This is a genomic window from Flavobacterium sp. (assembly GCF_965277525.1).
Taxonomy (GTDB): Bacteria; Bacteroidota; Bacteroidia; order Flavobacteriales; family Flavobacteriaceae; genus Flavobacterium.
This window is the reverse complement of sequence record NZ_CBDIDC010000009.1, coordinates 749,730-857,250: the sequence shown is the minus strand read 5'-3', so window position 1 is coordinate 857,250 and position 107,521 is coordinate 749,730. Positions and strand designations below refer to the sequence as shown.

The following is a 107,521-nucleotide window of genomic DNA, read 5'->3' as shown; positions in this document are numbered from 1 at the left end:
CCCAGAGGCGGGCGAGTGTCGTGATTTCTCAGCTCCCTCGAGCGACTCGTCGCTCGACTCGAGGTGGGTTCGTCGTTGCTGTGATTGACACCATTTGTTCTGGGCTCTGATGTGGCCGTATTATCGGTAGAGCCTCGCGTTAGGAAGGAGAGACTGAGCCTGCTGCGGGTCGTTTCAACTTTTTCCGAGTGCGATTGGCTGATGTCAGGGTGTTGAGGGGACTGAGATGTGACGGAATCGGCACGGGTCTTGTCTCCGTTAGAATGGGATGGAGACTTTAAATTTGGTGACGAGGATGTATCAAAGGTCAGTGGTGGCACTGGCTCCGCCGGCGGAAGCCACGAAAGCTTGGATGATGAGATCGTGGTGGGTGGCAAGACGGAGTTGGGTGGTGAGGCTGTGGAGGGTGGTGAAACATAGTAGTGCTGTTGATTTGGCACCAGAACTGCAAGTTCGGAGGCGAAAGTCGAGTAAAATGTGCGCGATAGATCGGCCTGCGTGGCTTGATAGGCAGGTCGGGAGTACAGATTCAGGCACTGTTTGATTTTTAGAGCATGGTCAAATAGCGCCACCTTCAGAGCATTCTCTAGAGGCTGAAGCTCGACTTCCCGCGTGAATTCTTCATCGTCAGTATCAGCCCAGCTCATTGGACGGCAGCAGCTGGCGGTACTGAGCTACACTCGATACCGAGGACGGATCGACAGAATTGCTAATGGCCTCGGTGAGATTCGTGAACGCAGCTTCCTCTCCATTTGTCATACGCTGTTGTAATGCCGCCAATTCCGAGGTCTTACGCAACGTTCTCTCTATTGCCGTCTGCAGAGGCGATAACGGCATGGTATCCACGTCTACAATCTCGCTCCTACGCAGGATCGTGGGGAAAGGCTCTGCCGTGGTGTAGACGGTCTTCTCGATCCACTGGGTCTTGATATCAGAGGAAGGCGAGTGGCGGCGTGACGTGATGGTAAATTGATTTGCTTGTGAGTATAATAAATAGTCTCTCGTGGACTGTGGTACTTTCCATCGCTGGTAGAGCGGATGCTCGAGGTCACGGTATGGACTTACGGCGGAGATCTGCAAGAACTGCCCTTCCACATCCTCGATATCACCAGAAGGTACGACCTGTGCAGATGGATGCTGTTGCTGCATGCGATCCGTGAAAGCAGATATTTTCTCGGCAGTAGCGCCTTCGAAAATGAATTGCTTGTCTCTGAGCCCCACTGGGAAGCCTGGACCGCGATATACAACACGGAAGAATCGCGGTGTTTGTATTTCTCCTTTTGCGATCGACTCATGAATTTTCGCCATGGCGCGTTGCGTCCTTGCAAGTTTGGCAAAGTCGAAATGATAAGTCTCATACTGGCCGGCGAGCTCTTGGTAACAAGCCAATGCACTGTTCCAAGCTTGACCCTCTTCGAAGAATCCGATCATCTGAAAGAACAGCTGCTCTCTTCGCTCAAATGAGGTCTGATCTGGGAACTTGGGATTCACAATAGCTTTGACGCGCCACGTCGAATCCCAAGTGTACAGATCAGCGTGTAGACGCAGCGCCAACCCAGCCGCCGTAGTATTACCAGAGTCTGCCTGAACTTGTGCCAATTGATGGACATAACGAACGAAGATAGCCTCTTTCTGCATGTCCCGTAGGAAGTCCATAAGCCGAAGGGTGTGCATGATACGGAAAGCCTCCGTGTTGTCTGTGCTGTGTACAGCCATTAGAAGATCTAACAACTCATCCACCGTAGCAACCAATGCTTTAAGTGCTTGCCACAAGCCATCGCCCTGTATCAGAGCCAATGGTTCGAAGAGATCCATCAGTTCGTTCACGAAGAGTCTCTGTTGCAGGCTTTCCCCAACGTTCTTTGCTTTGAACATGTGATCAAGAGCGTCGATTATTTCAGCCTCTATTATGGAGAGGTCGTCGCTCAAAGTCCATTCGCTGACAATCATGGCCTGCATGATCTTGACGGCAACGCTCCGCAAACCCTCGTGAACACTCAAGCATAATTCCACGATCGGCGCCACGAGTCCCGGGACGTATTGTACTTGATAGCCGCCCATACGTTCTAATCCATACCGCCTTTGGTCCTCCTGACTGGTCTCCCATCCGATAGCAGCCCAGCTTCGTCGTAGAAGATCTGCCCCTTGTTCTCGAACGTCGCCAGCAATCTTCCAGACCGCCCTACGCTTCTGCTCAGGGAACGTTTCCAGTGCAAGAGCGTCGCTCCTCACGAGTTTTAATAAGGCGACGAGGAAAGCCTTCCATATATCGGTGTTGAATTGGTCTGCATCGTCTGGAGAGGGAGGAAGTTGTTAGAGATGACTTCAAAGATATGCTCAAGCATCCGCAGTAAGGATTTATGGTGATACACATGAAGACTTAGCCATGAGCTTGGGAATGCTTCACCACCAAGGATTGAGACGTTGACGCCGAGTGCAGCTATTAGAACGTCCACGGTACCCGGCTCATCAGCGGCAAGATACTTGTGGAAGGATTGGTTTGAAAGTTGGGAGAGCAGCGCCGCTAGTTCGATGAGTGCTTCGTCGAATATTTGCCCACCGGCAATAGATTTGGTAGGAAATGGATACGTCGCCGGGAACAATATTGACAAATTTTGCTTCGGTGCAGACCCGACGCTCTGGATAGTGCGGTATGACTGGACGGCCTTGACGAAATGTTTAGCCATTTCTGAGCCAAGCACGTTCACTTGGGTCGAGACGATGGAACAACACAACCGCACTTGCTCTCTCCATTGATCTGTTACCTGATCGGTGGAGCCCCAGTATGACTCTAACCATTCTGTAGTACTGGAGGCAAGGAGCTGCCGTATGCTCTTTCGCGTGAAAAGCTTGAGATTCGAGAGATTGAGTATCAGCACCAGCTTGTAAAGAGTAAGTCTGCCCCGAGCCTGGTCGCATGCATCCACGAAGCTGATAGCCATCTGGAGGATCTCATCCTCCATGAAGGATTTACCGAGTTCTGGCAGCCATGTATGCATGTGCTGCACAACCAAGGTTTTGCTGCCTATCAGAATAGGGGATGGATCTTTCATTAGAGCCTCCAGAGCCCTAAATATCTTGTTGATATCGCGATTGAAAGTCGCCTGAGTGCTTGTGCCAATTCCAGCTTCTTTAATCTTCTGCTTCTCTCGAGCGCTCATAATGAACTTGAGAATATGGCGTCCTACTTTGAACGTAGCTCGGAGTTCCCGCGAGCTTTGAGGGTCTGTAGGATTTGACAGCAGTCTGAGATAGCTTCTGATTAAACATGGTGTGGCGAAGGGGTAGTCAAATCCGTTTTCCGCATATTGATCTACAAGCGGTCCTAGATTAAATCGTCGATCATGGACAATCCCTAAGACTGTAACAAGAGCCTTGAGGACGGAATCTCCAAAGTCATCCTGGCCTGTGTGATCGACTAGGATTCCGAACAAGGCGTCAAAGACATCACTTAGCAGTTTCACTACCTCGATTTCAGAAACAAAAACCAAGCGTTGTAGCAGCTCCAGAAGTTGACCTCTAGATTGCTCCCGCCACTTCAGTATTCCAGAAGTACTTTGTCTTGAGAGAATTTCGTGCTGCACAGGTATGTATCCAGCCGTAGTGTTCCGACCGGACCAGTCAAGGTTTCGTCCTTGGAAGTATCATCTTTTCCTCTTGAGCTCCAGGGGAGATTCAAGTAGGCCCCTCTACCGGAATCTGTGCTAGAGGTCATCTTATCGTATAGGTAGAGTAACGGCGAGTGTGATCCGTCTTTCATGAATGCCTGCTGGTCCCAGAGCGGCATCCAGCATAGTGCGAAGGGGAAGCCGGGAGCATCTGCTATACTCATGATAAGATGTGCGCCAGGGACATCTTCACTCGCAATTGCCAACCTGATGGTCTGGTTCCAAGCTTCGCCCCTTTCAGCCACAGTGGTACGCCACGCCGTTTGTCCGCCACTGTTGGAACTTGGGAATATGCAATGCTCTATCCGTTCCCCAGACGCTTTCCGTACTTCTATGGTCAGCTGGAGATTCCGTAAATAAATTCTTAATTCTGGAAATAGATATTCACAATTTGGGTAAGTTTTTTATAAGATGCTGAAAGTTAGAAAAATAGTAAAAGTTAATGTTTTGGCGATTTTCTGATTTTAATTGATTAAGATAAAAAAATAACCATTAAGATATTAAGCTTCATTAAGTATAGGGCTTAACTTTTCTTAATTCCTTAATGGTAAAAAATGAATGTTATAAACAGCCTTTTTATTATTTTTTAAATTGTTGAATTCCGGATTTTAGCCATTGCTCGTATTCTGCAATGTCAGGTGTATATCCCGTTGGTTTGTTTAGGTTTTGTTCATTTGTATCTAATATGATATAATATGGTTGAGCATTTGCTTTATAACGGGTAATCTGAAAGTCACTCCATTTATTACCTATCGATTGTATCTTTTTTCCGGTTTCTTTTGAAATGTATTGTTCTTCAAGAGGTAATTCTCTTTTGTCATCTACATACAAAGAAATCAAAACCACATCATTGTTCAAAATAGATAAAATGCGGGGATCAGACCAAACGTAATCTTCCATTTTTCGGCAATTGACACAGGCAAATCCTGTAAAATCAAGGAGAATAGGTTTGTTTACACTTTTGGCGTAAGCCAAGCCTTTTTCATAATCGGTAAAAGCCGTAATATCATGCGGGCCTTTGTGTGCTCCGTTTGGTAGTACTTTCGCGGATGATGTAGTTTCACGGTTAGATCCGCCCACGCCATACGGAGATTCGCTGTACGTCATTGGAGGAGGGAAGCCGCTAATTAATTTTAGAGGTGCGCCCCATAATCCGGGAATCAGGTAGATGGTAAAAACCAAAACGACTAATCCGGCTGATAAACGCCCAACCGAAATAGAGGAAGAGGGAGAATCGTGCGGCAAAGTTATTTTTCCGAATAAATAAAAAGCTAAAGTTCCAAAAATGGCAATCCAGATGGCTAAAAATATTTCTCTTTCAAACCAATGTAATTGTAGTACTAAATCAGCATTTGATAAGAATTTAAAAGCCAAAGCCAGTTCCAGAAACCCTAAAAATACTTTTACGGTATTCAGCCATCCGCCAGATTTGGGTAAAGTATTTAACCAGCCCGGGAACATTGCAAACAACATAAACGGTAATGCTAAAGCAGATGAAAAGCCCAGCATACCTACAATTGGTGCGATTCCGCCTTTTGAAGCCGCTTCGACTAATAATGTTCCTATAATGGGACCCGTACAAGAAAAAGAAACGATTGCAAGAGCTAACGCCATGAATACAATTCCTAATATGCCTCCTTTGTCCGCTTGACGGTCGACTTTATTTGCCCATGAATTAGGCAGCATGATTTCGAAAGCACCTAGAAAAGATAAGGCAAAAACAACCAACAAAATAAAGAAAATAACATTGAACCAAACATTGGTTGATAATGCATTTAAGGCATCGGCACCAAAAATTAAGGTAATTACAGATCCTAAAAATACATAAATTAAGATGATCGAAATACCGTAAATAATCGCATTTTTAATTCCTTTTGCCTTGGTTTTACTTTGTTTGGTAAAGAAACTTACCGTCATAGGGATCATTGGGAACACGCAAGGCGTAAGCAATGCTGCAAAACCGGATAAAAAAGCAATGAAGAAAATCATGTATAAACTAGAATCTGATTTTTGAGGTTCCGGTTGTTTTTCTACCGTAGTATTGACTTTTGTTTGGATTATTTTTCCGGTTATAATATCAGCGGCCTGAATTTCTTTCGCGTTAAGCGTTTTAAGATTAAATTCAAAGTATTTAGATTCACTAATACAGTTTTCTTTGCAAACCTGATAAGCAAGTTCAACTTGAATGGTTTCTTTTTCAGGATTAATTTGCTTGATTACCTGTGTAAAAATAGCTTTGTCTGAAAAGAAGATTTCGTCTACGCCAAAGATTTTATTAAATTCTCTTTTGGTTTCGCTTTCGGTTGCTTTTCCAACAAGTTCATAATTGTTTTTAAAATCATGAAAAATAAATTCGGCCGGAAGCGGACCATCTTCGGGAGTAAATTGAGAATATACATGCCAGCCTTTTTCGATAGTTCCTTTAAAAGAAAGAACAAATTCTGAGGTTGATTTTTTCTCAATTGAAGCTTCCCATTTTACAGGATTTATAATCTGTGCCTGAACTTTGGCAAAAGCCAAAACCAGGAATAATAAATATAAGATTTTCTTCATTTTGTATGTTTAGTCAGAACGATTTGTTCTGGTGATGATTTGATTTTGTTAAACCTAACGGGTTTTTAAATGACAAGGCCGGGCTAATTTTTTAGTCACCGATTAAAAAAAAAGATTAAAAGGATTTTTGTTTCACGCAGATTAGAGCAGATTTTAATTTAATCTATAAAAAATCTGCTTTGATCAGCTTTGATCTTTTTAAATCTGCGTGAAATAAAATTTAGCAGCCCAAAAAAACTAAAACGTAGTTTATTTCGTCACGTTAAAAAAGGTGTATTCCAGTTTTAAGAAAACACCATCGGTTGCGGCGCGTTCCAGAGAACTGTATAATTCTTTTTTGTAAGCAAGGTCAATTCTCGCCTGACTATTGATGATAAACTGAATCGAAGGTACTACATCCAGATACGATTTTCCGTTTTCGGTTATGGTTTGTCCGGTAAATTCCAGCATGGCATTAATGTTGGTTTGTTTATAGCTTGTGTATTTTTTAGGGTACATTAATTTACCTACCGAGAACGTATAGTTTATAGCATTCTTTCCTAAAGCATCCGGAAAGCTATAATCAGGATTGTTCAGCGCGCGCACATAACTTACAGAAGAACTCAAAGCTACTTTATGGATTAATTGAGTAGCTACTAAACCGGCTTCGTAACCTGAATTTCCGTTGGCCAGGTCTATAGCTTCCTGAGTAAAATAAGAGTTATTATAGCTATATCGTCCAAATGCGGCCATCCTGAAATGACTTTGCAAATCATCTACAGAAAAGAATCTGTATTTGGCATAAAAGCCACCACCTTTAAGACCCAGTTCGTTGTCCTGGTTGCTTAAAAAAGCTGAGGTACGAACCATTAAATTTTTATTGATTCCCCAGGTAACTTCGGGGGTTAAATTATACATAGAGCCACTTTCGTGTTTGTTATCCATAAGCGATTGTCCCACACGAACCCCAATTGAACCTGCCGGAACGTTACTGGCAGGTTCTGTTACTACAAATAATTCTTGTGCATCTATTTGGAATGAAACAAGGAATAAGAAAATTATTGACAGCTGTTTCATTTCTATAATGTTTTGAGGTAATAATCATTCTCATTTTCTGCGGCATAACCCGGATATTTAGCATAAGACTTAGCTAGTTTTTTATATTCTTTTTGGGTTACAAAACCTTTGTCTAATACTCTGTATTTCGTTTCTTCATGCGCTACAGGTTTTTTAATATCGATAAAAGTATAAGTAGCATCATCCATTTTCAGGGTTGTATTATCTTCGATTTTATCGGCATGAAACTTAGCCGTTAGAACCATAGAACCTATGAAGAACCCCGCTTTTTCGACTGCGTTTTTAAGCACTTTTGGTTCGACTGAATTGTCTTTTTTAAAGTAAACGGTAAAAGTGTTGGTGTTCAGGTCAGTGCCAATACTGTCTACCTGAGTTAAGGATTTTAATTGTTTGTTGATCGCATTCGAGCACATAGAACAGGTTAATCCTGTTGCCATTATCTCGGCTTTGGTAATTTGAGAATAGGAGTTTGCACTTGTTATTAGTATTAAAAGTGCAGCGGCTATGAATTTTATAGGTAAGGTTTTCATCTTATTTGTTTTTTTTGATTTGAGCAATTATTTGTGCTTCTGTTGGGTTTATGGCAATCAGTTTTCCTGATGCGTCAAAAAGAAAGGTAGAAGGCAAAGCTTCAACTCCAAAGGTTACAGCCGTTTTGGCATCAAAACCTTTTGGATCTATTAATTGCTGGTGTTTCATTTTATCTTTTTCAATAGCTTTTAACCATTTTGTTTTGTCGTTATCTATTGATATTCCAACGATTTCAAAATTCTGGTTTTTGTATTGGTCATACAATTTTACCAGATTTTTATTTGCCAATCGGCAAGGTCCACACCATGAAGCCCAAAAGTCTACTAAAACCGTTTTTCCTTTAAAAGAATTCAATTTAATAGTAGCGTTCTTGTTGTTCTGAAGTTGAACATCCGGAAAACTGTCTCCTATTTTTATTTGTGCACTTGCTATAGAAACAGTGGCGATAAGAGCGAATAATGTAATGGTATTTTTTATGTTGAACATGATATGTTTTTTAAAATGCTTGTCTGTAGTATTGTCTAATTCTAGTATTTAGTTAATACTACAGACAAGCTTATTTTTTGAATGATTTAATTATGATTATTCTGCTTTTTTAGGGCTTGCGTCTCTGTCGTATTGACAACATCCGTGCAATTCATCATAAACTGCAGTTGGGGCAGTAAATCTTTCGTTATCATATCCGGCATCTGCAACACGTTTTAGTATGGCGTCAGGATTGGTCTTTTTACTATCGTAAGTAATCGTTGCTATTTTGGTGTCCTTGTTCCAGTTTACTTTAGCAACATTATCAACGTTTGCAGCTGTTTCGATCGTCTTTTTGCACATTGCGCAATTGCCATTGATTTTTACAGTTTGAGTAGTTTTATTTTTGATTTGCGCGCTGGCGAAAGTAACTGATAGTAACAAAGTCATTACCATCAATAATTTTTTTATTGAGTTCATTATATATAATTTTTGTGGATGAATTAATCCTAAAACCACAACAGAAACGATAGCAAAAACAGCTGTTTCTATAAATAGATTGGGATTAAAAAATGTTTTGATTTTAAAGCCTTAAAACGACTTTGAATAAGACAGACTTATGGCTGTCAGGAAATAAATCTAGCCTATTTTAGGTGGAAGCCAGATAGAACGGAAATCTGAAGAAATAAAGATTTCTGAATAATAGTAATTTTGTTTTTTGTCAGAAAAACTAAAAAGTGAGTTGTTTTCTGTTTGAAAAATTGCCATTGGCGAAAAACTACAGCTGGAAGTTGGAGAACAAGAATTTCCTAAACAACCTTTGTCGCAGTTATGATTTTTTTCTTTAGAATCTTTTTTGTTGCAACAGTTTTTTGTTGCAGATTCTTTTTTACAACATGACATTGCTGTTTTTGTTCCATGTGCATAAGTTAGCGTTGGCCCCAAAAGGAAACCAAGCGTAACGAGTAGCAATATGTAAAACTTTTTTGTCATAAGGAATGCCAAAGATACTTTTTATTGGCTATCGTAATTGTTAATTATTTTATAAACCTTTTATTCTGATTGCTTTTTAATGCCTCTTTTTTAGGTTGTGTTATTTTGCAAGTTTTTGAATAGTAATGAGATATGTTTTAAAATTTAGTTAGGATTAACTATTTTAAAAGTATAAAATCACATTAATTGCAGAGGTATAACTTTTTTTATTATGTTTGCTAAATCGATTTAGTAATTATTCAAACTTTCCTGATTTATGAAAAATATATTTTTTATTTGCTTTTTTATTATCGTTTCGAACGCAATTGTAAATGCTCAGGAACTAAAATCTCCCGACGGAAATCTGATCTTGACATTTTCACTGAATACAACAGGAACTCCTGTTTATACTTTGAATTATAAGAAAAAAGAAATCATAAAGGAAAGCAAATTAGGCTTTATTATAAAGTCGGATATTATGCTGAACAAAGGTTTTCAGATTGCTGAAACAAAATTTCAATCAGAAAATACCACATGGAAACCTGTTTTAGGGGAGCAAAAAGAAATACAAAATCAATATAATGAATTGAAAGCGGATCTTGTACAAACCAAAAGCAACCGAAAAATTTCTATTTATTTCCGCTTGTTTAATGACGGATTAGGATTTCGATATGAGTTTCCGGTGCAGGATAACCTGCGCCATTTTATTATTCAGGAAGAAACTACCGAGTTTAACCTGACAGGAGATCACAAGTTGTTCTGGATTCCGGGAGATTATGATACCAACGAATATAGCTATACCACATCTAAAATATCTGAGATGCAATCTCTGGTATACAATGCGACACACGTTTCTCTTGCGGCGCAAACGACGACTAAAAATTTGGCAACACAAACGCCTTTGATGATCAAGACCAATGACGGACTTTATATCAATATTCACGAAGCTGCCTTAAAAAATTATCCTGCAATGTGTCTTAATGTTGATGATAAAACGTATTCATTGAGTTCGCACCTCGTTCCGGATGCAGTTGGTAATAAAGGCTATATTCAGACCGGAAGTTTTACGCCCTGGAGAACTATTGTAGTAAGTGATGATGCGAGAAATATCCTGGCTTCAAAAATGATATTAAATCTGAATGAGCCTTGTAATTTTGAGGACACTTCCTGGATTAAACCTGTTAAATATATCGGGGTTTGGTGGGAATATTTTACAGTAGGAGGATCTACCTGGGCATATTCTGATGATCAGGATGTAGTTATTGGCGAAACTGATTTCTCTAAATTAAAACCCAATAATACGCACGGAGCCAATACTAAACATGTAAAAGAATACATCGATTTTGCTGCAGCAAATGGGTTTGATGCTGTTTTGGTCGAAGGATGGAATGAAGGCTGGGAAGACAATACGGCTTTCAAAAAAGAGCGTATTTATAGTTTTACCAAAGCCTATCCTGATTTTGATGTGAAAGATTTAAGTGAGTACGCGAGTAAAAAGAGGGTGAAAATTATCATGCATCATGAAACCACATCTTCAACAGCTGAATATGAGCGACAATTAAACGACGCATTCAACTTTATGGTCGATAATAATTATAATGCGGTAAAAACAGGATATGTGGGACCCATTATCCCAAGAGGAGAACATCATGACGGTCAGCAAATGGTAAATCATTATACCTATGTAGCGAAAGAAGCTGCCAAAAATAAGATTATGGTAGATTCTCATGAAGCTGTTAGGCCAACAGGTTTACACCGCACCTATCCCAACTGGTTTGCTCAGGAATCAGCAAGAGGAACTGAGTTTGAATCGATGGAGGGAATTCATCCGGATCATACCACAATATTGCCTTTTACTCGCCTTATGGGAGGCCCGATGGATTATACACCGGGAATTTTTCAGGGAGATTTATCGGTTTACGGAACTAAAAAGAACAAGCTAAGTACAACATTGGTCAAACAATTGGCCTTATATGTTACGATGTACAGCCCGTTGCAAATGGCGGCTGATTTGCCGGAAAACTATATGCGTTTCAAAGATGCTTTTCAGTTTATAAAAGATGTTGCGCTGGATTGGGATGAAACCTATGTTCTTGAAGCGGAGCCGGGAGATTACATTACAATTGCCAGAAAAACCAAAGGAAAGCAAGAATGGTTTGTAGGTGGTATCACAGATGAAAATCCACGTACAGCTATGATTGATTTTAGTTTTCTTCCGGCAGGAAAATCATACACGGCAACGATTTACGAAGACGGAAAAACAGCAGATTATAAAATCAATCCACAATCGTATAACATTCGAAAAATAACGGTAAACAATAAAACCAAGTTAACGCAAAGACTTGCTGCTAGTGGTGGAGTGGCTATTTCGATAAAGTGAAAAATGTGAAATGTGAAATGGAACACGGATGGACTGATTCGCTAAAGCGAAATACGGATAAAGACGGATTTTTTCCTTCTGGTATTTGGCTAGAAAAAGCTGGTTAATCTGCCAGATCTGCTTGAGAAAAAGTTTATCCACAGATTTCAAGAATTAAAATGATTTGGATTAGACACGTTTATTATTTAAATGAGTCAAATTAATTAGTGGAAATTCGTGTAATTCGTGGAAAAAAATAGAAAGTTGATAATAAATTAAAAACATAAAAATGAGCATAAAAATTTATCCTTTACAATTTGATCCCATCCTTAAAGAAAGAATTTGGGGTGGCAAAAAACTACAGACAGTTCTTAATAAACCTATTGTTTCTGATATTACCGGAGAAAGTTGGGAATTATCTACCGTAGAAGGAGATGTAAGCGTTGTGGCCAATGGGGAATTGAAAGGGAAATCATTGACAGAATTAATTGATCAATCGCCAAATGAAATTTTAGGAACGAAAGTGTATGCCCGTTTTGGAAATCAATTTCCTTTATTGTTTAAATATCTTGATGCACGCGAAGATTTATCGATACAAGTGCATCCAAATGATCAATTAGCAAAAGAACGTCATAATTCTTTTGGTAAAACTGAAATGTGGTATGTGATGCAAGCTGATGCTGATGCCAGAATTATTGTAGGCTTTAAAGAAGATTCAAGCAAAGAAGAATATCTGGAAAATCTAAAGAATAATACTTTGGTTGCTATTCTGGATGATGTAAAGGCAAAAGCCGGGGATGTGTTTTTTCTGGAAACCGGAACAGTTCATGCCATTGGGGCAGGATTGGTTGTGGCGGAGATTCAGCAAACATCAGACATCACCTATCGATTGTATGATTTCGACAGAGTAGATGCTCAGGGAAATAAAAGAGAACTGCATGTTGATCTGGCTTTAGACGCCATCAATTACAATAAAGTAGACACACATAAGAAATACGAAACAGCTCCAAATCAGTCAAACGTAATAGTTGATTGCTCTTATTTCACAACGAATTTTATTCCGCTTGACGGAAAAATTGAAGCTGATAGTAGTGGAGAAACATTTAAAGTTTATATGTGTATTGAAGGTGCTTTCGAAATGAGATATGAAAACGTAGCCTATCAGTATAAAAAAGGAGATACGGTTTTAATTCCTGCTGATATGCGCTCTTATGTGTTAGAAGGTACAGCTGCTGTTTTAGAAGTATATATATCTTAAACCGGAAATGATTTTAGATTTCTTATAAAGATAAAAAGTCGCAAAGAAATAAATTGAAAAATGGACACTTTGCGACTCATCAAAATTGACAATAACAGATTATTCATATTAAAAACGAAAAGACTGAACAGAGAAGTCTAAAAATGATTAATAGCAGAAATACTTGTAAATACTGATGATTATACTTAGAATTAACTCTAAAAAAATGATTAGTTTAAAAAAAATAATTACAAAATCGTTTTAGTAACTGTTTTTATATATATTTGTGATAACATTAATACCAACTTAATAAAAATTAACTCATCAGATGAAAAAGATTACTATTAAGGATATTGCCACAGAGGCGCAAGTGTCTATATCTACTGTATCTTTTGTCATTAACAATAAAGGCGAGAAAATGGGCATCAGCCCGGCGGTAATTAAAAAAGTGCAGGAAGTTGCTGAAAAATTGAATTACCGACCAAGCATGATTGCGACAAGTCTTAGAACAGGAAAGACGAGATCTATCGGATTAATTGTAGAAGATATCTCGAATCAGTTCTTTGCGGATCTAGCCAGAGTGATTGAGGATGAGGCAAAAAGTATTGATTACAGGGTTTTTTATTGCAGTACAGGTGGAGATGATGAACGTTCTGTAGAGTTGATACATAGTCTTTTGCAGGCAAATGTTGATGGTTTTATTATCACGCCAACAGAGAATTTAGAAGAAAGTATCGATCTTCTTTTAAAATTGAAAAAACCAGTGGTATTAATCGACAGGTATTTTCCCGGACAGCGAGTAAGTCATGTGGTGATGGATAATTATGAAGCATCCAATTCGGCTACAAAATTCCTGATCAGTAAAGGGTATAAAAATATTGCTCTTGTTAATAATAAGTCTGAAATGATTCAGATGAAATTAAGAGAAGATGGTTGCCGTGATGCTTTAAAAGAAGCAGGTATTTATGATAAATCGCTGGTGCTTCATATGGATTATTACAGCAATGAAGAAACTCGAATTGCAACAGTAGTAAGCTTTTTTGAAAAAAATCCAAATATTGATGCTGTTTTATTCTTAACGAATTATATGGGATTGGCGGGGCTTCAGGCTTTTAAAGGAATGGGCATCAGAATTCCTGAAGATATTTCAGTAATTAGTTTTGATGATCATGACAGTTTCAAATTACATACGCCGGCAATTACAGTTATTGCACAGCCAATTGAAGATATTGCCATAAAATCGATACAGTTATTAATGAGTCAGATGACTGATATGGGAGAATTTGAAGTAGAAAAAAGTCTTAAAAAAGGAAAATTGATTATTAGGGAATCAGTTTAGTTTTAGACCGTATTATAAATTTAAAAAAGAAAAAAACGATACGTTTTTTTTTAGCTATTTTACTAAATCGTTTTAGTAAGTTTTAGAAGAATTAAACTGATAATCAGTTATTTTTTTGACCTGTTTACGATATCGATTTCTTAAAATATAAAGAAAGTTTACATGACTATTAAACAATAGTATTTAGAGGTGGAGACCTCCGAGTACCATATTAAAATTGAGTTCGAATTTTTTATTAATTATTTAAAAACAATCACGTTAAAACAAAACAAAAATCAAAACAAATAACCAAAAAAAAATGCTTATGAAACGAATATTGGCAGTGTTAGGAATGGTATTGTTGAGCAGCTTAGGAGCTGTGGCACAAAACCGATTAATAACAGGCATAGTGGCTGATGCAGAAAACAAGGGAATTGTTGCTGCATCGATAGAGGTTCAGGGAAAACCGTTTAGCGCAATTACAGACGCAGAGGGCCGATTTAAAATGAATGTTCCCGAAGGAAAGGTTACATTAAACGTATCTTCTATAGGTTTTGGATCAAAACAAGTAGTCCTTCAGGAAAATGAAAACAGAGTTTCGGTGGTATTACTAGAAAATACACAGGAATTAAAGGATGTTGTAGTAACTTCCTTTGGAGTTAAAAAACAAAAGAAAAGTTTAGGGTACGCAGTCGGAGAAATAAAAGGAGACGAGCTGACCAAAAATAAAGAAATCAATTTAGGGAATGCCCTTCAGGGTAAAATTGCAGGGGTTAACGTTTCTGCACCGGTTTCAGGACCGTCCGGTTCCAGCCGTGTGGTAATTCGTGGAGCAACTTCAGCTTCAGGTCTTAACCAGCCTTTGTATGTTGTAGATGGTATCCCAATTGACAATAGCCAACAAGGAAATGCAGGAATGTACGGAGGAGCAGATAAAGGAGATGGTATGTCCTCTTTCAATCCGGATGATATTGCTTCTATGTCAGTCTTAAAAGGTAGTGCTGCTTCTGCTCTTTACGGGTACAGAGGATCAAATGGTGTTATCCTGATTACGACCAAAAAAGGAAAAAGCGGAACAGGAATTGGAGTAGATTTTAGCACAAACTCTACCTTTAATACGCCGGCTAGTCTTTTGCACTGGCAAGATCAATACGGAGCGGGAGCACCTGTAAATGGTGTGGCAACCAGATTTACAAATCTTCAGGAACTTAGAGATTCGTACTATTTTGCATGGGGAGATAAATACGACGGAACTCCTTCTCTTGCATTAGACGGATCTACGAGACCATATCAGGCATACGGAAAAGACAACGTTGAGAATTTTTACAGAACGGGATACTCTTTCAGTAATACTTTAGCCATTTCTGGTGGAAATGAAACCACTAATTTCAGATTGTCTTTCGGAAATACCAAAGATGAGTCTATTATGCCGGGAACAAACTTTGGAAGAAATAACGTGTCTTTGAGCTTAAATTCGGCACCAAATAAAAAAGTGAGTATTGAAACCAATGCACAATACATTACAGAAAAAAGTCATAACAGACCTTATTTGAATGACTCTCCAAGAAATGCTTCTTTCCCAACGACATTTTTGACTCCGGGAACGGATATCAGATGGTTAAGTAACGGATACGATGACAATGGAGGTGAAGCAGATTATTTTGGTGCAAACACCTATCAGACAAACCCTTATTTCGCTACTCAGGAAGATCTGAATGATGATCTTAGAAAACGTTTTATTGGTTCTGCAAAGGTGAATTATAATATCACAGATAAAATCTACGCAAAAGGGGTTATTGGTATCGATGACATCAATTACGAATATACTGAAATTGAACCTACAGGAATCAACTACAATCCTGGAGGATCGTATGAAAACAGGGTAGAAAGCCGTTCAGAATATAATGCATCTGGTTATTTAGGATATAAAGGTGATATCGCAAAAAATCTTTCTTTAGATGCTTTCGTTGGAGCAAACCGTCAACACAACAGATACAGCGGTATTAAAATGAAAGGAAACAATTTTATCGTTCCGTTCAAATATTTCTACGGAAATACACAACCGGACAAAACAGAGAAATTGTTTTCAGAAAGCGAAGTAAACTCTCTTTTTTATTCAGCTGATTTAGGATATAAAGATTTCTTGTATGTAAATTTAACAGGTCGTCAGGATTGGTTTTCTACTTTAAATCCAAACGATAACACTACATTTTATCCATCGGTAAGTACCAGTTTTATTTATTCTGAAGTAATCAAATTACCGGAATGGATGTCTTATGGTAAATTGAGAGCAGGTTGGGGGAACGTAGGAGGAGCTTTGCCGGATGCTTATGCTTTGGCCCTGACTTATACTGCACCGGACGGACAAACAGATTCGCAGGGACAACCAATTTTAGGGGTAAATGGAGAAACAGTTCCAAACAAATACTTAAAACCATATAATGTAAGTACTATAGAATTTGGTTTCGAGAACACATTCTTCAATAACAGAGTAAGTACAGATTTGACTTTCTATCAAAAGAAAACAACCAATGATATTACTGATGCTGATATTTCTCAGGCTTCCGGTTACAGAACTACAAAAATCAACGTGGGAGAAATTGTGAACAAAGGAGTTGAATTTGCTATCAATGTAAAAGCAGTTAAAACACCAAATTTCTCCTGGAATATTGGATACAATTTTGCTTATAACAATAGTGAAGTAATCAGTCTTTCAGATAAAATTACCACCAAATCATTAGAAGGAAACAGAGATGCAAGAGCTTCTGTAGTGTTAGAAAAAGGGCAACCTTTTGGAATCATCAAAGCGTATGATTATTTAAGAGACGCACAGGGTAATATCGTTCTTGATACGAATGGTAAATTCATGAGAGGCAATTTAATTAATGCCGGACAAGGTGTAGCCCCAACATCAATGGGATTCTCAAATGATTTCTCTTATAAAAATTTCACACTTTCAATTTTCGTAGATGCTAAATTTGGAGGAGAAATCTATTCTGCAACAAACCAATTAGGTACCCGTTACGGATTATCAGAACAAACCCTTCCGGGGCGTGAAGGAGGAATTGTGGTATCAGGTAAAGATATTAACGGAAACGCCGTAAACACGACAGTTTCTGCATACGATTACTGGAGAAGTTATAGTGATGTAACATCAAATTTTGTATACGATGCTGATTTTGTGAAACTAAGAGCAATTTCTTTTAGCTATAATTTCCCAAAAACATATCTTTCAAAAACGCCATTTCAATCGATCAGCTTAGCATTTTCTGCTCATAATTTATGGACCATTTATGACAAAGTGCCAAACATTGACCCGGAATCAAATTATTCTAACAGCAATGCGCAAGGTCTTGAAAGAGCCTCTATGCCTTTGACAAGAAATTATGGTGTAACGCTGAATGTCAAATTTTAATAATACAAATTGAAAGATGAAAAATAAATTTATAAAAATATTCTGTATCGCAATTGTTGGTGCAATGACATTAGCTTCATGCGATAAAGGATTCGAGGAAATGAATACGAATCCAAATGCTTTGACAGATCCGGCTGTAAAATCAATGTTTACCCTTGCTGAGATTTATGTCGACGGACAAGATTTTTCTAATACCAGAGGAAATAATTATTATGCGGCTCAAATCGTTCAGCAATTTTCTTCATTAGGAGGACCGGGCTCAAAATATACCTATTCTTCTGAATATTCAGGGGCACTTTTTGGAGAGTCATACGGTAAAGGACTGAATCAGATTTTTCAGTTGATGTCTGTTGTAAAAGAGACACCTGAAAATTCGAACATGATTCAGGCGCTAAGAATCATGAAAGTATTGATGTTTCAAAAATTGACAGATACTTATGGTGAAATTCCTTATTTCGAAGCAGGAAAAGGATATAACGGTAATGTCTTCTCCCCAAAATATGATACACAAGAAGCGATTTACAATGATCTTTTAAAAGAGTTAGACGAAGCCGGTGATGCTTTAGATGCGAATAAAGCCTTTGTAGGAAACGCTGATCTTTATTATCAAAGTGATGTTGCCAAATGGAAAAAATTAGCCAATTCAGTGATGTTGAGAGTAGCAATGCGTTTGTCTAAAGTAAATCCTGCAAAAGCGCAGCAATATGTAGAGAAAGCAGTTGCAAAAGGAGTGTTTACTTCAAATGATGATAGTCTTGTTTTAAAACATGATGCAGGTCCTGCAGGAGTTAAAACAAATCCAATTACTTCTTCATGGGTTAGAAACGATTTGAATGGAGGAGATGGAAATGTAAAATTCAGCAAAACGTTTATTGATCTGTTAAAAAACAATAATGATCCACGTTTAAGAATTTATGCTAAGCTGGAAGCTACAGGAGATAATGCTCCGGCAAGTCAGCAAGGTCTTGCCAATGATGCAAAAGAATTCCCCGGTGGAGACAAAAAAATGTTCTCTGATCCTAACACTTCTACCGTATTGCGTTTAGATGCGCCTACTTTGCTAATGTCTTATGCTGAGGTACAATTTATATTGGCAGAAGGCGCTGTAAAAGGCTGGAATGTTGGCGGAAATGCACAAAGTTTTTACGAAAACGGAGTAAAAGCAGCCATGCAGATATTAACTATTTTTGGAGACAAAGTACCAGCTGTTTCAACAGTTGAATACAACGCTTACATTGCAGCACATCCTTTTAAAGCTACAGGAACAGATGCTCAAAAAATCGAACAGATTATAACTCAAAAATGGATTGTATTGTTGTTCAATGGTTTCGAAGCATTTTCAGAATACAGAAGAACCGGATATCCTGTTCTGGTTCCGGTAAATGATCCTACGGGAGAAACAAAAGGAACTATCCCTAGAAGATTAATTTATGATCAGTCAGAGTTAATAACAAATGCTGCTAATTATAAAGAAGCAATTTCACGTCAGGGGTTGGATTTAATGACAACCAGAATTTGGTGGGATAAATAATTAATTTGGTTAGGTTAGTTAAAATAAGTCGGATGGGATATTACATCCCGTCCCGGCTTATTTTTAAGTTTCTATTTTGATTTTCATTAAATTAGAGGGATGTATCACAAATTTGTTCAGCAGCTTTTAAATCTTTTTTTTCGCAATTGAGTAAATACTCTTGCTGAAAAAAAAGAATTACTTTCAAAAGAACATACAATAGAAGAATAGCAACTTTTTTAAGATTTAGAAAATACACAATCAGCAACCTGCAATCAGCAATCTAAAATAAAAAATTAAGCTTGGCAGCCGTAAAAAAAGGAAATAATTTCTGGATATTTTGTTAGTTACTTTTATTCTGTAAAATAAACCTAAAGAGAAGGAGATGCTGTAAAAAGTAATGATCCTTCTCACACTGCCAACAATTAAATAGCAAATAGAAATTAATTTAGTATTCGGTTAGAATGAAATATAAAAAAAGAGTTTATTGGTTTGTTGGCATTTGTCTCGCCAATTTTGCATTGGCGGCAAATGCTCAAAATACAGATCTAAAAACAGGATGGCAATACCGTGAAACTAAAACCACAAAATGGTATCCTGCAACAGTTCCGGGAGAAATTCATACAGATTTGTTGAATAATAAAGCAATTCAGGATCCATTTTACAGAGACAATGAGAAGAAATTAGTGTGGATCGAAAAGAAAGATTGGGAATATAAAACTACTTTTAAGGTAACTCCGGCTACGCTAAATAAAAAAAATGCAGAACTGGTTTTTGACGGTTTAGATACCTATGCAACAGTATACCTGAACAATCAATTGGTTTTAAAAGCCGATAATATGTTCCGTCAATGGAGAGTTGATGTAAAGAAAATAATAAAATCAGGCAATAATGATTTAGTTGTGGTTTTTAAATCGGCACAAAATGTAGTCGATTCATTGGCCAAAAAAGATCTTCCATTTGTAATTCCGGATAATCCCCGTGCTTATGTACGAAAAGCGCAATATCATTTTGGATGGGATTGGGGACCAAAATTCACCACTTGCGGAATTTGGAAAACGCCACGATTAGAAGCTTATGATACAAAAGCTCCTGAGAAACCTTATGTATTAGACCGCAAAATCGAATTGGTACAAGAGCCTGATAATGTTGGTAAAACATTTTATTTTAAAATAGATGGAAAACCGGTGTATATGAAAGGCGCTAATTATATTCCGTCAGATGCTTTTCTTTCCAGAGTAACCAAAAAAGAATACGAAAAAGTAATTGGTATGGCCAAAGATGCCAACATGAATATGCTGCGTGTTTGGGGCGGAGGCATTTATGAAGACGATTATTTTTATGATTTATGCGATAAAAACGGAATTTACGTCTGGCAGGATTTTATGTTTGCCGGAACAATGGTACCGGGAGATGATGCCTTTTTTGATAATGTAAAAAAAGAAGTGCAGTATCAGGTAAAACGTTTACGCCATCATAAAAGTATTGTTTTGTGGTGCGGAAATAACGAAATCGACGAAGCCTTTAAAGATTGGGGATGGCAAAAAAGCATGAAAATGTCTAAGCAAGACTCGACTCGTTTATGGAAAGATTACGTTCGTTTGTTTCAGGATAGTATCCCGAAATGGGTAAAAGAAGTCGATAACAAACGCCCGTATATTAGTTCTTCGCCATCATTTCATTGGTCGAAAGCAAAAAGTTTAACCGAAGGTGACAGCCATTATTGGGGAACCTGGTGGGGACTAGAAGATGTTGAAGCCGTACAAAATAAAACGGGACGTTTTGTGAGCGAATACGGAATGCAGGCAATGCCCAATTATTCTTCTATCGAAAGATTTACGCAGGCTGAAGACCGATATTTATATTCGGATATTTTGCAGGCACATCAAAAAGCCGGAAAAGGATTCATGAAATTAGATTCGTATCTGAACAGGTATTTTATTGATTCAACCAAAATAAAGAAAATGAATGTCGAGGATTATACGTATCTGACGCAGTGTTTACAATATTATTCCCTTAAAAATATTATTGGAATCCACCGCTCAAAAGCACCTTATAATATGGGAACATTGGTTTGGCAATTGAATGATTGCTGGCCGGTAGCAAGCTGGAGCGTCACCGATTATTATGATCGCCAACCCAAAGCAGCCTGGTATGCCATGAAGGAAGCGTATCGGGATGATAAAACTCCGGAAATTGATTTAACTCGTCCAATTAATTTAAAATTGAATGATCCAAAAATCACTTGGGAAGTACAAGGAAATAAACTGATTTTGAAAGCCTCAAAATTGGCCAAATATGTAAACGTCTCCATAAAAGGATATACCGGAAAATGGAGCGATAATTATTTCGATTTAAAAGCAGGAGAAGAAAAAATAATTACGTTTGAAGGGAAAATAACAAAACCAGAAGTGAAAATTTATTCTCTTTATGATGTTTTAGCAAGGTACTAAAGTTCTTGGATTTTAGGGACAGAGGTTCAAAGGAACAAAGAGACAAAGGTTTTTTGTAGAGTCGCACACTAGTGCATCTGCTTTGTGGCCTTTGCGTATCCCGATAGCTATCGGGATTGCGTGCTTTGCGGTTAAATTTTGCACAAGTCAAATAAAAAATAAATAAAATGATTACAAAATACAAACACATTGTTTTCGCTATAATTATGCTGGTTAATTTACCGGCAATTTCGCAGGAAAAGAAAGCAAAACAAACCAATATAGATTACACACAATATGTAAATCCGTACATAGGTTCCGCAGGACACGGACACGTATTTGTGGGCGCGAATGTTCCTTTTGGAGCAGTGCAATTAGGGCCTGTAAATGTTTTTGAAGGTTGGGATTGGTGCAGCGGATACAACTATGCCAGTAACACAATTCTAGGATTCACGCACACGCATTTAAGTGGAACCGGAATTGGAGATTTAAATGATATCCTGTTACTTCCTGTTTCAGGAAAAGTGCCACTTACCAAAGGAACAAAAGAAGATATGGCAACTGGTTACGGTTCTTATTTTTCTCATAAAAATGAAGTAAGCAAGGCCGGATATTACAGTGTTTTATTAGACAAATATAAAATCAAAGCAGAGTTAACGGCTAGCGAAAGAGTAGGTTTTCATAAATACACTTTTAATGCCACTACAGATAATCACGTTTTATTAGATTTGGCAGACGGAATTGGTTGGGATAAACCAGTCAAAACTTTCATAAAAAAACTAAACGAAACAACCCTTGTAGGATATAGATATTCTGCGGGTTGGGCTGCCGATCAACGTATATTCTTTACAATCGAATTCTCAGAGCCAATTTCAAATATGGCATTGTATGACGATAAAGCCGCTGTTAAGGGAAATGAAGGTGAAGGATTGAAAATGAAAGCAGTTTTAGATTTTGCAACTCTAAAAAACAAACAGGTTTTAGTAAAAGTTGGAATCTCTCCGGTAAGTTATGAGAATGCTTCCGCAAATATCAAAACAGAGATTCCAGGTTGGGATTTTAATGCTGTAGCAAAAGAAGCGACTTCAAAATGGAATAAAGAATTGAATAAGATACAAATCAAAGCAGATGATAAAACAATGAAAGTTTTTTATACTGCTTTGTATCACACCATGTTTGCGCCATCAATTTTCAATGATGCAAACGGAGATTACAGAGGGACAGATAAAAAAGTATACGAAAAAGCAAATTTTACCAACTATACGACTTTCTCACTTTGGGATACATATCGTGGTTTACATCCTTTATACACGATTACGCAGCCAAATAAAATCAACGATATCGTGAAGTCATTTTTGGCAATCTACGAACAACAAGGCAGATTACCGGTTTGGCATTTAATGGGGAATGAAACCAATACCATGAACGGAAATCACTCAATCGCCGTGATTTTAGATGCTTACATGAAAGGATATAGAGATTACGATACAGCATTGGCATACGAAGCCATCAAAAAAACAGCGATGCAAACGCGTGACGGAATGGATTATGTTCAGAAATTAGAATATATTCCTGCTGATAAAATGTTAGAATCTGTTGGAAATGCTTTAGAATATGCCATCGATGATTATTGTGTGGCGCAAATGGCAAAATCTTTAGGCAAAACAGATGATTATAATTATTTCACCAAAAGAGCCAATTTGTACAAATTGTATTTCGATAAAGAAACTACATTTATGCGTGGAAAATTAACTGATGGAAATTGGCGAACACCATTCAATCCACTTTCATCAGCGCATCGTAAAGACGATTATGTAGAGGGAAATGCGTGGCAATACACCTGGTTAGTTCCTCAGGATCCTTATGGTTTAATCGAATTATTTGGAAGTGAAGATAAATTCTTAGCCAAATTAGATTCACTTTTCTTAATCACAGACAAAGTAGAAGGCGAAGAAATTTCACCAGACATTAGCGGATTAATTGGTCAATATGCACAAGGAAACGAGCCAAATCACCATATTCCATACTTGTACGCTTATGCAGGACAACCTTGGAAAACGGCAAAACTAATTCGTGAAATCGATGATAAATTCTACTCGACAAAACCGGACGGATTATGCGGAAACGAAGATTTAGGACAAATGTCCGCCTGGTATGTTTTCTCTTCAATGGGATTCTATTCCGTTAATCCTGCAAACGGAGTTTATGTTTTAGGAAGCCCGTTGGTAAATTCAGCAACAATTCATCATAAAGAAGGGATTTCGTTTACATTGAATGCCATTGATAATAGCAAAACCAATATTTATATTCAAAAAGCAGAGTATAACGGAAAACCTTATACAAAATCATACATCACGCATGATATGATTGTAAAAGGAGGGGAGTTGAAATTGTTTATGGGAAGCAAACCATCAACAACTTTTGGAGTGAAAAAAGAAGATAGACCGCTTTAATTTTAGATTTTAGAATATAGAATATAGAATATAGATTTTAGAATATAGAATATAGAATATAGAATATAGAATATAGAATATAGAATATAGATTTTGGAGGCAGTTTTTCAGTCACAGTTTACAATTTACAGATCACATTTCACAAAATACAATTCACACAAAATGAAAATAAAGAGTTTAATTTTTTTAGGGGTATTACAATGTTGCGTTTTTGTAAATGCACAAGTTAAAACTATAGATCCTGTAGAATATGTAAATCCTTTAATGGGAACCCAATCATTACACAGTCTTTCGAACGGAAATACCTATCCTGCCATTTGCCGGCCTTGGGGAATGAATTTCTGGACACCGCAAACCGGGAAAATGGGTGACGGATGGGCGTATATTTATACCGCCGAAAAGATTAGAGGATTCAAACAAACGCATCAGCCATCGCCGTGGATGAACGATTACGGACAGTTTTCGATTATGCCCGTAACCGGAAAATTGACTTTTGAAGAAAACGAAAGAGGAAGCTGGTTCAGTCATAAAGCTGAGGTTTCTAAACCCTATTATTACAGCGTTTATCTTGCTGATTATGATGTTACAACCGAAATTACAGCAACCGAAAGAGCGGCACATTTTCAGATTACATTCCCGGAAAATGAGAAGTCTTCGATTGTAATTGATGCTTTTGACAAAGGATCTTATATTAAAATTATTCCTTCAGAAAATAAAATTATAGGTTATACAACCCGTAATAGTGGTGGAGTTCCGGAGAATTTCAGAAACTATTTTGTATTACAATTCGATAAGCCATTTGCAACTAATTATACGTGGCACGATAAAGTTCTTGAAAAAGATAAACTAGAATTAAAAGACAATCATGTAGGTGCAGTTGTTGGTTTTAAAACCAAAAAAGGAGAAATCGTAAACGTAAAAGTTTCCTCGTCATTTATTAGTGCGGAACAAGCTGAGTTAAATTTAAAGAATGAATTAGGAACAGCATCTTTTAATGAAACCGTGGCGCAATCCAAACAAGAATGGAATAAAGTCTTAGGAAAACTAACTGCCGAAGGTGGAAGCGAAGAACAACTCAAAACTTTTTATTCGTGCTTATACCGTACCGCTTGTTTTCCGCAGAAGCAATATGAAGTAAATGCAAAAGGAGAAATCGTGCATTACAGCCCATATAATGGTAAAGTATTGCCAGGTTATATGTTTGCAGGAACAGGATTTTGGGATACTTTCCGCGCTTTATATCCTTTGTTAAATTTAGTGTATCCTTCTATAAACAAAGAAATGCAGGAAGGATTAATCAACGATTATAAAGAAGGCGGTTTTTTGCCGGAATGGTCAAGCCCGGGATTTAGAAATGTAATGGTGGGGAACAATTCGGCATCTGTAGTTGCTGATGCTTATATCAAAGGATTGCGAGGATATGATATCGATAAATTATACGAAGCCTTATTGCACGGAGCGAATAATGAAGGGCCATTAGAAGCTGTAGGCAGAAAAGGAGTAGAATATTACAACACTTTAGGCTATGTTCCTTATGATGTAAAAATCAACGAAAATGCAGCCAGAACATTAGAATATGCTTATGATGATTTCACGATCTGGAAATTGGCGAAAGCCTTAAACCGTCCGAAAAAAGAAATCAGTTTATACGAAAAGCGAATGATGAATTATAAGCATCTTTATAATCCTGAAATCGGTTTAATGAGTGGTAGAAATAAAGACGGAAGTTTTCCGAAAGATTTCAATCCGTTTAAATGGGGAGATGCTTTTACCGAAGGAAATGCATGGCATTACAGCTGGAGTGTTTTTCATGACATACACGGTTTGATTGATTTAATGGGCGGAGAGAAAAAATTCACTGCAAAATTAGACGCTGTATTTACAACACCTCCAATTTTTGACGATAGTTATTACGGGGCAGTAATTCACGAAATCCGCGAAATGCAAATCATGAATATGGGGCAATATGCACACGGAAATCAACCCATTCAGCACATGATTTATTTGTACAATTATGCTGGCGAACCTTGGAAAACACAATATTGGTCTCGTGAAGTCATGAACCGTTTGTACAAACCAACTCCGGATGGATATTGTGGAGACGAGGATAACGGACAAACTTCGGCTTGGTATGTTTTCTCAGCAATGGGATTCTATCCGGTTTGCCCGGGAACAGAAGAATATGTTCTTGGAGCACCATTATTTAAGAAATTAACTCTGGAATTAGAAAACGGAAAAAAATTAGTAATCAATGCTCCAAACAATTCAGAAACCAATAAATATGTTCAGGATTTAAAATGGAGCAATGCCACTCATACTAAAAATTACATCAATCATTTTGATGTGTTAAAAGGTGGTGAGTTAAACTTTGACATGAGCAGCCAGCCTAATTTACAAAGAGGAACAGATAAAAGTGCTTTTCCATATTCTTATTCAACTTCAAAATAAAACGATGCAATCACGTAGAAAATTTATAAAAAACACAGGGATTTTTTCAGCAGGATTATTAGCACTTCAAACCGATGTTTTCGGAATGAATTCAGATGCTTTTAATTTTGCATTAAAAGATTTTATTACCAAAAGACCACCATTAGCCGAAAGAAAATTTACGAGTAAAGCTGTTGAAGCAGCAATCGTAAGAATCAAAAAGCAAATCGCAAATCCGGAATTGGCCTGGTTATTCGAAAACTGTTTCCCAAACACATTAGACACAACCGTAGATTTTGAAATCATCGACGGAAAACCCGATACCTATGTCATTACAGGCGATATCGATGCCATGTGGCTACGTGACAGTACCGCGCAAATATGGCCGTATATTCCGTTTGTAAAAGAAGATAAAAAACTGGCAGAATTGGTAAAAGGAGTAATCAACCGCCAGACAAAATGTATTTTGCTAGATCCTTATGCGAATGCTTTTTATAAAGATTTTAATCAGGTAAGCGAGTGGAAAAATGACATGACCAAAATGCAACCTGGTATCCACGAACGCAAATGGGAAATTGATAGTTTATGTTACCCAATAAGACTGGCCCACGGATATTGGAAAGAAACAGGAGATATCAGTATGTTCGACAGCAAATGGAAAGAAGCGATGCTGTTAGTACTGCAAACTTTCAAAGAGCAACAACGCTGGACGGATAAAGGCCCGTATAATTTTCAGAGAGTAACGGCTTGGGCTACAGATGGCGTACCTTTAGGCGGTTACGGTTATCCGGTAAAACCATGCGGATTAATCGTTTCGACTTTTAGACCAAGTGATGATAGTACTTTGTTTGGGTATTTGATTCCGAGTAATATGTTTGCTATTGAAGTGTTAGGATATCTTCAGGAAATTTTCTCTTTACCGGCATTAAAAGACGATAATTTAGTAGCTAAAGCCAAAGAATTACAAGGTCAGGTTCAGAAAGGATTAGAAGAAAACGGAATCATCGATCATCCAAAATTCGGAAAAATCATTGCTTTTGAAGTAAACGGTTACGGAAGTTTCCATATGATGGATGATGCCAATGTTCCTTCATTATTATCATTACCTTATTTAGGCGCCATTGAACCCGATAATCAATTGTATCTGAATACAAGAAAAGTCGTGCTTTCAGAAAACAATCCGTTTTTCTATAAAGGAAAAGCAGGCGAGGGAGTGGGCGGACCTCACACAGGAACAGATACGATCTGGCCTATGAGTATTGTTTTAAGAGCCATTACCAGTGTAGACGAAAAAGAGATAAAAGCGTGTATTAGCAATCTGATCAAAACAAATGCCGATACAGGATTTATGCACGAGTCTTTTCATAAAGACGATGTAACCAAATTTACCAGAAAATGGTTCGCCTGGGCAAATACACTTTTTGGAGAAATGATCGTTCATACCAGCATTCACTATCCTCAAATTTTAAAAGACAAAAACATATAAAAAATAAATTTACCATTAAGAGATTAAGTTTATAAGTATCCTAACAGGTTTTTAAAACCTGTTAGGTATTAATTCAGCCCCAAAAGCCAGATTCAATTAATCCCTTTAATGGTTCAATTCCAAAATACAGAATAATGAATAAAGAATATGCCGTTGGATTAGACATTGGTGGCACACATATTACCGCAGCGGTTATTGATATAACAGATATGAAAGTGATTGATTTTTCGCTGCACAAAGAGTCATTCGATTCTAATATGCCAGTAGAAGAAGTGATGACCATTTGGGAAAAAGCAATCAGGACTTCTGTCGAAAATTCTAAAGTAGAAAATACAACAGGATTGGCAGTTTGCATGCCTGGACCATTTGATTATACCAATGGAGTTTGCTGGATAAAAGGGCAGTCGAAATACGAGCATTTTTACGGATTGAATGTCCGTGATTTGTTTCAGGATAAATTGAATCTTTCAAATGATTTTCCGGTTCTTTTCGAAAACGACGCAGTCTGTTTTGGTAAAGGAGAAGTTTTTAAAGACGCTCAGAATCTTTCTAAAAAAGTAATGGCAATTACATTGGGTACAGGACTTGGAGCTTGTTTTATAGACAAAGGAGAATCGATTAGTACAGGAGATTTGGTTCCAAAAGACGGAGAAATATATGACCTTCCGTACAAAGACGGAATCGCCGAAGATTATGTTTCTGCACGTGGTCTTATTGCTGGTTATTTCGCTTTAAGCGGAAAAAAAATAAACAACGGATTAGAGCTTTTTAATTTGGCTAAAGCCGAAGATAAAGTTGCGATAAAAACATTTGAAAAAATGGGAGAAGATTTAGCTGCAATTGTGACTCCGTGGTTAGAGAATTTCTCAGCAGATAGTTTTATTATTGGAGGGAAAATAGCAAACGCAAGCGAATTTTTCTTACCTGTTTTTAATAAAAAAATAAAAGAAGCAGGAAGCAATGTTAGCGTTTCTATTTCGACAGATAATGAAATAGCAGCATTATTGGGAGCTACAAGTTTGCTTTATACAGCTTAGGTTTTTATAAATTTACATTGCAGATAATTTTTGCCACATATTAAAGGATTTTAAAAGATTTTTTTAATCTGTAGTAATAAATAAAATTTACAATGGAAAAGACTGAGACGACAAAGAAAAAGAGAAATTGGCTTAAAATTCTTGTTGAATTTTTGCTTGATATTATTTTAATGAACAAGTAATGTCATATTCAGATCAGGTGCTAAAATTTTATAAAGTTTATAACATTTCCATGGATAAATCATTAAAATCCTTTAATATGTGGCAAAAAAAAAATTTAATATGACAAATTCAAATCGTAGAAATTTCATAAAAACAGCAGCAATAGCTTCGGTAGCTGTTGCATTGCAATCTTTTAATTCTGATTCAGAAGAAGAAAAAATATTGGTATCTAAAAAAGGAAAAAAGCCTATTGTACTTTCGACCTGGCGATTTGGAATCCCGGCAAACGAAGCGGCCTGGGAAGTTTTAAAAAATAAAGGAACGGCACTTGATGCTGTCGAAGCGGGAGTTAAAATTCCGGAAGGCGATCCCAAAGAAAGAAGCGTAGGATATGGCGGACGTCCGGACAGAGATGGTCGCGTAACGTTAGACGCCTGTATTATGGATGAAAATGCCAATGTCGGTTCAGTGGCTTGTTTAGAATATATAAAACATCCTATATCAGTTGCAAGAGCAGTGATGGAAAAAACACCTCATGTTATGTTAGTAGGAGACGGAGCTTTGCAATTTGCAGTAGAACAAGGCTTTAAAAAAGAAAACCTATTAACAGAAGAGTCTGAAAAAGAATGGAAAGAATGGCTCAAAGACAGTAAATACAAACCTATTGCCAATATCGAAAACCACGATACCATTGGGATGATCGCGCTGGATGCTAACGGAAATCTTTCAGGCGCCTGCACCACAAGCGGAATGGCTTTTAAAATGCACGGGCGTATTGGAGATTCTCCAATTATAGGAGCAGGTTTGTATGTAGATAACGAAATCGGAGCAGCTACAGCCACAGGTCATGGCGAAGAAGTAATTCGTATTTCAGGTTGTCATCTCGTGGTAGAATTGATGCGACAAGGCAAATCACCCCAAAAAGCCTGCGAAGAAGCTGTTGCCAGAATTATAAAGCTCACCCAAAACAGAAAGAAAGATTTAAAAGATATTCAGGTAGGTTTTATTGCCCTGAACAAAGCAGGCGAGTATGGTTCTTATTGTGTTCAGAGCGGTTTTAATTATGCTGTTTATGATGAAACAGGAAACAAATTAATAGATGCTGATTCTTTTTTGAAAATATAGTATAGTAACTCCATCAGGAGTTGGTTGTTTTTATCATGCGTAAAGATCTTTTTGATCTTTACGCATTTTTTTTAGTTAATTCAGAATTTTTGCAGATCGCCATGACCTCCCCTCCCGCACGAATCCTTTCGTGTGGCGCAAAGGAAATCGACAAAGAATAAACCTGTGTCTCGTCCTGAAAGGAGTTTACAAATTTAAACTTAATCCTAAAATAGATACGTTCAAATTAAATATACTTTGAGTTCACGAGCGGGACGCCAGCGCCAGCATTGAATAAAAGTTAGTAAAAATATGGTTTGCTTGCTCAAACCGATTTTCTTTTGGGTATATATTTAGCATATACAATAACAGCCACAACTACAATAAATGTAGCTGTTGCATACAATGTCGCAGGACTGTAAAAATAGATGGCAGCTGCAGCCAGCGGCATAATTACGTTATTTGCTGATTGTATACTCTGGTTCACCCCCTGTAATTTTCCCTGTTGGCTTTCGACAATCGAGTGTGACAATTTCGAGTTATAAGTGGGGTCAAATAATCCTTCGCCGGTAATTATAAAAATGACTGCCAGTGAAATAATAAGTATTGAAGGAACAAATATGCTTAACAGAATGAATCCCAAACCAACTCCAAAACCAACTAAACCACCAATTCCGATATTTCTCTCGCTAAAACGTTTCAATAACCAGGGCAATAACACAGCGCGTGAAATAATTTCACAAATACCAACAAGCGTTAGCATTGTCCCAATAAATGCAGGTCCCCATTTGTAAATATCTTTCAGAAAAATGGTGAAATTAAACTGAAAAATGCCCAATGCAGCAAAAAAAAGCATTCCCACAACGAGTAGTAATTTAACTTCTTTCAGGCTGAATATATCTTTAAAATGCGAAAAGACATTAAAACTATCAAGCGTTAAATGTTTCGCCCTTTTTTCGGGAGCCAAAGATTCAGGTAATAAAAAATACGTCGCCAGACCAGAAAGAAATATTAATGCTGCCGTAACAAAAAAAGGCAACGAAAGAGAAATACTTCCCAGTAATCCGCCCAATGCGGGACCACCCAATTTACCTATTCCCATTGCAGAGCCTATGTAGCCAAACCATTTGGTTCGCTCCTTTGGGTCAGTAGTATCAGATATATAAGCAAATAAAATACTAATATTTCCAGCCGTAAGGCCATCAATAATTCGCCCCAGGAAAAGTACCCAAAGCGCCCCTCCAATTCCAAATAAGACATAACCAATAACAGAACCCAATAAACTCAATATAAGAATTTTTTTTCGCCCATATCGGTCACTTAATGCGCCAAAAATAGGTGCAGCAAAAAAAGTACAGGCTGCAAAAACAGATAAAAGAATGCTCATACCCACAACAATTTGAGGAGCGGGAAGATATTTGCCCACTATAAAGGGCAAAAGGGGCAGTACTATCGACATCCCGATAGAATTCAATAGTACGATCATTATAATGATCCAAAAGATATATTTTTTCGATTTTGTTTTCATGTTAAATTATGATTTAAGAATTTTAATGATCAGCATAGATAATCGTTGTAGATGATTTTTATTTAAAACTGTTTTTAAACCGACCGTTTGGTTTGTATTTGTAAAAAAAATTAAAGCTGGGCAGCAAATTAAACTCGAATTGCTAGCGCAGAAATTTGATCAGGTATTGGTGTTTTGACCTTTTAAAGAGGGAACTTAGAGATCATGATTTAAGTTGTTTATAGAAACTATCCCAAAATCCAATAAGTTTTTTTTGAAGCATTTTTCTATTATTTTTTTCCTCAAGCAGCAACAGGCGAAGGCTAGTTGCATCAACTGAGAATAAAAATAGCTGGGCAATATTTTCATCACTCATTTCAGATTTAATTTCCCCATTTTTCTTTGCCCTGGCGATCACGTTTGACCATATCTTTATTTCCAGAGCATTGTTTTCTGCAAACTTTACTTTTGTTTCCGGAAAGAGTCTTATGGCTTCAAACACCAGACTAAAGTAATTTGCGTTAGTATCACCTTCATTCGCCAGTGCATTTTCTTTTGTGTCGACATGATTAAGATAATCATTGTAAAAAGCCCGTAAGGAACTTTGGTCAAATTGTTCGTATCCAATCAGCATTTGAGTCAGGTAATAAGTCTCCACTATTTCGCGAAATAACTGTTCTTTACTCGAAAAATAGTGATAGAAAGCTCCTTTTGATAAATCTGTAGCTTCGACAATTTCTTTCATAGTGACTTCTTTAAACGTTTTTTTTAAGAACAATTTAAAGGCTGTGTCAAGAATATATTGTTTAGTGTCTTTCATAGAAAACCGACCGTTTGGTCTGCAAATGTATAAAAGAATATTTAAGCCTGCAAAAATATTTTTATTTTGATTGAATATTTGTTTTTCAGATCATTACAGAATAATAATAAGTTTGGTTTTCGGGTGAAAGATTGAAGTATGCTATTATTGGTGAAGTTAATAGTATTAAAAAAGAAAAATAGTTCAATACAGTTGAGGGCAGCTGAAACAATGCTTGTCGAAATAATGTGGAATCAGTTTAAATGAACTTTTTATATATTTGAATATTGGGATTTTTAGAATGGTTATTATAAGTAAAAATCTGAAATCCTTTGGCAAAGGGAAGATGTTTAATGAAAAAGAAAAAAAAGAAATGAAACAAAATATTTATGATGATAGAGAATTCTTTGAAAATTATGCCAAAATGCCCCGCTCGATCGATGGTTTGAATGCAGCAGGAGAGTGGCATATTTTAAAAAAAATGTTGCCGGGTTTTCAGGGGAAAAATGTTCTCGATCTGGGTTGTGGTTACGGCTGGCATTGTATATATGCAAAAGAACAAGGAGCTGAAAATGTAATTGGGGTTGACTTGTCGAAGAAAATGATTGATAAAGCAAAAGAAAATTCAAAACAGGTATCAATTGAGTATCATCAGATGCCAATCGAAGATATTGAATTTGAAAATGAGCAGTTTGATATTGTCTTTAGTTCGCTTACTTTTCATTATATAGAAGATCTGAATGTTATCTTCCGTAAAATCAATCGATTCTTGAAAAAAGGAGGCAGCTTTGTTTTCTCAATAGAACATCCGGTCTTTACATCAAAATCGGAACAAGATTGGTTTAAGGACGAAAGCGGAAAGAGATTGCATTGGCCAGTTGATAATTATCAGGACGAAGGAATAAGGCAAACGAATTTTTTAGGACATCAGGTAATTAAGTATCATAGAACGGTAGCGGGTATATTAAATGCAGTAGTAGAGGCGAATTTCAGTATTCAGCAAGTATCCGAACCCAAGCCATCGGATGAAATTATCGAAAAATATCCGGAAATGAAAGACGAATTAAGAAGACCTATTTTTATGATGGTTGCTGCTCTTAAAAAGAACTAATTTTACTCAAAAAGTATTTACATATATTCAAAACATGGGAATAAATATTAAAGACATACTGATCAGGCCTGCCACGAAAACTGATTTGCCTAAACTTGCTGAGTTTCTGCAGATTCTTGTCGAAACAGAACGTCCGTTCGACCCAACATTAAAAGAGGGAGAAATATTTTACTATGATATAGAAAAACTTATAGAAGATAAGGCGACAGAAATTCTGGTCATCGACCTTGACGATCAGGTTATAGGTTGCGGATATGCACAAATACGAGCTGCAAAAGCATACGAAAAGCATGAGTCATTCGGGTATCTGGGATTCATGTTTGTAAGTCCGGAATTTAGAGCAAATGGGCTTAATCGTCTTTTACTCAATGATCTTAAGAAATGGGTTTTATCTCAAGGGATTACTGAAGTCAGACTTGAAGTATATCATGATAACGAAACGGCAGTTAAAGCATACGAAAAAGCAGGTTTCAAAAAACTAATTACAACAATGCGCTGCGATATTGGTTAATTGAATTAAGTCAATTTTAATGGAGACTTTTGCTTGACCGCTCAAATATGTCGACAACAAGAATGATGATTTGTAAACAGTGTTTACCAATTAAAATCAAAGAAAGCCATTCCATAATGATGGCTTTTTGCTTTTTGTATTAAAATGATCTTAAATATTTTAAAATTATATTGTCGTAAATAATTCTGATATTTCTACGTTCAGCGCTTTACTGATACGAATAAGTTTGTCGATACCCATAATTTGTTTACCTAACATATATCTCCTTAATGCTTCAATATCTAAATCTGAATCATGAGCAACGTTTCTTACTTTAAGATTTTTTTCTTTGATAATCTTTTTTATGTTGCTTCCAACAATTTTTACAGATTCTGGCACTTCAGTTTTTCTCATTTTCTCCTTATTATAAAAGTGAAAAGTATAAGAAAGTAGTTGAAAAAACAGGAACGTATACTTCCAGTCAAATAAGTCTGTTTTTTTGTATATATTTGTTGAGAAAATAAAAGTAAAAAAGGTATATGATGGAAACAAATGAAATTAAAAATTTAAATAATCTTAGAAAGTTAATTGCTCCGTATTTCAACACGCTAAAACCCGCTAATGATACAACAGAGATTTATACGGCTCAAATTAAGCTGGTAAATTATTATGAGCTTGGTTGTGTGATTACCAACATGATCAAATTATGTGTTTTGGCACTCGAACAGGATGCACATAAAATTTCGGGTACCGGTAAAAATCCTTCTATTAATGTGGCGCTTATTTTAGAGATTGCACTCCAGATGTTTCCTATGGATGAATTTGAACTACTAAGTGAAATTAATGAGATGCTTATTTCAGATCCTCATAGTGTAGATGAGTAATAATAACAGAATCAAATTAGACTTTCGTAAGTGTATTTAGAAAGCAACATGTAATTCAAAAAACAAAATACGATCTACCTATATATAGGTGTCAAGATTCACATAAAATGGCTCATCCTATATAATATGTCTGTTGTCATATATTATAGAGTAATCAAAAAATGATGCTTACGGTTGCCAGGTCCATAAAAATGGTACTTCTTCCAAAGTTGATATTACGAAAAACACAAAGCCCTTGCGAAAATTCGTATAAACCCGGAAAAAGGTAAAAGCTTAAGGTTGGTGTTATCAGAGTGTTAAGAAAAAGTTTTAAAAAAGATGGAAATTATATAAACAAAAGGCTTGTAAATGTAAATAAAGAGTGTACTTTTGCACCCGCAACAACGACAGACGTTCACTGAAATACTGGCAGGCACAACGAATCAAAACTGAGAATTTATTTTCAAAAAAGATTTCAAAAAGCTTGCGAGATTTGAAAACAGATGTTACATTTGCACCCCGCAAAATACGGAAAGTTCATTGATAGGCTGGTTGGGAGATGAGAAGAAAAGGAAAAGAAATTTTCTAAAAAAAAACTTCAAAATTTACTTGCCGGTTAAAATAAATTTTCTACTTTTGCACCCGCTTTGAGAAACAAGCGCTATTAAAAAAGAAGACACGTTCGTAGACATATTGAATTGACAGCCGCTTTAACAGAGATGTTAAGGCAAAAGAATAAAGAGTAAGATAATCGAGAGATTAGAAAAGAACCGATAGAGACTGATTCGAATAACAATACGATTTGATGCAAATCAGATCAACAATATACGATGAAGAGTTTGATCCTGGCTCAGGATGAACGCTAGCGGCAGGCTTAACACATGCAAGTCGAGGGGTATAAGTCTTCGGATTTAGAGACCGGCGCACGGGTGCGTAACGCGTATGCAATCTACCTTTTACAGAGGGATAGCCCAGAGAAATTTGGATTAATACCTCATAGTATAGCAGTTTCGCATGAAACCACTATTAAAGTCACAACGGTAAAAGATGAGCATGCGTCCCATTAGCTAGTTGGTAAGGTAACGGCTTACCAAGGCTACGATGGGTAGGGGTCCTGAGAGGGAGATCCCCCACACTGGTACTGAGACACGGACCAGACTCCTACGGGAGGCAGCAGTGAGGAATATTGGACAATGGGCGCAAGCCTGATCCAGCCATGCCGCGTGCAGGATGACGGTCCTATGGATTGTAAACTGCTTTTATACGAGAAGAAACACTACTTCGTGAAGTAGCTTGACGGTATCGTAAGAATAAGGATCGGCTAACTCCGTGCCAGCAGCCGCGGTAATACGGAGGATCCAAGCGTTATCCGGAATCATTGGGTTTAAAGGGTCCGTAGGCGGTTTAATAAGTCAGTGGTGAAAGCCCATCGCTCAACGGTGGAACGGCCATTGATACTGTTAGACTTGAATTATTAGGAAGTAACTAGAATATGTAGTGTAGCGGTGAAATGCTTAGAGATTACATGGAATACCAATTGCGAAGGCAGGTTACTACTAATTGATTGACGCTGATGGACGAAAGCGTGGGTAGCGAACAGGATTAGATACCCTGGTAGTCCACGCCGTAAACGATGGATACTAGCTGTTGGGAGCAATTTCAGTGGCTAAGCGAAAGTGATAAGTATCCCACCTGGGGAGTACGTTCGCAAGAATGAAACTCAAAGGAATTGACGGGGGCCCGCACAAGCGGTGGAGCATGTGGTTTAATTCGATGATACGCGAGGAACCTTACCAAGGCTTAAATGTAGATTGACCGGTTTGGAAACAGATCTTTCGCAAGACAATTTACAAGGTGCTGCATGGTTGTCGTCAGCTCGTGCCGTGAGGTGTCAGGTTAAGTCCTATAACGAGCGCAACCCCTGTTGTTAGTTGCCAGCGAGTCAAGTCGGGAACTCTAACAAGACTGCCAGTGCAAACTGTGAGGAAGGTGGGGATGACGTCAAATCATCACGGCCCTTACGCCTTGGGCTACACACGTGCTACAATGGCCGGTACAGAGAGCAGCCACTGGGCGACCAGGAGCGAATCTATAAAACCGGTCACAGTTCGGATCGGAGTCTGCAACTCGACTCCGTGAAGCTGGAATCGCTAGTAATCGGATATCAGCCATGATCCGGTGAATACGTTCCCGGGCCTTGTACACACCGCCCGTCAAGCCATGGAAGCTGGGGGTGCCTGAAGTCGGTGACCGCAAGGAGCTGCCTAGGGTAAAACTGGTAACTAGGGCTAAGTCGTAACAAGGTAGCCGTACCGGAAGGTGCGGCTGGAACACCTCCTTTCTAGAGCCTCGAGTGTTAGCAGTAATGCACGCTGAGGAAAAAAGAAGAAGCTTTAAAGGTTTTGATTTTGAGAATATTTTACTCTTGCTGTTAGTTCAAATAATAAATTTTAAGAATAAGAGTGTCTCGTAGCTCAGCTGGTTAGAGTACTACACTGATAATGTAGGGGTCGACAGTTCGAGTCTGTCCGAGACAACTATTTTGCTCTTAAAAAAAGGAAATTCTGGAAGTTGGAATTCACCAAAAGAGATTAGAGAAGAATTCAAGAATCTAAAATCTGAATTCTACAATCTAAGATTGAAAAATGGGGGATTAGCTCAGCTGGCTAGAGCGCCTGCCTTGCACGCAGGAGGTCAACGGTTCGACTCCGTTATTCTCCACAAATTTAGTCGAAAGACTAAAGTCTGAAAGTCAAAAGTATGACTTTATGACCTTAGGCTTTACAACTTTCGACATAAATAAAGTTCATTGACATATTGAGATAAGAAAATAATAAAAAGTAGAAAGCGTTTTTGTTATAAGTAGTGATACGAATAATAAAAGACAAAAAAAAACGGTCATATTAATTTATGATTGGTACAATAAGCAAAATAAGGGCGTATGGGGGATGCCTTGGCTCTCAGAGGCGATGAAAGGCGTGATAAGCTGCGAAAAGCTGCGGGGACGGGCACACACCGATTGATCCGCAGATACCTGAATGGGGCAACCCACTATGTTGAAGACATAGTACACCGATAGGTGGGCAAACCCGCTGAACTGAAACATCTAAGTAGGCGGAGGAGAAGAAAACAAAAGTGATTCCGTAAGTAGTGGCGAGCGAACGCGGATTAGCCCAAACCAATGATGTTACGGCATTGTTGGGGTTGTAGGACCACGATATTTTATGCATGCAGAACCGGAAGTTACTGGAAAGTGACACCATAGAGGGTGATAGTCCCGTACGGGTAATAAATGTAATAGATAGTGGTATCCTGAGTAGGGCGGGGCACGTGAAACCCTGTCTGAATTTGGCGGGACCATCCGCTAAGGCTAAATACTCCTGAGAGACCGATAGTGAACCAGTACCGTGAGGGAAAGGTGAAAAGAACCGTGAATAACGGAGTGAAATAGATCCTGAAACCATACGCTTACAAGCGGTCGGAGCCCTTTCGTGGGGTGACGGCGTGCCTTTTGCATAATGAGCCTACGAGTTAACGTTGCTGGCAAGGTTAAGTGGTTTAGCCACGGATCCGTAGCGAAAGCGAGTCTGAATAGGGCGCTTTAGTCAGTAGTGTTAGACGCGAAACCGTGTGATCTACCCATGGGCAGGATGAAGCTGTGGTAACACATAGTGGAGGTCCGAACCGGTTGACGTTGAAAAGTCTTCGGATGACCTGTGGGTAGGGGTGAAAGGCCAATCAAACTCGGAAATAGCTCGTACTCCCCGAAATGCATTTAGGTGCAGCGTTAGTTATAAAGTTATATAGAGGTAGAGCTACTGATTGGATGCGGGGGCTTCACCGCCTACCAATTCCTGACAAACTCCGAATGCTATATAATGTTCACTAACAGTGAGGGCTTGGGTGCTAAGGTCCAAGTCCGAGAGGGAAAGAACCCAGACCATCAGCTAAGGTCCCCAAATATATACTAAGTTGAAAGAACGAGGTTTGTCTGCCCAGACAGCTAGGATGTTGGCTTGGAAGCAGCCATTCATTTAAAGAGTGCGTAACAGCTCACTAGTCGAGCGGACGAGCATGGATAATAATCGGGCATAAGTATATTACCGAAGCTATGGATTTAGAGTTTACTCTAAGTGGTAGGGGAGCATTCTAACAGGGTTGAAGGTGTGTCGTAAGGCATGCTGGACTGGTTAGAAAAGAAAATGTAGGCATAAGTAACGATAATGCGGGCGAGAAACCCGCACACCGAAAAACTAAGGTTTCCACAGCTATGCTAATCAGCTGTGGGTTAGTCTGGTCCTAAGGCGAACCCGAAAGGGACAGTCGATGGCTAACGGGTTAATATTCCCGTACTACTAATTACTGTGATGGGGTGACGGAGTGATGAAAGCGCCGCGAACTGACGGAATAGTTCGTTGAAGTACCTACCTATAAGATCTGCAGGCAAATCCACAGATCTTGGGGAAATACGATAGTACTCGGAGTCTTCGGACAAAGAGATAGTGCGCCTAAGGGCTTCCAAGAAAAACCTCTAAACTTCAGGTAATTAGTACCAGTACCGTAAACCGACACAGGTAGTTGAGGAGAGAATCCTAAGGTGCTCGAGAGATTCATGGCTAAGGAATTAGGCAAAATAGACCTGTAACTTCGGGAGAAAGGTCGCCAGCGCAAGCTGGCCGCAGTGAAGAGGTCCAGGCGACTGTTTATCAAAAACACAGGGCTCTGCAAAATCGTAAGATGAAGTATAGGGCCTGACACCTGCCCGGTGCTGGAAGGTTAAGAGGAGATGTTATCTTCGGAGAAGCATTGAATTGAAGCCCCAGTAAACGGCGGCCGTAACTATAACGGTCCTAAGGTAGCGAAATTCCTTGTCGGGTAAGTTCCGACCTGCACGAATGGTGTAACGATCTGGACACTGTCTCAGCCATGAGCTCGGTGAAATTGTAGTAACGGTGAAGATGCCGTTTACCCGCAGTGGGACGAAAAGACCCTGTGCACCTTTACTATAGCTTAGTATTGACCTTGGATAAATGATGTGTAGGATAGGTTGGAGACTGTGAAGTGGCGTCGCCAGGCGTTGTGGAGTCATTGTTGAAATACAACCCTTTGTTTATCTGAGGCCTAACCCCGTTTTGCGGGGGACATTGCTTGGTGGGTAGTTTGACTGGGGTGGTCGCCTCCAAAAGAGTAACGGAGGCTTCTAAAGGTTCCCTCAGTACGCTTGGTAACCGTGCGTAGAGTGCAATGGCATAAGGGAGCTTGACTGAGAGACATACAGGTCGATCAGGTACGAAAGTAGAGCATAGTGATCCGGTGGTTCCGCATGGAAGGGCCATCGCTCAAAGGATAAAAGGTACGCCGGGGATAACAGGCTGATCTCCCCCAAGAGCTCATATCGACGGGGGGGTTTGGCACCTCGATGTCGGCTCGTCACATCCTGGGGCTGGAGAAGGTCCCAAGGGTTGGGCTGTTCGCCCATTAAAGTGGCACGCGAGCTGGGTTCAGAACGTCGTGAGACAGTTCGGTCTCTATCTACTGTGGGCGTTAGAAATTTGAGTGGATCTGATTCTAGTACGAGAGGACCGAATTGGACAAACCTCTAGTGTATCTGTTGTTCCGCCAGGAGCATCGCAGAGTAGCTACGTTTGGAAGGGATAAGCGCTGAAAGCATATAAGCGCGAAACCCACCACAAGATGAGATTTCTTTTAAGGATCGTGGAAGATGACCACGTTGATAGGCTATAGATGTAAAGGCAGTAATGTCATAGTCGAGTAGTACTAATAATCCGTAAGCTTATGTACACCCTTTTCCCCACACTACGGTGTGGGGAAGAAACTTTCTAAAAATAGTAAATAAAAGTACTTTTCTTTATCTCAGTATGTTAAGATATTGTGTAATGTTGATTAGTTAAAGCTAGTTACCCATTGCAAAACGGCCTTAAGGTGGTTATTGCGGCGGGGCTCACCTCTTCCCATCCCGAACAGAGTAGTTAAGCCCGCCTGCGCAGATGGTACTGCAGTTATGTGGGAGAGTATGTCGTCGCCTTTCTTTTAAGAATCCTTCCCGATTTATCGGGAGGGATTTTTTGTTTTACAAATACTGCAGTTATGCGGGAGCCCCGATAGCTATCAGGGGTCGTCGCCTTTCTTTTAAGAATCCTTCCCGATTTATCGGAGGGATTTTTTGTTTTACAAATACTGCTGTTATGTGGGAGCCCCGATAGCTATCGGGGGTCGTCGCCTTTATTTTAAAGAATCCTTCCTGATTTATCGGGAGGGATTTTTTGTTTTACAAAATACTGCAGTTATTTGGGAGCTCCGATAGCTATCGGGGGTCATCGCCTTTCTTTTTAAGAATCCTTCCCGATTTATCGGGAGGGATTTTTTGTTTTACAAAATACTGCAGTTATGCGGGAGCCCCGATAGCTATCGGGAGGCGGCGTCTTTCTTTTAAAAACCCTGTTCCTTACGAAACGGGGTTTTTTGTTTTATATGGGTTGGTGATTGAACCGCAAAGTGCGCAAGGAAGTTTTAGAATCCGCTGAAAACCGTACAGTTCGCAAAGCTTAATTTTAGAGTTTTACCAACTTTACGGTTTTACTTTGGGGGCTTTGCGGTAAAAAAACTATTTATCAGAATTATGACAACATATTTTGCGCTCCGATAGTTGAAACCACTGGCAACATTTGCGAAATTCTATAAATCGGCTGGTAAGCTTTTGCAGGCGTAATACTTTGGAATTTGGAATTTTAAAATTTAGAATTTCTTTTATCGAAGACTGCGTTAGGGATGGCAGCGGTATCCTTTTGCGATGCTAAAACCCCTATGGCGAAGCAAATCAATACCGCTATCGCAAAAGATTTAGCGTACAGTCCGACCCGGAGGGAAACGCCATAACGATTCATTGTACCCTTTTTAATCATTCATTACTATATTTGTAACTATTGATTTTCTTTGTTTCAATTAAGAACGATTAAAAAAATTAACTTAGTATAACAGTGTACTTCCGAAATGAATGTATAAAAAAAACCTCAGATTTCTCTGAAGCTCTTTCTGTAATCTCTGACTTCTTAATTGGATACCATTCTTTATGTCAAAGTCTTTTTTTTTTTTTTTTTTTTTTCGAATATCTTAATTATTTGAAGAAGTACTTTGTTTCCAAGATGTATTAAATAAAGCAAAAAGTGCATTGGAGTCAATATCAATTTCAGAAGCTGAATACATTAAAGTTAACTGATGGGCATCTTTGTTATAGGCCATATTCCAAAACATTTTAGAAAGTCTTCCTTCGTATTTTTCAGGATTGTTGATAGTGACAACTACCAGAGTGTCTCCTCCGGTTTTTTCTAATTCGATATTAGCTACATCTTCCCAGTTAACAACGCCAAAAGATTTTGATATAGGTGTGGTTTTGCCGTAAAAATTTTCATTATTTAATTCAATTAAAGGGCTTTTGTCTTTTAAACTCAGAATACTTTTTAATAAAAGAATGAGCATTACTAAAAATGCTCCGGATGAAAATACAAGTGGTTTAATTTTTAACTCATTATCAAATATTCCAGCACTATAAATAATAACTATAAGTAGAATAAGACAGACTCCTAAGGACGTGAATAAAAGTTTTTTGGTTTTTTTTGAATTTCGGTATAATTTAATTTCTTTTCCCATTACGTTTGTTTTCTCCGGTTTTAATTTAATTGATGTTTATTAATAATGATCTTTCCCAAAGGTATAGAATTCATTGGACAAAGGACTTGATGGCTAACAAAAATACGGACTAATTTAGGGAGGTAAACGATATTTAGGATGATATTTTTTTTATCCATTTTTGATTTTTCTTTAAGTAGGTACATGTATTTATGTCAGTTAAAATTTAACCATTTTAAAATTAAAATAAAGTTACTCCAAAACTCCATCCAACCCATCCGGTTATTCCCTTACCATTATTCTTTATCACATTATAGCGCTCTGTTCGATCCTGAACAAAAGTGGAAGTATTTATGGAAGTACCAAAATTTTTATCCAGATATTTTTTCTCGCTCCCATGATGTACGCGATGATTAGAAGGAGTGCCAAAGTATTTTTCGATAAAGGGATGCAGCTTTCCAATGGCTTCAGTGTGTACCCAGAACTGATACAATACACTCAGCTGATTTGCAATGAAAAATATTGCAGGGTGAAAACCAACGAAGATTAACGGAATAAAAAATACAATTTTAAGATACTGAAACCAGCTTTGTCTAAAGCTTACGGTAAGATTGTAATGATCAGCAGAATGATGAACTACATGGGTAGCCCAGAAAAAACGACAGTAATGGGAAATTCGATGCGTCCAGTACGAACAAAAATCATACAGTATGAAACATGGAATTAAGCTCCACCAATCGAATTCCATTCGGTAAGGCAATATATTGTAAATTCCAATAACAGCATAAAGAAAACCGGTTTTTATTAATAAGTTCACGGTTAGATTTCCTAAACCTATAAGTACAGATCCAATAGTCTTTTTTTTATCATATTCTTTTCGTTCTAGGAAATAAAAAGCAACAAATTCAAGCACGGTAAAAAACAATACAAGCGGGAGGGTATAAACAATTAGATTTGGAGCACTTTTTTCTACTTCATGAATTTTTTCCATTGCAATAGGGTCTGCACCAAAAAGCGTTAGTGTAGTAAAAAGGTGATTGATGATTGAAAACATGATGATTGATTTTTAGATTGATTTAAGCAATTTGAATGTTGATGGTAAAGAGTGAGTGATGTAATTCAACTTTTTGGCATACACCATTCAGAAAATGATAATCATTGTAATTTCCATCAGGCAATACAATGCGATAAGAATGATTGTTTGTTTTTTTGATGGCTAAGAATTGCTGAAAACTATCAGAATAGACCTGACTTTGATTCACAGGTTCCTTACTGTAGAGTAGCATAAGATTATAATCGATAAATTGTGGTTTGATTTGCCCCTTTTTATTCTCAGATAAAGTTTTATAATCTGAATCTATAAATTGGGTGCTTTTATTGGCTTTTTCTTTTCCGTTAACGTGATGTTTTCCGTAAGAAGACATTAGTTTTCCATTTTTAAAAAAAAGAACTTTCCTCTGTTTTGATATTAATTTCAAAAATCAATCGTGTCTTTACTTCTGACGAAATTCTTAGTAAAATTTCGTCATGATTTGTCTCTTGATAGAATTGCATCTGGCTACTGATAGTGCCATTGTGAAGTACGTTATAGCATACTGTCTTTACTTGTGCCTTAGAAGCCATTGCAAAAAGAAAGAGGAGTATAGTAAATTTTGACTTCCCATGGATGATTATAGAACCGAAGTTTTGGAATAGGGTAGTTGTTTTTTAAGTAACCAAAATAGTAATGCAACAGGGATAATTGATATCATAAGGCAATTTGAGGTTAAAAGTTAATGAATTGTACCGTTGTTATAGTAGTAATACAATCAAATCACATTTTACCCCTATGTCGCTTTTATTTATTTTTTTTAGTTGTTAGTCTCTTTTAGGATGAATGATGAAAATGTGAACTTGTTTTTAGTGTGAGATAGATTGAAGTAAAAAGATCTTCTCAATTTAGAAGTGTTTCTGTAAAAGCTAAAAAGGATTCTGAGTTTGTGTCAATAAAAGAGGGAAGATGTAAAAACAAAAAAAGCTCCAGATTTCTCTGAAGCTTTTTTAGTAGCCCGTAGCGGAATCGAACCGCTCTTACATGGATGAAAACCATGCGTCCTAACCGATAGACGAACGGGCCTGCTTTTCTGATGCGGGTGCAAAAATGCGAATAATTTTAAAATACACAAAAAATAATTTAATTTTTTTTCCTCTGGTTATGCTGGAAATATCATATTTAAAAATAATTATGCGTAAACAGATTGGGTTAATGAAGATGTATTGGTTTGAATAATAATGGGTTATTTTACATGAAAAACGGGATAAAGAAGATTTTTTAACTTTTATTAAATTTGAGAATTTTATTAGAATTTATTTTTTTGAAAGAATATTTTTACGGTTTATCGATTGTATTTTTGAATATTTTTCTAAGATGTGTGTTGTCTGAAGATTTTCTAATGAAATGCTCTGGGGATACATTCTGGTTTCGCGGCTATAATCCTAAAGAAGTAAAAAAAAATGAATGCTCACTAAAGTAGTTTTTAACTAATAAAACGAAAAAAGCTTCAGAGAAATCTGAAGCTTTTTCTTAGTAGAGGCAAGTATTCAAATATCTAACCAGATTATCTTGGGTTATTACGACATTTTAGCAAACAAGGTTGGTTTTTAGGAATTTATTTTAAAAACAAATCTTTTTTGAGGTGGTGTAACAGCTATTGCTGCTGGATGATCGTTTTTAATCTGTTACAATAAAATAGTTGTAATCATCTTTAATAATGTTATTTTCAGATAATGAATTATTTGTCAGGTTTAATTTTAAAAGTTTACATGTGGGAATTCCATCATTATATATAATTTTCTTTCCTATTATTTGATTTGTTTGCGGGTAATAAGTGAGATTACTTATATGTGCGTCACTAATATTTATTAAAGTTTTGATTTCTGTACCAGTAGCAGGATTGAGTTCAACTATTTTTTGAGTTGCTCTAAAGGCATATAATTTTCCATTGGTTGCAGGAATTAATTCGTCATAGCCGTAATAAATATTCTCAGTTATTGAATTATCAGAAAGTTTTATCTTGCAAAGTTTATGGATATTTTTTCCATTATTGTCAAGTAGTCCTTTATCTCCCATTATTTCATTTGTTTGAGCATTGTAAATTAATCCATAAAGTTGATCGCTTCCTGTATTTATTAAGCTTCCAATTTCGGAACCTGTATTTGGATTTAATTCAATAATACCTTTATATAATTTGTACCCATATAATTTTCCTGTCGTTGTTGCGATCAATTGGTCATAGCCTGCATAAGTCATTTCTGTTATCGTTTTGTCTGCAAGTTTTACTTTAAAAAGTTTGTAAGTGTTAGTTCCATTGTTATTTGAAACAAATCCTTGTCCAATAATTTCATTTGTTGGAGCAAAATATTTTAATTCAGTTAAATAATCAGATCCTGTACCGTATATCAGGGTTTTGGTTTCTACACCTGTAACAGAATTTAATTCAACAATTTCTCCGTATTGTTTGTATGCGAATAAACGATTTTGACCAATTATAGAAATATAACCTGCGTTAACTGTTATACCATTTGCAGTTAATTGAAGCTGACCAGAAGTTGTACCAACCGGAACTATAACACTTATTGTAGTTGAAGTAATTTTAGTAATTTTACCATTAGTACCATTAAAAGTAATAGTATAAGTTGAATTTGGGTCAAAGTTTTGTCCATTAATTATAATAGTATCGCCTATATTAGTTGAACTAGTCGAAATGCTTTGAATTGTTGGGGTTTGAGTAGCTGGATCTGGATTTTGAACTTCTTCTTCATTAGGACTTGAACAGCTAATTAAAGTAAATAGTGTTAAAATTGAAAAAAAATATTTCATTCTGAAAGTTTGGTTTTAATTTTTGATTTTTTTCGGAAGATATAAAATATTCTTGCAGAATGGTTGGTATTATGTTGCTAAATGTCGGTTCAACATCACTAAAACTTCATAATTGACACAAAGTTCTCCCGCTTTCCGAGATGTTTTCATGAAAATATCCCAAATAGTGTCTACCTTTTTGGGGCAGTCTACTTTTTCAAATGGTATTTTTCTTTAGTAACGGGAAGTATTCAAATATCTAACCAGATGATTTTGGATTATTACAGTATTTTAGGATGTACATCTTAATTTTTTTCTTTGTATTTTGTTCGCATAGTCACTCACATAAATGTCAAAAAGCATCAATCAAATTAAAAGTGCTTTTAATAATTTGTAGTCAAAAAAATACATATTTGAAAATAAATAATGTATGAAATTTATCACACATATCTACTCAAATTTAGATGGCTTTGTTGTTTTGTCACACATGTAAATAAGTTGGCGGTCATTGTAAACAAACTTTATGAAACGATTATATTTAATTTTAGCCATTTTCGTATTCTTTTTTGGGTGTAAAAATGAAGGTAAAAAAAATAAACCCAAAAGCGAACCTTTAACTGTATTTCCTACAATAGTAAATCCTTTGAATTTAAAATATGAATCCCTTTTTGATGAAGAAAGCCCTACTTGGATTTCTACTGCAAACTATAATTTTAACTATATAGGAAAATTGAAAGATTCTATATCATTAGAGATAGAATCTTTTTCAATTGCTGAATTTCAGGAGAATAGAAAGAAATGCTCAAAAATTGAAAAGCGACAACTTCCAAACGCAGAATATTATATTGAATGGGACAAAAAGAATCGTTATTCATTTATGCAAGAGCAAAAAGTTGAAATTCAAATAAGCTCTAAAAAAATTAATAATTTTTATATTGCGCTATTAAGAAATAGAACAAAAGATACCATCCCAATTGGTTTTGGAGATAGAATCCCTTTGATTTTGGAAGCGAAAAATAGATTGGGTAAATGGGAACCTATACAAGAAAGATTTGTCTATATGTGTGGAAATGGGGTTGGCACAATCATTTTGCCTCCAACAGAAATAGCCATAACACTAGTGCCAAATTTTAAAGGAAATTATAAAACTCAATTACGACTTTCTATGGGAATTAATAAATCGAATGCTATTTTTGGAAACATCAATTATAGACAATTCGAAAGTAAGTTTGATGAAAATGGAGAATATAAGGAAGAATATAAAAATGAAATCAAAACACCAGAAAACAACCAACGCTAACAGTCGCTTGGTAAGCTAGGGTTTTAGGCTTCATTTAAAGATAGTTTTCTATTTGAGGAGTTTGTGTTTAAACCAAAAATCTTGCATCTTTATTCCCTAACTACGCCAAGCGGCAGAATTTTAGCAGTAATGCCTAATCGACAAACAAAATTGTACAACATGAGATATATCGTTTTAATTTTATTGGCATTTTCATTAAACGCTTTTTCACAGAATAAAACAACTGCTAAAAAAACAAAAAGTGAAAAAGAACAAGCTATACCTTTTCATGAATTTGACATATCGCTAATAAGGTTAATTTCAACTCCAGAAAAATATGATGGAAAACAAATTCAAGTTATAGGATATTTAAATTTGGAATTTGAAGGAAATGCAATTTATTTACACAAAGAAGATTACTCAAAAGGAATATCCAATAATGGTTTTTGGGTTAACTTCTCAAAAGAAATTGTTGAAAAGAAAAATTTAAATGATTACAGTAAAAAATATGTAATAATCGTGGGAACTTTTGACATGAATTCCAGAGGTCATATGGGAATGTTTGGAGGAACAATAAAAAATATCACTAGGCTGGATTTATGGAATTTTGAGAAATAATCGGCACTATTGCTAACAATTGCTATAAAAGATTTTGGTAATTGATTATAAGGAAAATCGTTTTTTTATTGAGATGATTAGCAAATCCGAATGATGGGCTTAATTTAATCCAAACCTCCATTTTCCGAATTGTTCTCATGAAAAGCTTCGCAAACGTCTCTGACTTTGCGCCATTTTTTTTGCTTCTTAGAAATTTAAACCTTATAAAAGTCTCTGACTTTTTCTATTTCCTGGAATAATTTAATTAAACAAAAAAAAGCTCCAGATTTCTCTGAAGCTTTTTGTCTTAGTAGCGGGAACAGGACTCGAACCTGTGACCTTCGGGTTATGAGCCCGACGAGCTGCCTACTGCTCTATCCCGCGTTGTTTCGGGTGCAAAGATACGCCGATTTTCTAGAAATCCAACGAAAACTTTAAAAAATGTTTTATTTTCTGTATTGAGTTGATATGACTACCTTTGCAAATTAAATAATACACAAATGTCACATAAAGCAGGTTTTGTAAACATCATCGGGAATCCAAACGTTGGAAAATCAACATTGATGAACGCCTTTGTTGGAGAAAGATTATCCATCATTACATCAAAAGCACAAACAACCCGTCATCGTATTCTTGGAATCGTAAATGGCGAAGATTTTCAACTTATATTATCGGATACTCCCGGAATCATCAAACCCGCTTATGAAATGCAGGAATCGATGATGAACTTTGTAAAATCGGCTTTTGAAGATGCTGATATTCTGGTTTATATGGTCGAAATAGGAGAGCAGGACTTAAAAGATGAAGCTTTCTTTAATAAAATCATTCATGCTAAAATTCCGGTTTTACTGTTGTTGAATAAAATCGACAACTCGAACCAGGAACAATTAGAAGAGCAAGTAGCATTCTGGACAGCCAAAGTGCCAAACGCGGAAATTTTCCCAATCTCGGCTTTACAGAATTTTAATGTTCCTGAAGTTTTTGGAAGAATCATTGAATTGTTACCAGAATCTCCGGCATATTACCCAAAAGATCAATTAACAGACAAGCCGGAACGTTTTTTCGTAAACGAAACGATTCGTGAAAAAATCTTATTGAACTACAGCAAAGAGATTCCATACGCGGTTGAAATCGTTACGGAAGAATTTTTTGAAGATGAAAAAATTATCAGAATCCGTTCGATCATTATGGTAGAACGCGAAACTCAAAAAGGAATCATCATCGGACATAAAGGCGCTGCTATTAAAAAAGTAGGAACCGATGCTCGTGCTGATTTAGAGAAATTCTTTGGTAAACAAATTCACATTGAATTAGTTGTAAAGGTGAATAAAAACTGGAGAAGCAATGCCAATATGCTTAAAAGGTTTGGTTATAATCAATAGAGTTAAGTTTGTTTCAGGTTTCAAGTTTTGAAATGTGAAAGGGTTAGTATATAACTGAAAATTGATACTGAAAACTGAAGACTAGCCCTGATAGAAGTGGAAATCCTTTTGTGGAGCTTTAGCGGAACAAAAGATTGAAACGGATAGCAGGAAAGAGCTCCTGAAAAATATAAAAACTTAGGTACTTAGAAACTTAGCGACTTAGTCACTTTTTTACCTACCTTTGCAAAAAATTAAAATAAAGCATTTTGGAATTATAAGTGATAGAATTTTAGGAAACTAAAGTCTGAAATCGAAAGTCCAAAGTCTAAAATTTACAAAAATGAATAACATTGTTGCGATAGTAGGAAGACCTAATGTAGGGAAATCAACCCTTTTTAATAGGCTGATACAAAGAAGAGAAGCTATTGTAGATTCAGTTTCTGGAGTTACCAGAGACAGAAACTATGGTAAAAGCGAGTGGAACGGAAAAGAATTTTCTGTAATTGATACCGGCGGATACGTTCGTGGTTCTGATGACGTATTTGAGGGAGAAATCCGCAAGCAAGTAGAATTAGCTATCGACGAAGCTGATGTTATTATTTTTGTGGTTGATGTTGAGGAAGGTATTACACCAATGGATGATGTTGTAGCCCGTTTGTTGCGTAAAGTAACTAAACCGGTTTTATTGGCGGTGAATAAGGTAGATAACGCAATGCGTGAGAAAGATGCAATTGAGTTTTATAACCTTGGTTTAGGAGAATATTTCACATTTGCAAGTATATCAGGAAGCGGAACAGGAGATTTATTAGATGCTTTAATCGACTCATTTCCGGTGAAACCCGAACCCGTTCAGGAAGAAGTTGTTTTGCCTCGTTTTGCTGTTGTAGGGCGTCCTAATGCAGGGAAATCAAGCTTTATCAATGCTTTAATTGGTAAAGAACGTTTTATGGTAACAGATATTGCAGGAACAACCCGTGATGCAATTGATACAAAATTCGACCGTTTTGGTTTTGAATTTAACCTGGTTGATACTGCGGGAATCCGTCGTAAAGCAAAAGTTAAGGAAGATTTAGAATTTTACTCTGTAATGCGTTCTGTTCGTGCGATTGAGCATGCAGATATTTGTATTTTAGTGATTGATGCTACTCGTGGATTTGAAGGTCAGGATCAAAGTATTTTCTGGTTGGCTGAAAAAAATCGTAAAGGTGTTGTAATCTTAGTAAATAAATGGGATTTGGTTGAAAAAGATACCATGTCGACTCGTGATTATGAAGAGAAAATCAAACGAGAATTAATGCCTTTTACAGATGTGCCAATTTTGTTCGTTTCGGCTTTAACGAAACAACGTTTATTGAAAGCATTAGAAGCTACTGTTCAGGTTTTTGAAAATAGAAAGCAAAGAATCCCAACCTCTAAATTCAATGAATTTATGTTGAAAGTGATTGAAGCTTATCCGCCACCGGCAACAAAAGGTAAATATGTAAAAATTAAATATTGTATGCAATTGCCAACTTTAACACCTCAGTTTGTGTTTTTTGCTAATATGCCACAATACGTTAAGGAACCATACAAAAGATATCTTGAAAATAAGATTAGAGAAAATTGGGACTTTTCAGGAGTACCAATCGATATTTATATCAGAGAAAAATAAAATTAAAAGTCCTCGAAATGAGGACTTTTTTTATGTCTTCTTTTTAATTGAAATCATTTGTTTCAAACGAAATGGCATGCTATTTGAATAAATGTTGAAATTACAATTAAACCTTTTGGCTCTTTTAGAGTCTTATTGTTTCTAACTAACCATTTTATGACCAAAATTTATTATTTTCTAATTTTCTCTCTTTTTTGTTATTCGGCCAATGCCCAGAATGATATTGTTATTAAAGGAACTGTTATTGATATCAATACACAATTACCACTGGAGTTGGCGACCGTTTATTTTACAACGGTAAAAGATTCTACCGTCATCGAATATGCAACAACCGATAAAAACGGGGCTTTTAGTATAAAAACCAAAAAATATGATAAACCAATTTTTCTCAAGGTGAATTATATGGGATATCAGCCCTATTTTGAGGAAGAAAAAGGACTTCTGGAAAGTAAAGACTTTGGTAAATTATATTTACTTGAGGCTGCAAATGCTTTAGATAATGTAGTAATCAAAAGTGAAGCGCCGCCCATTACCATTAAAAAAGATACTTTGGAGTTTAACGCAGGTTCCTATAAAGTCCGACCAGATTCGAATGTTGAGACTTTACTGAAGCAATTGCCGGGATTTGATGTTGGTACTGATGGTAAAATTACCGTAAATGGGAGGGAAGTCAATCAGGTTTTAGTAAACGGAAAAACATTTTTTGATAAAGATGGTGCTATAGCATTGAAGAATTTGCCTGCTGAAATTATCAAAAAAATTCAGGTTTCGGATTTTAAAACGAAGAAAGAGGAACTTTCAAAACAAGAATCGACTTCGGATTATTCGAGTATAAATATCACAATTGATGAAAAGAAGAACAAAGGCTACTTTGGTAAAATTCTTGGCGGATACGGCTCTGATGAGCGTTATGAAAGTAGTTTGCTTCTGAATTTTTTCAATAATAAACAAAAGATAAGTGTGCTGGCTTCGTCTAATAATATCAATTCTACCGGATTTGCACAAGATGAGGTATTTGATAATATGGGAGGAGGGAGAAACAGTAAAGGCAATAGCAGTAGTTCAGGCGGTAAAGGAATTACGCAATCTAATTTAGTGGGACTTAATTATTCTGATGATTGGTCTAAAAGTCTGGCAGCAATGGGAAGTTATAATTTTTCGAATTCGATTAATAATAATGACAATAAATCTGATCAGGTTAGTTTTTTACCAACCGGAAATATTGCTACTTCATCAGATTCTAAAACAAGAAATGAAAGTACCGGAAACAATGTAAATTTTGAATTAGAATATAAAATTGATCCAACGACCCGATTGGTAATTGTGCCAAAAGTCAATCAATCCCGTTCGAATAGCAATTCGACTTCGTCTAGTTTTTCTGAAGATGAAAATGGGGAACCTCTGAATGAAAGTAGTGCCAAATCCTATTCAGAAAGTACAAATACTACTTTTGGGAACACGATTAACTTCAATAAAGCTTTTAAGAAAAAGTCCCGTAATTTTAGTGTGGTATTTGATAATAACAATGCCAGGACAGATGCAGAGACATTAAATCTTTCTCAAACTATTTTTTATCAGGATGGTAAGTCTAATGACGATAGAAACCAGAAAAGTATAAATAATAACAGTAGTGATAATTATTCGCTTGAGCTTGAATATACAGAACCAGTAACAGATTCTTTACGAATTAGATTTGGATCTGATTTTGACTGGACTAAAGAAATGAAAGATGCGAAAACATTTGATTTTGATGCTGCAACACAGTCTTACTCTAGTTTAAATGAGTCTTTGACGAATTATACGACATCAAAGCAAAATTCCTTTAGCCCAAAGGTGGGGATTACCTGGCAGAAGAGCAAGTTTACCGTTAACCTGAATTCAAGAACAGCTATTGTGGAGTTTGATAATCATTCTTTATATCTTAATAATGCTACTGATCTTAATAAACGATATGCTTTGCCTTATGGAGATTTTCAGATCAGGTATAAATTTAGCCGTTCTAAGAATTTATCATTCAAATACGATTATTCAAACGCTCTTCCTACAGCAGTTCAATTGATGCCGGTATTAAATTTAACGAACCCGTTGAATACGATAACAGGAAATCCGGATCTGAATCCTATTGAAAAAAATAGTGCTAATTTTAGTTTCAGAAATTATGATTTTCGAACACGTTCCGGTTATAGTTTGTATGTAAAAGGAGATTATTATAATAATGACGTTGTTTCTACTTCTATTTATGATGATAGCGGAAAAAGAACCACAACTTATGTTAATATTTCGGGTACTTATTTGGCTTCGGTTGGTGGAAACTGGAATCAATCTATAAAAAAGGATGCTCACGTTTTTAGATATGGTTTTGGTTTAAACGGTAGTTATTCTTTTGATAAAGGGTTTACCAATGCTGTTTTATACAACGCAAAATCAACAGCAATTACGCCAAAAGTAAATCTGACTTATGAATACGGAGAACTTCTGGTTGTTTCGCCATCTTATAGTTTATCATACAATCAAACCAATTATGAAAATTCCTCAAGAGATGCAAGTTCGAATGTGGTACACAGAATCAATTTGCAAACGACAAGTTACTGGCCGGCAAATTTAATTTTCGGGAATGACTTTGGATACACCTATAATTCTAATATTTCCAGCAATTTCAAGAAAGATTTCTATTTATGGAATACGAGTTTGTCCTATGGTTTTTTTGATAAAAAAATCTATGCCAAAGTAAAAGTTTATGATGTTCTGAATCAGAACCTGAGTGCTACAAGAACAATTTCGGCAACCTCGATTCGTGATGAAGAAAATACAGTTTTGAAACGGTATGTCATGTTTTCTCTAAGTTATAAAATTGGAAATTTTGCAGGTGCTGAAAAAGGAAAAGGAGGGAAGAGAAGGCAGAGAGAAGAGTAGGTTTTTTTAAGGTTCAAAGAGGCAGAGGTTCAAGCAACAAAGGTTTTAAAATAGCTTTAGCGAATTTGATAATCAAAAAATCTAAAATCTACAATCTAAAATAAAAAACTATGTAAGTTTTAAACTTACATAGTTTTACTGTATTTAAACCAACTAATTGTTTATAATATTGAATAATTTGATTTAAGTCTATTTCTTCCAATCAATACACGTTGTATTCCAAACACTATTTTTGTCTTGTAGCGATTCTTTTATTGCAGATGCAAATGCAATAGGATTGTTTCCCCAAAAAGCAGCACGTCCAGTCATAAAAGAAGATGCATATTCGAACCAATTTTTATACCTTTCCGTAGCCATGTTTTTTGCAATTTCCAAATATTTAAAACAAGTTTCTTCATTTATATAACCTGCAGCATAACAATAGCGAGCTACAGAAGCGATACGTTCAATATCCCAGGCATCCACGTCTTGAAAGTTTCCAGCCGCATCTATATTTAATTTTATTTGAGGTGATAAAGCTTTGCTGTACTCTTGTATCGCTATTTTTACTTCTTCATCTTGCGTGTCTACTTCTTCATCTCGATGTCCGGCTTCTTTAAGCCAGTCAAGTGTTTCTATAGCCTCTTGTGTATTTGTAATTTCCCATGCATTGTCTAGCATTTCTTTCAAATCATTTTTAGAACTATAAATTTGGAGTGTTTCTACAGGATGTTGATATAGTATTATAGAACCAAATGCAAGTAAATGTTTTTTGTCATCTGCAACAGGCGTGTCATCTTCTGTAACATCATCATCACTCTCAATATCAAAATCTGAAAATCCACTCATTAACTGGTCAAAAAATGAATTTGCTGTTGAAGTATTAGTGCTTGAAGGAAGAGGTTGTACGAGATTACTGAATTTAGGGCATAATGAAGGGTTGCCAAAGTATTGCATGTACGTTGCCATATCTGTCATTGCTGAAAATTGATAAGTATTGCACACTTCTGTCCATTGTTGAGATTCAATGTTTAATGCTTTAAATATCAAATTAATATCAATGTTATGTGTTGTTATTGCTCCTAATGCGGCTGCGTATTCAGGCATGCTTACACCATGTGTTGTGTCGCTCATAATAATTTTTGTTGTTTGCATTATTCGTTTAGAGTATGTTTTTGCAAGTACTGAGTATGCAAACGTTATTGTCTAAACTATTTTAATATTACTAAAAAGGGTATCTAATTGAGATTTTTTTTAATTTCTAAATGTCATGTCTACCACAAGAGAACCTGCTAAAGCAATTATTTTTTTAGGGTCATTTGTAAATTCAAAATCTATATTTACAAAATATTTATCTTTGTTTAGAGTTAGTGCTTGCGCAGCCATTTCCATTAATTTTCCTTGCGTCTTTTTTTCAATAGTTCCCATTTTTGCCCCATTTGCGTTTGTGATATTAAAAGCCTTTAGACCTGCATCAATAGATTTGATGTTGGCTATTATGTTACCATTATTATCTTCAATAGTAATGTATTGTGTGCCATCAGGTTAAATTTTTCTTTGATCACGCCAATTACATTATTATTAGCGTCAAGTATTTGTATTTTAGACATAAAATAGGTCCATCCTCTTTTTACAGTTGCACCAATGTTACCTTTTTCATCTTTAAAGTGGTAAGTATAAGGAAATGCCTGTTTGTCTAAGACAAGTAATAATAACTTGTGCCATGCTGGTATTTGTTGGTCAATAATACCTATTTTTTTTCCTTCAGTATCAACGATATCATATGTGTTTCCTATCTTTAAAAGATTTGCCCTTTGATCAATTATGTATTCATTTTTTTCAAACAGTAAGGGGATTTTTAATTCTGACATAATTTTATTTTTTTTTTTGTGATTAATTGTTTTTCGTAAACAATATTTTTATTTCCAATCCTTTTTTAATTCTGTGTTCCACTTTAATTGAAAAGGACTTTTTGGATCTTTCTTTAATTCAGATATAAATCCTTGACGTTCCGCATATTTTGAAGATGGATCTTTTGGATTTTCATTGCTCCAGTATAAATAGCCATACATGTAACTTCTATTATATTCGTCCCATGATTTAAAAGTTTTTTGAATACGTTTAGCTACTTCTAACGATTTGTCTAAGGCAGTATTTTCATTGGTGAAATCAGCTATATAAAAACTAGTTAACAGGAAGTTGGCTCTACCCAGATCCCATCCTGCAATCGCGTTATAGCCAAGATCACTATAAGCATCATACAACAATTGTAAATGAATTTTTTGCTCTGGATCTGTAATACTTGATAATTCAGTATCAAATTCCTGTTTAGACATTTTATCAATACCAAGTTCTTTTATCTCGTTAATAAATTCTTTACTATGCATGCCATTTTCAGATGTAAGTTCCTGTACTTGTTTCATACCAGAATTTAAATCAGATACTGACCACCATTGCTGAAGCATTTGTTTTATGGATTGCTTAATAGAGGGATTTTTTTCCTGACCGCCAACTAGTTTATAATCTCCTTGATTTTGCATTGTCATGATAGCATAAGTACCATTTATAAAACGCGTGGTTTCTGATGTATTTTCACTCACAGAACCGACAGTCTCTGCTGAAGTACTTTTTTTACATCCAGTTAATAGGAAACACACTGTCAGTACAAGGGTTATACTTAAGTAAAGAAACTGCTTCGCTTTGTTCATTTTGTTCATTTTTTAATTTTAATAATTATATTTATTTATGGTTACTGAAATTTTTTGGATTTCAGAAAATTCGATGCAAAATTACCTGGATAAAAGAATGTAAATAAGCTCTGTAAGTTTTAAAAATGATAAAATAGGGTATATTAAGACGTCATAGAATTTCAATGAATGTTCATTTATGTGGTGTACGATTGATTAATGAGTAAACAAAAAAAAATGGGACAAATATTTAAATTTGTCCCATTTCATTAATTTGATTTATTTTTTAAAGTTGCAGGATTGCAAAGTATAAAGATTGAATTTTCTCAGCTTTTCGTGATGGAATAACTTAAGATCTTTGATTAATTGTAGTATAATTGCAAAATTAATCCCTTCCTAATAGATATTATTGACTCTAAAAGTTTTTGGATTAATATGTTAAGTTTAAATATCTGAGCTAATCTTATATGCTTTTTTGGCATAAAAAAACGAGGTAAGTTTTATAACCTACCTCGTTTTTAGTGTATTTAAACTAACTAACTGTGTTTACAACGAATATTTCAATGTTATTCCATAAGTTCTTTGATCACCGATTACTCCTGCATATTGTCCTGTGTTTCCACCAGCCGGTAATAATTGTTCGTAGTAATCTTTATTTAAAAGGTTACGTCCCCAAAAGTGAACAGATAAACCCTGAGAAGCGCGGAAACCTAAACGAGCGTTGAAAATAGCATAACCAGGAACAACTAAGTATTTTGAAGCTGATGGACTTGATGAGAATTCTGAACGTGCATATGAATCTAAACCTAGAAAAACCTTTCCTGAATTTCCGAAAAATTTAGCTCTGTCAGATAATTCACCTCCTAATGATCCTGCCCATTTTGATGCACCTGGTAAATCAGTTCCGGAAACATCTTTAAAAGCTACCGGAGCTCCGGTTTCTTCCAAAGGAAGTGGTGCATTTGTAAATTTCACATATTTACCATCTGTATAAGTTGCAGCCCCATTAATTGTTAAGTGCTCGCTTATTACAAAACTGGCATCAAGTTCAGCACCTCTTACACGAACTTTATCTGCATTGGCAAGATATCCACGGTTTACACCTAATTCAGCAGCTTGTACGTTGGTTTGGAAATCTTTAATGTCTGTATTAAAGAAAGCAAGGTTGAATACTGAGTTTCTAAATGGAGAAGTTTTTATACCTACTTCGTAATGATTTACTTTTTCCGGTTTGATTACTGCAAGATCCAATAAAGGCGCACCTTTAGCATCGGTTGGAAGTCCGGCTACATTCACACCAACAGGTTTGTAACTTTTTGCGTAAGTAGCGTAAGCATTGATTTTATCTGAAACTTTATAAGTCAAAGTTAAGTTTCCTGAAAAGTCAGTATTGTCAGTGCTGGAATCAAATGCCTGATCAGAATAAACTAATTTTTTCAAAGCCAGTAGTGCCGGATCAGTAGTTTGAAGACCTCCGTATGTTGTACGAGCGTAATGCGCGTCTTTTTTATCAAAATTATATCTCAAACCTGGTAAAACGTGAAGACGATCTGTAATAGCCCAGTCAATTTGTCCAAATACTGCCGCACTTGAAGATCTGATATTAGCATCTGTTTTGATTCCGTACCCTTCAAAAAGACCTGGAGTTTTCCATAAAGGACTTGTTGTACTTTGTGCAAATCTCCATTGGGCATTACCGGATTCTTCTGTACCGTCTGTTTGGGAGGTTTGATCGATAAAGAATACCCCTACAACACCACTAATTTTTTCTGTAAGTTGACCTGCGTAACGAACTTCTTGAGTGAATTGTGTTTGTCTTGTTGGATTTTGTGATAATGCCAATACTTGTAATCCTGTAAAATCTCGGTCATTTGATGGATCCCAATTCCAAAAACGCCAGGCTGTAGTTGAGGTAAGTGTTCCTGATCCGATCTTTGTATCGATATTAAGAGAGATACCTCCCATGTCTTGTCCTGATCGCCATGGCGTATCATGATCTATTTTACGGTCAAAAGCATTTAAAGAAGGTAGTTGGTAATTAAAATCTTTAATGATGGCATCAAACTGACGATAAGCAGGTCTTTGTGTAGGAGCAACACCTGCAACTACTTGTGCATATCCGTCAGGACGTTGCGTTGTAATGTCTGCAGCCAATATAATATTGGTATTTACTGTTGGAGTCCAAAGTAACTGACCTCTGATTCCCTGGTTGTTTAGAGTATTTGTAGGTCTTCCGGTTACAACATTATCAATTAAACCGTCACGTTGTGTACCTGAAAAAGACAAACGACCTGCAACCTTTTTTCCTAACGCTCCTGTAACAGATGCTTTAGCTTGTAGAAATGCATAGTTTCCGTAGCTCAGTTCAAAATCAGCTCCTGAAGTAAAACTTGGTTTACGAGTTGTAATATTAAATGCACCCGAAGTAGTATTTTTTCCAAACAATGATCCTTGTGGTCCACGCAATACCTCAATTTGTTCAACATCAATAAAATCTAAAGTTGTTGCAGCGGGACGTGCATAATACACACCATCTACATAAAACCCAACTCCCGGATCAATACCGTCATTGGTGAGCCCAAAAGGAGAACCAAGACTACGAATGTTGATACCTGTATTTCTGGGATTTGATGAATATAATTGTACTGATGGAACCAATTCTTTGATACGGTTTACGTTAAAAGCTCCTGTTTGTTCCGCTTGTTTACCTGTAATAACAGATATTGCGATGGGCACATCCTGAACTTTTTCTATTCTTCTTCTTGAAGAAACGACAACTTCTATAAGTTCATTTTCTTCTTTAAGTGTTACTGGTAATAAAGAAGTTGGCAGATCAGTAAATTCAATTTCGGTAGTTTTGTATCCTACATATTGAACTAAAAGAGTCAAAGGAAGTTTTCCTTTAGTATCGATAATAAATTTTCCGTTGTTGTCTGTTGTGCTATTGGATGTTGTTCCTTTTATAACAACGTTAACAGCTTCCAGTGGTGTGCCTTCGCTAGTTTTAACTACGCCTTCAATGTTTTGTGCAAATGATAATGAGAAAGTTAAAATGGATAGTACTGTAAGTATATTTTTTATAGAATTTTTCATTTTTTATAGTAAGTATATGTGATTAGTAGAATTTAAAATAAATTTTTTTTACCAGCACATACACATCATAGAAGTATTGTTTTTCAAAGTAGTGAATTGACTATTTTGGTTTCTTTGCAAAAGATTTTTTGATACACCTGATCGATTGTAATTTACTTTCATATTGGTTAAAATTTGTAAATTGGTTAGTTGATTTTTTTTGCAAATATATGTAAATTCTATAGATTTACTAGGAATTAGGAAATATTTTTTTATTTCTTTACTAATGAGGCGATTGTAATGCCTTGCATTGCTTTAAGGGTCTCGTCACGAATGATCATTAGACCATGTCTTAGACTGCATTCTTCCTCGGTTTTACAATCGGAGCATGGTTCGTAAAAGTTTAACGAAGCACAGGGTAAAAGCGCAATTGCACCGTCAAATAAACGGTGAATTTCTGCCAAAGTAATATCATTTTTGGAGCGTATCAAATAATATCCGCCAAATTTTCCTTGCTTACTACTCACAAAACGTCCTCGTTTTAGATCCAATAAAATTTGCTCTAAAAACTTTTTAGGAATATTGGCGCCATCAGCAATTTCTATCGTTCTTGAAATGTGATTTTCGTCTTGTTCTGCTAAATAAAGTAAGGCCTTAAGGGCGTATTTTGCTTTATGTGATAACATCTATATTGAATTATTATTTGTAAATTATGAATTATAAATTTAAGCTAAAAAAATTAGCATAAAACCTGAAACCTGAAACTAAAAAAAAACTTGAAACAAAATCTATTTACCAGCCTCCGCTGGAACCTCCACCGGAGAATCCGCCTCCGCCAAAACCTCCACCAAAGCCTCCGCCACCTCCACCGGATGATCCTCCGCCGAAACCTCCAAATCCGCCTCCGCTACTTCTTCCAAGACTACTTAAAAGAATAACATCGAGCAGGCTAGGGCCTCCACCATTGTTATTGCCTGAATTTCCTCCACCGCCTTTATTTCGGGACAGTAAAATTAATACAATTACAACAATTACAATAAAAGGGAGTATTGGAAAATCATTTCCTTTGGCTTGCTTGCGTTCGCCCTTGAATTTTCCTTTAAAAACATCAATTATGGCATCAGTTCCTTTGTCAAGTCCGTTATAAAAACTTCCCGCTTTAAACTCCGGAATAATAATATTTCGAATTATCGTTCCACCAATTCCGGCAGTCAGACGATCTTCAACTCCGTATCCGGGATTGATTGCAATTTTCTTTTCAGCTTTAGCCAACAAAATTACAACACCATTGTCATCTTTTGCAGTTCCTCCTATTCCCCAAGTTTGTCCCCATTTTGTTGCCAGCTGACTTACATCTTCACTTTTTAGGCTTTCTATTGTAATTACTACAATTTGAGTTGTAGTAGAATCTGAATAACGAATTAGTTTTTCTTCAAGCTGTGCTTTTTCAGTTGGGCTTAAAACGTTAGCATAATCATAAACAGATGTTTGAAGACTTGGTTTCTCCGGAATTGTAAATTGTGCAAAAATACAAGTGGTAGTAAAAAAAGCGAGTAACAAAAAGGTAAACTGAAAAAGTCCTTTTGAATGAGATATTTTGTTTTTGGAAATTTTCATTATTTATCCTTTTGAGATTTCGTTTGATAATTCGTTTGTGTCACCTTCAGACCATGGAAAGTACTTTTTTAATTGTTCACCGGCATTTAAAATGCCATCTACAATGCCTTGCTTAAAGTTTCCTGATTTAAATTGTGTGATCATGGTATCTTTGGTAGAATCCCAAAAATCTGGTGCAACAACATCATTTATGCCTTTGTCCCCGCAAATAGCAAACGTTTTATCGGCTACGGCAAAATAAAATAAAACCCCATTTTTTTGTTGGGTTTCATTCATTTTTAATTCATGAAAAACTTCTAAAGCCCTGTCAAAAGGAACCTTAGAAGTTGTTTGTTCTATATGTACTCTAATTTCGCCAGAAGTATTTTTTTCAGCCACGCGAATAGCTTCAACAATATCTAGTTCTTCTTCTTTGGATAAAAAATCTTCTACTTTTGACATCGAAATTATTTTAGTCCCGATAGCTATCGGGATAGATTATTGATGTTAGATTCTTAGACTAAATCTTATATTCTAAGAAGTCTAACAATCTAAATTTAGAATTTTACTTCAACTGGTTTATCAGCACCTGCAACAGCTTCAAAATATGGTTTTTCTTTATAATCTAAGAACCATTTGTTTGGGATAGCAAGTATATAACCATTATAATCTTGTACAGCTTCGTTAAAACGAGTTCTTGCTGTTAAAATTTGATTTTCTGTACTAGCCAATTCATCCTGTAATTTCAAGAAATTTTCATTTGCTTTTAATGTAGGATATTGCTCAACAGAAACTAATAATCTTGATAAAGAAGATGATACCCCACTTTGAGCCTGGTTGTATTGAGCCAATTGCTCAGGAGTTACGTTACTCGGATCAATTGTTACAGAAGTAGCTTTTGCACGAGCTTCGATAACCGCTGTTAAAGTTGATTTTTCAAAATCGGCAGCACCTTTTACAGTATTAACTAAATTTCCAATAAGATCATTTCTTCTTTGGTAAGTTGTGCTAACATTTCCCCATTCTTTGTTAACTGCCTGATTTTTTTGCAAACCAGTATTTTTAATTCCAATTGACCAAAAAGCAATAATAGCAATCAGTACTACTATAATTCCTACGGGGATTAACCATTTTTTCATATTCGTTTTAATTTAAGTTTGTTTGTAATTTTTTACTAAATATACTATAATTCGTTCTTGATTTCGTTTAATTGTGTTTTTATGGTCTCTAATTTACGTATTATTTCGAATTTATCTAATGTTTTCTTTTGACCTTCTTTAAGATGCGTTCTGGCACCATCCAGTGTAAAACCTCTTTCTTTAACCAGGTGATAAATTAATTGAAGATTAGTGATATCATCCGGCGTAAACATTCTGTTGCCTTTGGCGTTCTTTTTAGGTTTTAAGATATCGAATTCGCTATCCCAAAACCGAATCAATGATGCATTGACATTAAAAGCTTTGGCTACTTCGCCAATGCTATAATACCTTTTATCTTTTGAAAGCTCAATATGCATGATTTTTAATTTTCTATTTTATTCCAAAAATACTACTTTTTGGAGGATTAATCTAATGACTGATTTTCCTGATTTGCCATTTGTGATATCGCCACGTATTCTACTGCCGATATATTTCCGTAATAAAAGTTGAGCGGATTCACGACTTTTCCGTCTTTATGCACTTCATAATGACAATGTGGACCTTCGGATCTACCGGTACTTCCAACATATCCAATGACATCACCTCTTTTTACGTGTTGTCCGGCTCTGCAATTGTATTTGCTCAAATGTGCATACAAACTTTCGTATCCAAAACCGTGCCTGATTACAACATGATTTCCAAATCCGGAAGCCGAGTTATCGGCTCTTTCGACCACTCCATCGCCTGTGGCATAAACCGGAGCGCCTGTATTGGCTGTGAAATCCATTCCGTTATGCATTTTTCGCACTTTCGTGAAAGGGTCAGTTCTATAGCCAAATCCGGAAGCCATTCGTTTTAAATTCTCATTCCTGACAGGCTGGATCGCGGGAATTGCCAATAATAGATTGCCTTTTGTGCTGGCCAATTTCAAAATTTCATCTAATGATCTGGACTGAATGGCTAATTCTTTTGATAATCTGTCAATTCGTTTTGTCGTGTTTAGTACCAATTGCGAGTTGTTATAGCCTTCCAGGTCTTTATAACGTTTAGAATCTCTAAAACCTGCTTTTCTGATAGAATCCGGAATTTCAGTTTTATTAAAATAAACCCTGTAAATATTATTGTCCCTATTTTCTAAAGCCTCAGTTACATCATCGATTTCATCCAGTTTTTTGTTCAAAATGGCATATTGCAATTTCAGGTTCTCGATTTCACGTGCTTGTAAGCGATCCTTTGGTGTCTCAAAATATGGAGTATTAAGTAAGAGTACAAAAACTAAAAAGCCAAAGAGCGCGGAAGCCAGTAAAAACAATAATGCGTAGCCGATTTTGATTCTTTTCCTGGTTTTTATTTTCGTATAAGCCAGATTTTCTGAGTCGTAATAATATTTTACTTTCGCCATATTTTAAAATACCCTATTTTTGCAGCTTGTAAAATGAGTTAGTCGAACAAATTTAATAAATGTTTCACTTGTTCTAAGCTTTTTTTCAAGAATAAAATACAATTAGGTAATGTGTCAATTTGATAATTAGATAATGTCTTTAAAGTGAAATTTATTACTTTGAACGGTAAATTTCTAATTAAAAAATAACATTAACATATTTTTCAGATGAAGTAAATTATCTAATTGACACATTATCAAATCATCACATTATTACATTTCTAATTATAACATGAAATCACAAGACGTACGTAAACAATTTTTAGATTTTTTTAAAAGCAACGGGCACTTAATCGTTCCGTCGGCTCCTATTGTACTTAAAGACGATCCAACCTTAATGTTCAACAACTCGGGAATGGCCCAGTTCAAAGAATACTTTTTAGGAAATGGAACACCAAAAAGTAAAAGAATAGCCGATACGCAAAAATGTCTTCGTGTTTCCGGAAAACATAACGATCTTGAAGATGTAGGTTTTGATACCTATCATCATACCATGTTCGAAATGTTAGGCAACTGGTCTTTTGGTGATTATTTCAAAAAAGAAGCGATCAATTGGGCTTGGCAACTTTTGACAGAAGTGTATAAAATTCCAAAGGAAAATCTTTATGTTTCTGTTTTTGAAGGAAGCAAAGAAGACAATGTTCCTTTTGATCAGGAAGCTTGGGATATCTGGAAAACATTAATTGATGAGGACCGAATTATCCTTGGAAATAAAAAAGATAATTTCTGGGAAATGGGAGATCAGGGACCCTGTGGACCTTGTTCTGAAATTCACGTTGATTTACGTTCAGAAGAGGAAAAAGCAAAAGTTTCAGGAAAAAGTTTAGTAAATAATGATCATCCGCAAGTGGTAGAAATCTGGAATAATGTATTCATGGAATTCAATCGTAAAGCTGATGGATCTTTAGATAAACTTCCTGCACAACACGTAGATACCGGAATGGGATTTGAGCGTTTGTGTATGGCTTTGCAAGGAAAAACATCCAATTATGATACCGATGTTTTTACACCGCTTATCGAGAAAGTAGAACAAATTACAGGTCTAAAATATACATCTGATGAAGTTAAAAACATCAGTGAAGAACAAAATAAAACGAATATTGCGATTCGTGTTGTGGTAGATCACGTTCGTGCGGTTGCGTTTGCAATTGCTGACGGACAATTACCATCAAACACTGGAGCCGGTTATGTAATTCGCAGAATTTTACGTCGTGCAATTCGTTACGGATTTACATTTTTAGGTACAAAAGAACCTTTTATCAATAAATTAGTAGAAGTTTTGGCAAACCAAATGGGAGAATTTTTCCCTGAAATCAAATCGCAACAACAATTGGTTACCAATGTAATTCGTGAAGAAGAAGCTTCTTTCTTAAGAACTCTTGATCAGGGTTTACAATTATTAGATAACGTAATTGCACAAACTAAAGGTTCAGAAGTCGCGGGAGCAAAAGCATTTGAATTGTACGATACTTTTGGTTTTCCTAAAGATTTGACGGCTTTGATCCTGAAAGAAAAGGGAATGTCTTTTAATGAAACAGAATTTGATGCATCGATGCAGGAACAAAAAAATCGTTCACGTGCAGCATCAGAAGTTTCAACAGAAGACTGGACCATTTTGATTCCGGGAAATGTAGAAACTTTCGTTGGATATGATAAAGTAGAAAACGAGGTAAAAATCACCAGAATCCGTAAAGTTGATTCTAAGAAAGACGGAATTCTATACCAAATCGTTTTAGACAACACACCTTTTTATCCGGAAGGTGGAGGACAAGTAGGGGATAAAGGAACTTTAGTTTCTGCAAATGAAACGATCGAAATCATTGATACGAAGAAAGAGAACAATTTGATTTTGCATTTTGCAAAACAATTGCCTGAAAATATTGAAGCTGGTTTTACAGCAAAAGTAAATACCGGTTTAAGAAGTTCAACTTCTAAAAATCACTCTGCTACGCATTTAATGCATTTGGCTTTGAGAAACCTTCTTGGAACTCACGTTGAGCAAAAAGGTTCCTTGGTAAATCCTAACTATTTGCGTTTTGACTTTTCGCATTTTTCTAAAGTTTCAGAGGAAGAATTACGTCAGGTTGAAGCAAGTGTAAATGCGCAAATTGAAGCACAATTGCAATTAGTAGAACACAGAAATATTCCGATTAAAGAAGCATTAGATAAGGGTGCAATGGCTTTATTTGGAGAAAAATACGGAGATAATGTTCGTATGATTGAATTTGGTGAAAGTAAAGAACTTTGTGGTGGAATTCACGTGAAAAACACGGCAGAAATCTGGCATTTCAAAATTATTTCTGAAGGTGCAGTAGCGGCTGGAATTCGTCGTATTGAAGCGATTACAGGTGATGCAGTAAAAGATTTCTATAAAAATCAAGAGAATACTTTATCTGAAATTAAAGAAACATTAAAAAATCCACAAGATGTTTTGAAATCAGTGGCTTCTTTACAAGATGATAATGCTAAACTGAAAAAGCAAATTGAGCAATTACTAAAAGAAAAAGTAAATGCTTTAAAAACGGAATTAGAGAAAGATTTCCAAGAAATAAATGGAGTAAATTTCCTTGCGAAACAAGTAGATTTAAGCATGGCTTCGACAAAAGAACTGGCTTCTGCATTAGGAAGTTCAAAAGCAGATTCGTTTGTGTTTTTAGCTTCTGTAGAAGAGGATTTGCCAAATATTCACTGTTATATCGCTAAAGAATTAGTAGCAAGCAAAAGCTTAAATGCAAATACTGTTATCAAAGAATTAGGAAAATATATTGAAGGAAACGGAGGAGGACAACCTTTCTTCGCATCTGGAAAAGGGAAGAATGCAAGCGGAATTGCTGAGGCTTTGTCTCATGCAGTTGATTTTGTGAAATAAGTTTTTTTATTTCGCGCAAAGTCGCAAAGTTTTTTAAGCTTTGCGATTTTTTTTTGTTTTAGAAAACTATATTTGTAAGTTTATACTTTAATTTATTGAGTGTTACCGAGAATGAAATTTCAGCTATCGTGGTCGATATCTGTTACAAAATGCATGTGAAACTAGGACCTGGTTTATTGGAATCAGTTTATGAAGCAATTTTATATTATGAATTAACTAAAAAAGGATTGATCGTAGAAAGGCAAAAAACACTTCCCGTTATTTGGGATGAAATAAAACTTGATATTGGTTTTCGAACTGATTTAATAATTGAGAATAAATTGATTTTAGAAATTAAATCAATTGAAAAAATAACAGAAGTACACGCAAAACAAATTATGACATATTTGAAAATTACAAAAATCAAATTAGGTTTACTGATAAATTTTAATGTGCCTTTAATTAAGTTTGGTATTACAAGAATAGTTAATAATCTTTAAAGAAAGTACAGAGTTAAAAACTTTGCGCCTCTGCGCCTTTGCGCGATTTTTCTTTTTAAAGGCTTACAAAAAAAAACAAAGCCGCAAAGCATTAAAAAACTTAAATTATAGAAAAAGAAAGTCGCAAAGCTTTAAAAAAAACTTAGCGACTTTGCGTCTTTGCGAGATTTAAAAAAAAACTTAGTAACTTAGAACCTTAAAAACTTACTTTCTTTCCCCAATTTGCTGACGCCACATAGCGTAATACAAACCTTTTTCAACAATCAAATCCTCATGTCTACCTGATTCAATAATTTTACCTTGTTCAAGGACAAATATTTTATCGGCATGTAATACAGTTGATAATCTGTGTGCGATTAAAACCGTGATTCTGTTTTGATCTGATATATTTCTAATGGTAGCATTTATTTCTTCTTCGGTGATTGAATCCAGGGCAGAAGTAGCTTCATCAAAAATCAATAAATTAGGATTTCTTAAGATAGCACGAGCAATAGATAAACGTTGCTTTTCACCACCGGAAACTTTAATTCCGCCTTCACCGATTGTGGTATTTAAACCATCTTCAGCACGTTGCAGCAATTTCTCGCAACTGGCTTTTTTTAAGGCATCATACAAGTCTTCATCTGTTGCATTAGGTCTTACAAACAATAAGTTTTCGCGAATTGTTCCTGAAAATAATTGAGCATCCTGAGTTACAAAACCCAATTGTTTTCTTAAATCTAATAGATCAATTTCGGTAGAATCAATATCATTGTAAAACACTTGTCCCTCAGCAGGTGTATATAATCCAACTAATAGTTTTACTAACGTTGTTTTTCCGGATCCGGACGGGCCAACAAAAGCAACAGTTTCTCCTTGTTTGATTTCAAAATTAATATTTTCAACCGCTTTGAATTTAGCAGTTTTATGCTGAAAACTCACATTAGAAAAAAGTAAAGACCGAATTGCTCCAACATGTTTTGGAGATTTTGGACGAAATTCTTTTGGTGCACTTAATAAAGTTTTAAAATTTTCCATAGAAACTTTAGTCTCGTTCAATGCAATAATGAAATTCCCTAATTCCTGTAATGGGCCAAAAATAAAGAAAGTGAAAAATACCATGGTCAATAAATCACCAACAATAATTTTATGTCCAAACAAAAAATAGTACAAAGTAAAAACAACACAAGTTCTTAAAAAATGAACCGTTGTACCCTGAATAAAACTCAAACTTCTGATAAAACGGATTTTCTCCAGTTCAAGCTGTAGAATTTTGAAGGTGTTTAAATTTAAACGTTTTTCTTCCTGATACGTTAATCCAAGACTTTTTACCAATTCAATGTTTCTTAAACTTTCGGTTGTAGAACCAGCTAAAGCATTGGTTTGATTGACAATTTTTCGAGAAACAATTTTGATTTTTTTACCCAGATACGAACTGATTAACGCGATAATTGGAGCTGTAACCAAAAAGATAAGCGAAATACGGTAATCGATTCGGGCTACATAAACAATTACGAATATGAATCCGATAATAGTTTGAAAAATTAGGGAGATCGAAAGTGTAATTAATTTTTCGGAATCAGAGCGTACTTTCGTCAATTTACTTAATGTTTCACCACTTCGCTGATCTTCGAATTCAGCATAAGGCAAATCGAGTGATTTTTTAATTCCGTCCGTATACATTTGCGCTCCGGTACGTTGAATTACCACATTGGTAAAATAATCCTGAAAGTTTTTGGTGATTCTGGAGATCATTGCAGCACCAAGCGAAAGACCCAACCAGAAAGACAAAGATTTTAAAAAGCCTATTTCGTTTCCTTCGTATTTATGCAAACCAACACCGCAATCCTGCATTAATTTACCGGTAATAATAGAGTCTGATAAGCTGAAACAAATGTTTATAGAGGCCATAATCAAAGCAAAAAGCAACAGCATTTTGTGCTTGATTATATAAGAATATAATAATTTCATGTGTGAGTTTAAATTTATTGAAGATGCAAAAGTAGTGAATAGTTTGGCTTTGTAAAGTTGCTTTTTGTTATTAAAAATGTAATTTTTTTTACAGCTGAAATTACTGGTGTTTTTTTTAGTCTTGAAGGTTTTAGTTTTTTATTAAATATGTTTTTATCATTGGACTAATAAAAAGAGCTAATTTTCTAATTAAATAATTATTTGTATACATCGTTTGTTATTGCTGCATTAAGAAATCTTTGAGCTATATTATATGTTTTTAATGTGGAATCCCGTAAGGTTTTGATTTTGATGTGTATTACGTTTACATCATTAACAAATTTAACTTATCAAAAATGAAAAAAAAATCATGTCTTTTTGGATTATTAGCTTTAATGCTTGGTTCTTGTTATAATGAGAGTAGTTCTGCAAATGAAACAAATGTTGTTTTACCCAAGTCGGTTATTTACGAATATTCTAACTCTCCCGGAGATAACGATGTGGTATCTATTACCTATGTTGGAAATAAAATAGTGAGTGCTGGTTATACACAGAATGATAAACAAGTTTATACTTATACCGGAGATTTTATAACTAAAATTGAAGATTTTGCTGAGGAAGGAAATATTAGTTCTACAAATGAATTTACCTACGAAAATGGAAAATTAAAAATAGATTTGTTAACAGAAATAGGGATTCAGACCTATATTTCTAAAAGTGTATACACATACAATACAAATGGTACAATATCTTTTATAACTTATTCTGTTGACTCGAATGGAATAGAGACGAAAAAATCAGAAGGAGTTTTAACTTATTTAGATGGAAATCTTACACAAAAAACAGAGGTTTATCAGGGAAGTTCGTATACCAAAACATACGAATATGATGTTAAGAATAATCCGTTCAAAAATATTTTAGGTTATAACTTGCTTATTGATTCAGAAACGAGCACTAGTCTTAATAATGTAACCAAATTGACGTATGTTAGTATATCCAATGGAAATACTACAACTACTATCTTTAATAGTTTCTATGAATATAATGAAAAGGATTATCCTTTAAAACAAACACAAACGAGCTCTTCTAATAATGATGAGATAACGGAGTACACCTACTAATCTTACATAGGTTTTTAAGCTTTATAACAACCAAATATTTTCTGTATTTGGTTTTTTATTGGTAAAAAAATTCGTGTTTAAAATTTCAACAAATGCAATTAAGAATTGAAATAGGCACTTCTAATTGATTGTAATTCGAAGATAATTTCTATTGTTTTTTGTCTTACAGAAAATATGACGGAGAAATTCGACAATCTTAAATTTAAATATGACAAGTCAGGATAAGATCATCTTCTGGCAGCAACAAAAGTTTTTTTCTTTCTTAAGAAAACAGCCAGATATTTATACGGGATTTTGCTTTTTGACTAAATTTTATTACTTACCTATGTTGTTTTTCCATTAGTCTATTAAGAAGTGTTTAAATTATATTGTGTTTTTTTAAGTTGTAATGTGGAATCCCGTAAGGTTTTGATTTTGGGTTGTACTAAGTTTGCGGCAATAATAAATTTAACAAATCAAAATGAAAAAAATTTTATGCCTTTTTAGCGCTTTATCGATGGTGCTTATTTCTTCTTGTTCTAGTGATGATTCAACAGATGTTGCATCTGAAGCATTATTACCAAAAAAAATTGTTGAAACAACAGTTGAAAATGGAAAGTCAGGAAGCCTTGATTATACTTTAACTTACGACGGAAACAAGTTGAAAGACATCGCTACTACAGATGCTTCTAGAACTGTTTACACTTATACAGGTGATGTTATAACTAAAGTTGAGTTATACCGTTCAAGTGTTTTGTACTCTACTGATGTTTATGCATATGAAGGTGGTAAATTAGTTTCTAAAATTACTACTAGAGAAGCTAGTAAAACGACTCAGTCAAAATTAACTTTTGTTTATAATGCAAACGGGACTATTACTGCAAAATCATCTGCAATAGTCAATAAAGTAGAAATTCCATTTGATGGCACTACTACTTATACTTTTTCCAACGGAAATCTTGTTTCTACAGAATATAGCGATGCAGGATCAGAAAAAATTACAAGTACATTTGATGATAAGAAAAGTCCTTTTACTAACATAACAGGAATAAAACTTTTATTGGATTTAGATGATAATTTTGATTTCTCATCAGTGAATAACTCAATAACAAACACTACTGTAACATATGATAGTAATGGAAAAGTTATCCAAACAGCAACTGTAACTACTACTAATAAATACAATAGCAGTAATTTCCTTACTGAAGCATCTGCTGGAGATGCTAAAGATTCTTTCAAATTAGCGATTACTTATTAATTAGCTTTTAATACAATGATCAATCCCCAATCATCAATAATAATTGATGTTGGGGATTTTTTTTGATCTGTAAATGAGTTTTAAAATGTATTTTTGAATAAAAAAGCCATGCAATTCAGAACTCCAATTCAGATTCGGAAAACCAATAATTCAATTGATTATAATTCGAAGATAATTTCTATTGGTTCCTGTTTCGCAGAAAATATGGCGGAGAAATTTGATTATTTTAAATTCCAGAATGAAACCAATCCGTTTGGGATTATTTTTAACCCGGTTTCGATCGAAAAAATAATCAGGAGAGTATTCAGGGAGGAATTTTATACAGAGAAAGATGTTTTCTTCTATAACGAACGGTGGCATAGTTATGAAGTACATTCGGACTTAAGTAATTCAGACAGAGAGGAATTACTGGAAACACTCAATAAAGCTATTTCGGAAACCAACAAGCAACTAAAAGAAGCTTCACATATTATTATAACCTATGGAACTTCATGGGTTTATCGAAATATCGAAAGTGATGAAATAGTTGCCAATTGCCATAAAGTTCCTCAAATGCAATTCTCAAAAGAATTGTTACCAGTTGATGTTATTCAGCAAAGCATTCAAAATACAATTGATTTCATTCAGGCTTTAAATCCAAACGTAAATTTCATTTTTACTGTTTCACCGGTACGTCATATCAAAGATGGTTTTGCAGAAAATCAATGGAGTAAATCGCATTTGTTTGCAGCAATTCATTCTCTTTTAAAAGAATGTCATTCTGAGCGAAGTCGACGGCTTTCAGGGATGGAATATTTCCCTTCTTACGAAATCATGATGGATGAACTTCGTGATTATCGTTTTTATGCCGAAGATATGCTGCATCCTAATCAAGTCGCAATTGATTATATCTGGCATAAATTCAGCGAGAATTATATCTCGGAAAATAGTATTTCAACCCTGCAGGAAATTTTAGAAATTCAAAAAAGTTTGCGCCACAGAAGTTTCAATCCGGAATCAGAACAACATCAAAAATTCTTAGCGAAACTTCAACAGAAGATTAGTACTGTTCAGGAAAAATGGGGGCATATTAAATTTTAAGGTTTTATTTTATTATTTACAACTCTTCGACTTTGTGGGAACTAGCAAAATAGAAATAAAAAACCGTTTATAAAAAACTGGTAAAGACGCTAAGACGCAAAGTTTCTATTTAAAAAAAGCATTTTTAAAAGTAAGAAAATAATTATTTGTCCGTAAAATTTTAGAATAATTGCCCGTAATTGTGTAAATTGTTAGGGTTTAAAATTTACAATTTTGTAGGCTGTAGCAATACAGCCTTATAATAACGCTACTTTAATCTAACGTGTTTTATTGACGTATGAATAAGAAACCCATTCATTTTCTTAAAAAAACACTACGTATACTACTTTGGTGCGTGGTTTCTGTCATTGTACTTTTATTACTCCTAATTGTTTTAATTCAGGTTCCGTCCATTCAAAATTATGCAAAGGATAAGGCCATCACATACCTGCATAATAAGATAAAAACTAAAGTAGCATTAGATCATATTTCGATTCAATTTCCAAAAGATATAGTTTTGGAAGGTTTTTATTTTGAAGACCAAAAGAAAGATACTTTGCTGGCAGGTAAACGTTTAGAGCTTGATGTTGATTTGTTTAAATTAGTAAGCAGCGAATTAGAAATCAATTCGGTTTCGCTGGAAAATGTCAATGCCAATATTTCCAGAAATAAAAACGGCGTTTTTAATTTTGATTATATCATAAAAGCTTTCGAATCAAAAGAACCAAAAGTAGAAGACCCGAATGCGAAACCTTTCAAAATATCTGTTGTAAAAGTGAATCTGGACAATGTCAAGTTCAATTTTAAAGATGATTTTTCTAAGAATGATGTAAAGGTTAATCTAACACATTTCGATACCAAATTCAAGGAATTTGATTTAGATAAAATGAATTTTGATATTCCGAACATTAAGTTAGAAGGATTGAAATTGGTTTTAGATCAGGATGCAGTCGAAAAAATTGCAGAAGTATCCGTAGAAACTGTTGATACTATTTCGAAAAGGAAAGATTTCAATTTGAATTTAGGCAAAATCAGTTTGTCTAAAATTGATATTACATACGATAATAAAGATTCAAAATTAGATTCAGGGATAAAATTAGGAAGCCTTGATTTATCGGTTAATAAAATCGATTTGAATAATCAGCTTTTAGATTTTGATACTTTCGAATTAAAAAATCTAAAAGGTAATTTACGTTTAGGTACAAAAGACAAACAAATAAAAACGCCCAATTTAGATTCAACTGCAATTAAACAAGCAGGCTGGAAGGTAAAATTGAATGATGTTAATATAGAAAACATTGCTTTCAAATTTGATGATATGCAATCGAAACCAGTTTTAAAAGGTATTGATTACAGTCATTTGGATTTGGATAAACTGAACTTTAAAGCAGAAAAATTATATTATGGAAATGACACAATTTCCGGGAATATAAAAACTTTAACGGCAAACGATAAAAGCGGATTACAGATTCAATCTCTAAAAACCAACTTTTTTTATGGACCTAAAAATGCCTATCTGAATGATTTGTATTTAAAAACACCTCAAACGTTACTTCAAAATAAAGTTAAGGTTGGATATTCTTCGATTGCAGCAATTTCTAAAAACTTAGGTGATCTTTCTTTAGATGCTAATTTAAATCAGTCGAAAATTGGATTTAAAGACATTTTACTATTCGTTCCTGATTTACAAAAAACAAATCCGTTTAAAAGTAATCCAAGTGCGATTTTGTATCTGAATACACGCTTGAGCGGAAAAATAAAAGACCTGGATATTCCACAATTCGAAATGAGCGGAATAGGAACGACAAAAGTTTCTCTTTCAGGGAAAATAAAAGGACTGCCGGATGCACAAAAAGCTTATTACGATCTGAATATTAAAAAAGTTTCCAGTACTGCAAAAGACATCTATACGTTTGTACCAACAGGAACAGTACCAAAGAATATTCAGTTGCCTTCTCAATTAAACTTGCAGGGAAAATTTAAAGGTTCTGTTCAGAGTTTCAAAACCAATCTGGCATTAAACAGTAGTTTCGGAAATGCAAAAGTGGATGGTTTATTTGATCAGCGTGTTAAGAAAAAAGAGAAATACGATGCAACCGTTTATTTACTGGATTTTGATTTAGGACGATTAATCAAAAATGATTCCATCGGGAAAATTACGCTTAAAGCGAAAGTAAAAGGAAATGGTTTAGACCCAAAAACGGCTCAGGCACAATTTGACGGATTAGTTCAGAAAGCAGTTTTCAATAAATATACCTATAAAGATTTAGCTTTAAAAGGGAATATCGAAAACGGATCATTTGCCGTGAAATCAGGAATGCAAGATCCTAATTTACATTTTGATCTTGTAGCAAGTGGAGATACAAAAGACAAGTACCCATCGATAAAATTGAAACTAAACCTTGATATTGCTGATTTAGAAAAACTAAATCTTCATGCCGGACCAATGAAATTGCGCGGTAATGTTGATGCCGATATTGCCAATAGTAATCCTGATTTTTTAAACGGAAAAGTATTTCTTTCGAACATTCAGGTTTTACAGGATGCCGAACCAATTGTTCTGGATTCTGTAAGAGTTGTGGCTTTCGCCGATAATAGCCGAAATAATATTAAAATTTCATCTCAGTTTTTGAAAGCCGAAGTAGACGGGAAATACAAATTGACGACACTTACAGCAGCAATAAAAAAATCATTATCGAAATATATTGATTTAAAAAATCCAAAAGTAAATGGAGAAGCAGATGAACAACGTTTGGCCTTTAAGTTAAAGATTGATAATGATCCGATACTTTTTAAACTGGTTCCGAAATTAACTGGTTTGGAACCTATTAATATTACCGGAAAATACAATAACGTCACAGATTCATTAGAAGTACAAGGTACAATTCCGAGAATCGTTTATGCCGATAACACCATTGCCGATGGAAAAATAAATATCGAAGGAAAAGAAAATGCTTTAGAATATTCGGTTTCTGTGGCAACAATCGAAAGTGGATCTTTAAAAATCCCATTCACGAGTTTATCAGGAAAAGTAGAGAATAATATTTTGACTTATGCACTTGAAGTGAAAGATGTAAAAGACAAACAACAATACTTTATTGCCGGAGAATTTAAAACAGAAGATTCTAAAAACATCCTCAAAATCGATGCGGAAAATTTTGTATTGAACTATGACAAATGGGATGTCGATCCTGAAAATGTAATTGAATTTGGAGGGAAAAGACTTTACATCAATAAATTTTATTTAGCGAATTCCGGTAATGAATTAAAAATACAATCGCAGGGAGAACAGGATAATGCGCCATTGCAAGTAGACTTTGTGAATTTTAAAATTGAGACCATTATGAATATGGTCAAAAAAGACGAAATTTTGATGCAGGGTTTGATTAATGGTAATGCATTAGTCGAAAATGTAATGACAAAACCCACTTTTACATCAGATTTAAAAATAGATCAGTTTGCTTTTAAAGGTGAGCCAGTTGGTGATATTGGTATTAAAGTGGATAATAAGGTGAATAATTTATTGGCCGCAAATGTTACGCTAACGGGTCAGGATAATGATGTAAGCCTTACCGGAAATTATAAAATTGATGATGGGAATCTTGATTTTAATTTAGATCTGAATAAACTGAATATCAAAAGCATTCAGGGTTTCAGTATGGGCAATATAAAAGAAGGAACAGGATATTTAGCAGGGAATTTTAAAATTACAGGAAATGCAGGCGCGCCACAAGTAAATGGAGAATTAGATTTTAAAGATACAGGTTTCAGGGTAACCAAATTGAATTCCTTCTTTAAAACAGTGGACGAAAAAATCACGCTTCAGAATGACCTGATTACGTTTGATAAATTTACTTTTCATGACGAAAATGATAATGAGTTAACAATAGATGGAACCATAAAATCAGCTGATTATAGTAATTTCGATTTTGGCTTAACGATTGTTGCAGATGATTTCAGAGCGATACATTCTAAAGAAGCAGATAATGATCTGTTTTACGGAGATTTGATTTTAGATACAAAACTGAACATCAAAGGAACACTTAAAAATCCTGTTGTTGGCGGAAATATAAAAATAAATAAAGACACTAAGTTTACGGTTGTTTTACCACAATCAGATCCTTCTATTGCAGACAGAGATGGTATTGTAGAGTTTGTTGATGAAGACAATATGTTGCTGAAACAAACCGTCGCAATGGAGAAAGAACTAAATCAATCGCAGTTGATTGGTATGGATGTTAGTGTTGAAATTGCGATCGATAAAGAAGCGGCACTTACTTTAGTAATTGATAAAGGAAACGGGGATTATCTGAATCTAAAAGGCGAAGCCCAACTTACAGGAGGAATCGATCCGTCCGGAAAAACTACTTTAACCGGTAAATATGAGTTTTCTGAAGGAGCCTACGAAATGAATTTTAATATGATTCGAAGAAAATTCGATATTCAAAAAGGAAGTTCTATCACCTGGAATGGAGAACCTACAATGGCAACTCTGAATATTACAGCCATTTATAAAGTAGAAACAGCACCAATAGATTTATTAGGAAACCAGCTAGGAGCCATGAGTCCAACGGTTAAAAATACGTACAAACAGAAAATTCCGTTCCAGACCTTATTGAAAATGAATGGAGAATTACTGAAACCTGAAATTACTTTTGATATTATTCTTCCTGACGGAAATTATGATGTTTCATCAGATATTGTAACCGCTTCTCAAAATAAATTAGAGCAATTACGACAAGAGCCAAACGAATTGAACAAACAGGTTTTTGCGCTGTTATTATTAAACAGATTTATTGGAGAAAACCCATTTGCGAGCGAAAGCGGCGGAACCAGTGCAGAATCACTGGCGAGACAAAGTGTGAGCAAGATACTTTCGCAACAATTGAATGATCTTGCCGGAGAGTTAATTAGCGGGGTTCAGTTAGAGTTTGACCTTGAATCAACAGATGATTATACTACCGGAAACAGGGAAAACAGAACGGATTTGAATGTTGGTGTTTCTAAAAAACTTTTGAATGACAGATTAAAAGTAACCGTGGGAAGCAGCTTTGCAGTCGAAGGACAGGAAAGAGCCAATGAAGAAAGTACCAATATTGCAGGAGACGTAGCATTAGATTATCAGCTTACAAAAGACGGACGTTATATGCTTCGTGCGTATCGAAAAAATGAATATCAGGTTGCAGTAGAAGGACAGGTTGTTGAAACCGGAGTTGCTTTTATTATTACCATGAGTTACAATAAATTCCGGGAACTTTTTCATCGTAGCGCAGCAGAAAAAGAAATGATTAAAGAAGAAAAACTACGAAAAGAGAAAAAAAAGCAAAAAGAAAAAGAAGAGAAGGACAAAGACGAAAAGGAAGAAAATCAAATTGAAGGAAATGAACAAAAGACATAGCAATATGAAAATCAGATACGTAAAATATTTTATGACGCTATCCCTGTTTTTTGTTTTTGGATGCAGCAATACAAAATATTTACCCGAAGGAGATTTGTTGTATACAGGAGGTTCTGTAACAGTAAAGGATTCTATTATTAAAAAGAAACAAAGAAAAGCTTTCGAGAAAGAACTGGAAGATTTATTGCGTCCTAAACCCAACAAACAAATATTAGGATTGCGTCCAAAATTATGGATTTACAATCTAGCTGGTGAGCCAAAAAAGCAAAAAGGAATTCGGTATTGGCTGCGAAACAAAGTAGGAGAGCCACCAGTGCTTTTTAGTAAAGTCGATTTAGATTATAATGCTTCAGTGCTACGAAATTTTACTGAAAACCGTGGTTATTTTAAAACACGGGTTAGTGCTGATTCAACCGTTAGTAATAAAAGAGTGACTGCAGAATATACAGTGGTGCCTCAAAAACAATATATTATTAAAAGTGTTACTTTTCCTGATGACTCTTTAGCCATGTCCAGAATAATTGGAAAATCAAGCCGAAGAAGTTTATTAAAAGTTGGAAAACCGTATGATTTAGATCTTATAAAAGCAGAAAGAGAACGGATAGACGCGAGGCTTAAAGAGAAAGGATATTATTACTTTAATCCTGATTATATTTTAGCTCAGGTAGACAGCAGCAAAGGCGATCATGAAGTAAAAATTAGGTTGGTAATAAAACCTGAGGCACCACCTAAAGCTTTGACCGCTTATAAGATTAATAAAATTGTGGTGTATCCCAATTTTACTGTTTCAAAAGATAGTGTGAAATACACTAGTAAAGATATTGTGCAGTACAAAGATTTTACGATTATTGATACCGCAGATACTTTTAAACCCAGAGTTTTTGACCGGGCGATATATTTTAAAAAAGGAGATGTATACAATAGAAAGAACCATAATTTGACATTAAACCGTTTCGTAAATCTGGGAACTTTTAGTTTTGTGAAAAATGAATTCAAGCCTTCTGATAGTATAAAGAATGCTTTAGATTCCTATTATTATCTCACACTTTTGCCAAAGAAATTTATTCGTGTTGAGGTTTTGGGGAAAACAAATTCGGCCAGTTATACCGGTTCGGAAATTAATGTAAACTGGAACAACAGAAACCTATTTCGTGGTGCCGAATTACTTACGGTATCTGTTTTTGGAGGAGCTGATTTTCAGCTGGCAGGGACTAATAACGGTAAAAATATTTATAAACTTGGTGCCGAAACCAGTTTGACATGGCCAAGATTTATTGTACCGTTTTTTCATATTGAAGGATCCAGCGAGTATGTGCCAAGAACTAAAGCTACACTGCGATATGAATATCAAAACAGAACACAACTGTATGCATTGAATTCGTTTCAAACCTCTTTTGGTTATCTATGGAAAGAAAACATTCGTAAAGAACATCAGTTTAATTTAATTGATGTTACCTATGTGAGTCCAAATCATGTGACAGCAGAGTATTTGGCAGATGCTGAAGAAGATGAATCATTAAAGAAAATAATCGAAAAGCAATTGATTTTTGGTCCAACCTATTCTTATACATATACGAATACGATGCAAAAACGTAAAAAAAACACGTTTTATTTTAATGGAGAATTAGATTTAGCCGGAAATATTACCGGGCTGGTTACAGGAGCAAATGTCAAAAAGAACGATACGATAAAAATATTTGATGTACCGTTTAGTCAATATGTAAAGTTGAAAGCTGATTTTAGACATTATTTCAAACTCGGAAAAGAAAGTGAATTGGCGAGCCGAATTGTTGTAGGTGCGGGGCTTCCATACGGGAATTCAGGAGCATTACCCACATCCAAACAATTTGTTGTGGGAGGAACAAATAGTATCCGTGCTTTTAGAGCCAGATCATTAGGGCCGGGAAGTTATGTTAATACTGAAACCGATAATTCATTTTTGCCCGATCAGTCAGGAGATTTAAAATTAGAATTTAGTACAGAATACAGGGCAAAACTTTTTAGCATCGTTCGTGGAGCTGTATTTGTTGATGCCGGGAACGTTTGGCTTTTAAATGCTGATCCCAATAAGCCTGGTGGAGAAATCACCAAAGATTTTATGAAAGAGATAGCAGTTGGTGCCGGAGCCGGATTACGTTTTGATTTGTCTTTCTTAGTCCTAAGAACAGATTTGGCGTTTCCGCTAAGAAAACCATATTTACCGGAAGGACAAAGATGGGTTATCGACGACATTAATTTCGGAAGCGGACCGTGGCGAAAAGACAACCTGATTTTAAACATCGCGATTGGTTATCCATTTTAAAAAGTTTTTTTTGCCACGATTTTTTTTGCCACGAATTTCACTAATTAGTAGTTTACGCATAATTATCAATTTCACGAATTTTTAATTTGTGTAATTGATAGAAAAACACAAAGTTGAGATTAGTGTAATTCGTGGCAAAAAAGCAATAATTATTAGCAGAAAAAAACTAAAAAAAGAAGTAAATTGGTCTAATAAAATAATAGAATGCAAAATTTAATAAAGAGAATAATAGTTTTCGCTGCAGTTGTACTTTTAATAGTTTTGGCTTTCAAATACTGCGAGTTCAAAAAAGACGACGATTCTACCATCGATTATAACACCAATCTAATTCAGCAACAAATTCTTAATGTTGGTAAACTGGTAGTTACCGAAGGACATTTTTCAGAAGTTATCACCTATAAAAACCAACAAAAGTATTTGATGGATATGGTTTCTTTTGAGAAGAAAGCACTTGTTGTCGTAAATGCAAATGTTACGGTTGCCTACGATTTGCATAAAATGAAATACGATATCGACGAAAAAAACAAAACCATCACAATTCTTAATATTCCAAAAGAAGAAATAACAATCAATCCGGATATTCAGTTTTATGATGTAGAACAGAGTAAACTGAATCCGTTTACGGGAGATGATTACAATAAAATCAACAAATCAGTAAAAGCGAATCTGGCCAAGAAAATTGAGAAATCAACTTTAAAGACGAATGCCCAAAATAGGTTAATTAGTGAATTGTCTAAGATTCTAATCCTGACCAATTCAATGGGTTGGAAATTGCAATATGAAGGAAAAACAATAGAGTCTGATAAGGATTTTAATGAAGATTTGAAATTGTAATTTGAGGTTCAAAGGCTCAGAGTGACAAAGGTTCAAAGGTTTTTCGTAATATTGTCATTTCGACCGAAGGGAGAAATCGCACTAGAAACTCCGCAAAGAAAGTGTTCAATCTTTGTCGAATCCTGAGTGTGATTTCTCCCTTCGGTCGAAATGACAAACCAAGTTTAAATAACATAACACAATAAAAAAGCTTTGCGCCTCCGCTCCCGATAGCTATCGGGATTGCGAGATTAAAAAAATTCACGCAAAAATAAAAAACCTTTGTGTCTTAGTGACTTTGTGGCAAAGAACTATTAAAAATCAAATCCAAGCCGCCAGCAATTAAGTGGGCGATTTCCGGACGTTTTACCTTCAACTTATCCAAATAAACCAATACTTCCTGTAAAAGTTGTTCTTCATTTGAGCCTTTTAAAAGTTCTGCAATTTCAACAGAAAGCAACCAATCGTTTGAATGATTTTCTTTTAGTTTTTGAAACACGGTTTTTAATTCCGATTTGGTATCTTTATTTTCTCGAATCATACGAACAGTTTGATAAAGAACTTCCAAATCATCACGTTCATCAGAATGTTTTGCTTTTATAGTAGTGGTTTTAGGCACTGAATTAATCAGGTCAAAACTATTCACATCAGCAGGTCCGGAAAAAGCAGAAACCACTTTTTTACCAATTGCCATATCATAATTTCCCCATTCAGGCTGAAACAAAATCGTTTCGCCATGCGTTACCGTACAATTTCTAAAACTAATCAGGATAATTTCTCCGTGTAGGTTTCTTGATCCCGTAATAATTTCACCTTCCACAATAATATTGCCTTCAAACTCCAGTTTTACCGTTTCATTTTCAACGATACTGTAAGCCTGTAAATCCTTCGGACTCATATCTTCAATCGCTAAATTAAAGCCTTTCAGTTTTCCAATCGGACTTCCAAAACCTTCCGGATGCGTCAAAGTTCCATGACCAACCAATTCTTTTTCACGGTAGGATAAAGCTGTTTTTCCTGTGGTTTGTATATAAACCGGTTTTCCTTCTTCTTCGATAACATTTGTAAAAACGCCCGAAATTTGTAAACCTGTACTCAACTCAATTGTTCCTAAAGCATTTGAATGAATCAGTTTCTGAATCCCCGAAAGTCCTCCCGTACGTAAAGCCATTTTATTAGCAAATTCTTCCAGAATCAAACTTAAATAAGAGAAATTGGGCGTTACATATAGTTGAGGCTGTAACTGCGTAATATCGAAATTCTGATTCGCAGCCGAGATATCATACGGAATTTTCTTTACGTTATCTGTCATACACCACGCGCTTTCACCAATCGACGAAAGTAATCCGGCGCCATATATTTTTGGGTTTTCAACCGTTCCAATCAAGCCATATTCAACCGTCCACCAATGCAGGTTTCTAATCTGGGCCATTTCAGACAACTCGCCCATGTTGTTCTGTAAATCAGCAACGGCTTTTTCAGCTTCGACTATCTTTTCCTGTGGCGTATCTTCGGCCTCTTTTAAAATCGAAAGCAGTCGAATCGCTTCATACATCTGATAATCTTTATGAGACGAAATCGCTTTACAGCCTATTTCTCCAAAACGTCTCAAATATTCTGCGTATTCAGGATTTGCAATAATAGGAGCGTGGCCGGCACCTTCATGAATAATATCCGGTGCAGGAGTATATTCAATATGTTCTAACTGACGAATGTCTGATGCAATAACCAAAACATTATACGCCTGAAATTCCATAAAGGCATTGGGCGGAATAAACCCGTCAACCGCAACTGCAGCCCATCCAATTTCAGTCAGGATTCTATTCATTCCGTACATGCTCGGGATCGAATCAATTTCGATTCCAGTTTTACGCAAACCGTCTAGATACGAACTATGTGCAACTTTCGATAAATAATCTACGTTTTTACGCATTACATAGCGCCAAACCGCTTGATTTATAGGCGTGTAATCGCTATAATCCTGAGGTTTAATAAATTGCTTTAAATGTTTAGGCAATCGCTCTAATAACGGGTTTGTTTCAATACTTGCATTCATTTCGAAAACGTTGTAGATTAAGAATGTAAAATTACGAATTAAGACCGCTATTTTTTGCTATTCGTTATAATTTTTTTGTTCGAAATGATTTTTTATTGCATTTTTCGTGAGTTTTTATTTTTAATCAAAGTGCATTTAATCTATAGTTTTGTTGGTAAGAATATTATAGTTAAATATCCATACTGAAAATTTTTAACATATTTTGTAAATATATTTGCATATTCTTGTAATTTAAAATACGAATTAACTTATATAAAATAATTATGGCTGATAAACATGTTGTAGTACAAGGAGCAACTTTGAAATGTGAATTTAGTGTTGCACCAGTAACGGATATATTAAAAGTTTTGACAAATTCAAAGAATTATGCAAATGATCATGAAGCAGAAAAAAAGCTTATTGCTACTACTAAAGAAATTGGTCAGACTTTGGAGAAGAATACATTTGGCAAATGTAAAAAACAACCATCAGGAAATGATTATTTGCCTTGTACAGCACAAATTACAAAATGGAGTAATTTTTATGAAAAAGTAACTTTATCTAATAAGGGCAAAATGTTACTTGAAGATAGCAAAGGTAGTTGCCCAATGGGAGCGCCAGATTGTATTAGTATTGTAAAACATGGACAAAAGGCAGAACTTACCAAAATTCATATTATGGAAACTGATCCAGTCATAATGAATCAAATTAATCCATTAATGGATGTGGGATCATTTCAAAACGAGTTAAACGGAATACCAGAAGTTGAAAAATAATAATTATGAGTTTTTATATAAAAGGAGAAACAAGACCATTGCTTGGGAAAAATGTCTATACACTAATGTCGACAATTGCCCCACAGGCAAAGAAAACAATAGAACTTTATATTAACCCCAACGCCGATAGAACACAAAAAGCAGATCCTTCAAAAATTGTAAAACAACGCTGGACATTGTATAAGAGAGGAAAACGTTTTTTTGATTTAGGTAATGATGGAGGTGTTACATTTAATCAGGCAAGTTTAGGAGTCGCATATAAAATAGAAGTAATTTTTACAGATGCCTTTGGTGTATCAGGCAGTGCGTCTCTCGAAATTATTCCTGTTGCGGGTAAACCCACTATTCAAAACCTTAAATGGCAGGATCAATATTATGAAGATCTAAACGGAAGGCCAATTGCTTATCTTGATAATGTGCGTTTGTTTATTCATACGCTTAACATTCCTATTGGTGATACACTGCAAGTAACCATTTGGGAAGATGAAGGTTCAGAGGGGCATGACAAGAAATCCAGAAACATGGGTACCTATACGACAAGCCGTGTTGATAAATATGGAAAAGCGGAACTCTATTTTACCAACATAAAACTATATCAAAAAATACTTAACGATCAGGATTATATAAATGAAGACATGCATGAGTTTTATGCCGAAGTAAAATACAACGGCAAAATAAATGTCATTGAAGATAAAATACAGATTAAGGTTTTTAACAGTTTAGTAAAAAGAATAGAGCAGCCTAAGAGTAATAGTGTTCTGAAAGTATCTATTCCTGATAAACAAAAAAAACCGGAAAATAAAAAAGGTGTAAAAGTAAACATAAATTTATTTTTTGATGGCACATTGAATAATGGAAATAATACAGATGCCCGATTAGCTTATAATAAAAAGAAAAAGGGACTTGCATTGAGTCCTGTAGAATTAAAAGCCGCTGAGGCCTACAGAAAAAATCATGAAAATGGCAGTAGTTATGAAAATTATTACTCGAACATAGCCATTATGCATCAAATGAATTTAGCTGATAATACAAACAGAGAAATAAAAGTATATATAGAAGGTGAAGGAACCGAAGACTATAAAGGTGATGATACCGATGGTTATGCTTTTGGAAGTGGTAAAACAGGTATTCCAGCAAAAGTGAATAAAGCTTTTTTGAAAATTAAAGAAAAAATTGAAAAGATTTATGAAAAGAAATATATAGTAGAAGATGAATTTATTAACGAAATAGAATTAACGGTTTTTGGTTTTAGCCGTGGTGCAGCAGCAGCACGACATTTTATAGCACTCAAATACAGATTACAGGACAAGTATAATATAGAGTCGGCTAAGTTTTCTGTAAAATTTGTGGGATTGTTTGATACAGTTTCTTCTTATCATGATGCCCATACTTTAGTTACAGGAGCAGTAAATAAAAATTTTGATAACGATGTAGACGAACTTAAACTAAAAATGGAAGGCGTAAAAAAAGTATTTCATCTTACAGCTGCCGATGAGTATCGCGAAAATTTTTCGCTTACTACCATAGAACATTCAATTGCTACAGGAGTAGGTTTTGAATTAGAAATTCCAGGTGCGCATAGTGATGTAGGCGGAGGTTATGGCGAGATTGAGGATGAAACAAGATACTTTAGTGACGAACCTGATTTTAAAAATATCCAACAAGTTTTACAGCAACAGGGATGGTATACGCCAGAACAACTTAATTATCCAATGAAAAGTGAACAAGTCGGAAAACCTTATGGAGGAACACGAAAAGGAATTTCAAATAGCTACCAATATGTAGCATTGGCCATTATGGTAAAAGTGGCTGAGAAATATGGTTTGAAATTTAATAAAACGTTAATGATTGGAGATAAAAAAGCCACTTATAAAGTTCCTGATGATTTAGTCTTTGCGAAAGAAAGTTTACTTAATTATGCCTTAAAAAATGATGGTGCAAATAGTCTAAAAGTGACTATTCGTGAAGAATTTTTAAAACCTATTCGGAATAAATACCTGCATCGCTCAACCTCAAATGCTATAGGAAAAGGAGGAAGGTATATAGATGGTAAGCCATACAGAAAACCAATAAAGGGTTAGAAAAAATGAAAAAGTTTATTAAGAAAATAATAATGCTATTGCTCTTCGTAATTGTTTTGAGCTGTAAAAAAAAATGAAAAAGACATGTTTGTTAAAATAGAAAAATTTGAATGGAGTCCAGAAGTAAGTGCTGATGTAGCTTATCCGATGGAAGTAATTTTTGGTAGTTTTGCACTTTCAGATGGCAATAGCGTCTGGATACCTAGTGGAGAATTTCTTCAAGGGGACTGGTGGTCTAGCAGCAGTGCTTATGCCGTGGGAGAGGAAAGGAAAAAAGTGCCAGAGAGGATGGTACTGAGATGGTTCTCATATACCGAGAATAAGTTTTATTTAGGAGATTTTGAGTTGCCACAAAAAAAACTATACGACATCTTTAAGAAAGATTATGGTACCTCTTTTTATCCTGATGGAGAAGAGTATAAAAAAGCATACAATACTTTAACAGTCGGAATAGCACCAAAAGGAATGATAACACTCTGGATAGGAGGTAGTGCAGGCAATATAGAAATTGGCAGTTATCAGGCGAATGAAGTTTTTGATGAAGACTGGAACGATTTTAGCAAAAATCCTGATCGAAAAGGCGTTATGAAATCTTACTACGATGATTTTTTGCCTTTTGTTCAGAAAGAAATAGATGATAATAAAGTAGGTAATACTTATTTTAAGAATCGCCTTACGCGGTATAATTATACCATTGGCACCAATAATCCTGACTTTGAAATTTATGACTTTGATATTCTTTTCCTTAATGGCGAGGTAATGGAAAAGAGTAATGCCGGACTAGAGTTTTTGACCGATACTGTAAATGGAAAAGGGGTGCCAAACTCGATGGCCATTTTTATTGAAGATCGATTTCGTCACAAGCTTGAAGTTCGAATTTGGGTCGATTTGTTAGATGGTAAAACCACAGATGAAAACCATCATTTGCAAGACCCTATAGAAAAACGCGCATTTAATAATCAGTTAATGGATCGTTTTAAAACTTTTTTTGAGAATAATCAAAATGTAGAGCTATATATAAAATTTGATAAAGAGATCAAGAAGAGTAATATTAATAAACCTGTCTATTCGGGCAAAGTTTGTTTGAAATCGCCAACAAATGAGTTTGAAATACCAAATTCAAAAGTTGAGGTTTATGATGCGGAGTAATTAAATTATTTAAGTTGCTAATTCTCGATTTTTTCTAATTAATCGAGAATTAGCAATCATTAAAATTAATGATTCTCAGGATTTCTAAAATATTCAATCTTATAATTAAACATATACGCCATATTAGCGGCACGAACCTTAGCTTCTTCGGCTATTTTTCCAACAAACAAACTATCAACAACCGTAGTAAAAATTTTCATCCAGCGATCAAAATGGGATTGATTGACAGGTAATTGTTTATGTGGCGGAAAAGGACTTCCGGAATAAGTATGTTCTTCTAAAAGAATAGTTTGCCAGAATCGATACATTTTTTCTAAATGCTCAGGCCATTTCCCAAACATTCTTCCATTGAATATCGGACCAATCAAATCGTCTTTTTGCACTTTATCGTAAAAAGTGTTTACTAAAAGTTTAATATCTTCTATATTCGAAATATCTTGAATTGGCATGTTTTCTATTTTAAAAATTAAACTGCAAAAATACAATTTAACGAGTTCTCTAATCACTGATATTTATCATTTTCAATTATCCTTTTTTATAGTATCATTTTGAGAGGAAAGACTTAATTAAGTGTTTTTCTTACTTACAAAGATCAGTTATGTGGTTTTCTTAAATTTATCAAATGGAAAGTAAGATTTTTAGTAGTATTTAATTTTTTAAGTTGCTGTTTATTAGTTGTTTAAAAAATAATTAGATAAGTTTTTGTAAAGGTGAAATTTTAGGATGATGTGTATTTGTAAAGTCTTGAAATTATCAATTCAGAGAAAATTAACATAATATTGATGTGAATTAATAAAATTAATCTTAAAAAATAAGAAAAATTAAATCATCAAAAGACTAAAAAACTATGAACAAAATTACCCAAAAATCAAAAAAATCAAAAAAAAATAGAATAATAGTGAATGTTATTATTATAATTTTATTTGCTGCTAAGATGAGCGCTCAAACGGTTATACCCTGGATAACCAGTGGAGATCAGACCAAGTTATTACAACAACAAGCTACAGTAAGCTTTGGAACAAATTCAGGAACGAACCCCTCAACTGTCACAATTAATGCAGGAACAACATATCAAACCATGGATGGGTTTGGTTATACCCTTACCGAAGGAAGCTGTGAAGTAATTAGCGGAATGGCTGCCACACAACAAAATCAGTTATTGAATGATTTGTATCATCCTGTTACCGGATTAAACGCAAGTGTAGTTCGTATTAGTATAGGTGCTTCAGATTTAAGCAGTTCTTCTTATAGTTATAACGAAACTTCCGGAGATGTAAATATGAACAATTTCAGTCTCAACGGACCTGATCTTACGTATTTAATTCCGATAATAAAAAAGATACAACTGATAAATCCCAACATAAAGATATTAGCGACACCATGGTCAGCACCCCGCTGGATGAAGACGAATAATTCATGGGTTGGCGGAAGTTTACAAACGCAGTATTATGCTGCTTATGCAAGATATTTTGTAAAATATTTTGCTGCTATGCAGGCACAGGGAATTTCGATTTGGGGAATCACACCACAAAATGAACCTGAAAACCCAAACAATGAGCCAAGTATGTTAATGAATTCTACAGAGCAAAAGAATTTTATTAATCAGCAACTTGGGCCACAAATGGCAACTGCCGGTTACGGAAATGTAAAAATAATTGCTTTTGACCATAATTGTGACAATACAGCTTATCCTATTGATGTTTTGAATAACAGCAGTTATGTTGATGGTGCAGCGTTTCATTTGTATTTAGGAAACATTTCAGCTATGTCAACAGTACGAAATGCAACCAATAAAAACGTTTATTTTACAGAACAATATACGGGTTCAGGCGGAAGCTTTAGCGGGGATTTTGGCTGGCACATGCAAAACGTCGTTATAGGAAGTACAAACAACTGGGCTAAAACTGTTTTAGAATGGAATGCGGCAAATAATTCAGGTTTAGGACCACGTACTCCTGGCGGATGCAGTACTTGTTTAGGAGCAATTACAGTTAATAATAGCACAAGTTATACTAAAAATGTTGCCTATTATATTATTGGACAGATCTCAAAATTTGTAAAACCAGGTGCTTTAAGAATTTCATCTTCGAGTACAAATGGAAGTATTGTTTCAGCCGGATTTAAAAATCCTGACGGATCTATTGCGCTTGTGGTTTATAACTCCGGATCAGCAAATACCATTAAAGTAGTTTCAGGATCATCAGCATTTAATTATACAGTTCCGGCTTCATCAGCTGTTACTTTTAACTGGTCAGCAGGATCACCGCCATCATCATCATCATTTCTGGGTTTCTACAACATTATTTCAAGAAATAGTAACAAAGGTTTAGATGTTGCCGATAATTCGACTACAAGCGGAGGTCGTATTCAGCAATATGATATAACTAACGGAGGAGGAAGTAACCAACGCTGGAAGTTTGTCCCTGACGGAAGCGGTAATTATTATATCATTGTAAAATCAACCGGAATGTATCTGGCGACTGAAAATAATAGTACGGCTGATGGAATAAAAGTACAGCAAAGAACACAGTCATCTTCAAATGAATTTAAATGGACGGTTACAAGCCTTGGCGGAGGATATTACAATATTATAAATTTGAATAGTGGAAAATCATTAGATGTCGAAAATGTTTCTACGGCAAACGGAGCCAACATTCAGGTTTGGGCTTATACGGGAGGATTAAATCAACAATGGCAATTGGTACAGGTTGAAGCTTCTGCCAGTAAAAAAGCGCTGCCAGAAGAAGTTGCTATAGTTTCTGATTTTTCTCTTTATATCAATAACACCAATGATTATTTAAAAATTAATACACTAAATTCAGGTTCAGGTGAAGTCGAAATTTATTCTGCTACCGGGCAACGCCTGCAAAAAAGAACTGTAAATTTTGTAAATGGAAATGAAGCCGAAATAGAAATTTCAAAATTACCAAAAGGGCTTTATATTGTAAAAGTTACGGATAGTCAAAGATCTTATTCTAAAAAAGTAGTGAAACAATAAAAATCAGGAATTCAATTAGTAATTTTGTTTTTGATTGTAAAAGGCTGTCTGATTTCAAATCCAGACAGCCTTTTTGTTTTATCCTATTAATTGCGTGAACAAATCCTGATTGTCATTTAGGTATTGAAATTCAAAACCATTTTTGGTCATGTTCATTTTAATTGCTTTAATGTCTTTTTTGTTTTTTAATTCTAATCCCACGACTACAGATCCTACTTCGCGGCTGTTTTTCTTGGCAAACTGAAAATAAGTGATGTCATCATCCGGTCCTAAAATATTGTTTACAAATTCTTTTAAAGCTCCCGGACGTTGCGGAAACTGAATCATAAAATAATGCATCAAACCTTCATAGAGCAAGGAGCGTTCTTTTATTTCGGCTGTTCTTTCGATATCATTATTACTTCCGCTTACCACGCAAACTACTGTTTTTCCTTTTATTTTATCTTTATAAAAATCCAAAGCGGCAATCGTTAAGGCGCCGGCTGGTTCAACCACCATAGCTTCTTCATTATATAAGCGTAAAATCGTAGTACATACTTTACCCTCGGGCACCAGAATAATATCGTCTAGATTATTACGGCAGATTTCGAAAGTTTTGTCGCCTACTTGTTTTACAGCAGCGCCATCTACAAATTTATCAATTGTTGTTAAAGCGGTATTTTTGTTTTCTTCGATAGAAGTTTTCATCGAAGGAGCACCTTGTGGTTCGACGCCAATAACCTTCGTATTCGGGCTCAAATGTTTAAAAACTTCAGATAATCCGGAAGCCAGTCCGCCGCCGCCAATCGGAACAAAAACATAGTCTATAGGCTCTTTATAGCTTTCTAAAATCTCTAGCCCAACAGTTCCCTGACCGGCGATTACTTTTTCATCATCAAAAGGATGAATAAAAATTTTATGGTTTTTGATGGCATCTGCTGTTGCCGAAGCATAAGCATCATCAAAAGTATCACCTGTAAGAACAATTTCAACAAACGATTTCCCGAACAACTGAACTTGTTTTACCTTTTGTTTTGGAGTTGTTTTTGGCATATAGATTTTGCCTTTTATCTGCAAAATATGACAAGAATACGCTACACCCTGAGCGTGGTTTCCGGCACTTGCACAAACAATTCCGGTTGTTTTTTCGATATCATTTAAAGAAGAAATCTTGTTGTAAGCACCTCTAATTTTGTACGACCGCACAATTTGTAAATCTTCCCGCTTTAATAAAATAGTCGATTTGAATTCGTCTGAAAGATTTAAATTTTGTGTGAGTGGAGTAGCGGCAACTACATTTTTGAGTTGCTTTTTTGCAGCAAGGACTTCGTTAAATAAATTCATAATATTCGGTTTTTTTTTGCCACGACTTGCACGAATTAGCACTAATTTTTATTGTTTGATATGAAAAAAAAAATTCGCGTTAATTCTTGAAATTTGTGGCGACTTTAATTCGCTAAATAAAAAAACCTCCCGATTTGGGAGGTTTAATAAATTGTATTTTGTTTACTTATTTATATAATACCTCACCATTATTGCTGAATTGCAATAATAGTAATAGAGATAATAATAGTATTTAAGTTTTTCATTTCAGATAATTGAAAGGCAAATGTATTAATTATTTTTTTACTGGCGGGTATTGTGCTAAAATTTTAGTTACAAATTCAGCCACTTTCTCGTCTTTTTTACTAACGTTTCTGGTTAAGGATCCTACACCTTCACCTTGCCAAATCATTTCTTTCTTTTTAGCATCAATAAAATCAATGAATAAAGTTCCTTCTGTAGAAGTTGAAACGGTAGTCTGGTTTCCTCCGTACATCATGTAAGGATTCCATCCCCAGCCCCAACCGTAACCCCAGCCGGCACTAAATTGATTTACATCTACTTGTTCTCTTGATTTGGTAAAAATGTTAATTAATAAATCAGGGTTTTCACTTTTGGTAAAACCTTTGGCTTGCATTTGATCATCGATGGCGCGTAGAATTCGTCTTTTATCCAAATCAGATATTTCGACTTTGTCAATTCCAGGCTTAAAAAAAGCATAAGTCTTATACGGTGCAAAATCTACGTTTTTGTCATAATCAGAATAAACGCTAACGGTACTACATGACGCTAGCATCAAAAGCAAAAAAACGGGCACTAATTTGAATGTTTTCATATGTTTAAAAATTTTAATGTTCTTCTTTCTTTGTCTGGCTGAGCGGAGTCGAAGCTCTTTTTCTTCTATAGACTTTCGACTTTACTCAAGGTAACATTAATCAACTAAAGTAGACTTTCATCTACGATATTAGGTAAAGTAACTTTTAATAAAGGCTGAACTTCCATCGCTCTTTTTATAGCAAAAATAGCTTCGTCATTTCGAGCCCAGCTTCTTCTTGAAATTCCATTGTTAACATCCCAAAAAAGCATTGATGCTAAACGTTTTGAAGCCTCTTTAGAACCATCAAGAACCATACCAAATCCGCCATTTATAACCTCTCCCCAGCCAACTCCGCCACCATTATGAATAGAAACCCAGGTTGCACCTCTAAAGCTGTCACCTATCACGTTTTGAATCGCCATATCAGCCGTAAAACGGGACCCGTCATAAATGTTAGAAGTTTCTCTGTAAGGCGAATCAGTTCCGGAAACGTCGTGGTGATCGCGCCCTAAAACAACTGTTCCGATTTCGCCTTTGGCAATTGCCTGGTTAAAGGCTTCGGCAATTTTAATTCGGCCTTCGGCATCAGCATATAAAATACGTGCCTGAGAACCTACAACCAGTTTGTTTTCCTGCGCGCCTTTGATCCATTTGATGTTGTCCTGCATTTGTTGCTGAATTTCATTTGGAGCCGTTTTCGCCAATTCTTCTAAAACTGCACTGGCAATGTTATCTGTTTTTTGTAAATCTTCCGGTTTTCCGGAAGTACAAACCCATCTAAACGGGCCAAACCCATAATCAAAACACATTGGTCCCATGATATCCTGAACATAACTTGGATATTTAAAGTCGATATTATTCTCCGCCATTATATCTGCTCCGGCACGGGAAGCTTCCAGTAAAAAGGCATTTCCATAATCAAAAAAGTAAGTTCCTTTTGCAGTATGTTGGTTAATAGCTTTGGCTTGTCGGCGCAAAGATTCCTGTACTTTTTCTTTGAATAAATCCGGATTGTTGGCCATCATTTCGTTGGCTTCTTCAAACGAAATTCCAACTGGATAATAACCTCCAGCCCACGGATTATGAAGCGAAGTCTGATCAGATCCTAAATCAATTTTGATGTTTTCTTTGTCGAAACATTCCCAAACATCCACTACATTTCCTAAATAAGCAATCGAAACCACCTCTTTATTGGCTTTCGCCAAAGTAACTCTTTTTACCAATTCTTCAGTCGAAGTTACGATTTCGTTAATCCAGCCTTGTTCGTGACGGATTTTGGTAATCTTCGGATTTACTTCGGCGCATACCGTAATACAACCTGCAATATTTCCGGCTTTTGGTTGTGCACCAGACATTCCGCCAAGTCCTGAGGTTACAAATAAATTGCCTTCAGGATTGAGTTTTATTTTTCTAAAACCATTCAAAACCGTAATCGTAGTTCCGTGTACAATTCCTTGAGGTCCAATATACATATAACTTCCCGCTGTCATTTGTCCGTATTGCGAAACGCCCAAAGCATTCATTTTTTCCCAATCGTCCGGTTTAGAATAATTCGGGATCACCATTCCGTTGGTAACCACAACTCTTGGTGCTTCTGAATGCGAAGGAAATAATCCCATTGGATGTCCTGAATACATCGTCAATGTTTGCTCGTCTGTCATTTCAGACAAGTATTGCATGGTCAATAAATATTGTGCCCAGTTCTGAAAAACAGCACCGTTTCCTCCATAGGTAATTAACTCATGCGGATGTTGCGCCACAGCATAATCCAGATTGTTCTGAATCATGTGCATAATGGCTTTTGCCTGTATCGATTTTCCAGGATATTCGTCAATTGGTCGTGCGTACATTCTGTAATCAGGACGAAGGCGATACATATAGATACGACCGTATTTTTCTAATTCTTCTGAAAATTCTTTGATTAATTCTGCGTGATGTTGAGGTTCAAAATAACGTAATGCATTTTTTAAAGCCAGCTTTTTTTCTTCTGCCGAAAGAATTTCTTTTCGTTTTGGCGCGTGATTAATTGCCAAATCGTAAGTTGCTTTTGGAGGTAATATTGACGGAATTCCTTGTTTTATTTGTTCTTGAAAAGTCATTTTTTTTAGAGATGCTAAGTTGCTAAGATTCTAAGACGCTAAGTTATTTTAGTTAGATTAACAACAGATTAATTTTTTGTTTTTTAGATTATTTTGTCCTGCGGGAACTTAAATCTATAAAAACATCACCCCTCGGGGGCTTAAATGCGACTGACGATGAATTGATTCTACCAATATTTCGCTCTTATGGAGCTTAAAAATGTAAATTACCAAATAGATTTAAAGCCTTGGAAAGGCGACATATTTATAGAAAATAATACCATCAGTTAGTAAAAGCTCCAGAGGAGCGAAATATTAATTGATGCAATTGGAATTTGGAATTTAAAAATTTGGAATTTATTCAAATTGTCACATTTTCAAATTAAAACTAAGGATAACGAATATCCGACCTGTGATAGGATTTGTGGATCGTAATCCTAAATTTTCGCAAGAGAATATCCATATAATATTTTAGATTGTTGATTTATTTTTGGGGGAATTAACTGTTTTTCAATTTAAAGCAAAATTCTTGATCCCTAATAAAATTTCAAATAATTTTAATAATCCAAATTTAGCCAGCTTTTATTAGGTTCGTATTTATCTGGAAAATTTTCTTTAAACAATTTTTTTCTTAGTTCTACTTCTTCTTTTGTATCTGAATCCCAATAAAAATCTACACATTTAAAAGCATATTCAAAATCGTCTTTTTTTGTAAAGCAATATATTTCGTCTGACCAAAATCTTGACCAAAAATGTTTATTCATACCTTTTCGTTGTTCTCCTATTTCCTCAAAATAAAATCCTGTTTGTTTTTCCATTTTAAAAATATCAAATCCTATCCATTTAGGTGCTTCCCAACTATGAAGTAAACTGCCTGATAATTGATTGTGAGAAATAAATTTTTGTACAATATTATCAATATTTTTTATGTCATTTTCAAACAAAAAGTGATAATTATATTTTTTTAAAAATGCTTTTACTTCTTCTATCTCATCTTCTTTCTTTGGAAAAATCAGAGTCTCTAAAACCGCTGGAGTATCAATAGTCTGAATACAATCATGAAAATAGTTAAAATCGACATCAAAATCTTCAAATTCATTTTCTAAAATATAATTTCTATGAAAAGGATCTAATTTTTCAGGTCTTTTTAAAGTTGATTTGCGATGTGTAATATCTAAACCCATATGTTTTTGTATGTTTGGATTGCTTTGAACAATATCGATCAATATCGATGTTTTTATTTTAGATTGTTTGAGCTTATTTCAAATTTTCTAATTATCAAATTGTCCCATTATTTAATTCGCTTTTTTTCTTATTTCCCCTGTTCGTTTATCAAACCCGTACGGACAATGACGACAGCCACTTTTGCAGCAATAACCGCGTTTTAAGTGGTGTTTTTCGGTAAAGCATTTATAACCTTCGGGAGTATAATAAAAATCTTCACCTTCGATTAGTTTATTTTCATTACTTTGCTCTTTCATAAGTCTGCTTTGGGTTCTTGTTTTATTTTCAAAAATCAAAAATAAATATTTGATTATGATTTTATTTAAATCAAACAATTTTATAGCTACAAATTTATAAATTTTACAGCCAATGTTTCTGATTGTTGCTAAATATTTAATTCCGAAAGGATATCGCGGAATGGCTGTATTTCCATTTATTTTAGTAAAATATGATTTCGATAAAATGAATTCAACTTTTGTGAATCATGAAAAAATTCATTTAAAACAACAAAAGGAAATGCTGATTCTGCCTTTTTTTATCTGGTATTTTTTAGAATATTTAGTACGTTTAATTCAATACAGAAATAAGGATTTGGCATATCGGCATATTAGTTTTGAAAGAGAAGCTTATGCAAATGAAACGGATTTAGATTATTTGAAAAACCGATCTTTCTTTGGCTTTCTGAATTACATAACATCAAAACAAAAATAAATTTTGAATCAGGAAATTCATATCACTTTTCCGAATGAAATTTCATTGACAATAAAAAGAGACGATCTCAATCATCCGTTTATTTCAGGGAATAAATTACGAAAATTAAAATACAATTTACTTCAGGCTAAAGCTGAAAACAAAACAACTTTACTGACTTTTGGCGGTGCGTTTTCGAATCATATTGCGGCTGTCGCCTATGCGGGAAAAGAACATGGTTTCAAAACGATTGGAGTTATTCGCGGCGATGAACTTTTGGATAAAATAGAAGAAAATCCAACGTTGAAATTCGCTCAGGAAAACGGAATGCAATTTGAATTTGTAACACGCGAAGAATATCGACATAAAAGTGAAATTGCTTTTATAGAAAAGTTAAAGGAGAAGTTTGGGGATTTTTATTTGGTACCGGAAGGCGGAACAAATGAGTTCGCCGTAAAAGGTTGTGAAGAAATTTTGACTGACGAAGATGCTGTTTTTAATTATGTATGTTGTGCGGTTGGAACAGGGGGAACAATCTCCGGATTAATCAACAGCGCCTTGCCACATCAGAAAGTTTTAGGATTTCCAGCGTTAAAAGGTGACTTTTTAACCGATGAAATTCGTATTTTTGCAAAAAAAGATAACTGGAATTTAGTTTCTGACTATCATTTTGGAGGTTATGGGAAGATAAATTTAGAATTAATTGAATTTATCAATGCTTTTTTTGAAGAAACAAAAGTGCCTTTAGATCCAGTTTATACAGGAAAGATGGTTTTTGGCGTTATAGATCTGATACATAAAAACTATTTTCCTGCGAATTCAAAAATAGTACTCATTCATACCGGCGGATTGCAGGGAATTGAAGGAATGAATAGAAAGTTGAAGCAGAAAAAATTACCAATACTCAAAAGCAATGGTTAAAAAAATAATAACATTCTTAATTCTGGCAACTTTAGTGAGTTGTTCCTCTAGTAAGCCTACTATTGCAACGACCAGAAAAGCAGCAGCAGTCCAGAAACCAAGAGTGGCGACGACCAGAAAGCCAACTTATAGTAAGCCAATTGGTAAAAATTATCCTTCTACCAATAATACAACTGAGGTGATACAATCTACTTCAAAAACAGTTGTAACCAGCGATTTAATTACGGATTATGTTTTGCAATTCAAAGATATTGCAATGGGGAATATGCAGAAATACGGCATTCCTGCAAGTATTATTTTGGCACAGGGAATTTTAGAGTCCGGTGCAGGAAGAGGAGATTTAGCAGTAGAAGCCAACAATCATTTCGGTATTAAATGCCATAAAGACTGGTTAGGAGAGAGTGTTCGCCATGATGATGATTCAGCTCAGGAATGTTTTAGAAAATACCCTGAAGCTGCAGAATCCTATAGAGATCACGCTTTATTTTTGGTTGGAAAAAATAGATATGCGACTTTATTTACTTACGAAAAAGACGATTATAAAGCATGGGCAAAGGGCTTGAGAGCTGCCGGATATGCTACAGATCCTAATTATCCGGATAAATTAATCAGTTATATCGAAAGATACAATCTGCATCAATACGATTGTCAGGTTACCGGAAGAAACTATAAGCCTTTTGAAAAATCAACTGCGACTAAAAGTCCGTCAGCTCCGGTTAGAAGTGCTTCAAATTCCAACGCAAATTCCAACGCAAATTCAAACGATCCCAATTCCTACGAAGTTCAAAAAGGAGATACCTTATATTCAATTTCAAAAAAATTCAACGTATTGGTTGATGATTTAAAACAGAAAAACAATCTTTCAGACAATGCAATTTCTATTGGACAGCGATTGAAAGTCAAATAATTATTAATTGTCAATTATTTACAAACTACTTCATCTTACGTTTCGTAGTTTGAAACTAAAACAAAATTATAAATAGGTATTAGAGTAGACTTTTTGAAAAAACAGAAGAAGTCTAACATAATAAAATCTAACAATCTAAAAATAAAATGATCTATAAAAGAAGTAGTCAGCTTTTTGCTGAAGCAGAAAAAGTAATTCCAGGAGGAGTAAACTCACCAGTTAGAGCCTTTAAAGCGGTTGGAGGAACTCCTATTTTTGTAAAAAGTGCCAAAGGTGCTTATTTGTATGATGAGGACGGAAATAAATTAATAGATTATATCAATTCATGGGGACCAATGGTTTTGGGTCATGCTTATCAGCCGGTTGTTGATGCTGTGATCGAAAAAGCAAAACTGGGAACTTCATTCGGGATGCCCACAGAACTGGAAACTAAAATTGCAGCTCTAGCGGTTTCGATGGTTCCGAATATCGATAAAATAAGATTTGTAAATTCAGGAACAGAAGCTTGTATGAGCGCGATTCGTCTGGCTCGCGGATTTACAAAAAGAGATAAAATAATAAAATTTGCAGGTTGTTACCACGGACATTCAGATTCATTTTTGATTCAGGCCGGAAGTGGAGCCGTAACTTTTGGTTCTCCAAATAGTCCCGGAGTTACAGAAGGAACTGCAAAAGATACGTTGTTGGCAAAATATAATGATTTAGAGAATGTAAAAACTTTAATCGAAGCCAATAAAGGGGAGATTGCAGCTATTATTATTGAAGCAGTTGCAGGAAATATGGGTTGTATTCCGCCTCAAAAAGGTTTCTTAGAAGGTTTAAGAGCATTGTGTACAGCAAACGGAATTCTATTAATTTTTGATGAGGTAATGACTGGTTTCCGTTTAGCTCGCGGAGGTGTTCAGGAATTGTATAATATCAACGCTGATATTGTGACTTTTGGGAAAGTAATTGGTGGAGGTTTACCGGTTGGGGCTTTTGCTGCACGCGAAGAAATCATGAATTATCTGGCACCGCTTGGTCCGGTTTATCAGGCAGGAACCTTATCCGGAAATCCGTTGGCCATGGCAGCTGGATTAGCAATGTTGCAGGCACTTGATAATGATCGTGCTATTTTTACCCGTTTAGAAGAGAAAACAGCTTATCTGGAAGCTGGAATTGATAGGGTTTTAAAAGCAAATAAGGTTGTTTTCACGATCAATAGAGTAGGTTCTATGATCTCTGTTCACTTTGATGAAAATGCGGTCGTAGATTTTCAAACAGCTGCAAAAGGAGATAATGAAACGTTTAAAAAATTCTTTCATGGTTTATTAAACGAAGGTGTTTACATCGCACCATCTGCTTATGAAACCTGGTTTATTACAGATGCCTTGACTTATGAAGATTTAGATTTTACTATTAATGCCATTGATAAAGTTTCAAAGACATTTTAAATCTTAAAGATTACTATATTTTTTTTTCAATTTAAGGTTCAGCTTTTTTAGTAAAGCTGAACCTTTTTTTATGGATCTCAATTTTGAAGTGGAGTAGTTAATGAAAAGTTAATAAGGCTGTTTTTTTACATATATTTAGAATAAAAATTATTTTTGTTTATCAAATAACCATTAAACCTACAATAAATGAAGAAATTTTTCATTTTTATTACAATGGCAGTTTTTATGCTGTTTTCTACTCAACAATTTGCCCAATCGAACAAAAAGAAATCTAAAAAAGATGAACCAGGAGTTGCACCACCGGAAAAAAAATCCGAATCAGCAATAAAAGAATATGGTAAAGTAATTACGAAAGATGCCATTTCTGACGATGGACTTTTTAAAGTGCATAAGGTCGACAAAAAATACTATTTCGAGATCCCAAATAAATATTTAGACAAGGATATGCTTTTGGTGAGCAGACTTTCTAAATTGCCTGCTAATTTAGGTGGAGGATATGTAAACGCAGGATCTGAAACCAACGAACAATTAATTGTCTGGCAACGTTTTCAGGATAAAATTCTCATCAAATCAAAATCATATAATGCGGTAGCAAATGATACTTTACCGATCAGTATTTCCGTAAAAGCGAACAATTACGAGCCTACATTATTTGCGTTTGATATCGTTGCTTTTAGTAAAGATTCAGCAAATACAGTTATCGATGTTACTAAGTTTTATAGCACAGATGTCAAAGCAATCAGCGGAATATCTGCAGAAATGCGCGAAACTTATAAAGTAAAAGCACTTGACGATTCGAGAAGTTTTATCAATACGATTAAAAGTTTCCCGATGAATATCGAAGTCATTCAGGACATGACGTATAATGCTTCGAAACCATCGATGTTAGAAGATACAGAATCAATAAGCATCCAGATGAATCAATCGATGATTTTATTGCCGGAAGTACCAATGAAACCAAGATTAGCAGATCCCAGAGTAGGATGGTTCACAGTGAGCCAATATGATTATGGAAGTAATGAATTAAAATCAGACCTTAAAACTTATATTCGCCGTTGGAGATTAGAGCCTAAAGATCCTGAAGCGTACAACAGAGGAGAATTGGTTGAGCCTGTAAAACCAATTGTTTATTATTTAGATCCCGCAACTCCTGAAAAGTTACGAAAATATATCAAGCAGGGAATCGAAGAATGGCAAAAACCTTTTGAAGCCGCAGGATTTAAAAATGCGATTATTGCCAAAGATGCGCCAACAAAAGAGGAAGATCCTGATTTTAGTCCGGAAGATGTTCGCTATTCTGTAATTCGTTATGTAGCGAGTACAACGCGTAATGCAGTTGGACCAAGTGTTTCTGATCCCAGAACCGGAGAGATTATCGAAAGTGATGTTATTTGGTACCACAATCATTTGCGTTCCTACAGAAACAGATATTTGTTAGAAACCGGAGCAGCAAATCCTTCAGCGAGAACTTTGCAAACCAGTGATGAAGAAATGGGAGAAATGATGCGTATGGTTATTGCACACGAAGTGGGACATGCTTTAGGATTTCCTCATAATATGGGAGCAAGCTGCACTTACGATGTGGAGAGTTACAGAAATGGGGATTTTACACAACAAAACGGAATTTCAGCAAGTATAATGGATTACGCCCGTTTTAATTATATCGCACAGCCCGGAGATAAAAATATTCGTTTTATCCGTAAAATGGGAGCTTATGATCAATATGCTGTAAATTGGGGATACAGAGTGATTCCGAATGCTAAATCTCCTCTGGATGAATCAGCGGTATTAGACAAATGGATTTTGGAGAAAGCGGGAAATCCGTTGTATAAATTTGGAAAACAAAGCAGTGCTTTTGATCCTACAACTCAAACCGAAGATATTGGAAATAATTCGATGAAAGCAAGTTCGTATGGACTTAAAAATTTGGAATATGTGGCGAGCCATTTAAACGAATGGACCAGCAACGTGACCAATAATTATGAAGATTTAGATGAGTTGTATAAAGAAATGCTTGAAGTTTGGAGCAGATATGTAGGTCATGTAGTAACTAATGTTGGAGGAATTTATGAAAATACTAAAAAGCCAAATCAAGCCGGAAATGTGTATGAAGTGGTACCCAAAGCAAAACAGATCGAAGCGATGAATTGGCTTCAGACAAATGCTTTTGCTTCGCCAACATGGCTTGTAAATGTTAATACCTTAAAAAATACAGATTTTGCAGGTTATGCAGAAAGGTTTAGAAGTTTGCAGGTAAAACATTTGAATAGTTTATTAAGTATTGGTCGAATAGGGAGATTGATGGATAATGAGATTGTGGGTGGAGATACTTATAAAGCACTTGATTTATTGAGAGATACACGAAAAGGAATCTGGAAAGAAGCGACTACACCAGCGAATGTAACGATATACCGAAGAAATTTGCAACGTGGGTATATTGACAGAATGGGCGCCATGATGACAGAAGAAATTAAACCTGCAGACAGATCCGTACTATATTATAATGTCGGACAATCTGATGTTAGGGCCTTGGTTCGCGGAGAATTGACTGCGCTGAAAAGTACTCTTTTAGCAGCAAAGGCAAAACCTGTCAATACAGAAACAAAATACCATTATGAAGATTGTATTAAAAGAATTGATTTAATTCTTAATCCGAAATAGGAATTTATAAAAACAAAGAAGAGGCTTTTAAAGCCTCTTCTTTTTGATCTCAATTACATTTTATCTTTTCGGTGATCTTTCATTTTATCTTTATGCTCTTTTTGAATCGCTGTCCATTTTTTATATTGATCCGCATTCAAAATAGATTTCATTTTAGCATCTGTTGCTTTGTAATCTTCTTCCATTTGTTTTTTCATGGCTTTTTTCTCAGCATCAGTTGGTGCTACACCAGTATCTTTTCTGCTTTTTTTAAGCATTTCCATTTTAGTACTTCTGTCAGATAAAAGTTCACCAACTTGTTTTTGCTGATCAACACTTAAATTTAGGTCAGTTGTTAATTTTTGCAAATGGGCCTGATCGCGCTCCTGTGGGGTTTTATGATCTCCGTGCCCTTTATGATGACCTTTACCTTCATGATCTTTTTTAAGAGCCGTCCATTTTGTGTACTGATCTGCGTTTAGGATCGCTTTCATTTTAGCATCGTTTGCTGCTTTTTCAGTTTCCATCTGTTTTTTAAAAGCTTCTTTTTCTGCAGTAGTCGGTTTTGTATTACTGTCTTTTCTGGAATCTTTAAACTTTTCTGCTTTAGCACTTCTTTCAGCCAAAAGTTGTTTTACCTGTTCCTGTTGTTTTTTATCTAAACTCAATTCAGAAGTTAATTTTTGTAAATTTTTCTCATTGCGTTGTTCAGGAGTTAATTTTTCTTTTTGATCAGTTGTAGTTTTCTGATTGGCGTCCTGCGCAAAACTTACTATTCCAACGAATAATAATGTTGCGATAAATAATTTTTTCATAATTCGTTTTTTTAAGGTTTGTATTTATTACACTTCAAGAACTTTGCTAGATTTAATGATATTGTCAGATTTATCTTTTAATTAACAGAAAGTATTAATGAAAGCATAAAGGATGTTGAAAATAAAAAAGAGACCTAAATAGATCTCTTTTTGTACACTGTGATTAATTATTTTCTTTTCTGTATTCTTTCATTTTTTCTTTGGCTTTATCTCTATTTGCTTCTTGTATAGAGGTCCACTTGTTATATTGGTCTGCATTAAGGATGGCTTTCATTTTTGCGTCATTATCATTTTTTTCATCCATCATTTGTTTTCTGAAAGCAGTTCTTTCTTCAGCAGTAGGTTTTACATTGCTGTCTTTGTTTGCCTGGCGGGTCTGTCTGAATTGTTCCGCTTTAGCACTTCTGTCCGCTAAAAGTTGTTTTACCTGAGCTTGTTGGTTAACGTCTAAATTCAAATCAGAAGTTAGTTTCTTTAGTTGTTTGTCGTTACGCTGTTCAGGAGTTAGTCTTTCTCTAGGTTCACGATTTTGTTTTTGATCAGCGTCTTGTGCAAAACTTGCTACTCCCACGAATAACAAAGCCGCAATAAATAATTTTTTCATGATGTACGTTTTTTAATTGTTATATCATTTAGACATTATCAAATTCAATAGGTTTAATCTGATAATCAGAATTATAGTTTATTTAACAAAGTTAGCTAAAAATCAACTAAAATACTGGTGTATAGGTTTTTATGTTTGTGTTGTTGCTAAGTTGTAGTTTTTGTTGGGATTTCGGGCAGAGGTTTTTACATTTGCCATAGTATCTAAAATTTAGAATGGATAGATTACAATCGAAAATGGAACAATTATTTAATAAGAAAAATAAAACCCGCGTTCTTAAAGCTGTAAATGGCGAAATGTCCTATCAGAAATTAACTGCCCCCGAATTGCACCAATTTGTCCAGCACTGGAATTATGATGACGGACTCGAACCTTTTGAATGGATTATCAGGCAAAAATACCTGGATAAAGGAACAGCGCTTTGTTTGTATTGGATGTTGCAGCCGGATTATTTCTGTAAATTCAAAAACGAAGAAGAGATAAAAGGAGATATTAATTATCAGACTTATCAAATAATCAAAGAAATTGAAGAAAAATATACTTCCGGTTTTTATCAGGAGGAGAATTTTTCTTTTGATCCGAAGAAAGAGTTTCTTGATGAAAATTCTAATGCAAAATGTATCCCTGCAGAAATGCTGATACAATCACCAGGAATTATTTTTGAACGGCAAGATATTGAATTTGCTTTTTTAAGAAAACCGAATGAAAAGGAACTAAAAACAATCAATAGTAAAATAGCTGATGCTATAAAAATTATTCAAATTTCGAATCCTGATTTTGTATACGATCAAACAGATGTTGCAATACAAGCCATAATACAAAGTGTGGAATATTGGAAAGAAAAAGGATTAGGAAAGATAAAAATCAAAAATTTGTCTTATTTATGGATGGATTGTATGCATAAAAAGCACCATTGGGACTGGATTATCTGGGACTGGGAAATTGGAAATAATATTGGCGTTACTAATTCGACAAAAGAATTAACGTGTTTGGCAGATACTATTATAAATCATACCATTGATGGATTTCAGCAATCTTCGATAATTTCAGATTTATATATAGATTTAACCGGAGTAAATAATTTTTATGATTTAAAAAAAGATCCCTACAGCGGCATAGGCTTGCTTTTTAGTACAGATCATTTAAAGTTTAAAGAATAACTAATGACGCTAAGAAAAATTACAGTTGAAGATACTGTTTATTTATACAAATGTGTAGTTGGATTTGCGATTAACACAGAAATTGCAACATTTGAAATAACAATATTCTTAAATGGTTATAAGCAAACCCCTTTGAAAATTAGTTTCATTACCTGGGAAGATTTATATGCGGGAAATCCATTAAAGACGGGGGTAAAGCTAACTAAATTATCGACTAAACAAGAAGAGCTTGTAAACTTCAATAAGCCTAAATATATTAGAGAATGCATTTTAGATGGTTTGAAAACGGGATGGAAAGGAAAAAACAAAGCAGCATTTATTGATGGTTTAGAATTCCTTAAAGCTTTAGGATATGATGTTGTTTTTTATATCCCAAAGAGGGATTTGTTATGGCACATCGAAAAGAATATCTAAAATAAGTTGATTTTTTATCATAAGAAATTTACTTCGGAATTAATTGCGTAATTTAGTAAAACTTGAAGTCAAAAACCTAAAAAAACGATTATGAGTTTACATACGACATCCGATACCAATAAAATCGCCTTTTTTTCAACACAATCCTATGACAAAACTTTTTTTAATAAGTATAATAGCGAATTTGGTTTTGAATTGGATTTTTTTGAAACACAACTGAATCCCCAAACTGTTATTTTAATCGAGAATGCCACTATTGTGTGCGTTTTTGTGAACGATATTGTAAATGAAGCCGTTATAAAGCAATTGGCAGAAAAGAACGTTAAAATTATTGCCTTACGTTGTGCAGGTTTTAATAATGTCGATTTAGAAGCAGCAAAAAAATACAATTTAAAAGTCTGTCGCGTTCCTGCTTATTCCCCTGAAGCAGTTGCAGAACATGCCTTTGCCATGATTTTGACTTTAAACCGAAAAACGCATAAAGCCTACAACAGAGTACGTGAACAAAATTTTTCGCTCAACGGATTGTTAGGCTTTGATTTATTCGGAAAAACAATCGGAATTATCGGAACGGGAAATATAGGTAAAGCTTTTGCTAAAATTGCTTTAGGCTTTGGTTGTAAAGTTTTGGCTTATGATATTGTGACGAATCCGGAAATGGAAAAAGGCGGAGTAAAGTTCGTTTCTTTAGAAGAAATATTTAAATCAAGTGATATTATTTCGCTGCATTGTCCCTTAAATGATCAGACAAAACATATAGTCAATAAAAAATCAATTGCTACGATGAAAGATAATGTAATGATTATCAATACAAGTCGCGGCGGATTAATCGAAACTGCTTCTGTAATAGATGGCTTAAAAGAAGGTAAAATTGGTTATCTGGGAATTGATGTTTACGAACAGGAAGAAAAACTATTCTTCAGGGATCTTTCAGAAGATATTATTCAGGATGACAATATTCAGCGTTTAATGAGTTTTCCGAATGTTTTGGTTACGGCACATCAGGCCTTTTTTACCAATGAGGCTTTAACGCAGATTGCTTTGGTAACTTTTAATAACATTAAATCGTTGCTGATCAATAATGATATTGAGAATAAAGCAGCTTTATTAGTTTAAAAATTGGATGTTGAATTTTAAAGAGAAATTATGAAAAATAAAATTTTAATGGCATTTATGATTTTAGGAATTATTTCATGTCAAAATAAAGATAAAACCGAATCTAAAAGCGTAATTAAAACAATTGCAGAAGATACATTGTCAAAAACAGTTGCAGGAACTGCAGATGTAAGTAATGCTCCTGTAAAAGATGATCAGGCAGTAGAACTGATTCGTAAACAATTGAATATTCTGTTAAAGAAAGATCTTCCGGCACTCACAAAAGACGATCGTTTTTTTTATTATGAAGCTTTTGATTTAAATAATGACAACAAAGACGAATATTTCGTGGGGTTCTCTAATCCATATTTCTGTGGAAGCGGAGGTTGCACCGGATATATTCTAAACAATGACGGAAGTGTAATAAATAGGTTTACTGTAACTGATTTTCCTGTTTTGGTAACAACGTCAACATCTGAAAAATTTTATGACCTTATATTTGAGACTGGAGGAAAATTTCATCTTTTAAAAATGAAAAATGGCAAATATCCTTCAAATCCATCTGTTCAGGAAAACTGGAATGGTGAGGTTCCAAAAGAAAGTACTAAAGTTTTGGATATTCAAGAGAAGAAATTAGAGAAGTATTCGTTTTAAAATAAAAAACCCGACAGGTTTTTAAGACCTGTCGGGTTTGAAATTATAAAGACCAATTTTTGGAATTTGGCATTTCAGAAATTGGAATTTTAATATGTTATTCCACTAATTCCACAAATTTAAACTCACCTTCAACAGCCACTTTAGTCAGACCGTGTTTAGATAAGTTTTTCATGGCAGCATCCCATTTTTTACCACTTAAATTAGCTGTAACTTTTAGTTGTGCCAGATCCATTTTATTTTCGTTTCCTTTTAATAAAATGATAATTGTTTTCTCTTCATCAGATAATTCAATTGATTGTTTTTTCTCTGGACGCATTTGCGGAAACAATAAAACTTCCTGAATCGAAGCGTTATTTGTTA

78 protein-coding genes, 4 tRNA genes and 3 rRNA genes (1 of these 85 running past the window's edge) are annotated in these 107,521 nt (G+C 35.2%); 46 read left to right on the top strand and 39 right to left on the bottom strand.

Translation table 11 applies throughout. The annotated features are described in order from the left end of the window. Nucleotides 1–633 precede the first annotated feature (633 nt). The 8 genes from ACQY44_RS20590 to ACQY44_RS20555 all read right to left on the bottom strand — a co-directional run bounded on the left by ACQY44_RS20590 (nucleotide 634) and on the right by ACQY44_RS20555 (nucleotide 9,245). The gene (locus ACQY44_RS20590; RefSeq protein WP_428232144.1) at nucleotides 634–2,061 is read right to left on the bottom strand and encodes a hypothetical protein; all 1,428 of its coding nucleotides are present in this window, start codon (nucleotides 2,059–2,061) and stop codon (nucleotides 634–636) included. 176 nt (nucleotides 2,062–2,237) lie between these two features. Beyond that, nucleotides 2,238–3,584 carry a hypothetical protein gene (locus tag ACQY44_RS20585; protein ID WP_428232143.1) on the bottom strand — a complete coding sequence of 449 codons (1,347 nt, stop codon included), beginning with the start codon at nucleotides 3,582–3,584 and terminating at the stop codon, nucleotides 2,238–2,240. A gap of 663 nt (nucleotides 3,585–4,247) precedes the next feature. Beyond that, nucleotides 4,248–6,221, bottom strand: coding sequence for a protein-disulfide reductase DsbD family protein (locus ACQY44_RS20580; protein WP_428232142.1), 1,974 nt, complete (start codon nucleotides 6,219–6,221; stop codon nucleotides 4,248–4,250). A 249-nt stretch (nucleotides 6,222–6,470) separates the two neighbouring features. Continuing rightward, nucleotides 6,471–7,277: a hypothetical protein gene (locus ACQY44_RS20575; protein WP_428232141.1), complete on the bottom strand. Its 807-nt coding sequence runs from the start codon at nucleotides 7,275–7,277 to the stop codon at nucleotides 6,471–6,473. 2 nt (nucleotides 7,278–7,279) lie between these two features. Further along, nucleotides 7,280–7,807 (bottom strand): heavy-metal-associated domain-containing protein, encoded by a 528-nt coding sequence (locus ACQY44_RS20570; protein ID WP_428232140.1) that lies wholly within the window; start codon nucleotides 7,805–7,807, stop codon nucleotides 7,280–7,282. Nucleotide 7,808: 1 nt separating this feature from the next. Continuing rightward, nucleotides 7,809–8,294: a TlpA family protein disulfide reductase gene (locus tag ACQY44_RS20565; protein ID WP_428232139.1), complete on the bottom strand. Its 486-nt coding sequence runs from the start codon at nucleotides 8,292–8,294 to the stop codon at nucleotides 7,809–7,811. Nucleotides 8,295–8,390: 96 nt separating this feature from the next. Continuing rightward, a complete protein-coding gene (locus tag ACQY44_RS20560; protein WP_428232138.1) occupies nucleotides 8,391–8,753 on the bottom strand; it encodes a heavy-metal-associated domain-containing protein in 363 nt (120 codons plus the stop codon). A gap of 159 nt (nucleotides 8,754–8,912) precedes the next feature. Then, nucleotides 8,913–9,245 (bottom strand): hypothetical protein, encoded by a 333-nt coding sequence (locus tag ACQY44_RS20555; RefSeq protein WP_428232137.1) that lies wholly within the window; start codon nucleotides 9,243–9,245, stop codon nucleotides 8,913–8,915. Nucleotides 9,246–9,522: 277 nt separating this feature from the next. Between ACQY44_RS20555 and ACQY44_RS20550 the strand changes: the two genes are divergently transcribed. The 12 genes from ACQY44_RS20550 to ACQY44_RS20495 all read left to right on the top strand — a co-directional run bounded on the left by ACQY44_RS20550 (nucleotide 9,523) and on the right by ACQY44_RS20495 (nucleotide 30,206). Next, entirely contained in the window at nucleotides 9,523–11,625 is a 2,103-nt protein-coding gene (locus tag ACQY44_RS20550; protein ID WP_428232136.1) for a glycoside hydrolase family 97 protein, read from the top strand. A 268-nt stretch (nucleotides 11,626–11,893) separates the two neighbouring features. Beyond that, nucleotides 11,894–12,862, top strand: coding sequence for a type I phosphomannose isomerase catalytic subunit (locus ACQY44_RS20545; RefSeq protein ID WP_428232135.1), 969 nt, complete (start codon nucleotides 11,894–11,896; stop codon nucleotides 12,860–12,862). Between the two features lie 307 nt (nucleotides 12,863–13,169). Next, a complete protein-coding gene (locus ACQY44_RS20540; RefSeq protein ID WP_428232134.1) occupies nucleotides 13,170–14,180 on the top strand; it encodes a LacI family DNA-binding transcriptional regulator in 1,011 nt (336 codons plus the stop codon). Between the two features lie 189 nt (nucleotides 14,181–14,369). Further along, nucleotides 14,370–14,468 carry a hypothetical protein gene (locus ACQY44_RS20535; protein ID WP_428232133.1) on the top strand — a complete coding sequence of 33 codons (99 nt, stop codon included), beginning with the start codon at nucleotides 14,370–14,372 and terminating at the stop codon, nucleotides 14,466–14,468. Between the two features lie 16 nt (nucleotides 14,469–14,484). After that, nucleotides 14,485–17,574 (top strand): SusC/RagA family TonB-linked outer membrane protein, encoded by a 3,090-nt coding sequence (locus tag ACQY44_RS20530; RefSeq protein ID WP_428232132.1) that lies wholly within the window; start codon nucleotides 14,485–14,487, stop codon nucleotides 17,572–17,574. Between the two features lie 16 nt (nucleotides 17,575–17,590). After that, complete coding sequence (locus tag ACQY44_RS20525; RefSeq protein WP_428232131.1) at nucleotides 17,591–19,105, top strand: SusD/RagB family nutrient-binding outer membrane lipoprotein; 1,515 nt, start codon at nucleotides 17,591–17,593, stop codon at nucleotides 19,103–19,105. Nucleotides 19,106–19,548: 443 nt separating this feature from the next. Continuing rightward, nucleotides 19,549–21,537, top strand: a complete 1,989-nt coding sequence (locus ACQY44_RS20520; RefSeq protein WP_428232130.1) for a beta-mannosidase — start codon at nucleotides 19,549–19,551, stop codon at nucleotides 21,535–21,537. Between the two features lie 167 nt (nucleotides 21,538–21,704). Then, nucleotides 21,705–23,969 carry a GH92 family glycosyl hydrolase gene (locus tag ACQY44_RS20515; protein ID WP_428232129.1) on the top strand — a complete coding sequence of 755 codons (2,265 nt, stop codon included), beginning with the start codon at nucleotides 21,705–21,707 and terminating at the stop codon, nucleotides 23,967–23,969. Between the two features lie 162 nt (nucleotides 23,970–24,131). Then, entirely contained in the window at nucleotides 24,132–26,417 is a 2,286-nt protein-coding gene (locus ACQY44_RS20510; protein WP_428232128.1) for a GH92 family glycosyl hydrolase, read from the top strand. Nucleotides 26,418–26,421: 4 nt separating this feature from the next. Next, on the top strand, nucleotides 26,422–27,882 hold the full coding sequence (locus ACQY44_RS20505) for a glycoside hydrolase family 125 protein (protein ID WP_428232127.1): 1,461 nt from the start codon (nucleotides 26,422–26,424) through the stop codon (nucleotides 27,880–27,882). A gap of 134 nt (nucleotides 27,883–28,016) precedes the next feature. After that, nucleotides 28,017–28,919, top strand: a complete 903-nt coding sequence (locus ACQY44_RS20500) for an ROK family protein (protein WP_428232126.1) — start codon at nucleotides 28,017–28,019, stop codon at nucleotides 28,917–28,919. A 282-nt stretch (nucleotides 28,920–29,201) separates the two neighbouring features. Next, the gene (locus ACQY44_RS20495) at nucleotides 29,202–30,206 is read left to right on the top strand and encodes an isoaspartyl peptidase/L-asparaginase family protein (RefSeq protein ID WP_428232125.1); all 1,005 of its coding nucleotides are present in this window, start codon (nucleotides 29,202–29,204) and stop codon (nucleotides 30,204–30,206) included. Nucleotides 30,207–30,510: 304 nt separating this feature from the next. On the opposite strand, the gene ACQY44_RS20490 is transcribed toward ACQY44_RS20495, so the two are convergent. Continuing rightward, nucleotides 30,511–31,713: an MFS transporter gene (locus ACQY44_RS20490; RefSeq protein ID WP_428232124.1), complete on the bottom strand. Its 1,203-nt coding sequence runs from the start codon at nucleotides 31,711–31,713 to the stop codon at nucleotides 30,511–30,513. Nucleotides 31,714–31,915: 202 nt separating this feature from the next. After that, nucleotides 31,916–32,512 (bottom strand): TetR/AcrR family transcriptional regulator, encoded by a 597-nt coding sequence (locus tag ACQY44_RS20485; protein WP_428232123.1) that lies wholly within the window; start codon nucleotides 32,510–32,512, stop codon nucleotides 31,916–31,918. A 352-nt stretch (nucleotides 32,513–32,864) separates the two neighbouring features. On the opposite strand from ACQY44_RS20485, the gene ACQY44_RS20480 reads away from it, so the two are divergent. Continuing rightward, nucleotides 32,865–33,602 (top strand): class I SAM-dependent methyltransferase, encoded by a 738-nt coding sequence (locus tag ACQY44_RS20480; protein ID WP_428232122.1) that lies wholly within the window; start codon nucleotides 32,865–32,867, stop codon nucleotides 33,600–33,602. A 34-nt stretch (nucleotides 33,603–33,636) separates the two neighbouring features. Continuing rightward, entirely contained in the window at nucleotides 33,637–34,113 is a 477-nt protein-coding gene (locus ACQY44_RS20475) for an N-acetyltransferase family protein (protein WP_428232121.1), read from the top strand. Between the two features lie 165 nt (nucleotides 34,114–34,278). Here the strand turns inward: ACQY44_RS20475 and ACQY44_RS20470 are convergent, their stop codons facing one another. Then, entirely contained in the window at nucleotides 34,279–34,506 is a 228-nt protein-coding gene (locus tag ACQY44_RS20470) for a helix-turn-helix domain-containing protein (RefSeq protein WP_428232120.1), read from the bottom strand. 128 nt (nucleotides 34,507–34,634) lie between these two features. Here ACQY44_RS20470 and ACQY44_RS20465 point away from each other — a divergent pair, with 128 nt between their 5' ends. The 6 genes from ACQY44_RS20465 to rrf all read left to right on the top strand — a co-directional run bounded on the left by ACQY44_RS20465 (nucleotide 34,635) and on the right by rrf (nucleotide 41,004). After that, nucleotides 34,635–34,976 (top strand): hypothetical protein, encoded by a 342-nt coding sequence (locus tag ACQY44_RS20465; RefSeq protein WP_428232119.1) that lies wholly within the window; start codon nucleotides 34,635–34,637, stop codon nucleotides 34,974–34,976. 806 nt (nucleotides 34,977–35,782) lie between these two features. After that, nucleotides 35,783–37,296: ribosomal RNA gene (locus ACQY44_RS20460) — 16S ribosomal RNA — on the top strand. Nucleotides 37,297–37,418: 122 nt separating this feature from the next. Then, a tRNA-Ile gene (locus ACQY44_RS20455) sits at nucleotides 37,419–37,492 on the top strand. Between the two features lie 110 nt (nucleotides 37,493–37,602). Beyond that, nucleotides 37,603–37,676, top strand: a tRNA-Ala gene (locus ACQY44_RS20450). Nucleotides 37,677–37,875: 199 nt separating this feature from the next. Beyond that, nucleotides 37,876–40,757, top strand: a 23S ribosomal RNA gene (locus ACQY44_RS20445). Nucleotides 40,758–40,894: 137 nt separating this feature from the next. Then, nucleotides 40,895–41,004 (top strand): 5S ribosomal RNA (gene rrf, locus ACQY44_RS20440). The 16S, 23S and 5S rRNA genes sit together here with 2 tRNA genes alongside, the layout of an rRNA operon. Before the next feature lie 1,082 nt (nucleotides 41,005–42,086). On the opposite strand, the gene ACQY44_RS20435 is transcribed toward rrf, so the two are convergent. The 5 genes from ACQY44_RS20435 to ACQY44_RS20415 form a co-directional block, all read right to left on the bottom strand. Next, nucleotides 42,087–42,623 carry an STM3941 family protein gene (locus ACQY44_RS20435; RefSeq protein ID WP_428232118.1) on the bottom strand — a complete coding sequence of 179 codons (537 nt, stop codon included), beginning with the start codon at nucleotides 42,621–42,623 and terminating at the stop codon, nucleotides 42,087–42,089. Between the two features lie 220 nt (nucleotides 42,624–42,843). Next, nucleotides 42,844–43,656 (bottom strand): sterol desaturase family protein, encoded by an 813-nt coding sequence (locus tag ACQY44_RS20430; protein WP_428232117.1) that lies wholly within the window; start codon nucleotides 43,654–43,656, stop codon nucleotides 42,844–42,846. Between the two features lie 22 nt (nucleotides 43,657–43,678). Continuing rightward, nucleotides 43,679–44,080: a DUF6134 family protein gene (locus tag ACQY44_RS20425; protein WP_428232116.1), complete on the bottom strand. Its 402-nt coding sequence runs from the start codon at nucleotides 44,078–44,080 to the stop codon at nucleotides 43,679–43,681. Between the two features lie 566 nt (nucleotides 44,081–44,646). Next, nucleotides 44,647–44,718 (bottom strand) — tRNA-Glu (locus ACQY44_RS20420). A 594-nt stretch (nucleotides 44,719–45,312) separates the two neighbouring features. After that, nucleotides 45,313–46,461: an IPT/TIG domain-containing protein gene (locus tag ACQY44_RS20415; RefSeq protein ID WP_428232115.1), complete on the bottom strand. Its 1,149-nt coding sequence runs from the start codon at nucleotides 46,459–46,461 to the stop codon at nucleotides 45,313–45,315. A gap of 502 nt (nucleotides 46,462–46,963) precedes the next feature. On the opposite strand from ACQY44_RS20415, the gene ACQY44_RS20410 reads away from it, so the two are divergent. Together ACQY44_RS20410 and ACQY44_RS20405 are read left to right on the top strand one after the other, a co-directional pair. Next, nucleotides 46,964–47,740, top strand: coding sequence for a hypothetical protein (locus ACQY44_RS20410; protein WP_428232114.1), 777 nt, complete (start codon nucleotides 46,964–46,966; stop codon nucleotides 47,738–47,740). Between the two features lie 159 nt (nucleotides 47,741–47,899). Continuing rightward, on the top strand, nucleotides 47,900–48,337 hold the full coding sequence (locus tag ACQY44_RS20405) for a hypothetical protein (protein WP_428232113.1): 438 nt from the start codon (nucleotides 47,900–47,902) through the stop codon (nucleotides 48,335–48,337). A gap of 290 nt (nucleotides 48,338–48,627) precedes the next feature. Here the strand turns inward: ACQY44_RS20405 and ACQY44_RS20400 are convergent. Next, a tRNA-Met gene (locus ACQY44_RS20400) sits at nucleotides 48,628–48,700 on the bottom strand. A 116-nt stretch (nucleotides 48,701–48,816) separates the two neighbouring features. Here ACQY44_RS20400 and era point away from each other — a divergent pair. The 3 genes from era (at nucleotide 48,817) to ACQY44_RS20385 (ending at nucleotide 54,244) form a co-directional block, all read left to right on the top strand. Further along, on the top strand, nucleotides 48,817–49,698 hold the full coding sequence (gene era / locus ACQY44_RS20395) for a GTPase Era (protein ID WP_428232112.1): 882 nt from the start codon (nucleotides 48,817–48,819) through the stop codon (nucleotides 49,696–49,698). 322 nt (nucleotides 49,699–50,020) lie between these two features. Continuing rightward, on the top strand, nucleotides 50,021–51,331 hold the full coding sequence (der, locus tag ACQY44_RS20390) for a ribosome biogenesis GTPase Der (protein WP_393050323.1): 1,311 nt from the start codon (nucleotides 50,021–50,023) through the stop codon (nucleotides 51,329–51,331). A gap of 156 nt (nucleotides 51,332–51,487) precedes the next feature. Beyond that, complete coding sequence (locus ACQY44_RS20385) at nucleotides 51,488–54,244, top strand: outer membrane beta-barrel protein (protein WP_428232111.1); 2,757 nt, start codon at nucleotides 51,488–51,490, stop codon at nucleotides 54,242–54,244. A 189-nt stretch (nucleotides 54,245–54,433) separates the two neighbouring features. Here the strand turns inward: ACQY44_RS20385 and ACQY44_RS20380 are convergent, their stop codons facing one another. From ACQY44_RS20380 to ACQY44_RS20330, 11 genes are all read right to left on the bottom strand, one after another. Next, complete coding sequence (locus ACQY44_RS20380; protein WP_428232110.1) at nucleotides 54,434–55,378, bottom strand: DUF1266 domain-containing protein; 945 nt, start codon at nucleotides 55,376–55,378, stop codon at nucleotides 54,434–54,436. A 99-nt stretch (nucleotides 55,379–55,477) separates the two neighbouring features. Further along, entirely contained in the window at nucleotides 55,478–55,651 is a 174-nt protein-coding gene (locus ACQY44_RS20375; RefSeq protein WP_428232109.1) for a hypothetical protein, read from the bottom strand. A 68-nt stretch (nucleotides 55,652–55,719) separates the two neighbouring features. Beyond that, on the bottom strand, nucleotides 55,720–56,094 hold the full coding sequence (locus ACQY44_RS20370; protein WP_428232108.1) for a hypothetical protein: 375 nt from the start codon (nucleotides 56,092–56,094) through the stop codon (nucleotides 55,720–55,722). Nucleotides 56,095–56,142: 48 nt separating this feature from the next. Further along, a complete protein-coding gene (locus ACQY44_RS20365) occupies nucleotides 56,143–56,931 on the bottom strand; it encodes a DUF1266 domain-containing protein (RefSeq protein ID WP_428232107.1) in 789 nt (262 codons plus the stop codon). Nucleotides 56,932–57,456: 525 nt separating this feature from the next. Beyond that, the gene (locus tag ACQY44_RS20360) at nucleotides 57,457–60,003 is read right to left on the bottom strand and encodes a TonB-dependent receptor (protein WP_428232106.1); all 2,547 of its coding nucleotides are present in this window, start codon (nucleotides 60,001–60,003) and stop codon (nucleotides 57,457–57,459) included. Between the two features lie 251 nt (nucleotides 60,004–60,254). Beyond that, nucleotides 60,255–60,668: an RrF2 family transcriptional regulator gene (locus ACQY44_RS20355; RefSeq protein ID WP_041517419.1), complete on the bottom strand. Its 414-nt coding sequence runs from the start codon at nucleotides 60,666–60,668 to the stop codon at nucleotides 60,255–60,257. A gap of 106 nt (nucleotides 60,669–60,774) precedes the next feature. Next, nucleotides 60,775–61,599 (bottom strand): TPM domain-containing protein, encoded by an 825-nt coding sequence (locus tag ACQY44_RS20350; protein WP_428232105.1) that lies wholly within the window; start codon nucleotides 61,597–61,599, stop codon nucleotides 60,775–60,777. A gap of 3 nt (nucleotides 61,600–61,602) precedes the next feature. After that, entirely contained in the window at nucleotides 61,603–62,040 is a 438-nt protein-coding gene (locus ACQY44_RS20345) for a TPM domain-containing protein (protein WP_428232104.1), read from the bottom strand. A 95-nt stretch (nucleotides 62,041–62,135) separates the two neighbouring features. After that, nucleotides 62,136–62,717, bottom strand: coding sequence for a LemA family protein (locus tag ACQY44_RS20340; RefSeq protein WP_428232103.1), 582 nt, complete (start codon nucleotides 62,715–62,717; stop codon nucleotides 62,136–62,138). A 44-nt stretch (nucleotides 62,718–62,761) separates the two neighbouring features. After that, complete coding sequence (locus ACQY44_RS20335; RefSeq protein ID WP_072959557.1) at nucleotides 62,762–63,094, bottom strand: MerR family transcriptional regulator; 333 nt, start codon at nucleotides 63,092–63,094, stop codon at nucleotides 62,762–62,764. A gap of 47 nt (nucleotides 63,095–63,141) precedes the next feature. Then, nucleotides 63,142–64,119 (bottom strand): M23 family metallopeptidase, encoded by a 978-nt coding sequence (locus ACQY44_RS20330; protein ID WP_428232102.1) that lies wholly within the window; start codon nucleotides 64,117–64,119, stop codon nucleotides 63,142–63,144. Between the two features lie 271 nt (nucleotides 64,120–64,390). Between ACQY44_RS20330 and alaS the strand changes: the two genes are divergently transcribed. Both alaS and ACQY44_RS20320 read left to right on the top strand, forming a co-directional pair. Beyond that, complete coding sequence (gene alaS, locus ACQY44_RS20325; protein WP_428232101.1) at nucleotides 64,391–67,027, top strand: alanine--tRNA ligase; 2,637 nt, start codon at nucleotides 64,391–64,393, stop codon at nucleotides 67,025–67,027. A 95-nt stretch (nucleotides 67,028–67,122) separates the two neighbouring features. Continuing rightward, nucleotides 67,123–67,506: a GxxExxY protein gene (locus ACQY44_RS20320; protein WP_428232100.1), complete on the top strand. Its 384-nt coding sequence runs from the start codon at nucleotides 67,123–67,125 to the stop codon at nucleotides 67,504–67,506. A 204-nt stretch (nucleotides 67,507–67,710) separates the two neighbouring features. Here the strand turns inward: ACQY44_RS20320 and ACQY44_RS20315 are convergent, their stop codons facing one another. Next, nucleotides 67,711–69,456, bottom strand: a complete 1,746-nt coding sequence (locus ACQY44_RS20315) for an ABC transporter ATP-binding protein (protein WP_428232099.1) — start codon at nucleotides 69,454–69,456, stop codon at nucleotides 67,711–67,713. A gap of 335 nt (nucleotides 69,457–69,791) precedes the next feature. Between ACQY44_RS20315 and ACQY44_RS20310 the strand changes: the two genes are divergently transcribed. The 6 genes from ACQY44_RS20310 (at nucleotide 69,792) to ACQY44_RS20285 (ending at nucleotide 81,386) form a co-directional block, all read left to right on the top strand. Next, nucleotides 69,792–70,556 carry a hypothetical protein gene (locus tag ACQY44_RS20310; protein WP_428232098.1) on the top strand — a complete coding sequence of 255 codons (765 nt, stop codon included), beginning with the start codon at nucleotides 69,792–69,794 and terminating at the stop codon, nucleotides 70,554–70,556. A 460-nt stretch (nucleotides 70,557–71,016) separates the two neighbouring features. Continuing rightward, entirely contained in the window at nucleotides 71,017–71,793 is a 777-nt protein-coding gene (locus ACQY44_RS20305; RefSeq protein WP_428232097.1) for a hypothetical protein, read from the top strand. Nucleotides 71,794–71,901: 108 nt separating this feature from the next. Next, nucleotides 71,902–72,873 (top strand): GSCFA domain-containing protein, encoded by a 972-nt coding sequence (locus tag ACQY44_RS20300; protein WP_428232152.1) that lies wholly within the window; start codon nucleotides 71,902–71,904, stop codon nucleotides 72,871–72,873. A gap of 277 nt (nucleotides 72,874–73,150) precedes the next feature. Continuing rightward, nucleotides 73,151–78,250 carry a translocation/assembly module TamB domain-containing protein gene (locus ACQY44_RS20295; protein ID WP_428232096.1) on the top strand — a complete coding sequence of 1,700 codons (5,100 nt, stop codon included), beginning with the start codon at nucleotides 73,151–73,153 and terminating at the stop codon, nucleotides 78,248–78,250. 4 nt (nucleotides 78,251–78,254) lie between these two features. After that, nucleotides 78,255–80,552 carry a BamA/TamA family outer membrane protein gene (locus ACQY44_RS20290; protein ID WP_428232095.1) on the top strand — a complete coding sequence of 766 codons (2,298 nt, stop codon included), beginning with the start codon at nucleotides 78,255–78,257 and terminating at the stop codon, nucleotides 80,550–80,552. 204 nt (nucleotides 80,553–80,756) lie between these two features. After that, nucleotides 80,757–81,386, top strand: a complete 630-nt coding sequence (locus ACQY44_RS20285; protein WP_428232094.1) for a DUF4230 domain-containing protein — start codon at nucleotides 80,757–80,759, stop codon at nucleotides 81,384–81,386. A 268-nt stretch (nucleotides 81,387–81,654) separates the two neighbouring features. On the opposite strand, the gene ACQY44_RS20280 is transcribed toward ACQY44_RS20285, so the two are convergent. Next, nucleotides 81,655–83,421, bottom strand: coding sequence for an aromatic amino acid hydroxylase (locus ACQY44_RS20280; protein WP_428232093.1), 1,767 nt, complete (start codon nucleotides 83,419–83,421; stop codon nucleotides 81,655–81,657). Between the two features lie 263 nt (nucleotides 83,422–83,684). Here ACQY44_RS20280 and ACQY44_RS20275 point away from each other — a divergent pair, with 263 nt between their 5' ends. From ACQY44_RS20275 to ACQY44_RS20265, 3 genes are all read left to right on the top strand, one after another. Continuing rightward, nucleotides 83,685–84,176, top strand: coding sequence for a DUF4280 domain-containing protein (locus tag ACQY44_RS20275; RefSeq protein WP_428232092.1), 492 nt, complete (start codon nucleotides 83,685–83,687; stop codon nucleotides 84,174–84,176). Nucleotides 84,177–84,181: 5 nt separating this feature from the next. Next, nucleotides 84,182–86,257: a phospholipase effector Tle1 domain-containing protein gene (locus tag ACQY44_RS20270; protein WP_428232091.1), complete on the top strand. Its 2,076-nt coding sequence runs from the start codon at nucleotides 84,182–84,184 to the stop codon at nucleotides 86,255–86,257. A gap of 84 nt (nucleotides 86,258–86,341) precedes the next feature. Next, nucleotides 86,342–87,406, top strand: coding sequence for a DUF2931 family protein (locus ACQY44_RS20265; protein ID WP_428232090.1), 1,065 nt, complete (start codon nucleotides 86,342–86,344; stop codon nucleotides 87,404–87,406). A gap of 65 nt (nucleotides 87,407–87,471) precedes the next feature. Here ACQY44_RS20265 and ACQY44_RS20260 read toward each other — a convergent pair whose 3' ends face one another. Continuing rightward, nucleotides 87,472–87,855 (bottom strand): group III truncated hemoglobin, encoded by a 384-nt coding sequence (locus ACQY44_RS20260; RefSeq protein ID WP_428232089.1) that lies wholly within the window; start codon nucleotides 87,853–87,855, stop codon nucleotides 87,472–87,474. A 398-nt stretch (nucleotides 87,856–88,253) separates the two neighbouring features. On the opposite strand from ACQY44_RS20260, the gene ACQY44_RS20255 reads away from it, so the two are divergent. Then, on the top strand, nucleotides 88,254–90,404 hold the full coding sequence (locus ACQY44_RS20255; RefSeq protein WP_428232088.1) for an RICIN domain-containing protein: 2,151 nt from the start codon (nucleotides 88,254–88,256) through the stop codon (nucleotides 90,402–90,404). A gap of 78 nt (nucleotides 90,405–90,482) precedes the next feature. Here the strand turns inward: ACQY44_RS20255 and ilvA are convergent, their stop codons facing one another. The 5 genes from ilvA to ACQY44_RS20230 form a co-directional block, all read right to left on the bottom strand. Then, the gene (gene ilvA, locus ACQY44_RS20250; protein ID WP_428232087.1) at nucleotides 90,483–91,727 is read right to left on the bottom strand and encodes a threonine ammonia-lyase IlvA; all 1,245 of its coding nucleotides are present in this window, start codon (nucleotides 91,725–91,727) and stop codon (nucleotides 90,483–90,485) included. A 274-nt stretch (nucleotides 91,728–92,001) separates the two neighbouring features. Further along, nucleotides 92,002–92,541 (bottom strand): DUF4136 domain-containing protein, encoded by a 540-nt coding sequence (locus ACQY44_RS20245; RefSeq protein ID WP_428232086.1) that lies wholly within the window; start codon nucleotides 92,539–92,541, stop codon nucleotides 92,002–92,004. 104 nt (nucleotides 92,542–92,645) lie between these two features. Continuing rightward, complete coding sequence (locus ACQY44_RS20240; protein WP_428232085.1) at nucleotides 92,646–94,622, bottom strand: urocanate hydratase; 1,977 nt, start codon at nucleotides 94,620–94,622, stop codon at nucleotides 92,646–92,648. A gap of 536 nt (nucleotides 94,623–95,158) precedes the next feature. Continuing rightward, nucleotides 95,159–95,827: a hypothetical protein gene (locus ACQY44_RS20235; protein ID WP_428232084.1), complete on the bottom strand. Its 669-nt coding sequence runs from the start codon at nucleotides 95,825–95,827 to the stop codon at nucleotides 95,159–95,161. A gap of 69 nt (nucleotides 95,828–95,896) precedes the next feature. Beyond that, entirely contained in the window at nucleotides 95,897–96,082 is a 186-nt protein-coding gene (locus ACQY44_RS20230; protein WP_073418076.1) for a DUF5522 domain-containing protein, read from the bottom strand. 112 nt (nucleotides 96,083–96,194) lie between these two features. Between ACQY44_RS20230 and ACQY44_RS20225 the strand changes: the two genes are divergently transcribed. The 5 genes from ACQY44_RS20225 to ACQY44_RS20205 all read left to right on the top strand — a co-directional run bounded on the left by ACQY44_RS20225 (nucleotide 96,195) and on the right by ACQY44_RS20205 (nucleotide 102,437). After that, nucleotides 96,195–96,536 carry a hypothetical protein gene (locus tag ACQY44_RS20225; RefSeq protein WP_428232083.1) on the top strand — a complete coding sequence of 114 codons (342 nt, stop codon included), beginning with the start codon at nucleotides 96,195–96,197 and terminating at the stop codon, nucleotides 96,534–96,536. Between the two features lie 3 nt (nucleotides 96,537–96,539). Beyond that, nucleotides 96,540–97,436: a 1-aminocyclopropane-1-carboxylate deaminase/D-cysteine desulfhydrase gene (locus ACQY44_RS20220; RefSeq protein WP_428232082.1), complete on the top strand. Its 897-nt coding sequence runs from the start codon at nucleotides 96,540–96,542 to the stop codon at nucleotides 97,434–97,436. Then, nucleotides 97,429–98,343 carry a glucosaminidase domain-containing protein gene (locus ACQY44_RS20215; RefSeq protein WP_428232081.1) on the top strand — a complete coding sequence of 305 codons (915 nt, stop codon included), beginning with the start codon at nucleotides 97,429–97,431 and terminating at the stop codon, nucleotides 98,341–98,343. The genes ACQY44_RS20220 and ACQY44_RS20215 overlap by 8 nt, the downstream gene beginning before the upstream one ends. Nucleotides 98,344–98,489: 146 nt before the next feature. Next, the gene (gene hemL, locus ACQY44_RS20210) at nucleotides 98,490–99,776 is read left to right on the top strand and encodes a glutamate-1-semialdehyde 2,1-aminomutase (RefSeq protein WP_428232080.1); all 1,287 of its coding nucleotides are present in this window, start codon (nucleotides 98,490–98,492) and stop codon (nucleotides 99,774–99,776) included. A gap of 186 nt (nucleotides 99,777–99,962) precedes the next feature. After that, nucleotides 99,963–102,437, top strand: coding sequence for a zinc-dependent metalloprotease (locus ACQY44_RS20205; protein WP_428232079.1), 2,475 nt, complete (start codon nucleotides 99,963–99,965; stop codon nucleotides 102,435–102,437). 53 nt (nucleotides 102,438–102,490) lie between these two features. Here ACQY44_RS20205 and ACQY44_RS20200 read toward each other — a convergent pair whose 3' ends face one another. Together ACQY44_RS20200 and ACQY44_RS20195 are read right to left on the bottom strand one after the other, a co-directional pair. After that, a complete protein-coding gene (locus tag ACQY44_RS20200; protein WP_428232078.1) occupies nucleotides 102,491–103,231 on the bottom strand; it encodes a hypothetical protein in 741 nt (246 codons plus the stop codon). Nucleotides 103,232–103,394: 163 nt separating this feature from the next. Then, the gene (locus ACQY44_RS20195; protein WP_428232077.1) at nucleotides 103,395–103,835 is read right to left on the bottom strand and encodes a hypothetical protein; all 441 of its coding nucleotides are present in this window, start codon (nucleotides 103,833–103,835) and stop codon (nucleotides 103,395–103,397) included. A gap of 215 nt (nucleotides 103,836–104,050) precedes the next feature. Here ACQY44_RS20195 and ACQY44_RS20190 point away from each other — a divergent pair, with 215 nt between their 5' ends. From ACQY44_RS20190 to ACQY44_RS20175, 4 genes are all read left to right on the top strand, one after another. Then, nucleotides 104,051–104,995: a DUF4274 domain-containing protein gene (locus ACQY44_RS20190; RefSeq protein ID WP_428232076.1), complete on the top strand. Its 945-nt coding sequence runs from the start codon at nucleotides 104,051–104,053 to the stop codon at nucleotides 104,993–104,995. 3 nt (nucleotides 104,996–104,998) lie between these two features. Then, nucleotides 104,999–105,409 carry a hypothetical protein gene (locus ACQY44_RS20185; RefSeq protein ID WP_428232075.1) on the top strand — a complete coding sequence of 137 codons (411 nt, stop codon included), beginning with the start codon at nucleotides 104,999–105,001 and terminating at the stop codon, nucleotides 105,407–105,409. A gap of 90 nt (nucleotides 105,410–105,499) precedes the next feature. Next, entirely contained in the window at nucleotides 105,500–106,525 is a 1,026-nt protein-coding gene (locus ACQY44_RS20180; protein ID WP_428232074.1) for a 2-hydroxyacid dehydrogenase, read from the top strand. Between the two features lie 30 nt (nucleotides 106,526–106,555). Then, complete coding sequence (locus ACQY44_RS20175; protein ID WP_428232073.1) at nucleotides 106,556–107,158, top strand: hypothetical protein; 603 nt, start codon at nucleotides 106,556–106,558, stop codon at nucleotides 107,156–107,158. A 97-nt stretch (nucleotides 107,159–107,255) separates the two neighbouring features. On the opposite strand, the gene lysS is transcribed toward ACQY44_RS20175, so the two are convergent. After that, on the bottom strand, nucleotides 107,256–107,521 hold the final stretch of the coding sequence (gene lysS, locus ACQY44_RS20170) for a lysine--tRNA ligase (RefSeq protein WP_428232072.1). It continues 1,435 nt past the right edge of the window; only the last 266 of its 1,701 coding nucleotides appear in the window; its start codon lies beyond the right edge, outside the window; the stop codon is at nucleotides 107,256–107,258.

Excerpts from the sequence above, each read along its gene's own strand:
- ACQY44_RS20590 (WP_428232144.1), bottom strand. The coding sequence starts at position 2,061 with ATGGGCGGCTATCAAGTACAATACGTCCCGGGACTCGTGGCGCCGATC.
- ACQY44_RS20580 (WP_428232142.1), bottom strand. The coding sequence starts at position 6,221 with ATGAAGAAAATCTTATATTTATTATTCCTGGTTTTGGCTTTTGCCAAA.
- ACQY44_RS20575 (WP_428232141.1), bottom strand. The coding sequence starts at position 7,277 with ATGAAACAGCTGTCAATAATTTTCTTATTCCTTGTTTCATTCCAAATA.
- ACQY44_RS20570 (WP_428232140.1), bottom strand. The coding sequence starts at position 7,807 with ATGAAAACCTTACCTATAAAATTCATAGCCGCTGCACTTTTAATACTA.
- ACQY44_RS20565 (WP_428232139.1), bottom strand. The coding sequence starts at position 8,294 with ATGTTCAACATAAAAAATACCATTACATTATTCGCTCTTATCGCCACT.
- ACQY44_RS20560 (WP_428232138.1), bottom strand. The coding sequence starts at position 8,753 with ATGAACTCAATAAAAAAATTATTGATGGTAATGACTTTGTTACTATCA.
- ACQY44_RS20550 (WP_428232136.1), top strand. The coding sequence starts at position 9,523 with ATGAAAAATATATTTTTTATTTGCTTTTTTATTATCGTTTCGAACGCA.
- ACQY44_RS20545 (WP_428232135.1), top strand. The coding sequence starts at position 11,894 with ATGAGCATAAAAATTTATCCTTTACAATTTGATCCCATCCTTAAAGAA.
- ACQY44_RS20540 (WP_428232134.1), top strand. The coding sequence starts at position 13,170 with ATGAAAAAGATTACTATTAAGGATATTGCCACAGAGGCGCAAGTGTCT.
- ACQY44_RS20530 (WP_428232132.1), top strand. The coding sequence starts at position 14,485 with ATGAAACGAATATTGGCAGTGTTAGGAATGGTATTGTTGAGCAGCTTA.
- ACQY44_RS20525 (WP_428232131.1), top strand. The coding sequence starts at position 17,591 with ATGAAAAATAAATTTATAAAAATATTCTGTATCGCAATTGTTGGTGCA.
- ACQY44_RS20520 (WP_428232130.1), top strand. The coding sequence starts at position 19,549 with ATGAAATATAAAAAAAGAGTTTATTGGTTTGTTGGCATTTGTCTCGCC.
- ACQY44_RS20515 (WP_428232129.1), top strand. The coding sequence starts at position 21,705 with ATGATTACAAAATACAAACACATTGTTTTCGCTATAATTATGCTGGTT.
- ACQY44_RS20510 (WP_428232128.1), top strand. The coding sequence starts at position 24,132 with ATGAAAATAAAGAGTTTAATTTTTTTAGGGGTATTACAATGTTGCGTT.
- ACQY44_RS20505 (WP_428232127.1), top strand. The coding sequence starts at position 26,422 with ATGCAATCACGTAGAAAATTTATAAAAAACACAGGGATTTTTTCAGCA.
- ACQY44_RS20500 (WP_428232126.1), top strand. The coding sequence starts at position 28,017 with ATGAATAAAGAATATGCCGTTGGATTAGACATTGGTGGCACACATATT.
- ACQY44_RS20495 (WP_428232125.1), top strand. The coding sequence starts at position 29,202 with ATGACAAATTCAAATCGTAGAAATTTCATAAAAACAGCAGCAATAGCT.
- ACQY44_RS20490 (WP_428232124.1), bottom strand. The coding sequence starts at position 31,713 with ATGAAAACAAAATCGAAAAAATATATCTTTTGGATCATTATAATGATC.
- ACQY44_RS20485 (WP_428232123.1), bottom strand. The coding sequence starts at position 32,512 with ATGAAAGACACTAAACAATATATTCTTGACACAGCCTTTAAATTGTTC.
- ACQY44_RS20480 (WP_428232122.1), top strand. The coding sequence starts at position 32,865 with ATGAAACAAAATATTTATGATGATAGAGAATTCTTTGAAAATTATGCC.
- ACQY44_RS20475 (WP_428232121.1), top strand. The coding sequence starts at position 33,637 with ATGGGAATAAATATTAAAGACATACTGATCAGGCCTGCCACGAAAACT.
- ACQY44_RS20470 (WP_428232120.1), bottom strand. The coding sequence starts at position 34,506 with ATGAGAAAAACTGAAGTGCCAGAATCTGTAAAAATTGTTGGAAGCAAC.
- ACQY44_RS20465 (WP_428232119.1), top strand. The coding sequence starts at position 34,635 with ATGGAAACAAATGAAATTAAAAATTTAAATAATCTTAGAAAGTTAATT.
- ACQY44_RS20435 (WP_428232118.1), bottom strand. The coding sequence starts at position 42,623 with ATGGGAAAAGAAATTAAATTATACCGAAATTCAAAAAAAACCAAAAAA.
- ACQY44_RS20430 (WP_428232117.1), bottom strand. The coding sequence starts at position 43,656 with ATGTTTTCAATCATCAATCACCTTTTTACTACACTAACGCTTTTTGGT.
- ACQY44_RS20415 (WP_428232115.1), bottom strand. The coding sequence starts at position 46,461 with ATGAAATATTTTTTTTCAATTTTAACACTATTTACTTTAATTAGCTGT.
- ACQY44_RS20410 (WP_428232114.1), top strand. The coding sequence starts at position 46,964 with ATGAAACGATTATATTTAATTTTAGCCATTTTCGTATTCTTTTTTGGG.
- ACQY44_RS20405 (WP_428232113.1), top strand. The coding sequence starts at position 47,900 with ATGAGATATATCGTTTTAATTTTATTGGCATTTTCATTAAACGCTTTT.
- era (WP_428232112.1), top strand. The coding sequence starts at position 48,817 with ATGTCACATAAAGCAGGTTTTGTAAACATCATCGGGAATCCAAACGTT.
- der (WP_393050323.1), top strand. The coding sequence starts at position 50,021 with ATGAATAACATTGTTGCGATAGTAGGAAGACCTAATGTAGGGAAATCA.
- ACQY44_RS20385 (WP_428232111.1), top strand. The coding sequence starts at position 51,488 with ATGACCAAAATTTATTATTTTCTAATTTTCTCTCTTTTTTGTTATTCG.
- ACQY44_RS20380 (WP_428232110.1), bottom strand. The coding sequence starts at position 55,378 with ATGCAAACAACAAAAATTATTATGAGCGACACAACACATGGTGTAAGC.
- ACQY44_RS20375 (WP_428232109.1), bottom strand. The coding sequence starts at position 55,651 with ATGGGAACTATTGAAAAAAAGACGCAAGGAAAATTAATGGAAATGGCT.
- ACQY44_RS20370 (WP_428232108.1), bottom strand. The coding sequence starts at position 56,094 with ATGTCAGAATTAAAAATCCCCTTACTGTTTGAAAAAAATGAATACATA.
- ACQY44_RS20365 (WP_428232107.1), bottom strand. The coding sequence starts at position 56,931 with ATGAACAAAGCGAAGCAGTTTCTTTACTTAAGTATAACCCTTGTACTG.
- ACQY44_RS20360 (WP_428232106.1), bottom strand. The coding sequence starts at position 60,003 with ATGAAAAATTCTATAAAAAATATACTTACAGTACTATCCATTTTAACT.
- ACQY44_RS20355 (WP_041517419.1), bottom strand. The coding sequence starts at position 60,668 with ATGTTATCACATAAAGCAAAATACGCCCTTAAGGCCTTACTTTATTTA.
- ACQY44_RS20350 (WP_428232105.1), bottom strand. The coding sequence starts at position 61,599 with ATGAAAATTTCCAAAAACAAAATATCTCATTCAAAAGGACTTTTTCAG.
- ACQY44_RS20345 (WP_428232104.1), bottom strand. The coding sequence starts at position 62,040 with ATGTCAAAAGTAGAAGATTTTTTATCCAAAGAAGAAGAACTAGATATT.
- ACQY44_RS20340 (WP_428232103.1), bottom strand. The coding sequence starts at position 62,717 with ATGAAAAAATGGTTAATCCCCGTAGGAATTATAGTAGTACTGATTGCT.
- ACQY44_RS20335 (WP_072959557.1), bottom strand. The coding sequence starts at position 63,094 with ATGCATATTGAGCTTTCAAAAGATAAAAGGTATTATAGCATTGGCGAA.
- ACQY44_RS20330 (WP_428232102.1), bottom strand. The coding sequence starts at position 64,119 with ATGGCGAAAGTAAAATATTATTACGACTCAGAAAATCTGGCTTATACG.
- alaS (WP_428232101.1), top strand. The coding sequence starts at position 64,391 with ATGAAATCACAAGACGTACGTAAACAATTTTTAGATTTTTTTAAAAGC.
- ACQY44_RS20315 (WP_428232099.1), bottom strand. The coding sequence starts at position 69,456 with ATGAAATTATTATATTCTTATATAATCAAGCACAAAATGCTGTTGCTT.
- ACQY44_RS20310 (WP_428232098.1), top strand. The coding sequence starts at position 69,792 with ATGAAAAAAAAATCATGTCTTTTTGGATTATTAGCTTTAATGCTTGGT.
- ACQY44_RS20305 (WP_428232097.1), top strand. The coding sequence starts at position 71,017 with ATGAAAAAAATTTTATGCCTTTTTAGCGCTTTATCGATGGTGCTTATT.
- ACQY44_RS20300 (WP_428232152.1), top strand. The coding sequence starts at position 71,902 with ATGCAATTCAGAACTCCAATTCAGATTCGGAAAACCAATAATTCAATT.
- ACQY44_RS20295 (WP_428232096.1), top strand. The coding sequence starts at position 73,151 with ATGAATAAGAAACCCATTCATTTTCTTAAAAAAACACTACGTATACTA.
- ACQY44_RS20290 (WP_428232095.1), top strand. The coding sequence starts at position 78,255 with ATGAAAATCAGATACGTAAAATATTTTATGACGCTATCCCTGTTTTTT.
- ACQY44_RS20285 (WP_428232094.1), top strand. The coding sequence starts at position 80,757 with ATGCAAAATTTAATAAAGAGAATAATAGTTTTCGCTGCAGTTGTACTT.
- ACQY44_RS20280 (WP_428232093.1), bottom strand. The coding sequence starts at position 83,421 with ATGAATGCAAGTATTGAAACAAACCCGTTATTAGAGCGATTGCCTAAA.
- ACQY44_RS20275 (WP_428232092.1), top strand. The coding sequence starts at position 83,685 with ATGGCTGATAAACATGTTGTAGTACAAGGAGCAACTTTGAAATGTGAA.
- ACQY44_RS20270 (WP_428232091.1), top strand. The coding sequence starts at position 84,182 with ATGAGTTTTTATATAAAAGGAGAAACAAGACCATTGCTTGGGAAAAAT.
- ACQY44_RS20265 (WP_428232090.1), top strand. The coding sequence starts at position 86,342 with ATGTTTGTTAAAATAGAAAAATTTGAATGGAGTCCAGAAGTAAGTGCT.
- ACQY44_RS20260 (WP_428232089.1), bottom strand. The coding sequence starts at position 87,855 with ATGCCAATTCAAGATATTTCGAATATAGAAGATATTAAACTTTTAGTA.
- ACQY44_RS20255 (WP_428232088.1), top strand. The coding sequence starts at position 88,254 with ATGAACAAAATTACCCAAAAATCAAAAAAATCAAAAAAAAATAGAATA.
- ilvA (WP_428232087.1), bottom strand. The coding sequence starts at position 91,727 with ATGAATTTATTTAACGAAGTCCTTGCTGCAAAAAAGCAACTCAAAAAT.
- ACQY44_RS20245 (WP_428232086.1), bottom strand. The coding sequence starts at position 92,541 with ATGAAAACATTCAAATTAGTGCCCGTTTTTTTGCTTTTGATGCTAGCG.
- ACQY44_RS20240 (WP_428232085.1), bottom strand. The coding sequence starts at position 94,622 with ATGACTTTTCAAGAACAAATAAAACAAGGAATTCCGTCAATATTACCT.
- ACQY44_RS20230 (WP_073418076.1), bottom strand. The coding sequence starts at position 96,082 with ATGAAAGAGCAAAGTAATGAAAATAAACTAATCGAAGGTGAAGATTTT.
- ACQY44_RS20225 (WP_428232083.1), top strand. The coding sequence starts at position 96,195 with ATGTTTCTGATTGTTGCTAAATATTTAATTCCGAAAGGATATCGCGGA.
- ACQY44_RS20215 (WP_428232081.1), top strand. The coding sequence starts at position 97,429 with ATGGTTAAAAAAATAATAACATTCTTAATTCTGGCAACTTTAGTGAGT.
- hemL (WP_428232080.1), top strand. The coding sequence starts at position 98,490 with ATGATCTATAAAAGAAGTAGTCAGCTTTTTGCTGAAGCAGAAAAAGTA.
- ACQY44_RS20205 (WP_428232079.1), top strand. The coding sequence starts at position 99,963 with ATGAAGAAATTTTTCATTTTTATTACAATGGCAGTTTTTATGCTGTTT.
- ACQY44_RS20200 (WP_428232078.1), bottom strand. The coding sequence starts at position 103,231 with ATGAAAAAATTATTTATCGCAACATTATTATTCGTTGGAATAGTAAGT.
- ACQY44_RS20195 (WP_428232077.1), bottom strand. The coding sequence starts at position 103,835 with ATGAAAAAATTATTTATTGCGGCTTTGTTATTCGTGGGAGTAGCAAGT.
- ACQY44_RS20190 (WP_428232076.1), top strand. The coding sequence starts at position 104,051 with ATGGATAGATTACAATCGAAAATGGAACAATTATTTAATAAGAAAAAT.
- ACQY44_RS20185 (WP_428232075.1), top strand. The coding sequence starts at position 104,999 with ATGACGCTAAGAAAAATTACAGTTGAAGATACTGTTTATTTATACAAA.
- ACQY44_RS20180 (WP_428232074.1), top strand. The coding sequence starts at position 105,500 with ATGAGTTTACATACGACATCCGATACCAATAAAATCGCCTTTTTTTCA.
- ACQY44_RS20175 (WP_428232073.1), top strand. The coding sequence starts at position 106,556 with ATGAAAAATAAAATTTTAATGGCATTTATGATTTTAGGAATTATTTCA.